This is a genomic window from Leisingera sp. S232, assembly GCF_049800895.1.
GTDB lineage: Bacteria > Pseudomonadota > Alphaproteobacteria > Rhodobacterales > Rhodobacteraceae > Leisingera.
Window position 1 is genome coordinate 171,308 of record NZ_JBNAFX010000003.1, and the last position, 93,656, is coordinate 264,963.

Sequence of the window (93,656 nt, forward strand, 5' to 3'; positions counted from 1 at the left end):
GGTCCATGCTTTTGACTTCATCCGACCGCCAGTCACGCATGAAGTGGTTGATTTCTTTGACGGCGTCTTTGATGTAATCGCCGTCTATCCAATACACCATGTCAATGCGTTCGCCGGTCCGGCCGGAATACATGCGGATACGCCGAATATCGCCACCACCGCGAAGCAAACCTGCTGCATTGGAGAAGGTCGGGGCTGCTACTACTGCGGTTGCAGCAAATACACCCAGAAGTGAACGCCGGGAGATCCCCGTGCCCGTGGTTTTTGCCATTTTCACTGCGCCGTCCCGTACGCTTTTAGTCCTGCCTAGTCGCCCGATGTTACAGGCTCGCTAACTTGTGAAGTTAACGTGCGGTATGTATGGCACACAGAGAATCCTGTTCCAACATTTCTTTGCCGCAGTGACCCCGGTACCCGAATTTTCGGCGAATTTCTGCGCATAAGGGGAGTTGGCGGCACCTTTTCCCCGCGACTGTTGCGGTTGGGTTTCATAGGGGCGGTATTGGTGCATCAATGTTCATATTTCTAGATTGTGAATGGACAATAGCTGCTGGCATTTTCCAGTATTTCAGATAGGCACTGGCAACATTGACAAAATCAGCGCAAGGACCGGAAATTATGACGCTTGCTTCTGCAAAACACCTTTTCCCTGGGATCAAAGCAGGGCTGTTTGCTTTGGCATTGGGCGGCTTGGTTACAGGGACTGTTTCCAGTTCTGCGCAGGCAGAGGTTTCGGCGGCTTTCCGCCAGGCCGTTGCGGAGGCGGCATACGGCAGCGACCCGGTGGCGGAATTTTACCGGGAGAATGGCTACCAGGCGATTTGGACGGGGCAGGATGCCGCCTCGGGGCAGCGCCGCAATGCGTTGCTGGCTGCGCTGAAGGAAGCACAGGCTCATGGCTTGCCGGACCGCTCTGCGGAGGTAAATGCGCTGATGCAGCAAATGCGCGATGTGCGGACCACCCGTGACATCGGCAATGTCGAAGCCGCGCTGAGCAGGGCCTTGGTGGACTATGCAACAGATCTTCGCACCGGGCTGCTGGTGCCGTCGCGGATCGATGATGGCATGGTGCGCAAAAAACATACCGTGGACGGCGCCAGTTTCCTGGCAGGAGTCCGTGACACCCAGCCTTATGCCTATATGCGCAGCCTGGTCCCGGCCTCGCCGCAGTACCGCGGCCTGATGCGAGAGAAGCTGCGGCTGGAGCAGATTTTGGCAGCAGGCGGCTGGGGGCCGACCGTGAAGGCCAAGAAGCTGGAAAAAGGCGATCAGGGCCCGGCTGTGATTGCGTTGCGCAACCGGCTGATGCTGATGGGATATCTGCCGCGCAGTGCTGCGCGCAGCTATGATGCTGCTATGGAAAAAGCCGTTCAAAGTTTCCAGTCGGACCACGGGCTGGAGGTCGATGGCGTTGCCGGATCTGGTACGATTGACGAGATCAACAAGCCAGTGAGCGCCCGACTGAAATCTATCATCGTTGCGATGGAGCGGGAGCGTTGGCTGACGCCGGAACGTGGTGAACGGCATGTTCTGGTTAATCAAACTGATTTCTCGGCCAAGATTGTCGACAACGGCGATGTCACGTTTGAGACGCGATCGGTGATCGGCAAGAATACGCATGACCGCCGGAGCCCGGAATTCTCTGACGAGATGGAGCATATGGTGATCAACCCCAGTTGGTATGTGCCGCGCTCTATCATCACCAAGGAATACCTTCCAAAGCTGCGGAACAACCCAAATGCTGTTGGCCACATCCAGATTACCGACCGCCGCGGTCGTGTGGTCAACCGCGGCTCGGCTGATTTTTCTCAGTACACGGCCCGGAATTTCCCGTTTTCGATGCGTCAGCCGCCCAGCAGTCGCAACGCATTGGGGCTGGTCAAATTCATGTTCCCGAACAAATACAATATCTATCTGCACGACACCCCGCAGAAAAGCCTGTTTTCCCGCGAAGTGCGTGCCTTCTCGCATGGTTGCATCCGTCTCGCACAGCCGTTTGAATTTGCCTATGCGCTGTTGGCCAAACAAACAGAGAATCCCAAGGATTTCTTCCAGCGCATTCTGAAGTCGGGCAAGGAAACCAAGGTTGAGCTGGAGACCAAAGTCCCGGTTCATATCATTTACCGGACAGCTGTTGTGTCCGGTAAAGGGCGCGCTGAGTTCCGCCGCGATGTCTATGGGCGTGACGCCAAAGTCTGGGCGGCTCTGGAGCGGGCAGGGGTGGTGCTGCCCAGCGTTCAGGGGTAAATATCAGGCCCATACAGGATAATTCTGAAAGGGCCTGCAATGTTCACAATCCGCCAGATCGCTGAGTCCCTGGGGGCCGAAGCGCAGGGCGACCTGGACCTGCAAATCGCAGGTGCTGCTGAGCCGCAGGACGCAGGGTCGGATCAGATTGCTATGGCCATGGCCCCGAAATACGCGGAAGGCCTGCAAAAGGGGCAAGCCCAGACGGCTATCTTGTGGGAGGGGGCCGATTGGCAGTCCTTTGGCCTGAAGGCTGCCATTTTCGCGCCACGTCCGCGGATGACCATGTCTGGGCTGACGGCAATGCTGGATCGCGGCCAAGGGTTCGCTGCGGGCATTCACCCTTCGGCGGTCATTGATCCTTCTGCCGAACTGGGCGAGGGCGTCTCAGTCGGCCCGTTGTCGATTATTGCTGCGGGGGCAAAGGTCGGAGCGGGCTCGGTCATTGGCCCGCATTGCTATGTCGGTGCTGATTCTGTGATTGGTAAAGGCGCTCATCTGCGCGAAATGGTGTCGATTGGTGCCCGCGCCAGGATTGGCAATCGGTTTCGGGCGCAGCCTGGCGCGCGGGTTGGCGGTGACGGATTTTCTTTTGTCACACCGGAAGTGTCGGGGGCAGAGAATGTAAGGAAAACCCTGGGCGACCAGGGCGAGGCCAAGGCACAGTCCTGGGTCCGCATCCATTCTTTGGGCGCTGTGACGATCGGCGATGATGTTGAGATCGGTGCCAACTGCACCCTCGACAATGGAACCATACGCGACACGGTGATTGGTGACGGAACGAAGATCGACAATCAGGTGCACATTGGTCATAACACCCGTGTTGGCAATGACTGCCTTCTGTGCGGGCAAACCGGGATCTCTGGTTCAGTGGACATCGGCAATAATGTGGTTCTTGGCGGTCAATGCGGCGTGGCAGACAATATCTTTGTCGGTAACGGTGTGATTGCCGCCGGCGGCACCAAGATTCTGTCCAATGTGCCTGACGGTCGCGTTATCATGGGGTACCCCAGCGTAAAGATGGAAACCCACACAGAGATATACAAAGCGCAGCGTCGCCTGCCGCGTTTGATGCGTGACATCGAATTGTTAAAGAAGGCTGTTTTCAAGTAACCGCCGAGTTACTACATCTGCCTCAGCCTAAACGATCGGGGGTCCTAAATGAGCACGCAGGAGAAGGTCATCGCAATCATTGCGGAGCAGGCGGTTTTGGAGCCGTCCGATGTGACCCTCGACAACACATTGGAGGATCTGGGCATCGACAGCCTGGGTTTGGTCGAAAGCATTTTTGCAATTGAAGAAGAGTTCGACATTTCGATCTCCTTCAACGCAAACGAACCGGAAAAGAGCGATTTCGACATTTCCAACGTCGCCGCTATCGTTGCCGGGATCGACAAGCTTGTTCTGGAGAAAGCGTAAAGCTCCATGAAACGAGTCGTTATCACCGGGGCAGGAACGATCAATGCTCTGGGGCATTCGGTGCCTGACACACTGGAAGCTATGCGTGAAGGCCGTTGCGGTATCGGCGAGCTGGAGTTCCGCGATGTGGACCGTCTGGCAATCAAGATTGGTGGCCAGGTCCGCGGGTTTGAGGCCGAAGGCCGTTTTAACCGTCAACAGATGAGCCTATATGACCGGTTCACCCAGTTCACTCTGACTGCTGCCAAAGAGGCGATTGAGCAATCCGGACTGGAATTTCATGGCGAATTGTCAGCCAAGGCCGGTGTTGTTCTGGGCAATTCCGGCGGTGGCATGCAGACGCTGGATGAAAACTACCGCAGTGTCTATGAGGACGGCAAAAACAGAGTACATCCTTTTGTGGTGCCAAAGCTGATGAACAACGCAGCGGCTGGCCATGTGTCAATGCAGTTCAATCTCAAGGGCCCCAGCTTTACGGTCTCTACCGCTTGTGCATCGTCGAACCACGCCATGTCGCAGGCATTTCAAATGGTGCGTTCCGGCATGAGCCCGGTCATGATCACAGGCGGTTCGGAATCGATGCTGTGTTTTGGCGGGGTCAAGGCCTGGGAAGGGCTGCGGGTGATGTCAAAGGATGCCTGCCGTCCTTTCAGCGCCAATCGCAACGGCATGGTTCAGGGCGAAGGCGCCGGGATTTTTGTATTCGAGGAATACGAACATGCAAAGGCGCGGGGCGCTGAGATCCTTTGCGAAGTTATCGGTTTTGCCATGTCTTCAGACGCCGCCGATATCGTGATGCCCAGCAAACAGGGGGCGGCGCGGGCGATCTCGGGCGCCTTGCAGGACGCCAGGGTGGATGCCTCCGAAGTCGGATATATCAACGCGCATGGCACCGGCACGGCTGCCAATGACAAGACAGAATGCGCTGCGGTGGCAGATGTATTTGGCCCTCAGGCTGATAACCTGATGATTTCTTCCACCAAATCAATGCATGGCCATTTGATTGGCGGCACTGGTGCGGTGGAGCTTCTGGCCTGTATCATGGCGCTGCGGGACGGTGTGATTGCCCCGACCATAGGTTATCAGGAGCCGGATCCTGAATGTGCGCTGGATGTGGTTCCCAACCAGGCCCGTGAGGCCAGCGTTGACGTTGCCCTAACCAATGCGTTTGCCTTTGGCGGGCTGAACGCAGTGCTTGCGCTGCGTAAGGTCTGATCGAAAAAAGCGCCGCGAACTGTCTTGGTTCGCGGCACTTTTTAGGTGCAAGAACGTTATTGCTTGACCACATCCACGACGTCATAGCCGGCGGTAAAGCCGCTAAGCGAGAGTTTCATCTCTACAACTTGGTTGGGAGCCGGTGCCGGACGCAGCGTAAGAACGGCTTCATTGCCCTTTTTAAAGGCGTCAATGTCGCCCTGGGTCAGACCGATCTGTGCCACACAGCCCAGCTGATTGCAGAAGGAGTAATTGTACCGCTTGGCCGGGGCACCATCGATAGAGATGGTCAATGCAGCTGGCAGCAGGGTCTCCAAGGGAACAATCACGGTGGCGCCCGCAACCGCTTGACCGCCTTGCTGATCAATGCGGAACATGGACACTTCTGCCATCGGGTTGCCTTGCGGCCCGTTCAGGATTTGCAGCAGTGAGCAGGGGTCGTTTTCGGCTTCGGTCCTGATACAGGCCAGATCCCAGTCGCCGTGCTTTTCTTTGGAGTACCGCTCACCTAGGTTGGGGCCGGCATCAACCGGTTCACCCAGATCCAGCAGCTGATCCGCGGTTGATCCTGTCTGCCCGGCGGTTTCCGCCCCGGTGGCCTGTTCGGTGGCACCGGATTCCTCGGCGGCGGTTTCCTGCGCTGCCAGCGGCGCGGTCATCGCAAGCACCGTGGCCAGCGTGATCGGGGTCAGGGACTTCAACATAAATGCCTCATTTTTCTAAAGACGCTGTTACTGCGTTTAGCACGCCGCCCGAGCAGTGTCAGGCCAATAACAAAGCAAAAGAGGGGAATTCCGCCCAAAGCGGCTCAACCTTGGAAGGTGCTGAAAGAATACAAAAAAGGGAACCATAAGGCCCCCTTTTTCGTATTTGCATCTCCCCGTCGGACTGGCCGACTTAGTTATTGCGTAGGAAGTTACGAAAGGGCTGGCCATCGGTCAACATTGAAGTTCAAAAAAATTCCTGCAGGACTGGATTTAGTGAAAATTGCGTGCTTCTGTCCGGCTTCCTGGTCGGCAATGCCCGTTTTGTAGGCAGGTTGCCAAAAAAAGGAGGCCGTGCACAAGGCACGGCCAGTCTGACAGGGAGGAAATGTCCGCCACGGCAACCGCATGTGCTGGGGCGGGCAAGAATTACTATCGCATCAAAAAGTTAACGTTGTATTGTTATCCACAGGAAAAAAATGGGCAGGGTAGTTATGGCAGACAGCTTATTCATCGGCGGCGGCGGGGAAGAATATGGAGACAGGCAAGGACTGTCCCTGAAATATGCCAACCGTCATGGGCTGATCGCTGGTGCAACCGGCACAGGCAAGACAGTGACCTTGCAAATCCTGGCAGAAGGATTTTCGAACGCAGGCGTGCCGGTGATCCTGGCCGATGTAAAAGGAGACCTGTCGGGGCTGGCGAAGGCGGGCACAGAAAGCCACAAGCTGCACGGGGCATTTACTTCGCGAGCGGCCAAAATTGGTTTTGCAGATTATGTATATCATGCCTGCCCGGTGACCTTCTGGGATCTGTTTGGTGAACAGGGCCACCCGGTTCGCACCACCCTGGCCGAAATGGGACCCTTGCTGCTGGCCCGACTGCTGGAGCTGAGCGAAGCGCAGGAAGGTATCTTGAATATCGCCTTCCGGCTTGCCGACGAGGAAGGCTTGCCGCTGCTGGATCTAAAGGACTTGCAGGCGCTGTTGGTCTGGATCGGCGAAAACCGGAGCCAGCTATCGTTGCGTTACGGCAATGTCTCGACGGCCTCGATTGGCGCTATTCAACGGCGCCTGTTGGTGCTGGAAAATCAGGGTGGTGCGGGTCTGTTCGGCGAACCGGCTCTGGCACTGAGCGATCTGATACGCTGCGACGCGGCCGGCAAGGGTATGGTCAATATTCTGGCGGCGGACAAACTGATGGCGGCGCCGGGGCTTTATTCCACTTTCCTGCTGTGGCTTTTAAGCGAGTTGTTTGAGGAGCTGCCGGAAGTTGGCGATCCTGACAAGCCAAGGCTGGTGTTTTTCTTCGACGAGGCGCACCTGCTGTTTGAGGACGCACCAAAGGCGCTGATTGACAAGGTGGAGCAGGTCGCCAGGCTGATCCGTTCCAAAGGTGTTGGTATCTATTTCATCACCCAGAACCCTGCAGATGTGCCGGAAGACATTCTGGGGCAGCTTGGCAACCGCATCCAGCACGCGCTGCGTGCCTTTACTGCCAAAGACCGCAAAAAGCTGCGGCTTGCAGCGGAAACCTACCGGGAAAACCCGCGGTTTTCGACGGAAGACGCCATTCGTGAAGTCGGCGTTGGCGAAGCGGTGACTTCGGTGCTGCAAAAGAAAGGGGTGCCTGGCGTGGTGGAACGCACGCTGATCAGGCCGCCAAGTTCACAGCTTGGTCCGATAACGGCGGATGAGCGTAGACGGATGCTGAAAGCATCTGACATGGCCGGAAAATATGACAATCCCGTGGACCGGCGTTCGGCGTATGAAATACTGGCCCAGCGGACCCAGGCCGCAGCCCAGGAGGCACAGGCGGCAGAAGCAGTAGCAGAGGAAGCCCCGGAACCCGCAGCACGTGAGTTTAACGCTGCCAGGCGTTATTCCGGTTCAAGGGTTAGCCGGTCCACCTCTCGGTCCTACCGGAAAAAGGATACCTTTGCCTCTGCCATGTCCGAGGCGGTGATAAAGGAGCTGAAAGGAACCACCGGACGCCGCATTGTCCGGGGTATTCTGGGCAGTTTGTTCAAGGGGCGCTAGGGCTCGCGCCGCAGAAACAGCTCCAACAGCAAGAGCCAGCGCAGAAAGCGTCCCGGACAGCCCAAAAGCCAGCTGAAGCGGTACCAGAACGGGAAGCGCTGCGCCGAACAGCATCTGCAAGGACACCGTTGCATTGGCCCAGGACGTGCCAGAGGTAACAAGATATGTCTGCTCAGGCAGATGGTTGCCCAATCCCCGGACGGCGAAGTCCGCCGCGTAAAAAGCCGACAGGAAGCGCGAGCAGTGCCAGAAAACAAGGGCCGCGGTTTTCACCGCGACCCTCTTGTCAGATTTACTCTGAAGACTGTGTGGCGCAGGAGCCATCCCGATGATGCGGACTATTTCTCCGGGATCAGGCCGCGCGGGCTGAACCTGAGCACCAGAAGCAGGATCAGCCCCATGGTGAACAGCCGCATGTGCGACGCGCTTTCCAGCAGATGCGCTTTCAGGGCGCTGCCTTCGGCCATGCCAGAGGTCACCAGCTCCATCAGCAGGATGCCCATTGGCTCCACTTTGATCCAGAAGAACCAGATCAGCATGCCGCCCAGCACTGCGCCAAAGTTGTTGCCGGAGCCGCCGACAATCACCATCACCCAGATCAGGAAGGTAAAGCGCAGCGGGTTGTAGGTGCCCGGAGTCATCTGGCTGTCCAGCGTGGTCATCATTGCACCGGCGATGCCGCAGATGGCAGATCCCAGCACAAAGATCTGCAGATGGCGGCGGGTCACGTTTTTACCCATCGCTTCGGCAGCCGTTTCATTGTCGCGGATTGCACGCATCATCCGGCCCCAGGGGCTCTTGAGCGCCATCTGCGCCATCCAGAGAAGCACCAGCAGAACCGCAGTGAACATCAGCGCATAACCTGCCTTCACATAGATCGTTGAAGCCAGAACCGGGTCCAGACCAAACCCCACAGCGCGCTCGACAAAGCCCGGATCGTTCTGCAGATCCACCTCATAAGGCAGCGGCCGGGGTAGGCCGACCACGTTTTTCACACCGCGCGACAGCCAGTCCTCGTTCTTGAGCACAGCAATGATGATCTCGGCAATCCCCAGCGTGGCAATCGCCAGATAATCAGAGCGCAGCCCCAAAGCCGTCTTGCCAATCAGCCAGGCAGCCCCGGCGGCCAGCAAACCGCCTGCGGGCCAGGCCAGCAGTACCGGCAGGCCCAGGCCGCCGATATTGCCCTGCAGGGCCGGGTTGATCGCCTCGACTGAGCCGACAGCCGGATCAAAGATCGCGCGGTAGACAAAGAAGCCCACGATTAGCACTGCAAGCAAAACAGCGGTGCGCAGCTTGCCTGCGGGCAGGAACTTGGTGATCATGACGGCCGACACGACGGTCAGCGCACCCATCACCAGTGCCATGACGATGCTGATACCACCGGACGACCAGGCCGCCGGGATCACCGGGGTCGACACCAGCACAACTGCCAGCCCACCAAGCGCGGTAAAGCCCATGATGCCGACGTTGAACAACCCGGCAAAGCCCCATTGGATGTTCACGCCAATGGCCATGATGGCCGAAATCAGCCCCATGTTCAGGATCACCAGCGCCGAGTTCCAGGACCCGGAGAAGAACAGAAAGTCGGTCATGCCCTCGAGCACGATCATCACGCCGACAAAGACGAAAAGAAGGGTATGTTTCATGGTCTCGGTCATACCGCTTTCCCTTTGAAAAGGCCGGTGGGCTTGAACAGGAGGACAACAATCAGGATCGCAAAGGAAACAGCGAATTTGTAGTCGGTGCTGAGAAGCTGAACCAACCCGTCCGGCGCCAGGCTGTCCGGCAGGCCGTAGTTCAGAACCTTTTTCCAGGCATAGGTGATCGTCACCTCAGAAAACGCGATGATGAAGCCGCCGGCAATGGCCCCCAGCGGGTTGCCGAGGCCACCCACAATGGCGGAGGCAAAGATCGGCAGCAGCAGCTGGAAATAGGTGAAGGGCTTGAAAGACTTGTCGAGGCCGTAAAGCACACCTGCAATGGTCGCCAGCGCCGCGACGATCATCCAGGTGTACATCACCACGCGCTCCGGGTTGATGCCCGACAAGAGCGCCAGATCTTCGTTATCCGAATAGGCCCGCATGGATTTTCCGGTGCGGGTCTTGTTCAGGAACCAGAACAGCACCGCCACCACGATGATTGCGGTGATCACGGTGATGCCTTGGGTTGTCTTGATCGCCAGTCCTTCATTGAGGCCGGTCATCTGCTTGAAGGTGCGCGCCTTGATGATGAAACGCTCGCCGTCGGCAAACCGCTGGTCGCCGGGGCCGATGATGAAACGCACGATGCCGTTCATCATGAACATCACACCCAGCGAGACCATGACAAAGATCACTGGTTTCGCCTTTTGTGCGCGGTAAAACCGGTAAACGGTCTTGTCAGTCAGCAGCGCCAGGCCGATGGTGCCCAGAATGCCAAAGGGCAGGGCCAACAGTGCCGTCGGCAACGGGCCTGCACTGATCCCCATAGACTGAAACAGCCAGGTGATCAGGATCGTGACCATCGCGCCAAACGCCATGGTGTCGCCATGGGCAAAGTTCGAGAACCGCAGGATCCCGTAGATCAGCGTCACCCCCAGCGCACCGAGCGCCAGTTGGCTGCCATAGGCCAGCCCGGGGACAACAACAAAATTGGTAAGCGCCACGAGGGCGTTGAGAAGATCCATCAGGAAGCCACCTCTACTGCGCCGCAGGTTCCGACATAAACCATGTAATCCTCATTTCTGAAACGGATGTCCCAGAGGGCTTCGCCTTGCGGGCTTATCGTGATTGTTTCTTTCGAGACGCCTGTCTTGAAGAAGTACTCGACTGCGCCGTTATCGAAAGACTTGGCACGGGCTTTGTAGTCACCGCTGCCATCCACGATTACGCGTCCACTGCGTTTTCGGTGAGCAACAGTTACCTGTAAGGCCACATCAGCCCTCTGCATGCCTTCGTTTGTTACTTTTGCAACGTGATCGAAGAGGCAGCCGTGCTGCAGCGGAGCAGCTTGGAGTGTGCTGGAAACCGCTACTATTACACCTGTGCTCAAAACAGTAAGCAAACCGTCGCGGTGAGTTAACCGGGGTAGGAACATCCTTCACCCTCCCAGGAACGACTTGCGCACTTCGGGATCGCCCAGCAGCTCTTTGCCAGTGCCGGTATAGGCATTGCGCCCCTGCACCAGAACATAGCCTTTGTCCGCGATCTCAAGCGCTTGCTTGGCGTTCTGCTCCACCATCAGGATCGGCAGCCCGGTGCGGGCGACCTCGATGATGCGGTCGAACAGCTCATCCATCACGATGGGGGACACACCCGCCGTGGGTTCATCCAGCATCAGCACTTTGGGCTTGGTCATCAGCGCGCGCCCCACTGCCACCTGCTGGCGCTGGCCGCCGGACAATTCGCCCGCGGGCTGGTTGCGCTTGTCGCGCAGGATCGGGAACAGGTGATACACTTGCTCCATCGTGTCCCGGAAATCATCAGTTCGGATAAAGGCGCCCATCTCCAGATTTTCCTCCACCGTCATCGACGTGAAGATATTGCTGGTCTGCGGCACAAATCCCATACCCTTGACGACCCGGTCCTGCGGCGACAGTGCAGTGATATCCTCGCCGCCCAGCCGCACCGTGCCTGAGTGCACGTTCAGCATCCCGAAAACCGCCTTCATGGCAGTGGATTTTCCGGCCCCGTTCGGGCCCACGATCACAGCGATTTCGCCGGGGTTCACGGCAATGGTGCAGTCATGCAGGATATCCGGCCCCTTACCGTATCCGCCTGTCATGCAGTCGCCAATCAGGAATGGTTCAGACATTCGCTGCCCCTTTCATCTTTCTGAAAAAACTCCGGGGGAGCCGCGCAGCGGCGGGGGCAGAGCCCCCAAAGGCAGCAGGCCAATCCATCACGCGTTTTCCAGCTTGTCTTTGTTCTTCAGGCCAGTGCCCAGATAGGCTTCGATCACGTGCTCATTTGCCTTGATCTCGTCCAGGGTACCTTCGGCCAGCTTCTTGCCCTCGGCCATGCAGATCACCGGATCGCAGAGACGACCGATGAATTCCATGTCGTGCTCAATGACGACAAAGGTATATCCGCGTTCTTCGTTCAGGCGCTTGATGGCGTCGGCGATGGTATAGAGCAGGGTGCGGTTCACCCCGGCGCCGACCTCATCCAGGAAAACGATTTTGGCGTCCACCATCATGGTGCGGCCCAGTTCCAGCAGCTTCTTCTGGCCGCCGGACACCTGGCCCGCTTTCAGATCCGCGATGTGGCTGATGGTGAGGAACTCCAGCACCTCATCCGCTTTGGCCCGCAATGCGCGTTCCTCGTCGGCAATCCGCTTGCGGCCGAACCAGGTGTTCCACAGGGTTTCCCCCGATTGCGCACCCGGCACCATCATCAGGTTCTCGCGGCAGGTCATCGAGGAAAACTCATGCGCAATCTGAAACGTGCGCAGCAGTCCCTTGTGGAACAGCTCATGCGGCGGCAGGCCGGTGATATCCTCGCCATCCATGGTAACCCGGCCTGAGGTCGGTTCCAGAACACCCGCGATAACGTTGAAAAGAGTGGTTTTTCCTGCCCCGTTCGGGCCGATCAAACCTGTTATGGACCCCTTAGCGATTTCCAGCGAGGCGCCGTCAACCGCGTGGAACCCGCCGAAGTGCTTGTGCAAGTCCTCGACGACGATCATGTCATTTCATCCCCTGCCGCAGTTTTGCGGCGTTTTTAGCTTTGACCAGCCCGGGCGGAACCCGGACTGATCTTTTTCTTTACTTTACAGGTGGTTATCAGCGGAATCGAAGGGTCTCGTTCTTGCCGCCCTTCACTTCGATCTCACGGTAGGAGCCTGCGCTCTCACCTGGGCCAATCAGTTCAACGCCGGTTGCACCCTGATAGTCGATCTCACCACCGGCGGCGAGGATTTCCAGCGCCTTGCCCAGCTCACCCGGGTTGATCGGCTCGCCCGGTGCGTTTGCCACATCCAGGATCTTGCCGACGTAATCCGCCGGGTTGGTGGAGTTGGCAGCCTGCATCGCCAGCATGAACAGCGCCGCTGCGTCATAGGATTCAGACGCATAAGCAGAGGTGCCGTCAAAGCCGCGCTCTTTTGCCATTTCAGCAAAGATTTCTGCACCCTTGCTGTCGGAGCCCGCGATCTGGCCAAAGGAGCCGTCGAGGTCTGCGCCAACGTTTGCAGGCAGGCTGTCGCCGATCATGCCGCCGGGCAGGCCAAAGGTGTCAAACGCACCGGAATCCAGCGAACCCTGGATGATGCCCAGGCCGCCCTGATCCAGATAGCCAGCCACAACCAGAATATCGCCGCCAGCGGATGCCAGCGCGCCGACTTCCGCGGAATAGTCGCCTTTGCCATCTTCATGGGCGGTCACAATGGTGACTTCGCCACCAACGCCCTCGAACGAAGACTGGATCGCATCCGCCAGGCCCTTGCCGTAGTCGTTGTTGGTGTAGGTCAGGGCGATCGAGTTGATGCCGCGCTCTTTCAGGATCTCGGCCATCACCTGGCCTTCACGGGCGTCCGACGGTGAGGTGCGGAAGAACAGGCCGTTGTCTTCCATGGACGACAGGCCGGGCGAGGTGGCGGACGGTGAGATCATCACCATGCCATTCGGGATCGCCACATTCTGCAGGATCGCGCCGGTCACGCCAGAGCAGTCGCCGCCGATGATGCCGTTGACGCCTTCGGCAACCAGTTTCTCGCCGTTTGCCACGGCCAGCCCGTTGTCGATGCATCCGGTGTCAGCGCGGACCGGGGTCACGGTGGCGCTGTCCAGCAGCTTGCCGGACTTGGTGACTTCTTCCATTGCCAGCTCAGCGCCGTCGCCCATAGCCGGGGCCAAGGATTCAATTGGGCCGGTGAAGCCGAAAAGCACGCCCAGTTTCACTTCCTTGGCGTGGCCGCCGGCATAAGCGGTGCCAGCAGTCAGTGCAGCAGCCGCGGTGGCCATCAGCAGTTTCTTCATTTGAGAACTCCCATTGTTGGAACAAAATGTTCACATCGGACCCTAGGCAAGCCGTCTGAAAAAGAAAAGTCCCGTTGAGGCGAGAGATTTCAAAGAGTCCGTCCCGTTTTTCTCCGCTATTATCAGTTTTTGAGTTGCGGAACTGGACATGTTTTAAGTCTAAAATAACAGAAAAGGAAGTAGAAATGTTGCGTCGGTTACTTATGTTGACGTCCTTGGCTGTTATGATGCCGTTTTCTGATATAGTTCAGGCAGATACACTGGACAGCAGCGCCGGTGAGCTGCGCGTTCAGAAGATGGTCGGCGGATTTGACGTTCCCTGGGCATTTGCTTTTCTGCCCGGCGGTGGCCTTCTGGTAACGGAACGTGAAGGTGTTCTTTTTTACGTCAAGGATGGCAAAAGGAATCAGATCTCTGGCCTTCCTCCAATACTGGCTGATGGGCAGGGTGGTCTGTTGGACGTGATGGTGCCGCAAGATTTTCTTGTCAGCCGGGAAGTCTTTCTGACCTTTTCCAAGCGTCAGGGGCAGGGAGCGGGAGCGGCACTGGCCTCTGGCCGCCTGAGCCAAGACAACACGGCTCTGACCGGCCTGCGCATTCTATTCGAGGCTGCGCCTGGTGCCCGGGGCGGGCGCCATTTCGGCTCTCGCGTGGTTGAAGCACGGGATGGCTCTCTGTTTATCTCTCTGGGCGAGCGCGGCGACCGCTCCAGTGCACAAGACCTGCGCCTGCATCAAGGCTCGGTGGTGCGGATCAGCAGGGACGGTTCGGTGCCGTCTGGCAATCCGTTTGCAGGGCTTGACGGGGCGCAGCCTGAAATCTGGTCCTACGGACACCGCAATCCTCAAGGCATGGCGCTGGACCAGCGCGGCGCGCTCTGGGTGGCAGAACATGGGGCAAAAGGCGGTGATGAAGTGAACCGGGTGCGCAAGGGTGCCAACTATGGTTGGCCGGTGATTTCTTACGGGCGTCATTACTCTGGCGCGAAAATCGGTGAGGGGAGGGCGAAAGATGGCATGGAGCAGCCGGAGTGGCACTGGGACCCATCCATGGCGCCCTCTGGCATGCTGGTCTATTCCGGCCGGATGTGGCCGGAATGGCGGGGTGATATCTTTGTCGGTTCGCTCAAGTTCGACTATATCTCCCGGCTGTCCGGCAGGCCACTAAGGGAGGCAGAGCAATTGCGCAGCAGCCTAACCGGGCGCATCCGCGATGTGCAGGAAGCGTCCGATGGCAGCATCTGGTTCGCGTCAGAAACAGAAGGAGCGCTTTTCAGGATTGCCCGGTAGGCAGAGCGGCCGTCCGGTCTGTTACGTCTTGTATGCCGCCGCCTTGCTGCCGCGCTCGCGGTAGGGGGTGGTGTCATAGTGGGCCCGGTAGCATTTGGAGAAATGCGACGGAGACGCAAAGCCACAGGCCAGCGCAACATTGATCACGCTCATGTCGGTCTGCATCAGAAGATTGCGCGCTTTCTGCAGCCGCAGCTCCATATAATAGCGCTTGGGGGAGCGGTTCAGATAACGGCGGAACAGCCGCTCCAGCTGACGAGTGGACATGCCCACATCCTGCGCCAGGATCGAAGGGCTGATCGGCTCTTCGATATTGGCTTCCATCATCTGAATGACCATTGACAGCTTGGGGTGGCGCACCCCGATGCGGGTCGGGATCGACAGACGCTGGGTGTCCTGGTCGGTACGAATAGAGGAATAGATCAGCTGGTCGGCAACCGAATTGGCAAGATTCTCGCCCTGGTCATTGGCAATCAGCTTGAGCATCAGGTCAATCGATGATGTGCCGCCAGCAGTCGACAGCCGGTTGCCGTCGATGACGAAAACCGACTTCGCCAGTTCCACCTCGTCGAATTCCTCGCTGAAACTGTCGGCGTTTTCCCAGTGAATGGTCGCACGCTTGCCGTCCAGCAGCCCGGCTTTGGCCAATGTATAGGACGCGGTGCACAAGCCGCCGACCATCAGGCCCTTGCGGGCCTCGCGCCGCAGCCAGGACAGGATTTTCTTGGTCGAAGAGTCCTGAACGTCAATGCCACCGCACAGCATGATGGTATCGTCACGCTGCAGCTCACAAAGATCCGAATCAAGCTTGAAGACAGTGCCGGCAGAGCAGGTTACGGTATCACCCCCTTCGCCAACCACGGTCCAGGTGTACAGTTCTTGCCCGGCCATTCTGTTCGCGATCCGCAGCGATTCCATGGCGGCCGAAAAGCAAAGCAGGGTGAATTTGTCGAGCAGAACAAATACAAATCTCTTTGGCTGGCTTACGGCGGTTCCAGATACAGCAGGCTTGCGCGGCGTCTGCATGGCGAGCGTCCTTCAAGAAACGAGTCAGGCCGCGAGAGCACTGTCCGCGGCGGGTCAGAAAACCGTGCTCACAGCTTGGCTCCGGGGTCAAGTCTCCGCAATTCTAAACTGGCCTCTCTGCAGCGGATTTTGTATAGAGCGCCAACAATATTCTAAAGACCTCTGATGCGGAGATAAAGTCATGAGTGAATGGCAAAAAACGGACTGGCGCAGCAAGCCGCGGGTTCAGATGCCGGACTATACGAATGCGGCTGCGCTGAACGCTGTCGAAGCTCAGCTTTCGAAGTATCCGCCGCTGGTCTTTGCCGGCGAAGCGCGGCGCTTGAAACAGAACCTGGGGGCAGCCGGGCGCGGCGAGGCGTTTTTGCTGCAAGGCGGCGACTGCGCCGAAAGCTTTGACCAGTTTTCCGCTGACGCGATCCGCGACACCTTTAAGGTGATGCTGCAGATGGCAATGGTGCTGACGTACGGCGCCAAGGTGCCAGTGGTGAAAGTCGGTCGCATGGCGGGTCAATTTGCCAAGCCACGCAGCGCGCCAACTGAAACAATTGATGGCGTGGAACTGCCCAGCTACCGCGGCGATATCATCAATGAACTGGATTTCACTGCCGCAGCCCGCATTCCTAACCCGAAGAAAATGCTGCAGGCCTATACCCAGGCCGCGGCAACCCTGAACCTGCTGCGCGCATTTTCTACCGGCGGTTTTGCCGATATGAGCCGGGTTCATTCCTGGACCCTGGGCTTTACGGATGAGCAGGAAGTCCAGAAATACAGCGAAATTGCCACCCGCATTCAGGACACGATCGACTTTATGGCAGCGGCTGGCATCACTGCCGACACGACCCATGAATTCTCGACTGTCGATTTCTACACCAGCCACGAAGGCCTGCTGCTGGAATATGAAGAGGCGCTGACCCGTTTGGATTCCACCTCTGGCAAATGGTTGGCGGGGTCTGGCCATATGATCTGGATCGGGGACCGCACCCGCCAGCCGGACGGCGCCCATGTGGAATTCTGCCGTGGCGTGTTGAACCCGATCGGCCTGAAATGCGGCCCGACCACCACGGCTGAAGATCTGAAGGTGCTGATGGCGCGCCTGAACCCGGAAAACGAAGAGGGCAAACTGACCCTGATCGCACGCTTTGGTGCCGGCAAGGCAGGGGAGCATTTGCCGCGTCTGGTCAAAGCTGTGAAAGAAGAAGGTGCCAAGGTCACCTGGGTCTGCGACCCGATGCATGGCAACACCATCAAGTCTTCCACAGGCTACAAGACCCGGCCTTTCGACAGCGTGTTGCGCGAAGTGCGCGACTTCTTCGGTGTTCACAAGGCAGAGGGTACCATTCCCGGTGGCGTGCATTTTGAAATGACCGGCCAGGACGTGACCGAATGCACCGGTGGCGTGCGAGCGGTGACGGATGAGGACCTGAGCGACCGCTACCACACTGCTTGCGACCCGCGCCTGAACGCCAGCCAGTCGCTGGAACTGGCCTTCCTGGTCGCTGAGGAACTGTCTGCCCTGCGTGCAAGCCAGACAACCCGCCAGGCCGGCTGACGTCAGGCGAGGTTTCCCTTGCCGTAAAAAAGGCGCCCCGGGGGTTCTCCCACGGGGCGCAGTCAGTTCAAGCAGCTATGACCTTGTACTTGAATTGGAATTTCACTGGGTGCAGGACCAGGATCAGTCGCGGCTGACCACCAGCCGCAAATGCGGTGCGCCTTTGCCCTTGGCAGGTTCCGGTTTGGGCGGTTCCGCTGCCTTGCCTGCCCGGCTGCGGTCCAGCAATGCCTTGGCTTCATCCAGCAGCGTCTGCTCCGGTTTGAAGCGGGCCTGGGTTTCCGCAAAGCCCGGGTTGGGCTGGATGGCTTCGGCGCGGGCCTCTTCCTTGCTGTCTTCCCGCGGCTTGGCCTTAAACGCAGGGGCGCCTTCGGGTTTGCCAACGGCGCGCATTTCGATAGACGTGATGGAGAACCGTTGCGATGTCACCGATGTGGCGTCATCCGCCACAAGCACCCCCAGCACACGGCTGATGTCACCCAGATCGCTGCGCAGGGGCAGCAGAAGCATGCGGGCTTCACGTGGTGTTTTCAGGCGCGGGCCTTCGACCTGCAGTTCAAGCTCCACCGTGGCGGGTGTGTCAAACATATGCTCCATCGCGCTGCTCAGCTGTTTGCGCGCATCTGCGGTGAAGAAGGCGGTCACTGGCATGCCACGGACTTCCATGCCGGCCATCTCATTGACCAGCGAGCCGGCCAGGCGGAAGCGGGCAATGCCCGGTGCGATGCGTTCCAGAATAAACGTGTTGCTCAGGATGTTTTCCAGCCCGCGCGGATCAATTTGCGAGCGGCTGGGCACATCATCGCCGCGGCGCAGTGCTGTCCAGTAAGCCTCTGCCTGGCGCAGGGGCGACAGAGTTCCGCCTTTGCGAAAGCGGTCCATCGACACAACGTTGCCCTGTCCGCCAGATTTACCGTCTTTACTGCGGCTGCCAAAAATCATTTCATCTTCCCCTGCAACGCCGGTCATCCCTTGCGTCTAGTGCAGCTTCTTGCTGCATTAAGACTTAGGGCCGGTTTGGTTACCCTGAAGTTAAGATGCCACAATATAATTCAAATTTGGACTACTTCTTTAAGCAATGGTTAACAGACTGGCCCGACCTGTTTTGCTATTGCGCTTGCACCCTGTCGTTCGCAGACGGTACAGCAGGTAGACGGCAGTGATCAGGGGGCCTTTTTATGACTATCCGCAGCATGACCGCCTTTGCTTCGGCGCAGGGCAGTTCCGGGCAGCACAGCTGGAGCTGGGACATTCGCTCTGTCAACGCCAAGGGGCTGGATGTTCGGCTGCGAATCCCGGATTGGCTGGAAGGTCTTGAAAACACAACACGGTCTGCGCTGACCAAGGCGCTTGCAAGGGGGAATGTCTCCCTGGCGCTGCGTATCACGCGCACCGAAGACAGTGCCGGGCAGGTGCAGGTCAACGCGTCCGTTTTGCAATCTGTGGTCAAGGCACTGGGAGAGGCGCAGTCCGTTGCCAGCCAGAACCGGGTTGAGATCAGCCCGGCCACAGCGGCTGAGCTTTTGTCCTTTAAAGGTGTGCTGGAGCAGTCAGCAGGCGATGATGATCCGGGGCCTTTGGTGGCCTTGCTTGGCAAGGAACTGGAAACACTCGTGGCGGAGTTTGTCCAGATGCGCGAGGCAGAAGGCGCTGCGCTTGCCACAATCCTTAACGGCCAGCTGGAGCAGGTCGCTGCCCTGACAGTCCAGGCAGAGGAGCGTGCAGAAGAGCGCAAGGTCAAGATGGCTGAAACGCTGAAGGCCAATCTGTCCCGAGTAATGGAAAATGCCGAAGGCGCCGACCCGGACCGGGTGGCGCAGGAATTGGCGCTGATCGCAGTGAAGGCTGACGTCACAGAGGAGCTGGACCGTCTTGGCGCCCATGTGGCCGCAGCACGGGATCTGCTGGGGAAGGGCGGCGCAGTGGGCCGAAAACTGGACTTTCTGATGCAGGAGTTCAACCGCGAGGCCAACACATTGTGCTCCAAAGCCCAGCACAGCGGCTTGACGGCGGTGGGGCTTGAGTTGAAAACCGTGATCGACCAGATGCGCGAGCAGGTGCAGAACATAGAATGAGAAAAGGAGTGCCACGATGGCAGACCGCCGCGGCCTTTTGATTATCCTCTCGTCGCCTTCGGGCGCAGGCAAATCTACCCTGGCCCGCCGCCTGATGGCCTGGGATCCGGGCCTTGCCTTCTCAGTTTCCGCAACCACCCGCGCGCCGCGTCCCGGCGAGGAGCATGGTCGTGAATATTATTTCATGTCAGAGGACGAATTCCGCCAGAAGGTTGCAGAAGGCGGCATGCTGGAACATGCCCATGTCTTCGGCAACTTCTACGGCTCACCCGCGGGGCCGGTGAAAGACACGATCGAGGCTGGCCAGGACGTGCTGTTCGATGTCGATTGGCAAGGCGAAATCCAGATCCGCAATTCGGACCTTGGCAAACACGCGCTGTCTATCTTTATCCTGCCGCCGTCGATCGCTGAACTGCGCCGCCGCCTGGAAACCCGCGCCCAAGACAGCGATGAGGTGATCGGCAAGCGGATGCAGAAAAGCTGGGATGAGATCAGCCACTGGGGCTATTACGACTATGTTCTGGTCAACGATGACCTGGACGAGACCGAGGCCAGGCTGAAAACCATCGTCGAGGCCGAACGAATGCGCCGCATACAGCAGCCCACGCTGCAGGATCATGTCCGCACCCTGCAAACCCAGTTCGAGGAGCAGTCATGACACTTTATGCTCTTGGAACGCATCAGCCTCAGCTCCATGAGGACACGTGGGTTGCTGCTGATGCCAACCTGATTGGCAAAGTGGTAATGGAAGCGGGGTCCTCGGTCTGGTTCGGCGTTACAATCCGCGCCGACCACGAGGAAATCCGCATCTGCGAAGGCGCCAATGTGCAGGAAAACGTGGTGATGCATATCGATGCGGGCTATCCGCTGACCATCGGCAGAAACTGCACCATCGGCCACAAGGCGATGCTGCATGGCTGCACCATTGGCGAGAACTCCCTGGTGGGTATGGGCGCAACTGTCCTGAATGGTGCGAAAATCGGCAGGAACTGCCTGATCGGTGCTGGCGCTTTGATCACCGAAAACAAGGAGATCCCGGACAACTCGCTGGTGATGGGCAGTCCCGGCAAGGTGGTTCGGGAGGTGGACGCGGCGCTGGCTGAAAAGCTCACTCAAAGCGCACTTCTTTACCAGGACAACATGCGCCGGTTCCGGGCAGAGCTGAAACCGCTGTAACCGGCGGGTTATGAAACATCCGCTTTACATTGAGGCGCTAGACAGGCGGGGATCTTAACTGCGGGGACCAGATGACAACGGATCTGATAGACGGGTTTCTGGCGGCGATTCCGCTGCCTGCTGTGATGGTCGACCAGACCGAACGCTTCATTGCCATCAACAGCGGTGCTGAGATACTGCTGGGGCAGGGGATCAGGGGGCGCCACTTTGCCACTATCCTGCGCCAGCCCAGCGTGGCCTCCGCGATCGAGGCCTGCCTGCAAGACAAGCAATCCCGTACTGCGCGGCATCTGTCCAACGACGGCGCGCAAGAGGCCACGTACACAGTCACTCTGCGCTATGTGTCTGGCATTGGTGCGGTGGGCGGCGGCGCGGTTCTGGCCTGTTTCGACGATACCACCGAACGCGAGCAGGCCGGCCAGATGCGCCGGGACTTTGTCGCAAATGTCAGCCATGAACTGCGCACGCCCCTGACTGCCCTGATCGGATTCATTGAAACCCTGCGCGGGCCTGCCAGGGATGACGCTGCCGCCCGCGACCGGTTTCTTATGATCATGGAAGGTGAGGCCAGCCGCATGAACCGCCTTGTGGGCGACCTCTTGTCGCTGAACCGGGTCGAAAGCGAAGAACGCGTGCGTCCCAAAGAACAGGTGGACCTGACCGGACTTCTGGACTCCACCCTCAAAACGCTGGCGCCGGTGGCTGAGGCGCGCAGCACTGTGTTGACCCTGGATGCACCGGAAGCCTCGGTCTTTGTCACCGGAGATCCGGATCAACTACAGCAGGTGTTCATTAACCTGGTGGAGAACGCAGTGAAATACGGCGGCGATCAGGTGCGGGTCGTGTTGACCCATACGGACCGCGATCCGTCGGTGCGCGCGGCCGCCGCGCTGGTTCAGGTGATCGACAACGGCCCGGGAATCGCTCCCATTCACCTGCCGCGGCTGACCGAACGTTTTTACCGCGCCGACAGCCACCGGTCCCGAGAGATGGGCGGCACTGGCCTTGGCCTGGCGATCGTCAAACATATCGTCAATCGCCACCGCGGACGGTTTCGGGTCGAAAGTGAACTTGGGCAAGGTTCTGTTTTCACAGTGGTTTTGCCGGATTAATCTATTCCCGCATGCCGATCTGTAGCCGCCGCCGCCGCTTTTCCACGGCGGCGGCTTTGCCGTTTGTATCAGATTTTTTCTGCCGAGCCCGGCTTTGTCATACAGCCGTTACATGGCTGTCACAAAAGCCTCATCAGCGGCTTCTAGGAGAGGCGGCAAGATCATCACGGGGTGATCGACCTTTGAAACTCTTGGAGACACAAATGTCCTTTGTGAAACTGACCGCTTCCGCTCTGGCGATTTCCGCCGTTTCCGCCACCGCAGCCGCCGCGCGCGATCAGGTGCAGGTTGCAGGTTCGTCCACCGTTCTGCCTTACGCCTCCATCGTGGCAGAAGCCTTTGGCGAGAACTTTGATTTCCCGACTCCGGTTGTCGAATCCGGCGGCTCCTCTGCCGGGCTCAAGCGTTTCTGCGAAGGTGTGGGCGAAAACACCATCGATGTCGCGAACGCGTCGCGCCGCATCAAAGACAAGGAAATCGCGGCTTGTGCCGAAAACGGCGTGACCGATATCATCGAAGTCCGCATCGGCTATGACGGCATCGTTTTTGCCTCCGACATCGGCGCCAATTCCTTTGAATTCACTCCAACCGACTGGTTCCTGGCCCTGTCCGACAAGGTGCTGGTTGACGGCGAACTGGCCGACAATCCGAACACCACCTGGGCTGACGTAAACCCGAACTTTCCGGCTGTGGACATCCAGGCCTTCGTGCCGGGTACCAAGCACGGCACCCGCGAAGTGTTCGAAGACAAAGTGATCCTGGCGGGCTGCGAGGCCACCGGCGCGTTTGATCAGCTGCTGGCCCAGGCTTCAGGCGACACCGACAAGGCCAGGCACAAAGCGGCTGAGAAAGCCTGTATCGCCCTGCGCACTGATGGCAAATCGGTAGACATCGACGGCGACTACACCGAAACCCTGGCCCGGATTGAGTCCAACAAGGACGGCATCGGCGTCTTTGGCCTGGCGTTTTACGAGAACAACACCGACAAGCTGCAGGTTGCCACCATGTCTGGTGTGGAGCCCTCGACCGAAAGCATTGCAACCGGCGAATACCCGGTCTCCCGCCCGCTGTTCTTCTACGTCAAGCAAGCCCACATCGGCGTGATCCCCGGCCTGAAAGAATATACCGAGTTCTTCGTCGCTGACGAAGTTGCAGGCGAAGACGGCCCGCTGGCCGAATACGGTCTGGTTGCCGACCCGCAGCTGACCGAAACCCAGGAAGCGGTTTCCAATGAGACCGTGATGGACGGTAACTCCTGAACAGGCCTGCCTGTGATCTGATCCTTGCCGGGGCGGAGCCATCCTCCGCCCCGGCGCAATCTTACTGCGGCAGGGCTGCCGCTGCTTAAACGCCACTGCCAAAACCGGAGCCTTTCATGCCCACTTTCTGGCTTGTTGCCCTCCTGCTTGCGCTCTCTGCCGCGGGGTACTATGGCGGCCGCCGCCGTGCGATTGCCACTGCCGCGGGCAATGTCAAAGATCTTCATTCGCTGCCATCCTATTACGGCTACCACGTGGCGCTTGCGGCTTTTGTGCCGTCTATCGCGGCGCTGGCCGTCTGGCTGCTGGCCCAGCCGGTGTTCATTGAAACCCGGGTCTCGGGTATGATCCCGGCAGAGGCAATCCCAGAAAGCTCTTCCATCGGTCTGGTGATGAGCGACGTGCGCCGGGTTGCCGAAGGGCTGGATTTGGCAGTGGAGCAGGGGCTTTTGACCCCCCGTGAGGCGCGCAATGCCAGCGCAGGCGCGCAGGACCTGCGTGCCCTGATGGGCGAGGTGGGCGTGGCCCTTGGCTCCAAGGTGCGTCCAGAGGCGCTGAGCGCTGCCCAGGCGTATCGCAACCTGTCCCAAAACGGTCGCGACGCCATGACGGCGGTTGTGGCGCTGCTGGCGATTGGTGGTTTTGTCTTCGCCTACATGCGCATCCACAAGGATTTTCGCGCCCGCAATGTCGTAGAGCGCGCGGTGCTGGCGCTCTTGATCCTGGCCGCCTCGCTGGCGATCCTGACGACGGTCGGCATTGTTCTGTCGATGCTGTTTGAAACCAAAAACTTCTTTGGCCTGCATTCCTGGACCGATTTCTTCTTCGGCACCACCTGGGCTCCCAACTTCCGCGGTGGCAGTGAACTGTCGATCCTGCCGCTTTTGTGGGGCACGCTTTACATCTCCTTGATCGCGCTGCTGGTGGCGGTGCCGGTCGGCCTGTTTGCCGCCATATACCTGTCGGAATACGCCAGTGGCGCCGTGCGCGCCTTTGCCAAGCCGCTGTTAGAGATCCTGGCGGGCATTCCCACCATCGTCTACGGCCTGTTTGCGCTGCTGACCGTAGGCCCGGCGCTGGCCGATCTCTTTGGCAAGGGCGGGCTTTTGGGGGTCGAGTGGATGGCTGGTGCCACCTCTGTTTTGACTGCCGGTCTGGTGATGGGCATCATGCTGATCCCCTTTGTGTCCTCGCTGTCCGATGACATCATCAACGCGGTGCCGCAGGCGATGCGCGACGGCTCTCTGGGCCTTGGCGCGACCAAGTCCGAAACCGTGCGCCAGGTGGTTTTGCCGGCAGCTCTGCCAGGCATCGTCGGCGCGGTGCTGCTGGCCGCCTCACGCGCGATCGGCGAGACCATGATTGTGGTGATGGGGGCCGGGGCGATTGCCAAGTTCTCTGCCAATCCGCTGGACTCGATGACCACCATCACCACCCGGATTGTCAGCCAATTGACCGGCGACACCGATTTTGCCAGCCCGGAAACGCTGGTTGCCTTTGCCTTGGGTCTGACCCTGTTTGTTCTGACCCTCGGCCTGAACGTCCTGGCGCTGTATATCGTGCGCACATACCGGGAGCAGTACGAATAATGACTGACCTCAGCCAAAACACCTCTGGCACCGCGCCCCGTAAACACGGCGGTTCGCTACTGGAACAAAGCCCGCATACCAAAAAGCGAAATGCCGCGGAAACCCGGTTCAAGGCCTATGGTATCGCCGCCATCGCAGCAGGTCTGCTGATGTTGGCTGTCCTGGTGACCACCATTGTTGGAAAGGGCACCGGGGCGTTCCAGCAGACCTTTGTCACTCTGCAGGTCGACCTTCTGGAACAGAAGCTCGACAAGAAGGGCAACCGCGATCTGGCTGACATCAAGAAGGTCACAACCTTTGGCTATGCGCCGATCATCAAGGGAGCCATGACCAGCGTGGTCGAGGAGCTGGGCATCGAGACCGGTCTCAAGGCCAAGCAGCTGGCGGCAATTCTGTCCAAGGACGCTGCCGCCCAGCTGCGCGAATATGTGATCGCCAATCCGGATCAGATCGGCCAGACAGTGGAGTTCCGCTTCCTCGCCTCCAGCCGTGTCGACGGCTACATGAAGGGTCGGGTTACCCGGGCTAGCATTGAGCGGGACAAGAACATTTCGCCGGAACAGCTTGATATTGTTGATGCCTTGGCCGTCGCTGGTGCGCTGGAGAAGACCTTTAACCTCGACTTCATTCTGGGCGCGGATGCCTCTGATGCCCGCCCCGAAGCGGCCGGTATCGGTGTCGCCATGCTGGGGTCACTGTCCATGATGCTGGTGGTGCTGGCGCTGGCCCTGCCGATTGGTGTGGCCGCCTCGATCTATCTTGAGGAGTTTGCGCCGCAGAACTGGCTCACCGACATGATTGAGGTGAACATCTCCAACCTTGCTGCGGTGCCGTCGATTGTGTTTGGTATCCTCGGCCTGGCCGTGTTCATCAACTATATGCACCTGCCGACCTCGGCACCGCTGGTGGGCGGTCTGGTGCTGACACTGATGACACTTCCGACCATCATCATCTCGACCCGCGCCGCGCTGAAAGCTGTTCCCCCGTCGATCCGCGATGCCGCGCTGGGTGTCGGCGCGTCAAAGATGCAGGCCGTGTTTCACCATGTGCTGCCGCTGGCCGCTCCCGGCATTCTGACCGGCACCATCATCGGCCTGGCGCAGGCACTGGGAGAAACCGCGCCGCTGCTGCTCATTGGCATGGTCGGCTTCATTGCCTCCAATGCGCCGGAAACCCTGGCGGACGGGCTGCTGGCCCCGAACTCTGCCATGCCTGCCCAGATCTACGAATGGGCCAAACGCGCTGACCCGGCGTTCTATGAACGCGCCTGGGGTGGCATCATCATTCTTCTCATCTTCCTGGTGACCATGAACACGCTTGCCGTGATCCTGCGCCGCCGCTTTGAACGCCGCTGGTAAGGGGGCATAGTGCAATGAACGACATGACCTTGATGGACAAGACCGTGGACACCCAGAACATCAAAATCGCCGCCCGAGACGTCAATGTCCATTACGGCGACTCCCACGCAATCAAAGACGTGAATGTCGAGATTGAGGATAAGACCGTCACCGCCTTCATCGGGCCCTCAGGCTGCGGCAAGTCGACCTTTTTGCGCTGCCTGAACCGGATGAATGATACCATTGGCATCTGCCGTGTGAAAGGCGACATCCTGTTGGATGGCGAAGACATCTATGACCGCCGCGTTGACCCGGTGCAGCTGCGCGCCAAGGTCGGCATGGTGTTCCAGAAACCGAACCCGTTCCCCAAGTCGATCTATGACAACGTGGCCTATGGTCCGCGTATTCACGGTCTGGCGAGAAACAAAGCGGAACTGGATGAAATAGTTGAGAAATCCTTGCGCCGTGCGGCGATCTGGGACGAAGTCAAAGACCGTCTGGACGCGCCGGGCACCGGCCTCTCCGGTGGTCAGCAGCAGCGCCTGTGCATTGCCCGCGCTGTGGCCACAGAACCGGAAGTCTTGTTGATGGACGAGCCCTGCTCGGCGCTGGATCCGATTGCGACTGCTCAGGTTGAAGAACTGATCGACGAACTGCGCAGCCGCTATTCGGTGGTGATCGTCACCCATTCAATGCAGCAGGCCGCCCGTGTCAGCCAGAAGACCGCCTTCTTCCACCTTGGAAACCTGGTGGAATTCGGCCCCACTGGCCAGATCTTCACCAACCCCGAAGATTCGCGCACGGAAAGCTACATCACCGGCCGGATCGGCTGATTTCTAGGAAAAACAAATGACTGCACAACATATTGCATCTGCTTTCGACCGTGATCTAGAGGCAATTCAAGCCCAGATCATGAAGATGGGTGGTCTGGTCGAGGCCGCGATCCGTGAGGCCGCCAAGGCGCTTGAAACCCGTGACGAGGAACTGGCGCTGACCGTGCGTCAGGGGGACAAGGCCATCGACGGTCTGGAAGAGCTTATCAACGAGGAAGCCGCCCGGCTGATCGCCCTGCGCGCGCCCGCGGCCTCCGATCTGCGGCTGGTTCTTTCGGTGATGAAGATCGCCGGCAACTTGGAACGCATTGGCGACTATGCAAAAAACATGGCCAAACGTACCGGGGTTTTGGCCCAGGGGCCGAACAACAGGGAGGGCACCTCAGCGTTGCGCCGCATGGCGCGCGAGGTGGAGCGAATGCTGAAGGACGCGCTTGACTCCTACATTCAGCGCGATGTGGAACTGGCCCGAGACGTGATTGAGCGCGACCGCGACGTGGACCAGATGTACAACGCCCTGTTCCGCGAGCTGCTGACCCACATGATGGAGGACCCGCGCAATATTTCAGCCTGTATGCATCTGCATTTCATTGCAAAAAATACGGAACGAATGGGCGACCACGTGACCGCGATCGCCGAACAGGTGATCTATTTGGTCACCGGCGAGAAGCCGGAAGAAGACCGTAAAAAAGCCGACACCACTTCGACCACACCGCAGGAGATCTGATCTATGGCTGCCGACCAGCCCACCGTTTTGGTTGTAGAGGACGAAATGGCGCAGCGGGAAGTGCTGGCTTACAACCTCGAAGCTGACGGCTTCCGCGTGCTCAGGGCCAAGGATGGCGAAGAAGCACTGCTGGTGGTCGAAGAAGACATGCCTGACATCATCATTCTCGACTGGATGATGCCCAATCTCAGCGGTATCGAGGTGTGTCGTCGTCTCAAAACCCGTGCAGAAACCCGCAATATTCCGGTGATCATGCTGTCAGCCCGATCCGAGGAAGTGGACAAGGTCCGAGGCTTGGAAACCGGTGCCGATGACTATGTGGTGAAACCATATTCGGTGGTCGAATTGATGGCTCGCGTGCGCAGCCAGCTGCGCCGTGTGCGGCCCTCAACTGTTGGGGTGCGGCTGGAGTACGGCGACATCGTGCTGGACGCCGAGACCCACAAAGTCAGCCGGGCCGGCAACGCGCTGAAGCTGGGGCCGACCGAATTCCGCCTGCTCTCCACCTTCATCGAAAAACCGGGCAGGGTGTGGAGCCGGGAACAGCTATTGGACCGGGTCTGGGGCCGTGACATCTATGTCGACACCCGCACCGTCGATGTTCACATCGGACGGTTGCGCAAGGCGCTGACCCAACATGGCGGCGATGATCCAGTGCGTACCGTGCGCGGTGCGGGTTATGCACTGGGCTGAAACCTGGGCTGAAACCTAGGTGGAAACAGCATATGGAGGTGCGCAGGCGGTGTACATCAAGTGCACGCCTGTCACCCCCACGATCCTCACAGGCTGGATTCACCGTGGCAGCGGATCCTCGGGCTGGGCTTTGCCGGCCAGCCAGCTGCGGAATTTCATCAGGGCCGGCGTGTTGGATTTGCGATCCGGCCAGACCAGATAATAGGCGCCATCAGTCTCCACTGGCTCTGCGTATAGTGCCACCAGGCGGCCCGTGGCCAGATCCTGCTCCACCAGGTAATCTGGCATTAGGGCGACCCCCAGCCCATGCAATGCTGCCTGAGTGATGGTTGCGAATTGGTCATAGATCGTGCCGCTCAAATCTGCCTCAGCCGCGATTTCTTGCCGCGCGAACCAATCCTGCCAGGCGGTTGTCCGGGTCTGGATGTGCAGCAGCGGCAGTCTTAAAATGTCCTTCGGCTCATCAACCCTGCGTCCTTCCAGAAGTTGTGGAGCGCAGACTGGAAGAAGCTGTTCGTGCTTCAGCAGCAGAGATTGCGTTCCAGGCCAGGACGCATCTCCAAAATGTATCGCTGCATCAAAAGGTTCAGCATCAAAGTTAAACGGTTCAAGCCGGGTTGCCATGTTGATAGTCACATCCGGATGCAGCCGGGCAAACTCCGGCAGCCGCGGCATCAGCCAGCGCATGCCAAAGGTCGGCAGAATGGCCAGATTAAGAGTTCCCGCCAGCGGTGCAGATTGCAGGCGCAGAGTGGATTGCACGATCAGGTTTAAGGCCTGACGGATCTCAGCAGCATAATCCTGGGCCTCTGTCGTCAGGGTCAGCCGTTTCTGGTCTCTCTGCACCAGTTCCATCCCCAATTGTCTTTCCAACGTTTGCAGCTGGCGGCTGACCGCGCCTTGTGTCAGCGCCAGTTCATCGGCGGCGGCTGAGGCGCTGCCAAGCCGGTCCAGCGCCTCCAGGGCGCGCAGGGAGGATATTGAAGGGAAGAACTTTCGTGACACAGACATGTATGAGTTTTTGTCATGCTTTGTTGCCAAAGTCTCGCTGTTTTTTCCGTTCACCTCCCGTTAGGGTTTGGCCAAATCGTAAATCACTGAGGTGACAATATGACCGGCAAACCTGAATTGCGCGCCAAAGATGCCCCGGATCTGGGCCGTTTCAACTGGGAAGACCCCCTGCGGCTGGAAGACCAGTTGAGTGAAGACGAGCGGATGATCTCTGCCTCTGCCCGTGCTTATGCGCAGGAGAAACTTCAACCGCGCGTGCTAAGCGCCTATGAAAATGAAGAAACTGACCCGGAGATTTTCCGTGAGATGGGGGAGATGGGCCTCCTTGGCACCACGATTCCTGAGCAGTACGGCGGCCTCGGCGGTGGTTATGTGTCTTATGGTCTAGTGGCGCGCGAAGTGGAGCGTGTCGACAGCGGCTACCGCTCTATGATGTCAGTGCAAAGCTCGCTGGTCATGTATCCTATTTACGCATACGGCAGCGAAGAACAGCGTCAGAAATACCTGCCCAAACTGGCGACCGGCGAATGGATCGGCTGCTTCGGCTTGACGGAACCAGATGCGGGTTCTGATCCTGCTGGCATGAAGACCCGAGCCGAGAAAACTGATGGTGGATATCGGCTTACGGGATCAAAGATGTGGATCTCGAATGCTCCGATAGCGGATGTTTTTGTGGTCTGGGCAAAGTCCGAAGCACATGGCGGCAAGATCCGGGGCTTTGTCCTGGACAAGGGGCTGAAGGGCCTGAGTGCGCCGAAAATCGAGAATAAGGCTTCCTTGCGCGCCTCTGTCACCGGCGAGATCGTACTGGATGGCGTCGAAGTTGGAGAAGAGGCGCTGCTGCCGCATGTCGAAGGGTTGAAGGGGCCGTTTGGCTGTTTGAACCGCGCGCGCTACGGTATCAGCTGGGGGGCGATGGGGGCCGCAGAGGCCTGCTGGCACGCCGCGCGCCAATACGGGCTGGACCGTAGCCAGTTTGGCCGTCCGCTGGCAAACACCCAGCTGTTCCAGCTGAAGTTGGCAAACATGCAAACAGAAATCACCCTGGGTTTGCAGGCCTCGTTGCGGGTTGGACGCCTGATGGACGAAGCCAATGCAGCACCGGAGATGGTGTCTATCATCAAGCGCAACAACTGCGGCAAGGCATTGGAAATCGCGCGGATGTCACGTGATATGCACGGCGGCAACGGCATCAGCCTCGAGTTCGATGTGATCCGGCACATGGTGAACCTGGAGACTGTGAACACCTATGAGGGCACACATGACGTTCATGCACTGATCCTGGGCCGGGCCCAGACCGGATTGCAGGCGTTCTTCTGAAACACATTCAGCAGCGCGGAGTAATGCGCCACGCTGCATTTTTGCAAAATTGTTTTGCGAAACTGATGCGGATATTCATTCAGGTGATTTCGCAAAGGATCAACCCGCTGTTCTGTAACTGAAATCAATGTAACAAGCCGTTGGAGATGTTCACATGCGAAGGAAGCGGGAGCCGTGAAACCTCTGCTCCGCTTGCTTTGTGTGCTTGAAACCCGGTTAACGCAGGTCTGCAAGCCAGCGGTAGTTCAGGTCTAGTCGCCGATTTTCGCCATCATGCTTTGTGAAAACGCAAGGCGTTACTTCCTGGCACCTTGGCGCTTCTACCCTGGCATTATTGCAAATTGAATGCAGCGTGATTTCGGTGTTCCGTGGTCGGCTTGCGGTTTTGCAAAGTCTAATTTGCATGGATGCACGTCTTGAAATGCAAGGCCGCCCTGTGATTTGGCGCTGGAAATTTGCATAAATGCGTTCGTTTACAATGCCTTAACCTGTTGTGAAGTGCAATAGGTAAACAGGAAGAGCGCTTAAGTCTGTCGCTGAAAATATGTCTCAGAACAGGACAAGAAAACGGGCCGGAAAATCCGGCCCGTTAGGAACAGCTGCCAGTCTGAGTTAGGCGGGCAGGTGAATGTTGAATTTATTGCGGATCGCCATGTCTGTTTCAGCATCAAACCGTGCAACAGCGCGCTGGGACAGGATTTCCTCCTTTTTTGCTGTGGCTTTGGCAATCAAGTCGGGTTTTTCCAGCTCCGCCCATTCTTTGGGCGAGGTGCGGTCGCCAAGAGCGGGATAAACGTAGTCCACTTGCATCCGGCTGAGGGTCTGATCTGTCCCCAGATAGTGGCCGGGGCCCTCCAGGCAGGTGGCCCGCATCTGGTCGAGCGCCAGAGTTTCGTCATTGACTTCGATGCCGCGGACGCAACGCTGAGCCTGGCCGAGCAGATCATTGTCCAAGATCAACGATTCCAGGCAGAACCCCAGCAGCGACGCATGCATTCCGGCCGCTTCATAGACCATGTTCAGACCGGAAAGGCCGGCCATCACCGCAGAGCACATTTGCTCCCAGCCAGCTTGCATATCCGGCAATTTGGAATCCGAGGCACCAGCAGCTGCGCCACCAGGAAGATTGTAGAACTTGTGCATCTGTGCGCATCCTGCGGACAGAAGCGCCTGTTCGCCTGAGCCAACCGACATTGCGCCTGTGCGCAGGTCCAGCCCGAAGGGCCAAGTGCCGAAAATCGCGGGAGCGCCAGGCTTTACGGCGTTTACGTAAACCAGCCCTGCAAGACATTCTGCAACAGCCTGAGCGATCGCCCCGGCAATGGTGGAAGGCGCTGTTGCGCCGGCCATGCCAGCCGACAGCAGCAGCACAGGCATGCCGCCCTTGATGCATTCTTCCATCACTTCGCAAGATTCGGTTGCGAATTTCAGCGGCGGAACGACGAAGCAGTTGGAGTTCGACACAAAGGGACGTTCGCGCCACTTGTCTTCACCGCCAGCAATCATGTGCAACAGTTCAAGGCCGTGTTTCACAAAGTCCGGCTCAGTGAAAGAGACGCCAACGTGTTTGCTGGTACCGGCGGTGGTGGCGTAAATGGAGTTCAAATCCATTTCAAGGTTGTCAGGAATGTCGCGGCAGACCATCGGGCGCTGGACAAAGTGGATGTTGTCCAGCTGGTCGCAGATGCGGGCGGCGTCATGCAGATCCTGCACGGTGGAATCGCGGTACTCGCGGCCGTTCACATCTACCACGCTGACAGCTGCACCCGCAGTGCCGTAGTGCACGCGTCCGCCGGACAGTTGCAGGTCGTTCTTGCCGTCACGGCTGAACAGCGTCACAGAGCGGTTTGCCTTGGCAATGGTGTCCTCGACCAGCGCGCGGGGGAACCGGATGCGGCCATCATCGCCAAGCGTACAGCCGGCAGCTGTGAGATAGTCGATGCCGCTTGGAGGGGCGTCAGCAAGACCGATTTCTTCCAGAGCTGTGAGCGCGGCCTGGTGGATCTTTTCCATGTCTGTCTGGCTGAGAAGTTTCAGCGCGGTTGATTCCATGCCGGGACGGACCGGACGCAGATGCTCCGGCAGAGCAGCGGCGCGGGCTGCCCGGCGTGCATTACGGCCGCCGCTGCGAGCTGCGCGGGTGGTGGTGGCTTGGTCGTTCATTCAAAGGGGCCTTTCAGGAGAGATTTGCAAAGAAATGAGGTATTTCAATTCTTTGCGGCCGACCCCTGGCTGCACGGCCCCGCGCCGCACCGATCGTGCGGCAGATGAGGCTGAGAAGGCTGCGTTCTTCTTGCATGCGGTCTCCTGTGACTTTCCGGCAGTGTGGCATGCGTTTGCGAAGTTTCTATCACGATAGCGACCTGAGTGAAAAATGCGACAATTTTTTCACCGAGGGCAATTTCTCTGTCAAAGCAAAGAGGGTTTACTAAATTATAGCGTTTTTACTGGGGCGGTCGGCATTTTTTACGGTTTCGGCCTCGCTTGGGAATTGGCAGTCTGGCTGTGGGAACGAAATATTAAGCATTATTGCGGATCCTGAGGGTGTTGGGGGATGGCGCGCTGAGAGGTGCATTGAAAGAAGGCACAGCCACATGCCGATGGTTAGGATGACCAAACTCTGCCAAACACTCTCTGTGGTGCTTTTCATGACTTTTTTCCAGGGGCAGCCCGGACTGACTGAAGAGGGCGGGCAAACGCTTTTGGGCCTTTATCCGCGGGATGTGCAAAAGGCCTCAGGTGGTGCAGCTCAGTCGTTTGAGATCCGGTATAGTCATGAGGCAGATGGATTGGTGGTGGGCGGCAGCCTAGCAACCGGTCAGAACGGTCCTCTGACGCGCGCAGTTCAGGCTGAACAGACACATGAACTGCGGCTTCATGCAGGTTACGACTTTGGTCCTGCCACTGGCTTTGTCACGGTGGGACGGATGCAGGCGGAAGCATCGCAAGGGCGGCGTCATGGGGCGCTGTTCGGTTTCGGAATGCAGGTGTCCCTGAACCGCGCATTGCAGCTGACCGGGGAGCTGTTGCACTATGAGGTCGGCCCCAAGGACGGGAGCGCAAGCCCACGCGGTGAAACCTTGGCTGTGAGCGCTGCATTCCGTTTCTAGCTGCTGCGCTGCGCTTGGTTTTCGGCTCCAGTAGGGAAAGCAGGATCGATTTCAATCACTTGGCAATAATTCGCCTGTGGTGCCCGGCGGAAAGGCGCGGGCTGGACCGGGATTTCGGCCAGTCACTGCCAATTCAGGGGCTGTGAGCCGTGCGGCACTGGTAACTGACCTGCCTAGCCCTTTTGTAAGCATCAACGGCGCATCGACTGCGCCGGGACTGCAAAAGGAGAAGTCAGAATGACTCGTTTCGTAGCTATGACAGCCATCGCAACCATTATGGGCAGTGCGGCTTTCGCCGGCAATCTGGTTGAGCCGGCCGTCGAACCAGCGCCGACCCCGGCGCCAGTGGTGGTAAATGAAGGCGGCGATTGGACCGGATTTTATCTGGGTGGCCAGATCGGCCAGTTGGACGCAGATGCCAGCAATGGTGCGTCTGGGGATGATGCCGCTTATGGTATCCACGGCGGATATAATTATGATTTTGGCCGCTTTGTACTTGGTGGCGAGCTAGACTATGACGCAACCGATCTGGACCTGGGTGGCGGTGCCACTGTCGACTCGGTTGCACGTGCCAAGGTAAAGGCAGGCTATGACTTTGGCAGGGTGCTGGCCTATGTGACCGGCGGTGTCGCCGAAGCTGACAGCTCGCTGGGCAGTGAAACCGGCGACTTTTACGGCGTCGGCGTAGCTTACCAGGTGACAGATCAATGGCAGGTCGGCGGTGAAGTGCTGGAACATGACTTTGACCAGTTCGGTTCGTCCGGCGTCGGCGCTGATGCCACCTCTGTTTCCCTGCGCGCATCCTTCAAGTTCTAAACACACACTGGCAACGGCGCGGCACTCCTGTTCCGCCGCGCCGTCGGCCGCCCGGTCAGTGCCCAAGGCTGGCGGGGCGGTCTCTGCTGCCTAATGGCTGCCAAAAGGCTTGGCGCTGCGGCGGGCCCATGTTAAGCAGCCTTTATGAACCAGAATGGCACCACCATTACTTGCTGCATTACCTGCTGACATTTCAGCGGGCTGGTTTCTGTCGTTTTCATTTCTCTGACAAGTTGCTAAGCCCGCGCTGTGCGCATTGGGTAGTGCCTGCCGTTTTGGCTGGGCGTGCGAAAGGAACCGGGCATGGGAACCAAAGACAGAGTGATCAAGCTGCAGAACACGAAGACCCGTAAGAAAGAGGTCTTTGCGCCGATCAATGCCGAGAATGTTCGGATGTATGTCTGCGGACCCACGGTTTACGACCGGGCGCATCTGGGCAATGCGCGTCCGGTGGTGGTGTTCGATGTTCTTTACCGACTTCTGCGTGAGGTTTATGGACCTAATGCAGTGACTTACGCCCGCAACTTCACAGACGTGGATGACAAGATAAACACCCGTGCTGCAGAAAGCGGACGGCCAATCGGTGACATCACTGCCGAGACGGTGCAATGGTTCCTTGATGACATGGGCGCGCTTGGCGCGCTGGAGCCGAACCATATGCCGCGGGCGACCCAGTATATTCCGCAAATGGTGGCAATGATCGAAGATCTGATCGCCAAGGGCCACGCCTATGCCGCGGAAGGCCATGTGCTCTTTGCCGTCGACAGCTGGAAAACGCTGTACGGAAAATTGTCGGGCCGCTCGGTTGACGACATGATTGCCGGCGCCCGGGTTGAAGTCGCCCCTTACAAGAAAAATCCAATGGATTTTGTTCTGTGGAAGCCCTCAAGTGATGATTTGCCGGGCTGGGACAGCCCCTGGGGCCGCGGCCGGCCGGGTTGGCATATTGAATGTTCGGCCATGTCTTATGAATTGCTGGGCGAAACCTTTGACATTCACGGTGGCGGAAATGACCTGATGTTCCCCCATCATGAGAATGAAATTGCGCAAAGCTGCTGTGCAAATGGTGATGACAGCTTTGCAAGATACTGGCTGCACAACGAGATGCTGCAGGTAGAAGGCAAGAAGATGTCCAAGAGCCTGGGCAATTTCTTCACCGTGCGTGACCTGCTGGATCAGGGTTATCCGGGAGAGGTGATCCGGCTGGTGTTCCTGCAGACGCATTACCGCAAGCCGATGGACTGGACTGACAAGAAGGCCAAGGAGGCTGAGGCGACGCTGCGCAAGTGGCGTGCGCTGACCGCGGGCATCGAACCCGCGTCCAGCGCTGCTGCCGCGGTTCTGGATGCGCTGGCGGATGATCTCAATTCAGCTGGTGCCATTGCAGAACTGCACAAGCTGTACGCGGCTGGAAATGCTGCCGACCTACTTGCATCTGCGCAAATGCTGGGTCTGCTGACCGGAGAAATGGGCGCCTGGGCTGCGGCAACTTCTGTTGATTTGTCTAGATACGAGGCGCAGCTGTTCGAGGCGCGTCAGAAAGCCATGGAAAGCAAAGACTTCTCGGCAGTTGATCAACTGAAAGCAGCCTTTGTTGCAGCTGGCCTGGAAGTACGAATGAGCAAGGCCGGTGTGGAGCTGGTGCCGGGTACGGGTTTTGACCCGGCTAAGCTGGAGGAGCTTTGATGGCCAAAGAACGCCTTTATCTTTACGACACCACCCTGCGGGACGGGCAGCAGACCCAGGGGGTGCAGTTCTCTACTGCCGAGAAGAAGCAGATTTCCCTGGCGCTGGATGCACTGGGAATTGACTACATCGAAGGTGGCTGGCCTGGGGCCAATCCGACCGACAGTGCGTTTTTCGGAGAAGCTCCGGAAACGCGTGCGACGATGACCGCTTTTGGTATGACCAAACGGGCCGGGCGGTCGGCTGAAAACGATGATGTTCTGGCGGCAGTGATGAACGCCGGCACCCCGGCTGTTTGCCTGGTCGGCAAGAGCCACGATTACCATGTGACCCATGCGCTTGGGATCACGCTGGAAGAAAACCTGGGCAATATCCGGGCCTCGGTCGCCCATATTGCGGCGCAGGGTCGTGAGGCGCTGTTTGACGCCGAGCATTTCTTTGACGGCTACAAGGACAACCCGGAATATGCACTGGCGGCTTGCCGCGAGGCACTTGAAGCCGGGGCGCGCTGGGTGGTGCTGTGCGATACCAATGGCGGCGCGTTACCGGCAGAGGTTCATCGGATTGTCCGCGAAGTAGTAGCGGCAGGCATTCCAGGTGAGAAACTCGGCATACACACCCATAATGACACAGAAAACGCCGTAGCTTGCTCCTTGGCGGCGGTGGATGCCGGAGCGCGGCAAATCCAGGGCACGCTGAATGGACTTGGGGAACGTTGCGGCAATGCAAACCTGACCGCGCTGATCCCGACACTGCTGCTGAAGGAGCCTTATGCCAGCCAGTTCGACACCGGGGTGAGTCTGGACGCGCTGGCGGGGCTGACACGGATCAGCCGCATGCTGGACGATATTCTGAACCGGGTTCCGGTTCGGCAAGCGGCCTATGTCGGCGCCTCGGCCTTTGCGCATAAGTCGGGGCTGCACGCCAGCGCGATCTTGAAAGATCCTTCGACTTATGAACACATCGTGCCGGGCACGGTCGGCAATGCGCGGGTAATCCCGATGTCGAACCAGGCCGGCCAGTCGAACCTGCGCAAGCGGCTGATGGACGCAGGCCTGAGCGTCGACAACGGCAACCCGGCCTTGGCGCGGATTCTGGAGCGGATCAAGGAGCGTGAGGCGGAAGGCTATTCCTATGACACGGCGCAGGCCTCGTTTGAGCTGCTGGCGCGCAAGGAATTGGCACAGCTGCCGGAATTCTTCGAGGTAAAACGCTACAAGGTCACCGTTGAGCGGCGCAAAAACAAGTACAACCGCATGGTCAGCCTGTCCGAGGCGGTGGTCGTGGTGAAGGTTGATGGCGAAAAACGCCTGTCGGTCAGTGAATCACTGGATGAAACCGGCAGCGACCGCGGCCCGGTGAATGCTCTGGCACGGGCGCTGAGCAAAGACCTGGGGCGGTATTCTGTGCAATTGGAAGACATGCGGCTTGTCGACTTCAAGGTGCGGATCACCCAAGGCGGCACTGAGGCTGTTACCCGAGTCATTATCGACAGTGAAGACAGCCAGGGCCATCGCTGGTCAACCGTTGGGGTCAGTGCGAACATAATCGACGCCTCGTTTGAGGCGCTGCTGGACGCAATCCGCTGGAAACTGATCCATGACGGGCAGGTGGATGCTGTTTGATGCGGACCTGACCGCCTGCGCGGAACTGGTGCAAAAGGGCGATCCTGACCGGTTTTTGGCTGTGATGGCTGCCCCCGTTCAGGCAAGGCCGCAGCTATTTGCACTTTATGCTTTCAACATCGAGCTGGCTCGGGCGCCCTGGGCCAGCCAAGAGAGCATGATTGCGGAAATGCGGGTGCAATGGTGGCGTGATGTCGGGGCGGAGATTGCAGAGGGCAAGCCGGTCCGCCGCCATTATGTTGCGACGCCCCTGGCGCGGCTTCTGACACCAGAGCTGGCCATCTGTTTTGACGGTATGGCAGAGGCGCGGCGCTGGGACATCTACAAGGACCCCTTTGAGGATGACGCGGCGTTTGACCGCTATATCAACCGGACCAGTGGGTCGCTGATGTGGATGGCCGCGGCGTCTTTGGGGGCGGCAGAGGAAGCCGTAGTCAGGGACTTTGGGTATGGTGCCGGGGTTGCCAACTGGCTGCGGGCGATTCCAGAGTTAGAAGCGCAGAAACGCATTCCACTGCTGGACGGTACGCTGGAAGGTGTTCAAGCTTTGGCGTGCAAGGGTCTGAAAAGTATAAAAGAAGCGCGCCGGCGGCGGGCCGAGGTTTCGAAATCTGCGGGGGCAGCGTTGCTGTCCGGCTGGCAGGCGGAAGCGGTTTTGCTGCAGGCAATCCGAGAGCCCGAGCGCGTCGCGCAGGGCGCCCTGGGTCAAAGCGAGTTCCGGCGCCGGGCGGGGTTGATGCGCCGGGCAGTCACCCGGCGCTGGTAGCGCGGCTTAGCGGGGACAGGGCATCCTTCTGGGGCCTTCGTTATAGCAGCTCAGGACGTCTCAAGTCTCCTTGGGGCGCAGCACCAGCCACAAAAGCGCGCCGCCAGCCAGCATCAGGAACGGGGCCATGGCCATGTTGACGGCATTCCAGCCGTGCACCGGATTGCCTCCGGAACAGTTCATAAGACCGCCAGAGGCCAGTGACGCCATAGTGACACCTCCGAATACCAGAAGATCATTGAGACCTTGCATCCGGCCTTTCTCGTGGCTGTCATGGGCGCCAGCCAGCATGGTGGTTGCGCCAATGAAACCAAAATTCCAGCCAAGGCCAAGAAGAACCAGTGCGGCAAAGAAATTTTCCAGTTCAACGCCGTGCAGCGCAACCGCGCCAGCGCCAGCTAGGATGATCAGACCAGCGGCGACGATCTTTTCTACGCCGAAACGGGCAATCAGGTGACCTGTGAAGAAGGACGGCACATACATCGCCAGAACGTGGAACATCACCACATCAGCTGCGTTGTTCTTGGAAAATCCGCAGCCCACAACAGCCAGCGGAGTGGATGTCATCACAAGATTCATCAGCGCATAGGACACCATCGCGCAGATAACTGAGACAGCAATGACCGGGGTTTGCAGCAGCTCAAGACGGCTGCGGCCCTTGGGGCTGTCTTGGCTGGGTGCGGGCGGCTTGGGTATGTCCAGAAACAGGAACAGCGTTGCCCCGAAAACATTGACAGCAATCACCGCCATGTAGGTGCCAAGAAAAGGAATAACAAAGGCTTGGCTGGTGAGCTTGACAAGCTGAGGGCCGATTAATGCGGCCGCGAGACCACCCGCCATCACATAGGAGATCGCCTTGGGGCGGAACGCTTCTGATGCGGTATCGGCTGCTGCGAACCGGTAGAAACCATGCGCGCTCATATAGACGCCGGTCAGCAAGCTGCCGAGCAAGAAGACCGGGAAAGAGCCAAGATACAAGCCATAGGCACCAACCAACCCGCCAGCCGCGCCAAAGGCGGCGCCGGTGAAGAATCCTGCGCGGCGGCCCCACCGCTGCATGATGGCAGAGACCGGCGTGGCCGCCAGCATCGACCCGCCGACGATCAACGAGATCGGCAACGTTGCGAAACAGGGGTTCGACGCAAGCGATTGCCCCGCAAGACCGCCAACGATGAAGATCATTGGCATCTGAGCGCCAAGAATCGCCTGTGCCAGCACCAGGATGGCAACGTTTTTCTTGGCGAGCGCGTCGCCGGGGGTGGTCATGCTCATGCTCATGTGGGATGCGTAGCGGTGAACGGCTGGCGGGGCAAGGCGCTTACTGCGCCGGAAGGCTGAGACGCTGCCGGTGCTATAGGTGGTGACGTGGCGTCAGAACAACACAAGTTTGTGCCCGGCGTGGGCCGGATTATCCAGTGCGACGATTGCGTCCAGGAAGGTGCCGATTGGCTGGCGGCACAGGACAGTCGTTTCGGCTTGGCGCTGGAGCTGACCGGCCCGCTGCCTCTGCGGCGCAAGCCGGAAGGTTTTTCTGAGTTGCTTAGCGCCATCGTCAGCCAACAGGTCAGCGTGGCCTCTGCCAATGCAATCTGGAAACGGATGAAGGACGCCAAGCTGACCGGCCCCCGCAAAATTCAGTGGGCAAGTGATGAGGATCTGAGGGCCGCAGGTCTAAGCCGTCAGAAAATCCGTTACGCGAGGGCACTGGCAGAGGCACGCATAGATTTCAAAGCGTTACGAACTGCATCTGATGCAGAGGTGATTGCAACATTGATCGAAGTGCCTGGCATTGGTGTCTGGACCGCAGAGATTTACGCGATGTTTTCGCTGGGGCGTGCAGATGTGTTCGCTCATGGTGATCTGGCTTTGCAAGAGGCCGCACGGGTGCTGTTTGATCTGTCGGCCCGACCGAAAGAGCGTGAGATGCGGAAAATTGCAGAAGCCTGGTCTCCTTGGCGTTCGGTTGCGGCGCGCATTCTGTGGGCCTATTACCGGGTAGCGAAGGACAGGGAAGGAATCCGATGACTCGTGTACTGAATGCCGGCCGCAAGGAGCCGCTCTCCGGTGAAACCCGCTCTGTTGTGGTGTTCCTGCATGGCTATGGGGCCAATGGTGCGGACCTGCTGGGGCTGGCTGATCCGCTGAGTGAACACTTGCCGGATACATTGTTTGTGGCGCCAGACGCTCCGGAGGCCTGCGCCGGTGCGCCGATGGGGTTCCAGTGGTTCCCAATCCCGTGGATCGACGGCTCTTCGGAAGAAGAAAGCATGCGCGGCATGCAGGCCGCGGTCGAGGATCTGAACGCGTTTCTTGACGCTCTGATGGTGGACGAGGACGTTCTGCCGGAACAGGTGGCTTTGTTTGGCTTCAGCCAGGGCACCATGATGAGCCTTCACGTTGCACCGCGGCGCGAGGATGCGATAGCCGGGATCGTGGCCTTTTCTGGCCGCTTGCTGGAACCGGAGTTGCTGAAAGATGAGGCGGTCTCGAAGATGCCGGTGCTGCTGGTGCACGGGGATCAGGATGATGTGGTTCCGGTGCAATCTCTGCCGGAAGCTGCAGAAGCCCTCCAGGAAGCGGGTTTCCAGGATGTGTTTGCCCATATCCAGAAAGGCACCGCCCATGGCATCGCGCCGGATGGATTGAGCGTGGCGCTGGCCTATATGCGAGATAAGTTGAGCCTGTAATAAGTTGAAAGATATGGGGTATAAGCCAGTCGCGGGTCAGGCTGACCACAGATGTGGCTCGGCTATCTCCACTGAATTTCCAGCTGGGTCCCGGAAGTAAACAGACCGGGGCCCGTGCGGCCAATCAAACTCTGCCTCGATTTCAACTCCCGCTGCGCGCAGCCGGTCGCGCATTTCCAGCAAGGCATCGCGCGGCTGGGCAAAACAGATATGCCCGGCGCCTTGTGCGCCATGGGGAGGGACCGGCAAGCGTGGGTTGCCGGGTGGATTAACTGTTTCTGTTGCATTGAACAGGAGCACGACGGCAGGGCCGCATCGAAAGAATACATGGCGGTTTGCCACTTTTTGAATGCACTCTAGCCCCAGAACGCCGCCATAAAAATCTTCTGCAGCGTCTAGGTCGTCCACATAGAGCGCGGCTTCAAGAATGGCTTGCGGTGCAGGGGCTTTGGGCAGCATGACAGCAGGGTATCAGCGACGGCGCGGCCTGTCACCTTTTGCCGGGCGTCCGGCTGCCTTCTTGGGCCTGCGCGGTGGCTTCTGCGAGGGTTTGGGTGGGCCGGGCACCCGGGGCGGCTCCAGATCCTCCCAACTGCCCTGTCCCAGCCCGTCCAGGGACCAAGTGCCAATGCTGTAGCGGATCAGCCGCAGAGTAGGATGGCCGACGGCAGCTGTCATCCGCCGAACTTGCCGGTTGCGGCCTTCGCGGATGGTCAGCGAGATCCAGCTGTCAGGAACTGTCTTGCGCACCCTGACTGGCGGGGTGCGGGCCCAAAGACCGGGCGGTTCCGGAATAGGCTGTACTTGGGCAGGGAGGGTCTTTCCGTCTTTCAGATCAATGCCTTCGGCCAGCAGGCGGAGTGCGTCTTCGCTTGGAACACCTTCTACCTGCACCCAATAGGTCTTGTCCATTTTGTGCTTGGGGTCGGTGATCCAGGATTGCAGGCGGCCATTGTCTGTCAGCAGCATCAACCCTTCGCTGTCGCGGTCCAGGCGCCCGGCAGCATAGACGTCGGGACAATCGATGTACTGGCTGAGCGTGGCCCGCGGGCTGTCCTGACTGCCGCGATCCGTGAATTGCGGCAGCACATCATAGGGTTTGTTAAATCGGATCAGGCGAGTCATGGCAGGGCAATATGCGGGCAAGACTGTCAGTGCAAGAGCCACGCAGGCAGCGGACTTGTGGATAACTGTCACAGCCCTGTCATGGAACGAGCGTAACCAACTCTCGACATATTGTGGGTCATAGGGGCTTGTCAGGCATCAACCACGATATATAGTCAAAGACAAGCTGGGGCGGGTTCCCCGCTCTGGTTCCGGGAAACGGAAGATCAGGGCGAGGAAGACGTTCAAAAATGGATGGCGATTTCAGAGCAGAGTTTGTCAGATCTCCTGGGGCGCTCAAGCAGCACCCCGCGCTGGTGCTGAATGCGGATTACCGGCCGCTGTCGTATTACCCGTTGTCGCTTTGGTCCTGGCAGGATGCGGTGAAGGCCGCCTGGCTGGACCGGGTGGCCATCGTTGCTGAATACGATGAGGTGGTGCACAGTCCGAGCACTGTGATACGAATACCTTCTGTGGTGGTTTTGAAAGATTATGTGAAACCTCAAAAGCGCGTAGCCTTCACGCGCTTTAATTTGTTTCTACGGGACGAATTCTGCTGTCAGTACTGCGGCAGCAAAGGGGAATTGACCTTTGATCACGTGGTGCCGCGCGCCGCCGGCGGGGTGACCAGCTGGGAAAACGTGGTTGCAGCCTGCAGTCCCTGCAATCTCAAGAAGGGGTCCAAATCGCTGCACCGGGCAGGAATGTCGCTGCGCAAGCCGCCACGGCGACCGGGGGCAGAAGAATTGCGCAATACAGGCCGGAAATTTCCGCCGAACCATCTGCACGAAAGCTGGATGGACTTCTTGTACTGGGATACCGAACTGGACGCTTGATCAAGGTCAAGCAGCCATTGGCATTTTACGAAAACCGGCCATCCCGCGTCTGCATCGGGGCGCGTTGTTGAGGCAGACCAGCGGTGCTGGTCCTCAAGAACACTGCAGTCAGGCCGGGTTCCTAAAGCCGTCCGAAAACGGGCGGAGATGCTGGCGGCCCCTTTTTCACGGACCGCCTTGCATATCCACACTCAGCTCTTGGCGCGTTGCAGCATTCCGAACAGATCCCGGGGATCATCAGGGTCCGCAAGCATATCCAGATCAAAGCAGTAGCCGGTGTTCTTAATGCAATCTCGGATATAGCGCAAGGCTGAGAAGTCCTCGATCGCAAAGCCGACACTGTCGAATAGCGTAATCTGACGGTCGCCGGTCCTGCCTTGCGTCTTGCCGGTAATCACTTCCCACAGTTCCGTTACAGCAAAGTCTTCCGGCATCTGCTGGATCTCGCCTTCGATACGGGTTTGTGGAGGGTATTCGACGAAAACGTCTGAACGCGTAAGAATGCCTGCAGCAAGCTCGGTCTTGCCGGGGCAGTCTCCGCCGATTGCGTTGATATGGACACCGCTGCCAACCATGTTGTCGGTCAGAATTGTTGCGCATTGTTTGTCGGCTGTGCAGGTTGTGAGAATGTGCGCGCCTTCAATGGCTTCTTCCGGCGTCCTGCATGACACGACTTCAATTCCCAATCCCTGGAGGTTGCGGGCGCATTTCTCGGTTGCTGCAGCATCCTTGTCATACAGACGTACGGATTTGAGGCCGATGATTGCTTTCATAGCCAGTGTCTGGAACTCTGACTGGGCGCCATTTCCAATCATGGCCATTGTATCTGCACCCTTTGGCGCCAGATATTTAGCAGCCATAGCTGAAGTCGCTGCAGTGCGCAACGCTGTCAGAATGGTCATTTCTGTCAACAGCACGGGATAGCCGGTATAGACGTCCGCCAGCAGGCCGAAAGCCGTGACAGTTTGCAGACCTTCTGAGGTGTTCTTGGGATGGCCATTCACATATTTGAAGCCATAAGATTCCCCGTCGGAAGTTGGCATAAGCTCAATGACACCAACGTCAGAATGACTGGCAACACGCGGGGTCTTGTCAAACAGTTCCCAGCGCTTGAAATCGGCTTCGACATAATCTGCCAGATCGCGCAGAATCTGTTCTATGCCAACGTGATGAATAAGGCGCATCATGTTGTCAACGCTTACAAAAGGCACCAGGGCCTTGTCCGAAGGCTGGGTCATGCGATTTTCCTTTCATGGGCCTGTGGCGCGATGGCAAACGGCGCCTGGAAATTTGCGACGGCAGAGAGAGGTTGCAGGCTGTTCACTGATAGCTCCGGGTCGGACGGTCAAACACACGGCGGCCAAGTGCCGAGGCGCAAAGGTCGACCATCAGATGGGCGGTGCGGCCGCGTTCGTCGAGAAAGGGGTTCAGCTCGACCAGATCCAGTGAAGTCATCAAGCCGGAGTCGTGCAGGATCTCGCAAACAAGATGTCCTTCGCGGACAGTTGCACCGCCGGGAACGGTTGTTCCAACTGCCGGGGCCACAGATGGGTCGAGGAAATCCACATCCAGCGAAACGTGCAGCATGCCGTTTGCCTGTGCCACCCGTTCCAGGAATCGGTTCAGCGGCCCGGCAATTCCGTTTTCGTCAATGTGCCGCATGTCGTGAGTCAGAATGGCGCTGTCTTCCAAGGCCAACCGTTCCTGTGAATCCACGGAGCGCAGCCCGATCATGCAAATATTTTCTTGAGGAACCGGATTTTTCACATCAGGAAAGCCTTCGAACCCCTTGCGCCCAGTAAAGTATCCTACTGGCGTGCCGTGCAGATTGCCGCTGTCGGTGGTATGCGGGGTGTGGAAGTCAGTATGCGCGTCAAGCCAAAGAACAAACAGCGGTCTGCCGACCTTCGCTGCATGGTTTGCGGCTCCGGCAACGGATCCAAGCGACAAAGAGTGGTCGCCGCCAAGAAAAACCGGCGTGCCGCGGGTCAGCGCATCCTCTGCTGCCTGAGCCAGACGGGAGGTCCAGCCGATTGTTTCGTTGCGGCCATAGACCAATTCGTCATTTGCATCCTCCGCATGGCTGTCCGGTGTTAAATTACCCAAATCTTCGACGCTATGGCCCAGGCTTTCCAGGGCTTCGGTGATGCCTGCCGTGCGATAGGCATCCGGCCCCATCAGGCAGCCCGCTCTGCGCTTGCCGCTGTCGACAGGTGCTCCGATCAGAATGCAATGTTGCGATGACACGGTTTTGTTCTCCCCAAAACTCAGCTTTCTCTCAAAAAACCTCCGAAATGGGATGGAAACCAGTAGGCATTTTGCTCATGATGGGCGATGATTGTTCAAAATGGAGAGTATGGTGGACAAAACGGATGAGAGGCTAGTTTCAGCCTTGCGGCACAATGCGCGGGCGTCCCTGTCGGATCTGGCGCTGGAGCTGAACCTGTCGCGGACCACTGTGCGGGCACGTATTGAGCGGCTTCAGGCCCGGGGGGACATTCTTGGGTTTACAGTTGTGTTGAAGGAAGACGTGCTGCGCGATCCAGTGCGCGGCCTGATGCTGATCGGGATTGAGGGCCGCGGCACCAGCCGGATTACCCGCCAGCTGCAGGGCTTGCCAGAAGTCCGGGCTATTCACACGACCAACGGCCGCTGGGATCTTATCGTGGAACTTGGCACCGAGACGCTTGAAACCCTGGATACAGCCTTGGCCAAAATCCGAACCTTCGAAGGGATCGTGAGCAGCGAGACAAACCTTTTGCTGGCAACCAAGAAGGATAGTTGAAAGACGTATATCTGAATGCAGCCAGCATGATGGCGGCCGCATTTGATCTTGCTGGAATGTTAACCCTGCTTGCGGCTGTGATTGGCCGCTGAAATCCAGAGCAGCGTAAGCGCAAGGGAAGCAAGGGCGTTCCAGCTGGCCATGGACAGCGTAAGAAACTCCCATGGAATGTCATCACAGCGCACCAGTGGAGCGGCCATGATCTGTTCCAGCAGCTGCTCTGGAGACAGCCCGCCGACAGGACCGGATGTGCAGGTGGAGGGGCCTTCCCACCAGCCGCGCTCAACACCGGTGTGATAGGCGCCAACGCCCGCAGTCGCCAGCGAAGCCAGCGCGCCAAGGTAGGGCAGCAGGGCGCCGGGGATAATCATCGCCAAGACGCCGATCCCTGCTGCGGCGGCATGAGGATAGCGCTGCCAGTAGCACAGCTTGCACGGAGGCATTTCGCCTATGTATTGGAACCCAAGTGCGGCGATCAGCAGTGTAGCAGAGCCGCCAGTGGCGAGGAGGATCAAAAGCCTGTGCATGATCAAATGTAACTCACCATCAGAAAGCCGCCGAACAAGACCACCACAAAGGCAGTGAAAACCAGACCCAGGCGGCGTTCAATGAAGTCTCGAACCGGTGTGCCAAACTGCCACAACAGGCCCGCTACGATGAAGAAACGCAATGCGCGTGCCAAGATAGAGGTCGCAATGAAAGTGCCAAGCGGCATGCCGGTCCAGCCCGACATAATGGTAATCACTTTGTAGGGGAACGGCGTGATGCCAGCGCCCAGCACCGCCCAGAACCCGAAATCGTTGAAGCGGGTGTTGAACTCCGCCATGGCGCCACCTTTGCCCATAGCTTCCAGAACCGGCTGGCCGATACTGTCATAAAACAAGGCGCCAATGGCGTATCCAAGCACACCGCCCGCAACCGATGCGATCAGCGCCACAACAGCAACCAGCCAGGCACGTGAAGGGCGGGCGAGGATCATCGGGATCATCAGCACATCGGGCGGGATCGGGAAAACAGAGCTTTCGACAAATGCAACAACTGCCAGGCACCACAGCGCCTTCGGGTGGTCGGCCAGCGCCATCGTCCGTTCATATAGCGGTCTCAGCATTCCGCGCCCTGCATCCTTAACGGCTTTTACAGTGGAGGTGGCATGCGGACCGCAATCCGTCAACCTTTGTTGGCACAGAATTTGCCAAGGGGTGAAATTTCAGGTCCAAAGAGCTGTTTTCCCTCTGGACCTTGGTCAAATGCTTGGCTAGGAAAAGACCGTGGCCCAAGTGGCGGAATGGTAGACGCAGGGGATTCAAAATCCCCCGCTGGTGACAGCGTGCCGGTTCGAGTCCGGCCTTGGGTACCAACAAAAACAAAGGCCTGCAGCGTGTTCTTGCTGTGGGCCTTTGTTTTGAAATTCATCAGCTTTCACAAGCGACTCCCACAGTCACGTTCTGTTCTTGTTCTTTTCAGAACCCTGGCTGCTCCGCTTCGTTGCGTCGGGAAATCAGCGGCTGTCTTTCAGGCCATATTCCGAAAAGGCAGCCAGTGCGTCGCTGATTTCCTCTTCGCTGAGAAGATGCGGCTTTCCCATTGTTAAGCTTGCCGTGTAAGCTTTTGCGAGTGCCTCCAATTCTCCCATCCGCCAAAGCGCACGGGAAAGGCTGTTGCCGGTGCTGACTGCGCCATGATTGGCCATCAGGCAGGCGCTGCGGTCCTGCAAGGTGCTGACGATGTTTTCGGACAGCTGCCTGCTGCCGAACAGCGCGTAATCAGCCACAGGCACATCGCTGCCTCCAAATGCCGCCACCATATAGTGACAGGCGGGTATTTTCTGCCGGTTCATTGCCAGCGCGCAGCAGTACGCGGGATGTGCATGGACAACGGCATGGACTGCCGGTTTGGCTTGCAGAATTGCCAAGTGAAAGGGCCATTCGCTCGAGGGTTTCCTCTGATCTGCCGCGGGAGCACTACCGTCCAGCCCAAGCAACACCAAATCCGCGGGTTTCATTGCTTTGTAAGGCATACCAGATGGGGTGATCAGCATCTGATCGCCAGCGCGGACAGAGATGTTGCCGGATGTGCCCTGATTGATGCCAGTTGCATTCATTTCGATGCAGGCGTCAATTATCGCCTGCCGTGTTTCGGTGCTGTCCTGGTAGGGCGTTTTCACACGGCTCACTCCATATTTACGCAGGTCTAGCAGCCGCCATGTCCGGGAACAGCCCGGCCAGGCCTGCTTCGGAGGCGGCACAGATGCCGCGTTCTGTGATCAGACCGGTGACAAGCCGGTTTGGAGTGACATCAAAAGCAGGATTGCCGCCGGGAGTTCCGTCAGGCGTAACCTGCACGACCCCGATCGTGCCTTCTTCTGTTTTCCCTTGAACATGGGTGATCTCCCGCTCATCGCGCTCTTCAATCGGGATCTCGGCGACACCGTCCGACACTGTCCAGTCAATGGTGGGCGAGGGCAGGGCGACATAGAAGGGGACATCGTTGTCTTTGGCAGCCAGCGCCTTCAGATAGGTTCCTATCTTGTTGCATACATCGCCGCGCCGTGTGGTGCGGTCTGTGCCGGTGATGACCAAATCAACCTGACCATGCTGCATCAGATGGCCGCCGGCGTTGTCGGTGATATAGCTGTGACTGATGCCGTGGCTGTTCAGTTCCCAGGATGTAAGCGCCCCCTGATTGCGGGGGCGGGTTTCGTCGACCCAGACGTGAATGGGGATGTCTGCCTCATGGGCGTGATACATCGGGCTGGTTGCGGTGCCCCAGTCTACGGTTGCCAGCCAGCCCGCATTGCAATGGGTCAGCAGCCGGACCGGTTCCCCGGCAGGTTTGCTTTTGGCGATCTGGCGGATCAGCTCCAGACCATGCACGCCTATCTGGCGGTTGATTTCGACATCTTCGTCGGCGATCTCATGGGCAAGAGACAGCGCCGCTGCTGCGCGTGCCTCGGCGTCCAGAGGCCGCAGATGGGTGCGGCAGCGATCCAGTGCCCAGCGCAGGTTGATTGCCGTCGGCCGAGTTGCATTCAGAAAGCTCCAGGCCTGATCCATGGCCGCATCCGACGGGTCCAAACGCATGGCCACTGCCATTCCATAAGCGGCAGTTGCCCCGATTAAAGGGGCGCCGCGCACCCGCATTTCGAATATTGCATCGGCAAAGTCCTGCAGCGAATTGACCTGCTGTATGCGGAAGTCATGCGGGAGCCAGCGCTGATCGATGATCTGCAGCGCATCCTGTTCGAAATCCCACCAAAGAGAGCGGAAATGGGTGCCATTCACTTTCATCAAAGGATCTCCTTGTGTTTCCGCTGCGGCTCACAGGTCTGCACAAACTGGCAGGATGAATTCCGGTTTCACCGAATTGTTCCCAGTGCGCAAGGTTTCGTTGCGGAAAGTATTTGGAAATCTTCGGTTTCTTGCGTCCTGAAGTGCGATACTGCCTATGTGCAGCTTGCAGATGCGTGCCGGGAAGGTGTTCAATAACGGGACGACTTGGTTACAGGGCAGCAGGCCGGGTGGACGGCTGCGCGGATACTTCGGAAAATTGAAAGGTTCAAGAATGACACGTTTCTGGAACAGGGGCATTGTCGGCCCAGCCTGCCTGGCAATGGCCGCGGCTCTTAATTTGACCGCTACGGGCACAGCACTTGCGCAGCAGCAAACTGCTGCCCCCAAGGTAACGGTCTCCGAGGCGTTAATGAAACCGATCAAGAACACTTCAACCTTCATTGGCCGGGGGGAGGCAATTGACAAGGCCGACATTATGGCCAGGGTCAACGGCTACCTTGAGGAAGTTCTGGTAAGGGACGGCGCCGAGGTTGAAAAAGGCGATGTTCTGTTCCGGATCGAGCGCAGCGCTTATGAGGCGGTGCTGGAGAGCCGCCGGGCTGAACTGGCGCAGGCTGAGGCCAGTTTGGAGCTGGCTTCATTGGACCTTGCGCGCAAACAGGAGCTTTTTGAGCGCGGTTCGGTTCCAGAAGCGGACCGGGATACCGCCCGGGCAAACGAACTGGTGGCCGAGGCGCAGGTGCGAGCCGCCGCCGCTGCGATCCTGCAAGCGGAACTGGATCTGAGCTATACGGAAATCCATGCGCCTTTTTCCGGCCGCGTCGGTCGTGTCGAAGTCAGTATCGGCGATGTCGTCACCCCCAGCGGTTCACCGTTGGTCAACATCGTTCGCGAAGCGCCGGTTTATGTGTCTTTTTCGTTGAACGAAAAGCAGTTCGTTGGAATCCTGCAGCAGCTTGACGCCGACGGTATCGACCGCTCCAACACCGAAACGGCACCGGAAGTGTTTGTTGTTCTACCAAATGGTGCAGAGCTGGAAGAAACGGGGCGGATCGCCTTTGCTGGCAACCGGGTGGATCCGACAACCGGCGCAGTTACCGTGCGGGCAGAGTTTAAGAACGATCACGGCCTGATCCTTGATGGGGCATTTCTAACCGTTGGGCTGCAATCGCAAGAGGCCGTCGACAGGATTGTCATCAGCCAGGCTGCGATCCAGCGGGATCAGCAGGGGCCTTTTGTGCTTGTCGTGGATGACCAGAACCAGGTTCAGCAACGCTATATCGTCACCGGCGATGTGCGGGGCGCTGGGATCATCGTTCTGGATGGTCTTATCAAGGGTGAAACGGTGGTGGTGGAGGGTCTTCAGAAAATCCGCCCTGGCGTCAAGGTCGACCCGGTCATGTCTGCACAGGCAGGAGAATAACGGATGTTCTCCTCAATCTTCATTTCAAGGCCGAAGTTCGCAATCGTCATCTCATTGGTGCTGACGGTCATGGGGGTGATCGGCTACTTTGCGCTGCCGGTTGCGCAGTTTCCTGAAATTACACCGCCAGTTGTGAATGTCACGGCGAGCTATCCCGGAGCCAATGCCGAAACAGTTGAGCAAAGCGTTGCCGCGCCGATTGAAGCACAAGTCAACGGTGTGGACGGGATGCTATACATGTCCTCTACTTCCGCGGACAACGGCAGCTATTCTCTGGCGGTGACCTTTGAAGTGGGCGTTGATCCGGATATCGCTTCGGTCAATGTGCAAAACCGGGTTGCGCAGGCGATGGCAGCGCTGCCTTCGGAAGTCACTGCAAATGGTGTCGTGACCCAGAAAAGCTCATCCAACATGCTGATGGTGGCTGCGATCACTTCACCAAACGGATCCTATGACAGTGTGTTTCTGTCAAACTATGCGGCCATCAATATCAAGGATGCGCTGGCGCGGGTGAATGGTGTTGGCAAGTCTGACATCCTGACCAATTTCGAATACGCTATGCGGGTCTGGCTTGATCCGAACAAGATGGCGGGCCTTGGCATATCACCTGGCGATGTCATCAACGCAGTGCGCGAACAAAACATCGAAGTGTCGGCCGGTCAGGTGGGGGCGCCGCCGGTGCCGGGCGACCAGGTGTTCCAATATACGATCAAATCCAAGGGGCGTCTGACTGAAGTCAGCGAGTTCGAGGATATCGTGATCCGCACGGGTGATGGCGGCAGCACGGTCCGCCTGAAGGACATCGCCAAAGTGGAACTGGGGGCCTCGAACTACAGCTCTTCGGGGTATTTCGACGGGGTGCCGGCAACCATTCTGGCGGTTTATCAGGCGCCGGGGGCCAATGCGCTTGATGTCTCCCAAAAGGTGCTGGCTGAGATGGACCGGCTTTCCGCAGCTTTCCCGGATGATGTTTCTTATGCCATTCCCTTCAATACCACGGATTTCGTGGAACAGTCGCTGAATGATGTGATCTCCACCCTGATGATGACCTTCGTGCTGGTGATCTCGGTGGTCTTCATCTTCCTCGGTTCAATCCGGGCCACCATCATTCCAGCAGTGGCTATCCCGGTTTCGTTGATTGGCACCTTTGCCTTTCTTCTGCTGCTTGGCATGTCGCTGAACACCATTTCCCTGTTTGCGTTGGTGCTGGCGATTGGCATCGTGGTGGATGACGCCATCGTGGTGGTAGAGAATGTTGAACGGATCATCGCCGAGGAGGGGCTGTCTCCGCCGGATGCGACCCGTAAGGCAATGGGTCAGATTACCGGTCCAGTGATCGCCACCACGCTGGTCCTGCTGGCGGTGTTTGTGCCGGTCACCTTTATGCCGGGGATCACCGGAAGGCTGTATTCGCAATTTGCGGTGACGATTTCGGTTGCGGTCGTGATCTCCTCCGTCAATGCGCTGACGTTGTCTCCGGCGCTGTGCGCAATTGTTCTCAAACGCCGTTCAGGCCCGGCCAGGGGTCTGCTTGCGATGTTTGAGAACATGATCGGCGGGGTGCGTAGCGGCTATCTGAGCGTGGTGACCAGGCTACTGCGGCTGCCGGTGATCGGGTTGGCAATCATTGCGGCGGTGGCCTTTGGTACCAGCGCGGTATTTAACTCTACTTCCAAAGGGTTTTTGCCAGCCGAAGACAATGGCTACCTGTTTGTCGACGTTCAGCTTCCGGATGCGGCAGCTCTTGGGCGGACTGAGACCGTGACGCGCCGGATTGATGAGCAGATCCGCCAGATCCCAGGCGTACAGGGCACCGTTCTGGTCAATGGGTTCAGCTTGCTGAATGGTGCCAGCGCAAATGGTGCGATGATCATCGCCAATCTGGCGCCTTGGGATGATCGGCAGGATGCAGCGCTGCAGCCTAAAGCGATCCTCGGCCAGATTTACGGCATCGCCAATGGTGAGGCCGCGGCCAGCATTGTTGCTTTCAACCCGCCGCCTATTTCCGGTCTGGGCATGTCGGCCGGTGTCGAGATGGCAATACAACAGACCGCAGGCGGAACTCCGCAGGATCTGGCTCAATCAGTTGGTTCGTTGGTCTATTCCGCCAATCAGCGCCCTGAGATTGCTCAGTCCTACACCACTTTCCGGGCCAATGTGCCCCAGGTGTTTGTCGATTTGGACCGGGAAAAGGCCAAGACGCTGAATGTGTCCATTGCCGAAGTGTTCCAGACCATGCAGGCGCACCTTGGGTCATATTACGTCAACGACTTCAATCTGTTTGGCCGGGTTTACAAGGTGATGCTGCAGGCAGAGGGGTCTTACCGCGACAAGATCGAAGACATCGGCGGTCTTTACGTGCGCGCGCAATCGGGCGAGATGGTGCCGCTGTCGACACTGATCGATGTCGAAAATGTGCTGGGGCCAGTGCTTCTGAAGCGGCACAATATCTTCCGCTCTGCAACGGTCACTGCGGTTCCGGCGCCTGGCCTGTCTACTGGCGATGCCATCCGGGTGATGCAAGAGGAGGCCGCAACGGCACTGCCACCGGGTTACGCCTTTGAATGGACGGGCACTGCGCAGCAGCAGCTTGATTCAGCAGGGATGGTCACCGTGATCCTGGCGATGGCGGTGCTGTTCGCCTACTTGTTCCTGGTTGGGCAGTACGAAAGCTGGACCATGCCCGTGGCGATTTTGCTGTCAGTGATCGTGGCGCTGTTCGGTGCTGTGGCGGCAGTGGCCTTGGCGGGCAATGATATCAATCTCTACACCCAGATCGGGATGATTATGCTGATTGGTTTGGCTTCCAAGAATGCGATTCTGATCGTAGAATTTGCAATGGAGCAGCGGGCAGCAGGCCTGTCTATCATCAAGGCCGCACAGGAAGCCGCCAAACAGCGTTTCCGGGCGGTGATGATGACGGCGTTGTCCTTCCTGCTGGGGGTGGTACCGTTGCTGATCGCATCGGGGGCAGGGGCTGCCAGCCAAAAGGCGATTGGCATAGCGGTCTTCGGCGGCATGCTTGCAGCCACCGTGGTTGGTGTCATTGTCGTTCCGGTGCTCTACGCAATGATGCAGGGCTTGCGTGAACGGATCAAAGGGCAGCCTGAACCCAGCCCGGCCGAATAGTTTGGCCTCTGCCGGCAACTTTTGAGTTGCCGGCATATCTCATCAAGCCGAAGAGAATTGCGAAAAAGCGTCAGCCAGCCTGCCGGGCCCGAAGGCCGCGTTGGTGTGCCTCAGACAGGATCAAGTCCCATTTTCGTGGTGTGCACCTGAATTCGGGCTCCACGTCGCAGGTCAGCGGAGCGCTGACTTCTCGTGGCAGCCGACGGGCCTGTGCAGAAACGCAACGCTCCAACGACCAAAAGTCCGTCAAGGACGGATTGTTGAAAATGACTTGGCTCAGCAGCATTGCTGCAAGCTCCCCGTTAATTGTTGGTTATGGCCACAGTGTTTATTGAATCGTGGCTCAACTTTTTTTATGACCAGTTTGTTACCCGGATTTCATCAGTTTGTCACTGGTTCTTTTTAAAGATGCAATTGCTGTAAGAATTGCTTGAAATGCCCCCAGGCACCGGAGGGCAAGCAACGATCTGCGAATCGTGCTCAGAGAGGCATCACGCGCAAGTAATTTCTTCGCGCAACGGTGTAACAGCGGGCTAAAGGTTGCGGGGAAAAATCCCCAAGTCGCATCATTAATAGGAAATAATCCCAAATTAGGGTGCGACAATAAATAGCACTCTTGACTTGCGAAGAGGGCAGTGAAACGCTTCTGCGCGTGCGAAATAATCCGCACGCAGTTCGACTGAAGTGCCGGAATGATGGGCTGCAGCCACGCCGCAGATCATACGTTCCGATCCTTTCGGCTGGGCTGCAAATCATAAGACAAGTGGGAGAGACTTGAACATGAAACACACCAAACTGGCTATCGGTGCATTGGTGGCTGCGTCCTTTTCGGCGCCAGCAGCATTTGCTCAGGAATACATCACCATCGGCACCGGCGGTGTGACCGGCGTTTACTATCCGACCGGCGGCGCCATTTGCCGTCTGGTGAACAAGGGCCGCAAAGAGCACGGGTTTAAGTGCGCCGTCGAATCTACCGGCGGTTCGGTCTACAACATCAACACCATCCGCGAAGGCGAGCTGCAGTTCGGCGTCGCCCAGTCGGACTGGCAGTACCACGCGTATAACGGCACTTCCAAGTTCGAAGATGCCGGTGCGTTTGAAGGCCTGCGCGCAGTGTTTTCGGTTCACCCTGAACCCTTTACTGTTGTCGCGCGTGCCGATGCGAACATCTCTTCCTTTGATGATATCAAAGGCAAACGTGTGAACATCGGCAACCCTGGTTCCGGCGCTCGCGGCACCATGGAAGTGCTGATGGAAGCCAAGGGCTGGGGCATGGAAGATTTTGCGCTGGCAACAGAGCTGAAGCCTGCCGAGCAAGCAGCAGCACTGTGTGACAATCAGATCGACGCAATGGTGTTTACCGTGGGCCACCCTTCCGGAACAATTCAGGAAGCCACAACAGCCTGCGATTCCGTTCTGGTGGCAGTGGACGGCGAAGCGGTTGACAAACTGGTTGCCGACAACTCGTTCTATCGCACCGCGACCGTTCCTGGCGGGATGTACCGTGGTTCGGATTCTGACACGCAAACCTTTGGCGTGGGTGCGACATTCGTAACCTCCGCTGATGTGTCCGAAGATGCCGTTTACGCAGTCGTCAGCTCAGTCTTCGAGAACTTCGACGCTTTCAAGAAGCTGCACCCGGCATTCTCTCACCTGCAGCCCGAACAGATGATCGCAGACGGTCTGTCTGCTCCTCTGCACGCAGGTGCAGCCAAATACTACAAAGAAAAAGGCTGGATTGAATAATCCGCCGATTTTCAAAAACGGGGCGCAGTAGCGCCCCGTTTCATTCCCTGTGATCAGGGATCAAGACATTGAGGCCGCATCATGTTTGACGGCCCGAGGGGAGATTATCCATGACATCCGATGCTCAGGGAAATCGACCACTTAGCGAAGAAGAACTTCAGGAGCTCGTAGCGTCCTCTGACGCCGGTGCCCGCAACCCGGTTGGGAGTGTGGGTCTGTTCCTTGCGATCGTCGCAGTTATCTGGTCTGTTTTCCAAGTCATCCTGGCCTCACCGCTGGCCAATCAGCTGCTGCCTGGCAGTGTGATAAACAACTCGCGCCAAATCCATTTGGCCTTTGCCATTTTTCTGGCCTATGCTGCATATCCCGCCTTTAAGTCCAGCCCGCGCGGCTACATCCCGGTTCAGGATTGGATTTTTGCCATCGCAGGCACAGGGATCGCCCTGTACGGCTATGTTTTTTATCAGAAAGTTGTCGATTCCGGCGGCCTCGCAGATGACGTGGACAAATGGTTTGCGCTGGGGGGGCTGATCCTCCTGTTCGAAGCAGCCCGCCGCGCGCTTGGCCCGGCTATGGCGATCATTGCGACCATCTTCCTTGCCTATGTCTTCTTTGGATCTTCTGAATGGGTTCCCGAAGTCATCCGCTGGAAGGGCGCCAGCCTGAAAAAGGCGATGAGCCATATGTGGATCACGTCAGAGGGCGTTTTTGGTATTGCTCTGGGTGTCTCCACGAAATTTGTCTTCCTGTTTGTGTTGTTTGGCGCGCTGCTGGATAAGGCAGGGGCTGGCAACTATTTCATCAAGATGGCGTTTGGCGCGCTCGGCCACCTGCGCGGCGGCCCGGCGAAAGCTGCTGTTGTGGGGTCGGCTGCAACCGGTCTGATTTCCGGTTCCTCAATCGCCAACGTTGTCACCACAGGTACCTTCACCATTCCACTGATGAAGCGGGTTGGCTTCACCTCCGAGCAGGCCGGCTCGGTCGAAGTGGCATCCTCTGTGAACGGCCAGATCATGCCGCCGGTGATGGGGGCTGCGGCCTTCTTGATGGTGGAATATGTGGGCATTCCCTATGTCGAGGTGATCACCCATGCCTTCCTGCCGGCCGCGATTTCCTACATCGCGCTGGTCTATATCGTGCATCTGGAAGCGGTGAAGCGGAACATGCCGACCCTGGGCAACCGTGTTGTGTCCATGGGCCGCACGATTGGTGGAATGGCGCTGTTCTTTGCTGGCTTTGCCGCGCTTTGCTATGGTGTGCAGTACCCTGTGAAGTGGATTGTTGCCGCAATACCAGGCGCCTCCGGGCTGGCTCTGGCTGCCTTGCTGACAGCGGTTTACGTCGCCCTGCTGTGGCTGGCCTCAAGCGTAGACGATCTGGTTCCGGATGACCCGAATGCCAAGGAGGTCGAGCTGCCTGTCGTGGCAGAGATTTACAAGGCCGGTCTGCATTACCTGCTGCCGATCATCGTACTGGTCTACTTTCTGATGATTGAGCAGAAATCTCCGGGCCTTTCGGCTTTCTGGGCGACCGCGCTGCTGTTTGTGATCCTTCTGACCCAGAAACCGCTCAAGGCGATCTTTCGCGGCCAAAGCAATATGGCCAATTCCTTTATGGAAGGCGTCCATGACCTGTGGAACGGGCTGATTGACGGTGCGCGCAACATGATCGGTATTGCGCTGGCCACGGCCACTGCCGGGGTGATCGTTGGAACCGTGACACTGACCGGTGTCGGGCAGGTGATGTCTGAACTGGTTGAGTTCATCTCGGGCGGCAACCTGATCCTGATGCTGGTGATGGTCGGTATCCTGTCGCTGGTTCTGGGCATGGGGTTGCCGACCACCGCCAACTACATCGTTGTCAGCTCGCTGATGGCCGGTGTGGTGGTGGAACTGGGCGCGCAGTCGGGCCTCATCGTGCCGCTGATCGCTGTGCATCTGTTTGTGTTCTATTTCGGGATTATGGCCGATGTGACACCGCCTGTTGGATTGGCCAGCTTTGCCGCGGCGGCTGTATCGGGCGGTGATGCGATCCGTACGGGCTTTATTGCCTTCTTCTACTCCTTGCGGACCGTGGCACTGCCGTTTGTGTTTATCTTCAACACAGATCTTCTGCTGATTGATGTGACATGGACACAAGGCATCCTTGTGGCCATATCGGCCACCATCGCCATCCTGGTCTTTACTGCTGGCACTATGGGCTATTTCATCAGCCGCAGCCGTATCTATGAAAGCATCCTGCTGATCTTTGCAGCCTTTGCGCTGTTCCGTCCGGACTTCTTCATGGACCGGGTGATGCCGCCTTATGAACAGGTGACACCGGCCCAGCTGGTTCAGGCTCTGGATGAGGCCGAGGCAGGGGCGGAGTTCAGGATCACGGTCCAAGGCCCTGATTTTGATACCTCCGAGATCAAGGGCACGACCATGATCCTGACCGCTGATGGCACTGGTGGCCAGCAGATGGTCGATGCCTATGGCCTGCTGCTGTTGGAGGAAGACGGCCTAGTAAAGCTGGATGAGCCGATGTTCGGCACCCCGGCGGCGCCCAATCTGGAGAGCTTTGATTTCTACGCCGATGAACCGGTGCAGATTGCAACGATCCAGGCTCCGGCCAGCCAGTTGCCCAAGGAGCTGATCTTCATCCCGGCACTGCTGCTGGTGGCGCTGGTTGCATTGATGCAGCGCGGGCGTGCGCGTGAACAGGAAGGAGTACCGGCATGAGCAAACCCGTTCTTTGCGCTTTGGAACTGAATGACCCTGAACTGGATGAACAGGTCCTGTCTCAGGCTGCGCGCCTGGCAGATCTGGATGGTTCTCAGCTGGATGTGGTGAATGTTCTTCCGGACTTTGGAGAAAGCTGGGTGTCCGGCTTTTTCGAAGAGCACCATCATGAAAAAGCGGTCAAGGACACCTCCCGGCGGCTCAGCGATCTATGCGCCGGGGTCTTGGGAGAAGAGCGTAATGCCAAAGTGCGTCATCTGGTTGCAACCGGGACGGCCTATCAGGAAATCCTGAAAGTCGCTGAAACAGCGGGCAGCAGGCTGATCGTGATCGGCGCGCACAAGCCGGACCTGAAGGATTACCTGCTTGGGCCGAATGCGGCCCGGGTGATCCGGCATTCGGAATGCTCGGTTTTTGTGGTTCGCTGAAGACGAACAGGGGCGCCTTCGGGCGCCCTTATTCATAACCTGTCATCTCCAGATAGCCTTTGCCGGAATGGCTGCCGCTGACCGACACTGGCCCTTCCCAGTATGAAAAGGAGGTGCCCATCCAGCTTTGCGGGTTAAGCGCTTGAATTTCAACGGAAACGTCCTTTTCTGGCAGGCTTGCATGCCAACGCGTAGGGATGTTCCGGCCCTGCACATCGCTGACAGCCAATGCCTCGGCCTGAAAGGCTCCGGGCGTCAACGGCTCTGCCTTGCCCTCTGCAGTTATCCAGGTGCCCGACGTGAAATCACCGGTTTTGCTGCGCAAAAGGAACCCCATCAGCTTTTCGCCGCTGTCAAAGCGGAGCGAAAACCAATCCCAGCCGCTTTGATCCTCTGCAAGCGGCTGACTGGACCATTCCCGGTCGAGCCATCCATGACCCGTGACTTCTACTGGTCCACCCGGCAGCGATAAGGTTCCAGAAACCTGATAGTGCGGCTGGGAATAGTAATGACTGGCCTGGCCGCTTGCGGATTTGACTGAATACCCATGACGGCCGTGCAGCACCAAGGGGCCGTCTGCCGTCAGGTTCAGGGCATAGGAAAATGTCAGGTCATTGACGGAAAGCGAAATCTGTTCAAGGGTTTCATCGACGGAACGCATCTGCCAATCATCCACCCATGCGTTAAAAGGTGCAGTTTCGACGCCGGCCTGACCGACGCCCCCGCGTGCGAGACGTTCGGCGAAAAAATGCTGATCCTGACTGGTCACCGCAGCATGTGCCATCCAGACCTGAGGGCTTTGCCAGCCTCCTGCCTCACCAGGGGCGAGGGCCGATCGAAACAGCGTCCATTGAATGCCGTAGCTGGCGCCGTCTGACCCTTCAAGGTTGGCGGTTAAGTACCACCATTCAATGCGAAAATCCGGATGCGGGCCATGGTCTGAAGGGAAATTTAATCTGGTGCTTTGCTGCGGAATGGCAAAACCCTCTGCGCTCGATCCCAAACCGGCATAGCTTTGCGGCAGGGCTGCCCCGGCCCAAAAGACAGCCATCGTAACAAGGGCAAACTTAACGCTCATTTGCAAACACCTTCAGCAATTCTGCGGGAGCAATGCGGATCAGCCGCCGGGCTGGCAAGACGGCGGCTATGATTGCAGCCAGCAACGCCAGCAGAAACAGCCGAAGCCAATCAAACGGAAACAGATACATAGGTATCTGCCAGCCAAACGCTTCTACATTTATCACAGACAGAAGCGTCCAGGCCAGTACCAGCCCCAACGGAAGAGCCAGGATCGCAGTTGCGGCAGCCAGCAGCAGGCTGCGCAACACCTCACCGGCGGCCAGTTGCCGGCGGCTGGCTCCCATAGCCCAGACCGGCGCGATTTGCGGCAGGCGCTGGTTCCATAGGGTCAGCAAACTCGTCAGCAACGCAAATCCGGCGACGCCCAGTGTCAGCAGGTTCAGCGTTGCCGTTATGACAAAGGTTCTGTCGAAAACTGCCAGGGATCGAGCTTTGATCGTTGCCTGATCAAGGATGCTTTCCGGTGGAATATCAAATTCTTCCCGGATATTTCTAATTATCTCATGGACCTCGGACTGGGCGGCGCGCAGTCCGAAATTGCGGTTGGGAATATTTGGCTCACGCGTCAACAAAGCTGGCAGCGACATCATAGCCTGGCCGTTGGGATTGCCGTAATCAGAATATATCCCGGCGATAGGCAAGTGCCAGTCAGCGCCAAGCTCCAGCGTGTTTCCCGGCACCAGACCGTTGCGACGCGCCAGCTGTTCGTTGATCAGCACGGCCTGACCGCGCGCAGCCTGATCCCAGACATCTGGCAGCGCAGCGATAAGCGGCCAATTTTTGCGGTAAGCGGGATCATCTTCAAAACCGTAGACTCGCAATGGCGCGCCTTTGTATCGGGTGTCATGGTGTCGACGAGGCAGAACGTGAATGCCCTGGGCATGCAGCCACTCCGACAACTCCGCGCCCTGAACATCGTTGGCAGTCGTGACATAGACTTCAGCAAACAGCCGCTGATCCAGCCAGCCAGTAAAGGTCAGGCGGAAACTTGATACCATCGTGCCGACACCAATGTTCGCGGCCAGTGCCAGCATCAAAGCCATCAAGGCCAGGGATATGCCGGGAAGCTGCGCGCGCGCATCAGCCCACAGCCATTCGCCGTATGGTCCTTTTGCAGTTCTGGCCCCTAAAGAGAGGCTGGCGGAAACAAGCAGCGGCAACAGAAGCGCTGCGCCGAGCATTAGGCTTCCCAGAAATGCGAAACCCGCTATAAGTCCATGAAAAAGGTGCAATATAATGCATCCCGCAATGATGATGACTGCACCTAAACCTGCACCAGTCAAATACGAGCGTCTGGCCTGCTGGCCTCGGGCGTGGGTTGCCGGAGCAGCCAGCAGTGGCATGCGCCACAGCATGAAAAGCGCGTGGCCGCCAGCCAGCGCAGTGCCGCCTAGCGTCATGGCAAGACCAGAAAAAATCCAGCTTGGTCGCAGGGAAAGACTCCCGTCCACGGGGACGCCATACAGTCCGCTGAGCGTAGCTTTGACGCCGGGCAACAGTGCTGCTGCCACCAGATAGCCACCTGCAAGCCCAGCTATCCCAGAAACAAGCGCGATTGCAGCCAGCTCCGCAGCAAACAGGCTTGCGAGCAGCCGCATCGGCACGCCGAGACCGCGCAGCGTCCGGGTCATTCCCCGCCGCTGTTCAAGGCTGAGCGCGATGGTTCCTTGGACGATGAACAGGCCGACTGCAAATGAGAGCAGGCCGAAAGCGGTGAGATTCAAGTGAAAACTATCCGTCAGCCGCGCTGCATCCGAAGCGGCCCTGGCCGGGATGAGTGTCAGCTCCGGAGCCAATTCTTCAAGCGGCCGCAGGCCGGGGCGCTGGTCCGGCAGGATCAACAGATAACTCAGGCTGGTCGGCTGCCCGAGCAATCGGCTGGCCAGGCTGAGATCGGCCATTGCGACGCCGCGCGGCAAGCCCGTCATTGAGGTCACGGGATGATCCGTCTGGGATGCATCTAGAAGCGCCGCTGTTTCAGGGTGGGCAAAGATACGGCCTGGTGGCAGCAGAGCATCCAACGCGGGTGCGGAGTCAGCCTCTGCAGCCAGGGCCAACCCCTGAGCTTGCGGGTGCTGCAGCATATCAACGCCCATGATATCAAAGCTTTGCCCTTCGAACCTGATGATACCTTCCAGCACAGGAGCCAACTGCCAGCCGGACCGTCGCAACTCTGCGTAGCGGGCGACAGGGATGGCTCCTGTTTCCGGAACCAGCCGGGCGGCTCCGGCGGTGCCAAGCTGTTCAGCGGCCTGGGAATAGCTTGCGCGTGCCTCGGCGTTGATAGCTTGGACCGCAGACCACAATCCGGCCGCAAGAGCCAGCCCCGTTATCAGCGTTGCTAACTGCAGCGGGTGGCGCCGCCAGTGAGACAGAATGGCCAGAAATGCGGTGGCAGTCATGCAGCGGTGCCGTGACGAAGGTGCAAACGCCGATCCAGCATTTGCGCAATTGCGGCGGAGTGAGTGACGAGAAACAGCGCGGTACCACTTTCACGGACCAGTTCCAGCATCAGCTCCATCACTGCGGCACTGGCGGTTTCATCCAGATTGCCGGTCGGTTCATCTGCGAGCAGAAGTTTGGGCTGCACTGCGAGCGCACGGGCGATCGCCACGCGTTGCTGCTGCCCTCCTGAGAGCTGTTCCGGGTAGTGGTCCTGCAGATCGGATAGGCCTAATCGCGCCTTCAGCCGCGTTCCCCAGCTTGGCTCCCACTTTCCGCCCAGTCGGGCGTGCAGCGCGATATTTTTGTCGACGCTGAGTGAAGGGATCAAGTTAAACTGCTGAAAAACCAAAGAGACATCGCGCCGTCTTAGTGCAGCCCTTTGGCTGTCTGAAAGACTGGACAAACCGGTTCCGTCAATCTCGACCTCACCGCTGTCGAAGTGATCCAGCGCCCCGGCCAGATGAAGCAGGGTGCTTTTGCCGGACCCGCTTTCTCCCGTCAGTGCCAGGCTGCTGCCCGCGCTGAGGTCCAGGGAGATGCCGCGCAGCACAGCCGTTTCCGCCGTCTGACCTGGATAGCGCTTCGTCACATCACGGATTTTCAGAACCATTCTCGGCAACCTTTCCGCCCGGTGCCCCAGATGCTGTCAAGATACTCAATACCCATGCTTCAGGGATGTCCAGCCCGCGCTTCGCACCTCGCAACCAGTGTCTCAGCCTGTAAGGCGGGGTTTGCCTATTGCGGTCGGGATTTCTAAGGTGGCGTCACGGGGTACCAAAAAGCTTAGAACGGAGGCGCAGGATGACGCTGTGGAACCAGCTGCTGTGGGGGTCAATCTACCTCAGCGCTTGCCTGATCCTCGAGATTTCTATCCTTGTTTGGTGTGCGACAGTGCTGAGCAGGCTCTCTCAGCGGTTTGTCAAACCTCATCGTCCCTGGCAGCTGGGGCTGATGCTTTTAGTTGCCATTTTTATTATTCTTGGCAGCCATACGACACAGGTCTGGATCTGGTCTGCGGCTTTTGTCCTGGTGGGTGCGATTTCAGATTGGAATACTTCAGTCTATTTCTCGCTGGTGACCTATACGACGCTTGGCTATGGCGATGTCGTTCTGGGCCCGGCTTTGAGAATCTTCGCGGCCTTTGCTGCGGTTACGGGGCTGTTTGGATTCGGGATCAGCACGGCTTTCCTTGTCGGCGCAATGGGGCGGCTGTTTTCCATTAATGGACAGCATTCTGGCGAGGAAACCTAAAGCAGATGCGCCTGCTCACGACTACGGTTTTCCGGTGGTTTTCAAAGTTGATCCGAAAGCAGCCGTCCAGGCGTCGACTAAGGCGACCGTGCCAGTCATTATCCAGAACATCTCGCGGCTCCAAATCTGATTGTTTCTGAGTTTAATTCGGCAAGCGGGGGCTGCCATGTCCGGCGCGGTCTTACAGTCATAAGCTGTCCGGGGCCTTTGATTTCGGCTGGCATTTTTTCATCAGTTGTGGAACCGTTCGGCCATGCCAATCCTTCCTCCATTCCACATGTGGCCAGCCTGTTTGATTGCGGCCGCGCGCCGTTTCAACAGAAAAAATGGCTGGGTGATGAGCAGCCATATCGCCATGTCGATGATGCTGGCGCTGTTTCCGTTTGTTTTGTTCACGGTGGCGCTGGCCGGCACCGTTGCCGGTGTCTTTTCTCAGAACTTGGAAATGGACAGAATGACCGATCTCGTTTTCGGAGCTTGGCCCGAGTCGGTTGCCCGGCCGATCCTCGCAGAGGTGGAAGCGGTCCTGCGCACGTCAAGCACGCAGCTGGCGACGCTGGGGGGGATCTTTGCGCTGTATTTTGCCTCCAATGGCGTTGAAGCTGTGCGCGTTGCTCTGGTGCAGGCGTATCATGATACCGACACCCGGCCGTTCTGGAAGACGCGCGCAATATGTATCGGGCTTGTTATCCTCGGAGGAACCGGGATTTTGGCTGCGGCGGTGTTTGAGGTTCTGCTGCCGCTCTATGTGCGTCATCTGGCTGATTTACTTCCGTTTGGGCAGCCTTCAGGACAATGGGAGAAGGGGCTGAGCGGCCTGTTCGCCGTCTTTTTACCGGTGGGCGCAGTCTTGTGTTTTCACGTGATCCTGCCGGGGCGGGTTCACCGTTTGCGGAGAATACTGCCCGGTGCGATCCTGACGTTGTTTCTGTGGTTGGTCTGTGGCAGCGGCTTTGCCTTCTATGTCACATCTTTTGCACAGTACTCAGCTACTTATGCAGGGCTTGCAGGCGCAATGGCTGCAATGATTTTTCTCTATCTCAATTCCGCAATCCTGATTCTGGGGGCCGAGTTCAATGGCGCATTGATCGACATGGCCAACACGATGGGGCGGAAATAGAGGCTGCGGTTTTGCTGCAACTGTTTCCAATTTTTCAACAATAAGGCGGTCACGCCACAATTGCGCCCATTTGCCAACTCAATCGCTCTTTAGATCTGCAAGAAAGCTGCGGATCCAGAAGGGGCCATCATGACAAAACTGCAAAACAAACTGCGTCGCATGCGTTTGTTGGATCTGATCCGGCAGCGGAGTACGGCAAGCCAAGCGACCTGCAATCTAAGGGTTTCGAGGCTTGCTGAGGAGGACGGCGAGGAAGCCGTTCTGCTGCGCACTCAGGCCTCCCTGTCGCTGACCGCGCCTTACGGCCGCCGTATCTAATCCGCTGAGCCGCGGAAACCGGTGGCCACCACAAATTTTTCTGAGCTGTCCGACCGGGAGGAGGGCGGCTTGATGTTCATCACCTTGGTGAACTTCTGCTTTAGCAGTTTCTGAAGTTCACCTTCGGCGCCGCCGGCCAGAACCTTGGCCACAAAGGTGCCGCCGTCTTCCAGAACGTCAAAGGCAAAATAGGCGGCTGTTTCACACAGTGAAATGATCCGCATATGGTCGGTTTGCTTGTGCCCGGAACTTGCTGCGGCCATGTCCGACATCACCACATCCGCTTTGCCGCCCAGCCATTCCTTGACCTTCTCATCCGCCCCGTCGTCCATGAAGTCGAGCTGATGGAATTCTGCTCCTGCCAGTGGTTCGACCTCCTGCAGGTCGACGCCGATAATACGGCCAACAGCCTTGCCAGGCTTTTCTCCCAGCGCGTTGATCCGCTTGACCGCCACTTGCGCCCAGCCGCCCGGAGCGCAGCCCAGGTCGACCACCCGGGCGCCATTCAGCAGAAACCGGTACCTGTCGTCCAGCTCCATGATCTTGTAGGCCGCCCGGCCGCGATAGCCTTCGGCCTGGGCACGTTTCACATATGGATCGTTCAGCTGCCGCTGCAGCCAGCGGGTCGAGCTAAGCTTACGGCCACGCGCCGTCTTCACGTTCACCTTCAGATCGCGCAGCCCGCGGCCGGATGTGTTTTTACCAGTGGGGGTCTTTGCCATGTGCGTTTTCTCCGACGGTGAAGGCTGCAGATAACCTCTTGGCGGTCCTTGATCAAGGAGCACCTTTTTCAGCACTCAAGCCAAGCTCCGGCCACGGCGCGGAAATGCCGAACAGCAGATACCCTAGAGCATTCGCCATCTTTTGCCAGAACCCGTTTTTCGCAGGGGCTGGCTCTGCGGGTGCTGTGTTTACCAATGGTTCAGAAAGCCCTGCTTGGATCGCGCGCAGATATTCTGAGGCCTCCCGGGCTTCCCCGGTTGGCACTTTGATCGGGACGCCGCCCAGGGCCAGGCTTTGATGCGGCAACAGTGTAACTGTGTTGACCCCAGGACAAAAAACCCGAAACCCGGCGACTTCTAAGGCCGAAACTGTGACGGAAACAGTGCTGAACCGGTAAGCTACGGCGACGGTCGAAAACATGTGAGACCTCAGAAAAAGTCATTGAAACAATGAACTATCCAGCTAATAGGGGCCATCTTCCAAAACGCCATCCGCGCTCATCTGTGCATAAAGCAGGCCTTCGCGCAGGCCGCGGTCGGCAACAGACAGCCGGTCCGTCGGCCAGCAGCGCAACAGCGCCTGCAGGATGGCTGAACCTGACATGATAAGGGCTTGCCTGTCCTCGCCAATGCGGGGATCGCGGCGACGGCCCAGGGGGCCGAGTTCCAGATAGCCGCGGATCACTTTATCGATCTGATCGCTGGTCATCCGCAGGCCGTCGACCTTGGTCCGGTCATAGCGCTTGAGCCCAAGATGGGTTGCAGCCACCGTGGTCACGGTTCCGGATGTGCCAACGATCTGAAAACCGGCGCGCGTCTGCTCGTCCTTGTAGGGGGCAAAATCTGCCAGATTTTCCTCGAAGAACCAGCTCATCAGGGCAAATCGCGCGGCATCGTCTTCGACATCATTGAACTGATCGCGCAGCGTGGCAACGCCCAGCGGTACAGAGATCCAATCAACAACCTTGGCTGCGGGGAAGGGGCTTTCGGTCGGATGAAACCCGTTGTGCAACCGCATGATGGCTGAAGGGCGGTCGCGCCGTGGCACAGAAGAAATGTCAATCCACACCAATTCGGTCGAACCGCCGCCGATATCAACCACCAGCAGCTGCTCTGTTTTGGTAGACACCAGGGGGGCACAGGAGATAACCGCCAGCCTGGCTTCTTCCTCCGGCTGGATAATTTCCAACGTAAGCCCGGTTTCCCGTTTCACCTGACGGATGAAATCGCGCGCGTTCTTGGCACGACGGCAGGCTTCGGTCGCCACCAGACGCATCCGACTGACTTTGTTGCGCTTAAGTTTTTGCTGACAGATCCGAAGCGCTTGAATGGTGCGCGCCATCGAAGACCGCGACAACCGCCCGGTCCGCTCCAGCCCGGCACCCAATTGTACCGATTTGGAGAAACTGTCGACCACATGAATACCGCTGCCCTTGGGCTGGGCGATCAGCATGCGGCAGCTATTTGTACCCAAATCCAACGCCGCATAAAGCGCATCAGGATCGGGTCGGGCCGGTGCAGGAGTCTCAACCGCCTTGGGAAACGCGCCCGCACCTTTCGAGCGCCTGGGCGCCATGATTCACGCCCTCCGATTATCGTGTTAATAATGACCATAGGTGTGCAGTTGCAGCGGCGCAAGCGCTTGGAGACAGGAAGAAGAGCAATTTCCGCCGTCTGCAAGATTTCTCATAATTCACATGAATATTTTTGCCAAAGCCCGCTGTGGCTATCACAATGCGACAAAGCTAGGGTCGCGGTAGAAAAACGTCGCTCAATCCCATCGTGTTGTCGAAAATCGACCAACCTGCCGAGCGCCGCCGCTCTAGAACGTGGTCTATCCAGGCTAGAAGGAAATCAGGGCATGCCCGACGTTACGATCGTATACTGGCGCGACATTCCCGCGCAGGTCATCGTTGGCAAAGGCCGCCGCGGTGCTAAGCGTCAGCTCGAAGAACGGTTCGAGCAGGCTATTGACCGCGCGGCAATGAAGGTGAACGCCAAGGACGCCGACGCCTATCTGGCGGAGTGGCGCAAGGCTGCTCCCTTTGCCGCCGAAGGCGAGCCAGCTGATATTGCCGAATCTGAGGCAACCCGCCTGGAAACGGAATATGATCAGGACCGCCTGAAGGCGCTGATCGCAAACGACGGATGGGCGTGAGCCTGACACCACTATGGGAGGCCGTGATGGCTTTGCTGAACTTTAAGAAACGCGATTCTGGTGCGGGCCAAACCGCCACTCCCGAAATGGAGGCCTTCCTGAAGGGCTATTCCATCGAGGTGATGCCGCGCACCGCCGCCAAGGTCGAAGATTTCCGCGACTTGCTGCCTGCCGGCACCCGCGTTTACATTGCGCATATCGAAGGCACCCCCATCGAAGACATGGTGGACACTGCCAAGCGCATTGCGGGCGAAGGCTATGACGTGATGCCGCATTTCCCGGCCCGCATCATCAAGGACAAGGCGACCCTGGGCGACTGGATCAACCGTTATCAGGGTGAAGCCGGCGTCAAGCAGGGCCTGATTCTGGCGGGCGGCGTTGCCAAGCCGCATGGTGACTTTGACTCCTCGATGCAGCTGCTGGAAACCGGCCTGTTCGATCAGGCGGGCTTTACCAACCTGCATGTTGCAGGACACCCCGAGCCGAACCTGGACATCGACCCCAAAGGCGGGCGCGCAAACACCTATGCGGCGCTGGACTGGAAACAGGAATTCTCCAAGCGCACCGACGCTGAGATGGCGCTGGCCACCCAGTTCTGCTTTGAAGCCCAGCCGGTCATCGAATGGGTGAACGAGCTGAACGAGCGCGGCATGAATCTGCCGGTTCACATTGGTATCGCCGGTCCGGCCAAGCTGCAGACCATGATCAAGTTCGCAATCGCCTGCGGTGTCGGCCCGTCGTTGAAAGTTCTGCAGAAACGTGCCAAGGACGTCTCCAAGCTGCTGCTGCCGCATGAGCCGGGCGAAATTCTGGCCGATCTGGCAGCCCACAAGGCCGCCAACCCGGAGTTCCAGATCGAGAAGGTCCACTTCTTCCCGCTGGGCGGCATCAAGACCAATGCCACCTGGGCAATCAACAACGGCGGCGACTCTGCCAAGCCGGTTAACTCCTGAGACGCTAAGGATCTAAAATGACCCGTACAGTCGTAGAATCAAAAACAAAAACCGCGATCCTGGGCTTTGACGAGCCCTTCTGCGTGATCGGTGAGCGCATCAACCCGACCGGCCGTAAGAAGCTGGCAGCAGAGCTGGAAGCCGGTGACTTTTCGACCGTTGAAAAAGACGCCGTTGCGCAGGTTCTGGCCGGTGCAACCGTGCTCGATATCAACGCCGGCGTGGTTTACAACTCGAACCCGAACCCGAACGAAACCGAGCCGCCGCTGATGAAGAAGATCGTCGAGCTGGTGCAGGGGCTGGTCGATGTGCCGCTGTGCATCGACTCTTCGGTTCCGGGCGCGCTGGAAGCTGGCCTGGAAATCTGCGAAGGCCGTCCGCTGCTGAACTCTGTCACCGGCGAGGAAGAGCGCCTGGAGCAGATCCTGCCGCTGGTCAAGAAATACAATGTTCCAGTCGTGGCGATCTCCAATGACGACACCGGCATTTCGGAAGACCCCGATGTGCGCTTTGCCGTCGCCAAGAAGATCGTTGAGCGCGCTGCTGATTTCGGCATTCCTGCCCACGACATCGTTGTTGACCCGCTGGTGATGCCGGTTGGTGCGATGGCGACCGCCGGCCTGCAGGTGTTTGCTCTGGTCCGCCGTCTGCGCGAAGAGCTGGGCGTGAACACCACCTGTGGTGCGTCCAACATCTCCTTTGGCCTGCCGAACCGTCACGGTATCAACAACGCCTTCCTGCCGATGGCAATGGGCGCTGGCATGACCTCAGCGATCATGAACCCGGTGGCTCTGCCCATCACTCAGAAAAAGATCGCTGAGAAGAAGGCCGAAGTTGAAGCCGCCGGCATCATCCTGCCTGAGGGCATGGAGGACGAAGCCTTTGTGCAGATGTTTGGCCTTGGCTCCACCAAGCCGCGCGCGGGCAAGGAAATGGAAGCCATTCGCGCTGCCAACTTCCTGACCAACAACGATCCGCATGGCGGTGAGTGGATCAAGTTCAACAAGGCCCCGGCAGCCGAAGGTGAAGAAGGCCGCGGTCGTGGCGGTCGTTCTGGCGGACGCCGTCGCCGCGCCTGATCCGCGCAGCAATTCAGTATAGAAAAGCCGGGCCAAACGCCCGGCTTTTCAGTTTTCTTGGCCCCTTTTGGTCAAGCTCGGCTGGTCAGGCCTTGGGGAAAGATGGAACTGCGAATTGCAGTTGAAAGCCGTCTCAGTAGATATTGTCTACTGGCTGGCCAAGCGCCATTGCGCCAGTGTATTCGGTTTGCGCCTCTTTTTGCAGCGGATGATAGCGGGCGGCCTGGATGTCCCGGAACCTGCGTTCCAGTTCCTGTTTGCGATAAAACCCGGCTCCTCCGGCCAATTCCAGCGCCAGTTCTGCGACGCGAATTGCATTGTCTTCCACCAGCCGGCGCCCGATCATGATGTCATTGACTGTTGCCGCTGACGGAGTGTTGCGTTCGCTAGCCAGGATCATTGTTTCATGGGCCATGCGTGCGGCGGCAAGGGCCGTGTCCATCCGCCCTGCAAGCGATTGCAGCCGCGGGGAGGCGGGCTTTTTTTGAGCCATGGCAATGGCAATGTCCCGCGCGCTTTGTGCCAGGCCAAGATAAACAGAATAGATCAGCGGTGTTGCAATGGATGAAACCAACTGGAGCGCCGGATGCCACTCGCCTGTTTTGCGCTTGAAGGCGATGTCTTGGTCGGGGACAAACAGCCCCTCGATCAGGATGTCCTGTGATCCGGTCGACCGCATGCCCAGGGTGCGCCAGGTATCCAAAACTGTCACTTCGGCTGCTGTCATGGGGACCGCGAAATGCAGGAACATCGCCGCGCCGTCTTCGTCGCAGATTGCGCCGGTCATCAGCAGGTCAGCCGCTGGCGAGCCGGACGAAAAAACTTTGCGGGCAGTTATCCGGTAGCCGCCATCAACACGTTCAGCTTTGCCAGAGCCGCTGATCCAGTCAGAACCGCCGGAGCTGGAAAGCAGGATGTTTTCATCGGCCACCCGGCGCAGCAGAGGTTCCACCTGAGATCGCGCTTTCGGATCGTGCTGCCAGCGCCAGGCTGGGATCGCAACCTGATGTGTATGCATCGACAGGACCAGGCCAGTAGAGCCGCAGGACTGGGCGATGACCTGCAAAACCCTGCTCAGGACGCGCACGCCGGCACCTCCGCCCCCAAGAGCTACAGGGGCAGCAGCTGAGAGCAGGCCAGTTTCCTTCAAATTGCTTATGTTGCGTTCTACGAAGCTGTCATTCTCGTCATGGCTGGCCGCTCTTTCTGCAAACAGCTGGCTCAGGGATTTTGCGGCTGCGACGAGGTTCTCGTCCTTCTGTTTACGGTCAACGATATTGTCCATTTGCTCAGCCTTGCCAGAATATGTCACGCGACCATCCTGCCCGGCTCTTTGCGGTGTGGGTATCTTTAAAGTTGTGAAGTCCGTGGGCGTCACCGCTGAACACGTCTTTTTTAACCGTGCTTTTGCGGCGTTCGATGGTTTGGCGAGAAAGCGCATCGACTGAAAGTTCCAACTTCAGGCCATCATGCACGCGCCTGCAGGCGTTTGGCCTGTCCGCAAAAACCATGCCGAAACACGACGGGTTTACCGCCGCAAACCGCGGCGTTTCCGACTGAGGCAGTTAAGGTGGAGAAACAGTTAGGACATTAACTCGCTGGCCTTTTCGCCGATCATGATTGCGGGGGCATTTGTATTGCCCGAAACGATTTCTGGCATGATCGAGCAGTCGGCTACGCGCAGGCCGCGAATACCATGCACGCGCAGCTCTGCGTTAACCACCGCATCTTTGCCCTGGCCCATTTTGCATGTTCCAGTGGGATGGTAGATAGAAGCAGTGTTGCTGCGCGCCCAGTCCAGCGTTGCCTCGTAGTCGTCCATGGGCAGATCCGCACCGGGGCGATATTCCTCGGAAATCTTCGAAGTCAGCGGCGCATGGCGGGCGATCTTGCGGGCAATATTCACCCCGGCCACGATGGTGCGGCAGTCGGTTTCGGCCGACAGGTAGTTTGGAATGATCTTGGGGTAAGTGTGCGGATCAGGCGATACGATCCTGATTTCACCTTTGCTTTCGGGGCGTAGCTGGCAAACCGACATGGTAAAGGCAGAGAAGGGATCAGCACCTTTGCCAGGGTTTTCAGCAGAGAGCGGCTGCACGTGGAATTGGATGTCCGGAGTCTCCAGATCAGGACGGGTCTTCATGAACCCGGTGGCAAGGCTTGCTGCCATGGTCATCGGCCCGGCGCGGAACAGCGCATATTTCAGACCGATCTTTGCCTGGCCGAACAGGGTCCGTACCTCGTCGTTCAGTGTCGGCTCATGACATTTGTAAACCAGCCGCGCCTGAAGGTGGTCCTGCATGTTTTTGCCAACGCCATAGAGATCCTTTTTTACCTCGATGCCTTGGGCGGCAAGCTGGGCGGCTTCGCCAACACCTGACATCATAAGGATTTGCGGGGAGTTGATGGCGCCGCCCGACAGGACGATCTCGCGCCGTGCCGAAATCCTTTGGAGTTGTCCGGCACGATCCCGATAGACTACTGCGACCGCGCGGCCCTCCTGTATGTCGACCTTTTGCACCATTGCGCGGGTGATGATCTGCAGATTCTGGCGGTTCTTCACCGGATTTAGAAACGCCACGGCTGAACTGCAGCGGCGGCCATTCCTGGCCGTCAGCTGAAAGAAGCCGACGCCCTCCTGGTTGGCGCCGTTGTAGTCCGGGTTGAATGGATAGCCTGCGGCCTGCGCTGCGGCGACCCAGGCGTCAGTTATGGGGCGCTGAATGCGCATATTGGAGACAGCCAAAGGCCCGCCGCGGCCATGGAACGCATCTGCGCCGCGCTCATTGTCTTCTGAGCGTTTGAACAGCGGCAGAACATCCTCCCAGCCCCAGCCGGCGTTGCCCATCTGGCGCCAGCGGTCATAGTCCTGCGGCTGGCCGCGCACGTACAATAGGCCATTCAGAGAGGACGATCCCCCCAGCACTTTGCCACGCGGCCATTCGATTGAACGGCCATTCAGGCCCGGATCCGGCTCGGTCTTGTAGCACCAATCGACAGCCGGGTTATGGATCGTTTTGAAGTAGCCGACCGGGATGTGAATCCAGGGGTTGATGTCCCGCCCGCCTGCCTCCAGCAGCACCACTTTGTTGTTAGGGTTTGCGCTCAGCCGGTTGGCGATGACGCACCCCGATGACCCCGCTCCGATAACAATGAAATCTGCTTCCACGACCTTCTCTCCGGCTTGTAATGAAAAAACGTCTATACAGGTTGCATGAAATAATCTAGATGTTTTTGATACGAAACGTCTCAAAAATCGACAATAGGGAGGAGAATTATGGGACTTACTGACAAATTGGGCCGTATCTCGCGGCGAGATCTGTTCCGCGTTGCAGGCACTTACGGGATGAGTTCGACCCTGCTGGCAGCGGGCAGCTTTGGTGGGGCGATGAGCTTGGCGAATCTCGCCTCGGCGGCTGAATCGACCTATGAACGACGTTTTTCCAAACCCGCCAAGCACACGCTGAAATTCGGGGCGTCGGGTTTCAACGCACGCAATTTGCTGATCGAGCGGGCAGGGGCCCTGGAATTTGCACGCGATCTGGAAGCGCGTACAGATGGCGAGATCCGCATCGAGTTCATCGGTGACAACCAGATCTGCGGTCAGCTGAGCTGCGTGGAGAAAACCCAGCAAGGCATCGTCGACATCTACGCTGCCTCCACCCAGAACTCGGCGGGCGGCGCGCCCTACCTGAACGTGCTGGACTATGCCTTCATGTTCCCTGGTCGTGCCTCGCAGTATCATTTTCTCTATCACCCCAAGAGCCAGGAAATCCTGCGCGACCCGCTGGAAAAACGCCACGGGTTGAAATTCCTGTTCAGCCATTGCGAGCTGCGCGGCATTCAGCTGGGCCTGAAGTACAAGGACGCCCCCACGATCACCAAGCTGGAGGAGCTGTTCGGCACCAAGAACCGCGTGACCGGCACTCAGCTGGGCCGTATCGCCATGAAGGCGCTGAATCTGAATCCGGTCCCCGTCGCCTGGGAAGAAACCCTGGACGGGTTGAAACAGGGCCTGATCGACGGCGCCGAAACCTGGGCTTCGGCTGTGGCCTATGCCAATATGTCGCCAGTGGTCTCGCAGTCCGTAGATCTCAAATTCTTCTGCGGCACAGAGCATACCTCAATGTCGGCCAAGGTCTTTGACGGGCTTGAGGGGTATCTGCAGGATGCGGTGATGGAATCTTCCTATTGGGCGCAGGCCCATGTGCAGGCCGCGAATGAGGCTGCTTTGGTCAAAACCGTCGGTTTCTCGGACCCGCAGCTGCCAGGCACCATGTTTGTGGAAAACAACGTGCGCCCCGCCTTCCTGCCGGACAGCGAAATCCGCATGGCTGAGGAAATGTGCTCGCCTGAGTTCCAGCCACAGCTGTGGGAACAGTGGCGCGAGCGCCTGAACGGCTGGGCCGGCGGCATCGATACCTATCAGGAAATCTACAACATCGCGCGCGAAGTCGACAAAGACATGAAGCCCGAAAACGTGGAACCGCGCCGCTGGTGGAAAGGCTGACCGCAGCCTAGGCTGAAAGTAAGGACGCACCCCGGCGCAGCAACAGGCGCCGGGGTGCATTCCTCCGGATAGGAGACCGGAGGCTTCAAGGGAGGAACGAATGACGCTCTGGTCTGAAATCAGTGCAATTCTCAGCGCGTTTGCGTCGCAGGACAGCTGGGAAATCCGCAATGCATTGGAAAGCAATGCAGCCTGGGTGCTGGGCACCGTTGCCGCCGCCGTCGGCGGTCTGGTGGTGATGCTGATCTACAAGCTGGTGCCGCTTCTGGACCGACATCTGGAGCGCACCATAATGGTGTGGAGCTACCTGGCCATTGCCTTCATCATCTTTTGGGGCGTGATCGACCGCTTTGTCTTCAAGAACCAGCAGCCGTGGTCCACCACTATCCCGCCGCTGCTGTTCATGGTGATGGCCTGGTTTGGTGCTGCCTTCAACGTGCGGCTGCGCACCCATCTTAGTTTTTCCGAGTTCCGTACCCTGATGCCCCGCTGGGCCCAGATGGGCTGCCTTACATTGGATGCGGTGCTGTGGTTCGGCTTTGCTGTCATCGTTTTTGTGACCACCACCCGGATGACGGCGCTGTCGGCCTCAAACTTTCAGATCGTGCTGGGCACCGACAGCGTGCTGCAATGGTGGTTCCTGATCACCGCGCCCTTGTCCTTTGTCCTGATGATCGGCCGGGTGTTTGAAAACCTGACTGATGACATTCGCAATTATCGCAGCGGTGAACCGCTGATCAAACAGGCCGTGATCGGAGGAGACGTGTGATGGATACTGGAACCTGGGTCACGCTGATCTCGCTTGGGGTCACCTTCCTGTTCATGCTGGGAGTGCCGGTGCTGCTGGTCATCGGCTATTGGGTGATCGGCTGCTCCTTTGTACTTGGGTTGACGCTCGACAATATGGGCGCCGAGCTGCTGAATGTCTTCAACAAGGGCTTTGCCCTGCTGGCGATGCCGCTGTTCATCCTCACCGGTGACCTGATCAATCAATCGGGCATCGCCCGGCGCCTGTCTGATTTTGCCTATGCCTGCCTTGGCTGGATGCGCGGCGGACTGGCGATGGCCTCGCTGGGTGCCTGCGGGCTGTTTGCTGCCATTTCCGGTTCGAACTCGGCGACAACGGCCACTATCGGCTCCATGTTGCACCCTGAAATGGTCAAAGGTGGCTATGATGAACGCTTCTCGGCCGCAACCGCCGCCGCCGGTGGCACCGTCGGCATCATCATCCCGCCGTCGATCATCTTCATCGTCTATGGTTTTCTGATGAACCTGCCGATTTCAGACCTGTTTGTAGCGGGCATCCTGCCCGGCGCGATGATGGTCATCGGCATGCAACTGGCTTGCTGGATCATCTGCTACCGCAATGGCTGGGGTTTCCTGATCCCGCTGCAGCTTACCCGCGTCCTGAAAACCGCCTTTGGCGCCTGGCTCGGCTTTTTTGCCATCGGGCTGGTGCTGTGGGGTATCTATACCGGCAAGTTTTCCCCGACCGAGGCCGCAGGCGTCACCGTCGGTTTCTGCGTCATCGCAGGTGTGTTGTCCTGGGTGGTGACGAAAGTTACAGGTGCCAGCAAGGACAAAACTTGGGAAGAGAAATCCTATGCCGAGATGCTGGTGGTCGAGGGCTTTACCATCCCGCAGATCCCCTCAATCGTCGTGCGCTCGGCGCAGATCACCGGCATTCTGGCGCCGCTGATTGCAATCTCCGTGGTGATGCAGCAGATCCTGTCCCTGCTGGGGGCGCAGCAGACGATTGGCGATTTCGTGACGTCGATGGGCGGCTACTATGCGGTGCTGTTCACCTCGATGGTGATCGTCTTTTTCTCCGGTATGGTGCTGGAAAGCCTGCCAGTCACCATAATCCTCGCCCCGATTCTGGCGCCGATCGCGGCCTCTGTCGGCGTTGATCCGATCCATTTTTCGGTGATCTTCCTGGTTGGCGCATCTATCGGTTTCATCACACCGCCATATGGTCTGAACCTCTATGTCGCATCTGGCGTCACCGGTGTTCCGTATTTCCGCCTGCTCCGCTATACAGTCCCTTACCTTGCAGCTCTGATCGGGGTCTGGGTGCTGGTTTCTCTGGTGCCAGATTTCGCGCTGGCGCTGCTGCCCAACAAGTAGGGAACACGCGGTTATGGCAAAGGACGCGCTGGATAAAAAAGAGGGGCAAATCCCGACCAATCTGCGCCTACTGGTGCTGCTGGAGGAAGTGGCGAGGCGCGGAGCGGCTGTAAAGCCGGCTGAGATGATCGAGGCCATGGGGCTGCCCAAGCCGACCGTCCACCGCTTGATGCAGACCGCAGAAGCCGAAGGTTTTTTGCAACGCGACCTTGATGGGCGGGCCTACGGGCCCGGTCCCAGGCTTCGCAGGGTGGCGCTTGACATAATGTCCTCTGAACATCTGCGCACAGCGCGCCTCTCCATTCTAAAGAGCATCGCCGAGGAGTTGGGCGAGACCTGCAACCTTGCCACTCCTGATCGGGAAGGAATGATCTATCTGGACCGGGTGGAAACAAAATGGCCGCTGCGCATCCAGATGCCGATTGGCACCCAGGTGCCGTTTCATTGTACAGCCAGCGGTAAGATGTATCTCTCAACACTGAAACCCAGCACCCTGGCTGCTGTGATGCGCGCAAGGCCGCTGGAGGCCGTCACAGACAAAACCTGTACAAGCCCGGAAGAACTCACTGCCGAATTGGATGGCATCGCCAAAAGCGGTTTTTCTACAGATGATGAAGAGTTCATAACAGGCATGGTCGCTGTCGCCGTCCCCGTGCGGGATGCGCGCAATCGGCTGCTTGCAACGCTTTCGGTGCACGCCCCCGTCCAGCGCCACAATCTGCATAGCCTGAAGGCGTTCCTCCCGTCACTGCAGAAGGGAGCAGAAGAGCTGGCAAGCCTTGCTTGACGCACTCTGGCAGCCAGGACGCCCGAGCCAGGATTTTAACGGTCCTCTCCCGGGATATTGTTGCGTTCCTGGGGTGATGGAGTGAACTGCCGTCACTGTTTCAGCGGACAGCCGTCCTGCGTGAAAAGGTGTGAACTCTCTGCAAAATGCAAGTCTCTTTTGCAGATATGAAAGACGGCGACGCGATACAGGGGCTGGAAACTGCAAAGGCTGTCACAACATGACAAACTGAGCCCCAAGCTCCTAAGATAGAGACATGCTTTGCCCCATTTGAAAGGGGTTTTAGCGATCTCAATAGTAGAAAATGGCGGAGAGACAGGGATTCGAACCCTGGGTGGGCTTGCACCCACAACGGTTTTCGAGACCGCCCCGTTCGACCACTCCGGCACCTCTCCGCGGGGGGTGAAGCGCGGTTTAATGTTGATTCAGGACTGGCGCAAGGGGCGATTTGCCGCTTTGGCAAAAAAATCCGGAACTCTGTTGCAGGGCAAGGGTTTTCGCTTAGATTTGCACTATGCAGATGATCTTTTCAGTTCCCGCTTCAGCTATTCGGTTTCTGGTGGTGGTGTGGCTAGCCTGCTGGGCAGTCTCCCTGCCTGCGGGGGCAGCAGACCGTGCCAGAGTGGAGGCGTTTCTCGAAGTCACCGGGTTCGATGTGGCGCTCGACAGCATCGCCCTGTCGGCGTCGAGTGCGCCGGAAATGCTCGGCGTCGATGCTGGTGCTTTCGGAAACCAGTGGACCGAGATGTCTCAGGAGGTTTTTGATCCGTCCCTGATGCGCAGCCTGGCGCTGGATATCCTGGAGCAAACTCTGGATGAAGAGGCGCTGGACCATGCCGCCGCTTTCTATGCCAGCGATCTGGGAGCGCGGCTGGTGCGGGCAGAGAATTCTTCGCATTTGATCGAAGAGGATGAGGTGAAGCAGGTCGCAGGCAGCCGCATCATTTCAGACCTGGTCAAGGCCGGCAGTAAACGGGTGGCGATGTACCAGCGGATGGGACAGGCCATTGATGCAGCAGGCTCTGGCGTAAAGGCATTGCAGCAAATCCAATTCCGCTTTCTTATGGCCGCGGCGGCCGCGGGTGTGATTGAGATACAGCTGGACGCAGACGAGCTGCGTGCGTTGATGAAAGAGCAGGAGGGTGAGCTGCGCCTCAGCCTGCAGGCTTCCAGCCTTGCCGCCTCAGCTTACACCTATCAGGAGTTTTCCGACGCCGAAGTGCAGGCCTATGTCGAAGCACTGGAAGAGGCGCCGATGCAGAGGGTCTATGAGCTGCTGAATTCAGTGCAGTACGAGATTACCGCAAACCGTTTTGAGGAACTTGCCCATCGGATGGCAGAACTGACGCCAGGCCAGGATATCTGACCCTTTCCGGCTGAACGGGTTTGCCTGTGGGAAGATTAGCCTGTGGAAAGACTCGCCTGTGGAAAACGGTTGACACAGTGTCCGTTCCGAACCATAAGCCCGCATCCCGGCCCGGAATCTCTGCGCCGGGGTTTATTTGTAATACGCCCCCGCAAGGGGCGCGCTGTTCGAGGCGGCATCAGCCGAAACACCCGCAAGGGGGCCGTAGGACGCGGGTAGAAAAGGAAAAACGCACATGTTTGCGGTCCTCAAGACTGGCGGCAAGCAGTACAAGGTTCAGGCGGGCGACGTGCTCCGCGTTGAAAAATTGGCTGCTGATGCTGGCGAAACCATCCAATTCGACGAAGTTCTGATGCTGGGCGGCGACGCACCGGTTGTTGGCGCTCCGCTGGTAGACGGCGCTGCTGTGAAGGCAGAAGTCATTGACCAGATCAAAGGCGACAAGGTCATCAACTTCGTCAAACGCCGCCGGAAGCACTCCTCCAAGCGCACCGTCGGCCACCGTCAGAAGCTGACCCTGGTCCGGATCACCGAGATCCTGGCTTCGGGCGCAACCAAAGCCGCTCCGAAAGCTGCTGCAAAGGCCAAAGCTGCTCCGGCTGCTGAAGCTGCCGCAGGTTCGGACGACCTGACTGCCCTGACCGGCGTCGGCCCCGCAGCTGCCAAGAAATTGGAAGAAGCAGGTCTGACCACTTTCGCCCAGATCGCAGCCTTGTCCGAAGACGACATTGCTGGTATCGAAGCGATCAAAGTGAAGCCCGAGTGGGTTGAGCAAGCCAAAGAGCTGGCTAAAGGCTAAGGAGAGAGAGAATGGCACATAAAAAAGCTGGCGGTTCCTCCCGTAACGGCCGCGACTCAGCTGGTCGCCGCCTTGGCGTGAAACTCTTCGGTGGCCAGGCGGCCATCGCAGGCAACATCATCGTGCGTCAGCGCGGCACCAAGTTCTGGGCCGGCGAAGGCGTAGGCATGGGCAAGGATCACACCCTGTTCGCCACTGCCGACGGTGCTGTGAACTTCCGCAAGGGCCTGAAAGGCCGCACCTTTGTATCGGTTCTCCCAGCGGCGGAGGCCGCCGAGTAAGCCGACCCAAAGGGTAAAGAAATCTTTAGGGGGACCGGCTATAAGGCCGGTCCCTTTTTCTGTTTCCGAATGCGAGTTGATTATGAAGTTCCGAGCAATGATGAAGACACAGGCTGCTGCAGCGCACTGGCGTCGTTTTCACGTCGCGATAAATGGAAGTTTTGTGGAAGTTGAAGGTATTGCGCCTTGCAGCAGGGGCTGGGCGTGCACATCTGAATTGATAAGTCGAAACAACAAGGGCTGCCGCCAACGGAAGATTTTTGGCAAGGGAGGACCACGGCCATGAACCTCGAGCAGATCGTGAACCAGCAGGTCATTGAAACGGACCGCTTTATCCTGCGCCCGCTGCGCAAGTCCGATGCCGGGCTGATTGAGCACTATGTCAGTGACAAACGTGTCGCCCGTATGACCCGTTCCGTGCCGCACCCTTTGCCGCCCGGCGCAGCGGAAGCCTTTGTTGCCCGTGCCATGGCTGAAGAGCGGGATGAGGATGTCTGGGTTATCGACGGCACCGTTGAAGGGGATTCCGAGCTGAAAGGTGTGATCGGGCTGAAGCGGATGGACCGCAACCAGTCTGAGGTTTCCTACTGGACTGCGCCACCCTTCTGGAACACCGGGCTGGCCTCAGCAGCGCTGAAAGCATTGGTTGATGCAAACCCTCAGCAGAATGATGCGATGTTTGCCTGTGTCTTTCAGGACAATCCGGCATCAGCCCGGGTGCTGATCCATTGCGGCTTTGATTATCTCGGCGATGCCGAAAGTTACTCGGTGGCCCGTGACACGACCGTCCCAACCTGGACCTATAGCCGAAAACTGTGATTGGCGCCGCCTGCGCTTTGCGGTAAGGCAAGCGAAACATCCCGCAGGAGACCCAGTCTCTTGCGGGACACTTGTACTGCGCGGACAGGCAGGGGCCTGCCGCATAAAGGAGCTGTCATGAAATTTCTCGATCTGGCCAAGGTCTATATCCGTTCCGGCGCAGGCGGGAACGGCTGCGTCAGCTTTCGCCGCGAGAAATACATCGAATATGGTGGGCCGGACGGGGGCGACGGCGGCAAGGGCGGTTCAGTCTGGGCCGAGGTCACCGATGGGCTGAACACTCTGATCGATTTTCGCTATCAGCAGCATTTCTTTGCCAAGAACGGCCAGTCTGGCATGGGGCGCCAGCGCACCGGCAAAGATGGCGACGATATCATTCTGCGTGTGCCTGTCGGGACCGAGATCCTGGACGAGGACCAGGAAACCGTCCTGGCTGACCTCACCGTACCCGGCGAGCGTGTGCTGCTGGCCAAGGGCGGCAATGGCGGCTTTGGCAACCTGCATTTCAAATCCGCCACCAACCAGGCGCCGCGCCGCGCCAATCCGGGGCAGGAGGGGGTTGACCGCACCATTTGGCTGCGGCTCAAGCTGATTGCGGATGCGGGCCTTCTGGGGCTACCGAATGCGGGCAAGTCGACCTTCTTGTCGGCAACCTCCAATGCCCGGCCCAAGATCGCGGATTATCCGTTCACCACGCTGCATCCGAATCTGGGCGTGGTCGGCATCGACAACACTGAATTTGTGGTCGCCGACATCCCCGGCCTGATCGAAGGCGCACATGAGGGCAAGGGGATCGGCGACCGCTTCCTGGGCCATGTGGAACGCTGCGCAGTGCTGCTGCACCTGATCGATGGCACTTCAGAGACCGTGGTTGAAGACTATGAAACCATCATTGGTGAGCTGGAGGCTTATGGCGGCGTTCTGGCCACCAAGACCCGGATTACCGTGCTCAACAAGGTGGATGCTATCGACCCGGAAGAGCTGGACGAAAAACGTGCGGCCTTGGAGGCTTCGGTAGGTGGTCCGGTGCATTTGATGTCTGGCGTCAGCCGTCAGGGCCTGAATGAAATCCTGCGCGCCCTGCGCAATGAAATCGACGACGACCGTCTGCGGATGAAGCCTGCCGAGGAGGAAGAAACTTGGCGGCCCTGACCTCGGCAAAACGCATTGTCGTCAAGATCGGCTCGGCTCTTCTGGTCGACCGGGAAAGCGGTGAACTGCGGGCAGGCTGGCTGCATTCGCTTGCCAATGATGTTGCCTGGCTGAAGTCGCGCGGCACGGATGTGGTACTGGTATCCTCCGGCTCCATTGCCTTGGGCCGGGGTGTTTTGGGCCTGCCGCGCGCAGAGCTGCCGCTGGAGCAATCCCAGGCCGCCGCCGCTGTTGGACAGATCCGCTTGGCCCGCGCCTATGAAGAAGCACTGGCGCCGCACCGGATCACCACGGCCCAGGTGCTGGTGACGCTGGAAGACAGTGAAAACCGCCGCCGCTATCTGAACTCGCGTGCAACTCTGGAAACGCTCCTGAACATGGGAGCTGTTCCCATCGTCAATGAGAATGACACCATTGCCACGGATGAAATCCGGTATGGTGACAATGACCGGCTGGCTGCCCAGGTGGCCGTGACCGTTGGCGCTGACGCCTTGATCCTGCTGTCCGATGTCGACGGCTTTTACAGCGCCAACCCGGCGCTGGATCCCAAAGCGGAACGCTATGACCGGATTGACGAGATCACGCCTGAAATCGAAGCGATGGCGGGCGACGGTGTATCCGGCCTGTCCAAGGGCGGCATGATCACCAAACTGCTGGCGGCCAAAATGGCCACTGCTGCAGGCTGCGCCATGGCAATCACTGAAGGGTCGCCTTTGAACCCTTTGAAAACGCTAGAGGAAGGCGCGCCTTGCACCTGGTTTACAGGGCAGGGTGATCCGCAGGCCGCACGTAAGCGCTGGATTGCGGCAATGAAGACCCGGGGCGTTTTGACTATCGACGAAGGGGCTGCCAGGGCGCTGATGTCCGGCAAAAGCCTGCTGCCCGCAGGCGTCCGTCATGTGGAGGGTGACTTTGGCCGCGGCGATCCGCTGGCCATCCTTGGCCCAGCCGGGCGTAAACTTGGGCAGGGGCTGTCGCGCTATACCGCCGATGAAGCCCGCGCCATTCAGGGGCGCCAGTCGCAGGAGATCGAGGCCACGCTGGGCTATCCCGGCCGTGCTGCATTGATTCACCGCGATGACATGGCGCTTTGACCGCACCACCTGATAGTTTATTCAAGCCGGACCGGCACCAAGTGCCACACAGAGACCGGCAAGGGCACAAGACATATGCAAAACAATGAAAACATCCCCGCCGTGATGGCAGAGCTTGGCAAACGTGCAAAGCAAGCAGCGCAGATGCTGGCCACAGCCAGTGCCGAGCGCAAACACGCCGCCCTGATCGGCGCGGCCGAAGCGGTCTGGAACCGCCGCGCGGACATCATCGCTGCAAACGCCAAGGATCTGGAGTTCGGCCAGAGCAAAGGTCTCTCTGGCGCGATGATGGACCGGCTGATGCTGGACGACTCCCGCATCCAAGGCATCGTTGACGGCCTGCGTGCCGTGGCAGAACAGCGTGATCCCGTGGGCGAAGTGATGGAAGAGTGGCAACAGCCCACCGGCCTTAAGATCCAGCGCGTCCGCACGCCTTTGGGTGTGATCGGTGTGATCTACGAAAGCCGCCCCAATGTTACGGCTGATGCTGGTGCGCTCTGTCTTAAGTCAGGCAACGCTGTGATCCTGCGCGGCGGCTCCGAAAGCTTCCACTCTTCGCAAGCGATCCATGCCTGTCTTGCTGAGGGGCTGAAGTCTGCCGGTCTGCCGGAAGATGCGGTGCAGCTGGTTCCGACCCGCGACCGCGCCGCAGTGCAGGAACTGCTGACAATGACGGAGTATGTCGACGTTATCGTCCCGCGCGGCGGCAAGGGGCTGGTTGGCCTGGTCCAACGTGAGGCGCGGGTGCCGGTCTTTGCCCATCTTGAAGGCATTGTGCACATCTACCTCGACAAGGCGGCTGATCCGCAGAAGGCGCTGGATGTGGTCCTGAACGCGAAGACCCGCCGCACCGGTATCTGCGGTGCTGCTGAATGCTTGCTGATCCACCAGGACATTGCACCGACGCTGGGCAAGATGGTTCTGGAAACGCTGGCCTCTGCTGGCGTTGAAGTCCGCGCGGCAGAAGGGCTGCCCGGGCCGGATGGAATGGTCGTTGCAACAGCTGAGGACTGGGGCAAGGAATATCTGGATTCCATCATTGCTGCCAAACAGGTAGCGGGCATAGATGAAGCGATCCAGCACATCCGTACGCATCACTCCCAGCACACTGATTGCATCATCACCGAGGATGAAGGCGCGGTGCAGACGTTCTTTGCCGAACTCGACAGTGCTATTCTGATGCACAATGCCTCAACCCAGTTTGCCGATGGTGGCGAATTCGGGATGGGCGCGGAAATCGGCATTGCCACCGGCAAGATGCATGCCCGTGGACCGGTCGGCGCAACCCAGCTGACCAGCTTTAAATATCTGGTGCGCGGTGATGGAACCACCCGCGCCTGATCGGCCAAAAACGCAAAACGCCGGGCAAAACACCCGGCGTTTCTTTGCACAGAAGACAGGGATCAGAACTGCATCGTGATGTTTTCCAGGTTGAGTTCCAGCCGCACGATGCGGTCAGCTTCTTTGGCCGCTTCTGGCAGCAAGGCAAACTGTACCAGGGCCGGGGTGATTTCCGCGTTCGAGCTGCCGCCACTGACCCGCGCCCACAGTTCATCATCGACCGCGACTTTGCGTCCTTCGCCCACCACGGTCCATTTGCCGTCAGCGCAGAAGATCTTGACCGTGCCGCCATAGGGCAGGGCGCTTTCCAGGCACAGCGCCGACAGCAGCGCCAGACGCGCCTCGCTTCGGGTGCAGCCCTCCAGCGGTGACCATTGGTATTGGATACGTCCGCCTTTACTGACGTCCTCAAGCAACGATACAATCTCGGCGCGTGGAGTTTGCTGGTCGCCGGCGGCGCCAAAGGCGATACGGAAGAAACGAATGCGGGCATTGGCGTTGGCGACGCTGTCAGATATCAGCTCCAATTCCGGCCCCGACATGCTGCCTGCCATGCCCAAAAGCTCTAGACCGTTGTTGATGGCGCCGACCGGGCTGATCAGATCATGACAGATCCGCGACCCTACCAATGCGGCCAGATTGGCGTTATCTACACCCATAACAATTACTTCCTCCGAACTGGGCCATCCCCCTATGAATGACCTCAACGCTATTTTAGCCCCCGGAATGTTCGTCCGGCACCCGGATCACCCTGATTGGGGTATTGGCCAGGTGCAGTCTAATGCCGGCGGCAAGATCACTGTTAACTTTCCCGACCAGGGCAAGCTTGTGATTGACGGAGCGCGTGTCTCCCTTATTCCTGTCTTTGATCCATAACGGTTTATGAAGGGTTAACGAAGCCCCTCAATTTTTCTTCAAATGCTGCGCGTTCTTTGCCTCATCAGGGTTACGTGCTCAAGCCTGAACTGCGCAAGGTGGCCGCATGCCAGACACAATCCCGGAGTTTTCCGTAAAAATCGCCGAAACAGAGGAGGAGCTGCGAGCTGCTCAAGCGCTCCGTTACGAAGTATTTGTCCGTGAACTCGGCGGTCAAGGACCACTGGTCGACCACAGTGCCGGGCTTGAACAGGACAGGTTTGATCCGTTTTTCGACCATATGCTGGTAACAGATGAGGCCAAGGGAATTGTGGTGGGGGTTTACCGCCTGTTGCGAGACGATCAGGCGGCAAGGGCAGGGCAGTTCTATTCCGAGGACGAATACGATCTGTCTAGGCTGAAGGCTTCCGGTCGTCGACTTCTGGAGTTGGGCCGCTCGTGCCTGCATCGTGACTACCGTGGCGGGATGGCCATGTTTCACCTCTGGTCCGGGCTGGCAGACTATGTCGACCAGCATAGGATCGAGATCCTGTTCGGCGTCGCCAGCTTTCATGGCACGGACCCGCGGGCGCTGGCAAATTCCCTGTCCATGCTGCACCACAATCATTTGGCGCCGCCTGAATTGCGCGTGCGCTCAAAACTCTTTCAATCCATGAACTTGATGCAAGAAGTTGATTTGAACAGAAAGCAGGCGATGGTGGAAACACCGGCATTGATCAAGGCCTACTTGCGGCTGGGGGGATTTGTCGGTGAGGGCGCATTTATCGACCAGATGTTCAATACCACTGACGTTTGCCTGATCCTTGACACTGCCCGTATGAATGACCGGCAGCGTAGGATTTATACCGGTGGGAATAGCCGACGATGAGCATCAGCTGGCAAAGCAAGGAAACCCCTGATCCGATCCGTATCGGGCTGCTGGGATGGGTTCTGGTGCTGTTGCGCGGAGTGCCGCTGGCGCTGCTGGTGTTTGGCGGGCTTCTTCTTTTGCTTGCCATCCGGCAGATTGAGCGGCCGCTGTATGGTCTGCGACGCCCGGTTACACCTTTCATAACCCAATTTGTTTGTCGCAACGCTTTCCGGCTCCTTGGCATGGGGTACGAAACACGGGGCAAACTGATGCGCCGAAACGGGGCTGTGGTTGCCAATCATTCCTCCTGGCTGGATATCTTCGCCCTGAATGCACGAAAGCGGATTTACTTTGTCTCCAAGGCCGAAGTGGCAAAGTGGCCCGGTATTGGCTGGCTGGCGCGGGCCACCGGCACCGTATTTATCGAACGCAACCCCAAGAAGGCGAAAATGCAGGCAGAGCTGTTCGAGCAGCGTCTTCTGGCGGGACACAAACTACTGCTTTTTCCTGAGGGCACGTCAACTGATGGGTTGAGAGTTTTGCCCTTTAAAACAACTCTCTTTGCTGCCTTTTTTACCGAGGAGCTGCGGGAACGGCTTCATGTACAGCCAGTATCGGTGCGATTTCTGCCTGCAGCAGGGCAGCCGGACCGCTTCTATGGCTGGTGGGGGGATATGGATTTCGGGTCTCATCTGCTCAAGACGCTGGCGGCGCCGCGACAGGGTGCAGTTGAACTGATATACCATCCGCCTTTAAGAGTATCGGACTTTTCCGACCGCAAATCCCTGGCGGCCAAAGCAGAAGAAATGGTTCGTTTTGGCCATGATTTTGGCCTGCCAGCCAGTAATTGAAGAGGCCTGGCGTTTTTTACCCGGCGCAAGGCTTGCCAGCGGGTGATATCTGATCTATAGGCGCGCCTACGAACCCGCAGGCGGGGTTTGGCCTGATCAGGGGAGACATCCCTGACGGACCCCCGGTTGGAGCATCTGCTCTGAACCCCCGCCGAGGATAGAAACCGGAAAGGAAAGAATAGCATGGCTCTTCCTGAGTTCACCATGCGTCAGCTGCTTGAAGCTGGCGTTCACTTCGGCCACCAGACACAGCGCTGGAACCCGCGCATGGCGCCGTTCATCTACGGCTCGCGCAATGGCATCCACATTATGGACCTGACCCAGACTGTTCCGATGCTGGACCAGGCGCTGCAGGTTGTCCGTGACACCGTTGCAAAAGGCGGCCGCGTTCTGTTCGTCGGCACCAAACGCCAGGCAGCTGGTCCGGTTGCAGAAGCCGCTGAGAAATCCGCTCAGTACTTCATGAACCACCGTTGGCTCGGCGGCACTCTGACCAACTGGAAAACCGTTTCCCAGTCGATCAACCGCCTGAAGGAAATCGACGAGAAAATGGTCGGCGGTTCCGAAGGCCTGACCAAGAAAGAGCGTCTGGGCATGGAACGCGATCAGGAGAAGCTGCAGGCTTCCCTGGGCGGTATCCGTGAAATGGGCGGCGTGCCGGATCTGCTGTTCGTCATCGACGTGAAAAAAGAAGCACTGGCCATCGCCGAAGCCAAGAAACTGGGTATCCCGGTTGTGGCTGTTGTCGACACCAACTGCTCTCCCGATGGCATTGACTATATCATCCCGGGCAACGACGACGCATCGCGCGCCATCTCGCTGTATTGCGATCTGGTTGCCCGCGCGGCTCTGGACGGCATGTCCGCACAGCTGGGCGCCGCTGGCGTTGACCTGGGCGCGCTGGAAGAAGCACCGGCAGAAGAAGCCGTTGCTGAAGAAGCAGCCGCCGAGGCCTGATCCGTTCTGTCACGGAACTGACATGCGGGGCAGGGTATCACCTGCCCCAAATCTGTTTATGAATTGAGGAGAGCCAAGAGATGGCAATCACTGCAGCAATGGTGAAAGAACTGCGCGAAACCAGCGGCGCAGGCATGATGGACGCGAAAAAAGCACTGGTCGAAAACGACGGCAACATGGAAGCCGCCATCGACTGGCTGCGCACCAAAGGTCTGGCCAAAGCCGCCAAGAAATCTGGCCGCACCGCCGCAGAAGGCCTGGTTGCCGTTGTCGTCGAAGGCGGCAAGGGTGTTGCTGTTGAGGTGAACTCCGAAACCGACTTTGTTGCCAAGAATGGTGATTTCCAGGACATGGTCGGCAAAATCGCCACAGCGGCTCTGGGCGTTGCTGACATCGAGGCACTGGCTGCGGCAGACTTGGGCGGTAAATCCGTTTCCGAAACACTGACCGACAAGATCGCCACCATTGGCGAGAACATGTCCCTGCGCCGCATGGCGTCGCTGGAAGGCGAGACCGTCGTTTCCTACGTCCACAACGCGGCAACTGCCGGCATGGGCAAGATCGGCGTTCTGGTTGCCATGACCGGCGGCGACGAAGCCATCGGCAAGCAGGTTGCAATGCACATCGCAGCTGTGAACCCGGCGGCTCTGTCCGAAGCTGATCTGGACGCATCCATCGTTGAGAAGGAAAAGCAGGTTCAGATCGACATCGCACGTGAGTCCGGCAAGCCGGAACAGGTGATCGAGAAGATGATCGTCGGCCGCATGAAGAAATTCGTGGCTGAGGCAACCCTGCTGAACCAGCAGTTCGTTGTGAACCCGGATCTGACCGTCGAAGCAGCTGCCAAGGAAGCTGGCGCCACCATCACCGGCTTTGTCCGTGTTGAAGTCGGCGAAGGCATCGAAGTTGAAAAAGAAGACTTCGCAGCAGAAGTGGCAAAAGCCGCACAGGGCTGATCCGACGCAAAGTCTGAAAAGTTTAAGCCGGCAGGACACCCTGCCGGCTTTTTCGTGCCTGGGTGATTCGTGCCTGGGTGATAGGCAAGATCAGCGTCTGTATCAGGAAGAACGTTGAAAATGCGGTGGACCGCTTCACAGACGTACGGAACGGGTTCTGGGCTGGCTTGGAGTGCGAGGAGCCCCGCTGATGGGGATGGCAGGGCTCCTCATATATCGGGGCAGGACACGGATCTATACGTGCCTGCCCCCGATCAGGTAGGAGAGCCTTGAAATCGCAAGGTTCGATACCCAAAGTTCCTAGGCTAAAGCCACCACTCACGGAACTTGCGAAAATTGCAATGAATTACACTTTAGCGGTAGTACTGAAAACCTTACTTTTGACGCTAATTGGCGTCTTTTTGATTCCAGCCACCTAAAAAATGCAGTTTCAAGGACTTACGAGGACTGGTTAAGCTCTCAAGTACTCAGGCGTCCAACACATACATCTGATTGTGCAAAGCTGCCTTGAGGACAGCCTGGGCGGTGGTCTCTACGGACAGGGATTCCCGTGCAAGGCGCAGATGCTTTTCGATCGTTGCAGATGTCAGCCCCATCAGAAGCGCAATGTCCTGCGTGGTCTTGCCATCCCCAACCCACTGCAACACTTCCCTCTGCCGCTTGGTCAGGACCCGGTTCGGGGCTGTATAGGGCAGGGTAAGGATCTTCAGATGAGCAACATTGTTCATCAAGACAATGTCATCGCCTTGCTCCTGCCACAGAGCATCAACTGCGTCCTGGGTAAGATCGGAGTTGGCAGCCAATGAAATCGCCCCCTTGTAGCGCGGCGAAGTGGAGTAAAAGCTGATCGTGTATCCGGCCGTCATGCCCAGGGTCTGGTTGAACTCATGCACTTTGCGGGCTTCAGGCCCCAGAGTGCCATTCAGCGCCATCTCCTGCGCAATCCGCCAGCTGCCGGCTCCTTCATTTTCCAGCGCCCAGCGAAGCATGGGAGCATGAAAATAAAGCCCCTTGCGGAGGAACCCATCCAAATAGGAATTGTCGTGGTTCGACAGGATAACAAAGTCGTCGGGATCGCCCAAAGACGTTTCCGTCTTGTAACGGGTGTAGCCGTAAATCAGGCGGTCAAAACCAAATTCCGCCATCTGCTGGACGTGGCCGTGCCACAGCTCTTCCAGGCTCTGCGCGCCGCAGACGAAGTTCAGATATTTCCGGACGATCATGCCGCGCCGGTCGCTTTCAAATGTGCCGCCAGCGCATCCAGTGCAAGCAGATACCCCTGGGTGCCAAATCCGCAGATTTGCCCAAGAGAAGCCTTTGCTATGTAGGATGTGTGCCGGAATGTTTCGCGGGCATGGATGTTGGAAAGATGCACTTCAACCGCAGGAATTTCCACGGAAATCAACGCATCCATCAGTGCAATTGATGTATGGGTATAGGCCCCGGCGTTCAGGACAATCCCTTGGTGGCGCCCCTTGGCATCATGAATCGCGTCGATCAGCGCACCTTCATGGTTTGACTGCAGACAGGCAATTTCGAACCCGATCTTGGCGGCATGGGCTCTGCAGGCATCCTCAACCATCGCCAGTGTCGCCGACCCGTAAACCTCCGGCTGGCGGGTACCAAGCAGGTTCAAGTTTGGTCCGTTCAGTACCAGAACACTCGTCATTCTTGTATGTCCTTGCCTCTTTCTCTTTGAACTTTTATGACAATTTTTTCTGAAAGCGAACAAACAAACGCAACAGGCAGAAAAAAACATGATTTAACCAGCCTTGGGTTGAAGGCTGACTGCGGGGAAAATCCAGGCGTGATGAACGTAAACCTCTCGGCGTCACGGGCACGTCAGCGCGCTATCCAGGACATTTCAGTTGGCAGTATTGGGTAAACAAGGGGGCAGCAGTGGATCAAGGCAGCTTGGAAACGATCAAGTCTTGGCAGCAACGCTATGTAAATGAAAGGAAATACCCAGGCAGCTCATTGCTGATCCAGCGTGGTGGCGCAGAGGTGTTTTTTCACGCGGCAGGTTTGCGCAATGTTGAAGAGGCGCTTCCATTCACGCGCAGCACCCTGGTGCGCCTTTATTCGATGACCAAACCCGTCACATCAGTTGCGGCGATGATCCTGCTGGAGCGCGGATGCTTTCACCTTGATGCTCCGGTCAGCGATTTTATTCCGGAGTTCAATGACATGCAGGCTCTTGTTCCAGGGGCCAAGACCATTGATCAAACAGTTGCCTGCTCGCCGCCAACATTGCATCAGCTGCTGACGCATACCAGTGGTCTGAGCTATCCCTTCAATCCGGGTGTTCTGCCGGAAGCGATGGCTGAACAAGATATTATGTTCGGTCCGGACCAAGGCCCGCTGACAGAGTCTGTCGCGAATCTGGCGCGGCTGCCACTGGCATTTCAGCCTGGCACTCGCTGGGAATACTCAGTGGCCACAGATGTTCTGGGGCGGGTGATTGAAGTGGTCTCCGGCATGCCATTACAGGATTTCCTGAGGACGGAAATCTTTGATCCGCTGAACATGACGGAAACCGGTTTCCGGGTTCCTGATGGGGCAGGGAACCGGTTCGCCTCTCTCTATACGCCTCTGGCCGGCGACGCTTTCGAATTGAATTCGGCAACTGCTGGCGGGGACAGTTTGCGTCTTACCGACAGCTACGGCGGGTCTCCCTTTGAACAGGCCGTGATGGCGTCCGGTGGCGGCGGTCTGGTTGGAACCATCGATGACTATATGAAATTCGCAGAAATGCTGCGGCGCCAGGGTCGCTACAAAGGCGGCTTTATTATCAGTCCGCAAACTGCTGATTTTATGATGCAAAACCATCTTGCAGGCGATATCGCCTCAATGGGGCCGCGCAGTTTTGCAGAGCAGCCGATGGAGGGCATGGGCTTTGGTCTGGGCGGCGCTGTTGTCCTGAATCCGGCGCAGGCGCGCTGTCCCGGATCGGTGGGCGACTTCAGCTGGGGCGGAATCGCGTCGACCTTTTTCTGGGTTGACCGGCGGCTTGATCTGTCAGTTGTGTTCCTGACCCAATTGGCGCCCTCAAGCTCTTATCCCTCGCGGCCGGAACTCAAAGCTTTGGTGCATGGCGCGTTGACCTGTTAGTCACCGGTTGAAAAGGTCCGGCTTGGCTGCTGTTTGGCCGAAGGAAAGACATGATGAAGACAGAGGCCGCCAAAATCCTGCTGGACTTGCTGGATCTCGAAACATTGGACAGCAACCTGTTTCGCGGCTCCGGATCTGGCGGAGAAACTCCTACACGAATTTATGGTGGCCAGGTGATCGCACAGGCATTGGTTGCGGCATATGCGACTGTTACCAGTAGATTATGCCATTCTCTTCATGCGTATTTCATCCGACCGGGTGATCCATCGCGACCAGTGATCTATGAGGTTGATCCAGCCCGAGATGGTCGCAGTTTTACCACGCGCCGTGTCGTCGCAATGCAGAACGGCAAGCAGATACTGAATCTCGCGGCATCGTTTCACGCGCCGGAAGACGGCTGGGATCATCAGCATTCCATGCCGCATGCGCCACCTGCAAGCGGTTTGGAACCCCGTCAGGACGTTCTGAAGCGGAACGCCGACCGTTTTGCGCCGGAAAAGCAGACTGAACTTCTGCGTCCACGTCCATTTGAAATCCGCGAGATTGAACCCCGCGATCCTCTGAATCCGGAAAAGACAAGTGACGTCAATAAGATATGGCTGAGGATGGAAGCCGCTCAAGGAGCCGGGCCGGAGTTGCAGCAAATTCTATTGGCTTATGCGTCGGATTTTGGTTTGCTTGAATCTTCGCTGCGTCCGCATGGGCTGACATTTCACGATCCCGAGGCTATGACCGCGAGCCTGGATCATGCCATGTGGTTCCATGCGCCTGTGCGCCTGCAGGAATGGCATCTGTATTCGATGGATGCGCCTTTCACCGGCAGTGGACGCGGGTTTAATCGCGGATCGATCTATTCTGAAGATGGGAAGCTTGTTGCCAGTGTGGCGCAAGAAGGTTTGCTGAGACTTTTAAGTACTTGAAATCACGTTGTTTGGAGATCGTCTAGTGAACTGGCTACTTGTATAATTTACATAATTCTGATTATAAGTTGTTCTTGTGTAGCCGGGTGCGCGCTATTTTGAAGTGCGACTCCTATTAGAAAACAATGAGTTATCTAATAGGAGGAATATTGCATGGGAACGGTATATACGCAACTGAGCTTACAAGAACGGCGCAGGATCGAAGACTGGTGGCTTGCAAAGGTCCCTGTCGCTGAGATGGCGCGCGTTTTGAAGCGTCACAAGTCGACGATATTCCGAGAGATCAAACGCAACTTCTGGGCCGATGATGCCTTTCCCAAGAAGTACGCGGGATACTTCGGCATGGCAGCACACCAGCGCACGCAGCAACGCCGTTCCACGCAACGCAAGCTGATCAGACATCCCGATCTGTGCAAGCGCGTCATCGAACGGATCAAGCAAGGATGGACGCCCGAGCAGATCGGCAACCGGATGATCTATGAAGGTGCTACGCTACGCGTCTGCCAGGAGACGATCTACCGCTACATCTATTCTAAGGAAGGCATGGACCAAGAGCTCTGGTGGTACTTGCCCGAACATCGGAAATCCCGCAGGCCACGCCGTGCCAGGAAGCGCCAGAAGCCCAAGTTCGACCGTGATGTCAGCATTCTATTCCGGCCAGATGATGTCGCTCACCGTCGCCAGTTTGGGCACTGGGAGGGAGATTTGATGCTGTTCAAACAGAAACTTGGGCAAACCAATGTCACCTCGCTGGTCGAACGTGTCAGCCGCTTCACCGTGCTGCTGAAGAACCCGAACAAGCGCACCAAGCCGGTGATGGGGAAAATTATGAAAGCCGTACGCGACCTGCCTCATCTGGCCCGCAAATCAATCACCTTTGATCGCGGTACCGAGTTCGTCAGCTGGCCACATTTGCAGGCCGAAATCGGGACGCAGACATGGTTCTGCGATCCTTCCAGCCCGTGGCAAAAAGGCACGGTCGAGAACACCAATCGAAGGG

92 protein-coding genes and 2 tRNA genes (1 of these 94 cut by a window edge) are annotated in these 93,656 nt (G+C 58.1%); 58 read left to right on the forward strand and 36 right to left on the reverse strand.

Annotated elements, in window-relative coordinates; translation table 11 throughout:
• Positions 1-271, reverse strand: partial view of a YcbK family protein gene (locus tag ACP151_RS03695; RefSeq protein WP_424977505.1) — the 5' portion only. The gene continues 299 nt to the left of window position 1, outside the view; 271 of the gene's 570 nt are visible here — the first part of the coding sequence; it begins with the start codon at positions 269-271; its stop codon lies off the left edge, out of view.
• A 347-nt stretch (positions 272-618) separates the two neighbouring features.
• On the opposite strand from ACP151_RS03695, the gene ACP151_RS03700 reads away from it, so the two are divergent.
• Genes ACP151_RS03700 through ACP151_RS03715 form a run of 4 tightly spaced genes read left to right on the forward strand, consistent with a single transcriptional unit; the run spans position 619 to position 4,881 of the window.
• Complete coding sequence (locus ACP151_RS03700) at positions 619-2,247, forward strand: L,D-transpeptidase family protein (protein ID WP_424977507.1); 1,629 nt, start codon at positions 619-621, stop codon at positions 2,245-2,247.
• Positions 2,248-2,286: 39 nt separating this feature from the next.
• A complete protein-coding gene (gene lpxD / locus ACP151_RS03705; protein WP_424977508.1) occupies positions 2,287-3,360 on the forward strand; it encodes a UDP-3-O-(3-hydroxymyristoyl)glucosamine N-acyltransferase in 1,074 nt (357 codons plus the stop codon).
• 48 nt (positions 3,361-3,408) lie between these two features.
• On the forward strand, positions 3,409-3,666 hold the full coding sequence (locus tag ACP151_RS03710; RefSeq protein ID WP_424977509.1) for an acyl carrier protein: 258 nt from the start codon (positions 3,409-3,411) through the stop codon (positions 3,664-3,666).
• Positions 3,667-3,672: 6 nt separating this feature from the next.
• Positions 3,673-4,881, forward strand: a complete 1,209-nt coding sequence (locus tag ACP151_RS03715; protein ID WP_424977510.1) for a beta-ketoacyl-[acyl-carrier-protein] synthase family protein — start codon at positions 3,673-3,675, stop codon at positions 4,879-4,881.
• Between the two features lie 56 nt (positions 4,882-4,937).
• Here ACP151_RS03715 and ACP151_RS03720 read toward each other — a convergent pair whose 3' ends face one another.
• Positions 4,938-5,585: an invasion associated locus B family protein gene (locus ACP151_RS03720; RefSeq protein WP_424977511.1), complete on the reverse strand. Its 648-nt coding sequence runs from the start codon at positions 5,583-5,585 to the stop codon at positions 4,938-4,940.
• 494 nt (positions 5,586-6,079) lie between these two features.
• Between ACP151_RS03720 and ACP151_RS03725 the strand changes: the two genes are divergently transcribed.
• Positions 6,080-7,624, forward strand: coding sequence for a helicase HerA-like domain-containing protein (locus ACP151_RS03725; protein WP_424977512.1), 1,545 nt, complete (start codon positions 6,080-6,082; stop codon positions 7,622-7,624).
• A gap of 338 nt (positions 7,625-7,962) precedes the next feature.
• Here ACP151_RS03725 and ACP151_RS03730 read toward each other — a convergent pair whose 3' ends face one another.
• The 6 genes from ACP151_RS03730 to ACP151_RS03755 form a co-directional block, all read right to left on the reverse strand.
• Positions 7,963-9,285, reverse strand: a complete 1,323-nt coding sequence (locus tag ACP151_RS03730; RefSeq protein ID WP_424977513.1) for a branched-chain amino acid ABC transporter permease — start codon at positions 9,283-9,285, stop codon at positions 7,963-7,965.
• Entirely contained in the window at positions 9,282-10,292 is a 1,011-nt protein-coding gene (locus ACP151_RS03735) for a branched-chain amino acid ABC transporter permease (protein WP_424977514.1), read from the reverse strand. The genes ACP151_RS03730 and ACP151_RS03735 overlap by 4 nt, the downstream gene beginning before the upstream one ends.
• A complete protein-coding gene (locus ACP151_RS03740) occupies positions 10,292-10,702 on the reverse strand; it encodes a hypothetical protein (protein WP_424977515.1) in 411 nt (136 codons plus the stop codon). Before ACP151_RS03740 ends, ACP151_RS03735 begins: the two co-directional genes overlap by 1 nt.
• 3 nt (positions 10,703-10,705) lie before the next feature.
• A complete protein-coding gene (locus ACP151_RS03745) occupies positions 10,706-11,419 on the reverse strand; it encodes an ABC transporter ATP-binding protein (protein ID WP_424977516.1) in 714 nt (237 codons plus the stop codon).
• 87 nt (positions 11,420-11,506) lie between these two features.
• Positions 11,507-12,292 (reverse strand): ABC transporter ATP-binding protein, encoded by a 786-nt coding sequence (locus ACP151_RS03750; RefSeq protein ID WP_424977517.1) that lies wholly within the window; start codon positions 12,290-12,292, stop codon positions 11,507-11,509.
• 97 nt (positions 12,293-12,389) lie between these two features.
• Positions 12,390-13,583, reverse strand: coding sequence for an ABC transporter substrate-binding protein (locus tag ACP151_RS03755; RefSeq protein ID WP_424977518.1), 1,194 nt, complete (start codon positions 13,581-13,583; stop codon positions 12,390-12,392).
• Positions 13,584-13,810: 227 nt separating this feature from the next.
• Here ACP151_RS03755 and ACP151_RS03760 point away from each other — a divergent pair, with 227 nt between their 5' ends.
• Positions 13,811-14,872: a PQQ-dependent sugar dehydrogenase gene (locus tag ACP151_RS03760; RefSeq protein WP_424977519.1), complete on the forward strand. Its 1,062-nt coding sequence runs from the start codon at positions 13,811-13,813 to the stop codon at positions 14,870-14,872.
• Between the two features lie 21 nt (positions 14,873-14,893).
• Here ACP151_RS03760 and ACP151_RS03765 read toward each other — a convergent pair whose 3' ends face one another.
• On the reverse strand, positions 14,894-15,898 hold the full coding sequence (locus ACP151_RS03765) for a GlxA family transcriptional regulator (protein ID WP_424977520.1): 1,005 nt from the start codon (positions 15,896-15,898) through the stop codon (positions 14,894-14,896).
• Positions 15,899-16,079: 181 nt separating this feature from the next.
• Between ACP151_RS03765 and ACP151_RS03770 the strand changes: the two genes are divergently transcribed.
• Complete coding sequence (locus ACP151_RS03770; RefSeq protein WP_424977521.1) at positions 16,080-17,450, forward strand: class II 3-deoxy-7-phosphoheptulonate synthase; 1,371 nt, start codon at positions 16,080-16,082, stop codon at positions 17,448-17,450.
• Positions 17,451-17,573: 123 nt separating this feature from the next.
• Here the strand turns inward: ACP151_RS03770 and ACP151_RS03775 are convergent, their stop codons facing one another.
• Positions 17,574-18,392 (reverse strand): PAS domain-containing protein, encoded by an 819-nt coding sequence (locus ACP151_RS03775; RefSeq protein ID WP_424977522.1) that lies wholly within the window; start codon positions 18,390-18,392, stop codon positions 17,574-17,576.
• A gap of 236 nt (positions 18,393-18,628) precedes the next feature.
• On the opposite strand from ACP151_RS03775, the gene ACP151_RS03780 reads away from it, so the two are divergent.
• The 10 genes from ACP151_RS03780 (at position 18,629) to phoB (ending at position 28,251) form a co-directional block, all read left to right on the forward strand.
• Entirely contained in the window at positions 18,629-19,525 is an 897-nt protein-coding gene (locus tag ACP151_RS03780; protein ID WP_424977523.1) for a YicC/YloC family endoribonuclease, read from the forward strand.
• A 16-nt stretch (positions 19,526-19,541) separates the two neighbouring features.
• On the forward strand, positions 19,542-20,183 hold the full coding sequence (gmk, locus tag ACP151_RS03785) for a guanylate kinase (RefSeq protein WP_424977524.1): 642 nt from the start codon (positions 19,542-19,544) through the stop codon (positions 20,181-20,183).
• Complete coding sequence (locus ACP151_RS03790; RefSeq protein WP_424977525.1) at positions 20,180-20,701, forward strand: gamma carbonic anhydrase family protein; 522 nt, start codon at positions 20,180-20,182, stop codon at positions 20,699-20,701. Before gmk ends, ACP151_RS03790 begins: the two co-directional genes overlap by 4 nt.
• Before the next feature lie 71 nt (positions 20,702-20,772).
• Entirely contained in the window at positions 20,773-21,813 is a 1,041-nt protein-coding gene (locus ACP151_RS03795) for a sensor histidine kinase (protein WP_424977526.1), read from the forward strand.
• Positions 21,814-22,016: 203 nt separating this feature from the next.
• On the forward strand, positions 22,017-23,072 hold the full coding sequence (locus ACP151_RS03800; RefSeq protein WP_424977527.1) for a substrate-binding domain-containing protein: 1,056 nt from the start codon (positions 22,017-22,019) through the stop codon (positions 23,070-23,072).
• 116 nt (positions 23,073-23,188) lie between these two features.
• Complete coding sequence (pstC, locus tag ACP151_RS03805) at positions 23,189-24,661, forward strand: phosphate ABC transporter permease subunit PstC (RefSeq protein ID WP_424977528.1); 1,473 nt, start codon at positions 23,189-23,191, stop codon at positions 24,659-24,661.
• Positions 24,661-26,019, forward strand: a complete 1,359-nt coding sequence (gene pstA / locus ACP151_RS03810) for a phosphate ABC transporter permease PstA (protein ID WP_424977529.1) — start codon at positions 24,661-24,663, stop codon at positions 26,017-26,019. Before pstC ends, pstA begins: the two co-directional genes overlap by 1 nt.
• A 14-nt stretch (positions 26,020-26,033) precedes the next feature.
• Positions 26,034-26,831: a phosphate ABC transporter ATP-binding protein PstB gene (gene pstB / locus ACP151_RS03815; protein ID WP_424977530.1), complete on the forward strand. Its 798-nt coding sequence runs from the start codon at positions 26,034-26,036 to the stop codon at positions 26,829-26,831.
• A gap of 16 nt (positions 26,832-26,847) precedes the next feature.
• Positions 26,848-27,558, forward strand: coding sequence for a phosphate signaling complex protein PhoU (gene phoU / locus ACP151_RS03820; protein ID WP_424977531.1), 711 nt, complete (start codon positions 26,848-26,850; stop codon positions 27,556-27,558).
• Positions 27,559-27,561: 3 nt separating this feature from the next.
• Positions 27,562-28,251 (forward strand): phosphate regulon transcriptional regulator PhoB, encoded by a 690-nt coding sequence (phoB, locus tag ACP151_RS03825; protein ID WP_424977532.1) that lies wholly within the window; start codon positions 27,562-27,564, stop codon positions 28,249-28,251.
• Positions 28,252-28,350: 99 nt separating this feature from the next.
• Here the strand turns inward: phoB and ACP151_RS03830 are convergent, their stop codons facing one another.
• Entirely contained in the window at positions 28,351-29,262 is a 912-nt protein-coding gene (locus ACP151_RS03830) for a LysR substrate-binding domain-containing protein (RefSeq protein WP_424977533.1), read from the reverse strand.
• 99 nt (positions 29,263-29,361) lie between these two features.
• Between ACP151_RS03830 and ACP151_RS03835 the strand changes: the two genes are divergently transcribed.
• Positions 29,362-30,582, forward strand: a complete 1,221-nt coding sequence (locus ACP151_RS03835; RefSeq protein WP_424977534.1) for an acyl-CoA dehydrogenase — start codon at positions 29,362-29,364, stop codon at positions 30,580-30,582.
• A gap of 612 nt (positions 30,583-31,194) precedes the next feature.
• On the opposite strand, the gene ACP151_RS03840 is transcribed toward ACP151_RS03835, so the two are convergent.
• A complete protein-coding gene (locus ACP151_RS03840) occupies positions 31,195-32,745 on the reverse strand; it encodes a trimethylamine methyltransferase family protein (RefSeq protein WP_424977535.1) in 1,551 nt (516 codons plus the stop codon).
• A gap of 485 nt (positions 32,746-33,230) precedes the next feature.
• Here ACP151_RS03840 and ACP151_RS03845 point away from each other — a divergent pair, with 485 nt between their 5' ends.
• The 5 genes from ACP151_RS03845 to ACP151_RS03865 all read left to right on the forward strand — a co-directional run bounded on the left by ACP151_RS03845 (position 33,231) and on the right by ACP151_RS03865 (position 38,585).
• Positions 33,231-33,692: a hypothetical protein gene (locus ACP151_RS03845; RefSeq protein WP_424977536.1), complete on the forward strand. Its 462-nt coding sequence runs from the start codon at positions 33,231-33,233 to the stop codon at positions 33,690-33,692.
• 237 nt (positions 33,693-33,929) lie between these two features.
• On the forward strand, positions 33,930-34,508 hold the full coding sequence (locus ACP151_RS03850; RefSeq protein WP_424977537.1) for an outer membrane protein: 579 nt from the start codon (positions 33,930-33,932) through the stop codon (positions 34,506-34,508).
• Positions 34,509-34,811: 303 nt separating this feature from the next.
• Positions 34,812-36,194: a cysteine--tRNA ligase gene (cysS, locus tag ACP151_RS03855; RefSeq protein ID WP_424977538.1), complete on the forward strand. Its 1,383-nt coding sequence runs from the start codon at positions 34,812-34,814 to the stop codon at positions 36,192-36,194.
• Complete coding sequence (cimA, locus tag ACP151_RS03860) at positions 36,194-37,819, forward strand: citramalate synthase (protein WP_424977539.1); 1,626 nt, start codon at positions 36,194-36,196, stop codon at positions 37,817-37,819. The genes cysS and cimA overlap by 1 nt, the downstream gene beginning before the upstream one ends.
• On the forward strand, positions 37,809-38,585 hold the full coding sequence (locus ACP151_RS03865; protein ID WP_424977601.1) for a squalene/phytoene synthase family protein: 777 nt from the start codon (positions 37,809-37,811) through the stop codon (positions 38,583-38,585). Before cimA ends, ACP151_RS03865 begins: the two co-directional genes overlap by 11 nt.
• 60 nt (positions 38,586-38,645) lie before the next feature.
• On the opposite strand, the gene ACP151_RS03870 is transcribed toward ACP151_RS03865, so the two are convergent.
• The gene (locus ACP151_RS03870) at positions 38,646-39,863 is read right to left on the reverse strand and encodes an MFS transporter (RefSeq protein WP_424977540.1); all 1,218 of its coding nucleotides are present in this window, start codon (positions 39,861-39,863) and stop codon (positions 38,646-38,648) included.
• Between the two features lie 87 nt (positions 39,864-39,950).
• On the opposite strand from ACP151_RS03870, the gene ACP151_RS03875 reads away from it, so the two are divergent.
• Together ACP151_RS03875 and ACP151_RS03880 are read left to right on the forward strand one after the other, a co-directional pair.
• On the forward strand, positions 39,951-40,610 hold the full coding sequence (locus ACP151_RS03875) for a DNA-3-methyladenine glycosylase family protein (protein ID WP_424977541.1): 660 nt from the start codon (positions 39,951-39,953) through the stop codon (positions 40,608-40,610).
• Positions 40,607-41,272 carry an alpha/beta hydrolase gene (locus tag ACP151_RS03880; RefSeq protein ID WP_424977542.1) on the forward strand — a complete coding sequence of 222 codons (666 nt, stop codon included), beginning with the start codon at positions 40,607-40,609 and terminating at the stop codon, positions 41,270-41,272. The genes ACP151_RS03875 and ACP151_RS03880 overlap by 4 nt, the downstream gene beginning before the upstream one ends.
• 36 nt (positions 41,273-41,308) lie before the next feature.
• On the opposite strand, the gene ACP151_RS03885 is transcribed toward ACP151_RS03880, so the two are convergent.
• Positions 41,309-41,731 carry a VOC family protein gene (locus ACP151_RS03885; RefSeq protein WP_424977543.1) on the reverse strand — a complete coding sequence of 141 codons (423 nt, stop codon included), beginning with the start codon at positions 41,729-41,731 and terminating at the stop codon, positions 41,309-41,311.
• A gap of 12 nt (positions 41,732-41,743) precedes the next feature.
• A complete protein-coding gene (locus ACP151_RS03890) occupies positions 41,744-42,397 on the reverse strand; it encodes a pseudouridine synthase (RefSeq protein WP_424977544.1) in 654 nt (217 codons plus the stop codon).
• Positions 42,398-42,627: 230 nt separating this feature from the next.
• On the opposite strand from ACP151_RS03890, the gene ACP151_RS03895 reads away from it, so the two are divergent.
• Entirely contained in the window at positions 42,628-43,212 is a 585-nt protein-coding gene (locus tag ACP151_RS03895; RefSeq protein ID WP_424977545.1) for an HNH endonuclease, read from the forward strand.
• A 191-nt stretch (positions 43,213-43,403) separates the two neighbouring features.
• Here ACP151_RS03895 and ACP151_RS03900 read toward each other — a convergent pair whose 3' ends face one another.
• Both ACP151_RS03900 and rocF read right to left on the reverse strand, forming a co-directional pair.
• Positions 43,404-44,450 (reverse strand): ornithine cyclodeaminase, encoded by a 1,047-nt coding sequence (locus ACP151_RS03900; RefSeq protein ID WP_424977546.1) that lies wholly within the window; start codon positions 44,448-44,450, stop codon positions 43,404-43,406.
• Between the two features lie 82 nt (positions 44,451-44,532).
• Entirely contained in the window at positions 44,533-45,459 is a 927-nt protein-coding gene (rocF, locus tag ACP151_RS03905) for an arginase (RefSeq protein WP_424977547.1), read from the reverse strand.
• A 112-nt stretch (positions 45,460-45,571) separates the two neighbouring features.
• Between rocF and ACP151_RS03910 the strand changes: the two genes are divergently transcribed.
• Positions 45,572-45,997: an Lrp/AsnC family transcriptional regulator gene (locus tag ACP151_RS03910; RefSeq protein ID WP_027258961.1), complete on the forward strand. Its 426-nt coding sequence runs from the start codon at positions 45,572-45,574 to the stop codon at positions 45,995-45,997.
• Between the two features lie 59 nt (positions 45,998-46,056).
• Here ACP151_RS03910 and ACP151_RS03915 read toward each other — a convergent pair whose 3' ends face one another.
• Positions 46,057-46,524, reverse strand: coding sequence for a disulfide bond formation protein B (locus tag ACP151_RS03915; protein WP_424977548.1), 468 nt, complete (start codon positions 46,522-46,524; stop codon positions 46,057-46,059).
• A gap of 2 nt (positions 46,525-46,526) precedes the next feature.
• Entirely contained in the window at positions 46,527-47,105 is a 579-nt protein-coding gene (locus ACP151_RS03920; RefSeq protein ID WP_424977549.1) for a YqaA family protein, read from the reverse strand.
• A gap of 163 nt (positions 47,106-47,268) precedes the next feature.
• Here ACP151_RS03920 and ACP151_RS03925 point away from each other — a divergent pair.
• Positions 47,269-47,354 (forward strand) — tRNA-Leu (locus tag ACP151_RS03925).
• Between the two features lie 141 nt (positions 47,355-47,495).
• Here the strand turns inward: ACP151_RS03925 and ACP151_RS03930 are convergent.
• Genes ACP151_RS03930 through ACP151_RS03940 form a run of 3 tightly spaced genes read right to left on the reverse strand, consistent with a single transcriptional unit; the run spans position 47,496 to position 49,728 of the window.
• Complete coding sequence (locus ACP151_RS03930) at positions 47,496-48,161, reverse strand: class II aldolase/adducin family protein (protein ID WP_424977602.1); 666 nt, start codon at positions 48,159-48,161, stop codon at positions 47,496-47,498.
• Positions 48,162-48,177: 16 nt separating this feature from the next.
• Positions 48,178-49,284: an S-methyl-5-thioribose-1-phosphate isomerase gene (mtnA, locus tag ACP151_RS03935; RefSeq protein WP_424977551.1), complete on the reverse strand. Its 1,107-nt coding sequence runs from the start codon at positions 49,282-49,284 to the stop codon at positions 48,178-48,180.
• A gap of 30 nt (positions 49,285-49,314) precedes the next feature.
• Complete coding sequence (locus ACP151_RS03940) at positions 49,315-49,728, reverse strand: hypothetical protein (RefSeq protein WP_424977552.1); 414 nt, start codon at positions 49,726-49,728, stop codon at positions 49,315-49,317.
• Between ACP151_RS03940 and ACP151_RS03945 the strand changes: the two genes are divergently transcribed.
• The 5 genes from ACP151_RS03945 to ACP151_RS03965 all read left to right on the forward strand — a co-directional run bounded on the left by ACP151_RS03945 (position 49,697) and on the right by ACP151_RS03965 (position 58,733).
• Positions 49,697-50,710 carry an efflux RND transporter periplasmic adaptor subunit gene (locus ACP151_RS03945; protein ID WP_424977553.1) on the forward strand — a complete coding sequence of 338 codons (1,014 nt, stop codon included), beginning with the start codon at positions 49,697-49,699 and terminating at the stop codon, positions 50,708-50,710. The two genes, ACP151_RS03940 and ACP151_RS03945, sit on opposite strands and share 32 nt — an antisense overlap.
• A 3-nt stretch (positions 50,711-50,713) precedes the next feature.
• A complete protein-coding gene (locus ACP151_RS03950) occupies positions 50,714-53,839 on the forward strand; it encodes an efflux RND transporter permease subunit (RefSeq protein ID WP_424977554.1) in 3,126 nt (1,041 codons plus the stop codon).
• Between the two features lie 780 nt (positions 53,840-54,619).
• Complete coding sequence (locus ACP151_RS03955; protein WP_424977555.1) at positions 54,620-55,585, forward strand: TAXI family TRAP transporter solute-binding subunit; 966 nt, start codon at positions 54,620-54,622, stop codon at positions 55,583-55,585.
• A gap of 110 nt (positions 55,586-55,695) precedes the next feature.
• Positions 55,696-58,305 (forward strand): TRAP transporter permease, encoded by a 2,610-nt coding sequence (locus ACP151_RS03960; protein ID WP_424977556.1) that lies wholly within the window; start codon positions 55,696-55,698, stop codon positions 58,303-58,305.
• Entirely contained in the window at positions 58,302-58,733 is a 432-nt protein-coding gene (locus tag ACP151_RS03965) for a universal stress protein (RefSeq protein ID WP_424977557.1), read from the forward strand. The genes ACP151_RS03960 and ACP151_RS03965 overlap by 4 nt, the downstream gene beginning before the upstream one ends.
• A 28-nt stretch (positions 58,734-58,761) precedes the next feature.
• Here ACP151_RS03965 and ACP151_RS03970 read toward each other — a convergent pair whose 3' ends face one another.
• From ACP151_RS03970 to ACP151_RS03980, 3 genes are read right to left on the reverse strand one after another with little or no spacing between them, the layout of a single operon-like run.
• Positions 58,762-59,811 carry a lipocalin-like domain-containing protein gene (locus ACP151_RS03970; RefSeq protein ID WP_424977558.1) on the reverse strand — a complete coding sequence of 350 codons (1,050 nt, stop codon included), beginning with the start codon at positions 59,809-59,811 and terminating at the stop codon, positions 58,762-58,764.
• Positions 59,801-62,215, reverse strand: coding sequence for an ABC transporter permease (locus tag ACP151_RS03975; protein ID WP_424977559.1), 2,415 nt, complete (start codon positions 62,213-62,215; stop codon positions 59,801-59,803). The genes ACP151_RS03970 and ACP151_RS03975 overlap by 11 nt, the downstream gene beginning before the upstream one ends.
• On the reverse strand, positions 62,212-62,868 hold the full coding sequence (locus ACP151_RS03980; RefSeq protein WP_424977560.1) for an ABC transporter ATP-binding protein: 657 nt from the start codon (positions 62,866-62,868) through the stop codon (positions 62,212-62,214). The genes ACP151_RS03975 and ACP151_RS03980 overlap by 4 nt, the downstream gene beginning before the upstream one ends.
• Positions 62,869-63,059: 191 nt before the next feature.
• Between ACP151_RS03980 and ACP151_RS03985 the strand changes: the two genes are divergently transcribed.
• A complete protein-coding gene (locus ACP151_RS03985) occupies positions 63,060-63,509 on the forward strand; it encodes an ion channel (RefSeq protein ID WP_424977561.1) in 450 nt (149 codons plus the stop codon).
• Positions 63,510-63,740: 231 nt separating this feature from the next.
• On the opposite strand, the gene ACP151_RS03990 is transcribed toward ACP151_RS03985, so the two are convergent.
• On the reverse strand, positions 63,741-63,923 hold the full coding sequence (locus tag ACP151_RS03990) for a hypothetical protein (protein ID WP_424977603.1): 183 nt from the start codon (positions 63,921-63,923) through the stop codon (positions 63,741-63,743).
• On the opposite strand from ACP151_RS03990, the gene ACP151_RS03995 reads away from it, so the two are divergent.
• Positions 63,847-64,629, forward strand: a complete 783-nt coding sequence (locus ACP151_RS03995; RefSeq protein ID WP_424977562.1) for a YihY/virulence factor BrkB family protein — start codon at positions 63,847-63,849, stop codon at positions 64,627-64,629. The two genes, ACP151_RS03990 and ACP151_RS03995, sit on opposite strands and share 77 nt — an antisense overlap.
• Before the next feature lie 129 nt (positions 64,630-64,758).
• Positions 64,759-64,947: a hypothetical protein gene (locus ACP151_RS04000; RefSeq protein WP_424977563.1), complete on the forward strand. Its 189-nt coding sequence runs from the start codon at positions 64,759-64,761 to the stop codon at positions 64,945-64,947.
• Here the strand turns inward: ACP151_RS04000 and ACP151_RS04005 are convergent.
• From ACP151_RS04005 to ACP151_RS04015, 3 genes are read right to left on the reverse strand one after another with little or no spacing between them, the layout of a single operon-like run.
• Positions 64,944-65,669: an RlmE family RNA methyltransferase gene (locus tag ACP151_RS04005; protein ID WP_424977564.1), complete on the reverse strand. Its 726-nt coding sequence runs from the start codon at positions 65,667-65,669 to the stop codon at positions 64,944-64,946. The two genes, ACP151_RS04000 and ACP151_RS04005, sit on opposite strands and share 4 nt — an antisense overlap.
• A gap of 52 nt (positions 65,670-65,721) precedes the next feature.
• Positions 65,722-66,090, reverse strand: coding sequence for a hypothetical protein (locus ACP151_RS04010; RefSeq protein ID WP_424977565.1), 369 nt, complete (start codon positions 66,088-66,090; stop codon positions 65,722-65,724).
• A gap of 42 nt (positions 66,091-66,132) precedes the next feature.
• Positions 66,133-67,245: a Ppx/GppA phosphatase family protein gene (locus tag ACP151_RS04015; protein WP_424977566.1), complete on the reverse strand. Its 1,113-nt coding sequence runs from the start codon at positions 67,243-67,245 to the stop codon at positions 66,133-66,135.
• A gap of 285 nt (positions 67,246-67,530) precedes the next feature.
• Between ACP151_RS04015 and ACP151_RS04020 the strand changes: the two genes are divergently transcribed.
• From ACP151_RS04020 to ACP151_RS04030, 3 genes are read left to right on the forward strand one after another with little or no spacing between them, the layout of a single operon-like run.
• The gene (locus ACP151_RS04020; protein ID WP_424977567.1) at positions 67,531-67,827 is read left to right on the forward strand and encodes a virulence factor; all 297 of its coding nucleotides are present in this window, start codon (positions 67,531-67,533) and stop codon (positions 67,825-67,827) included.
• Between the two features lie 26 nt (positions 67,828-67,853).
• Entirely contained in the window at positions 67,854-68,780 is a 927-nt protein-coding gene (locus ACP151_RS04025; RefSeq protein WP_424977568.1) for a methylenetetrahydrofolate reductase, read from the forward strand.
• A 17-nt stretch (positions 68,781-68,797) separates the two neighbouring features.
• Positions 68,798-69,859, forward strand: a complete 1,062-nt coding sequence (locus ACP151_RS04030) for a methyltetrahydrofolate cobalamin methyltransferase (protein WP_424977569.1) — start codon at positions 68,798-68,800, stop codon at positions 69,857-69,859.
• A 133-nt stretch (positions 69,860-69,992) separates the two neighbouring features.
• Here ACP151_RS04030 and ACP151_RS04035 read toward each other — a convergent pair whose 3' ends face one another.
• From ACP151_RS04035 to ACP151_RS04045, 3 genes are all read right to left on the reverse strand, one after another.
• Positions 69,993-71,144 (reverse strand): acyl-CoA dehydrogenase family protein, encoded by a 1,152-nt coding sequence (locus ACP151_RS04035; RefSeq protein ID WP_424977570.1) that lies wholly within the window; start codon positions 71,142-71,144, stop codon positions 69,993-69,995.
• A gap of 4 nt (positions 71,145-71,148) precedes the next feature.
• Complete coding sequence (locus tag ACP151_RS04040) at positions 71,149-71,370, reverse strand: hypothetical protein (protein ID WP_424977571.1); 222 nt, start codon at positions 71,368-71,370, stop codon at positions 71,149-71,151.
• Between the two features lie 71 nt (positions 71,371-71,441).
• Entirely contained in the window at positions 71,442-73,028 is a 1,587-nt protein-coding gene (locus ACP151_RS04045; protein WP_424977573.1) for a GMC family oxidoreductase, read from the reverse strand.
• 108 nt (positions 73,029-73,136) lie between these two features.
• On the opposite strand from ACP151_RS04045, the gene ACP151_RS04050 reads away from it, so the two are divergent.
• From ACP151_RS04050 to ACP151_RS04065, 4 genes are all read left to right on the forward strand, one after another.
• A complete protein-coding gene (locus tag ACP151_RS04050) occupies positions 73,137-74,369 on the forward strand; it encodes a TRAP transporter substrate-binding protein (protein WP_424977574.1) in 1,233 nt (410 codons plus the stop codon).
• A gap of 100 nt (positions 74,370-74,469) precedes the next feature.
• Positions 74,470-75,138, forward strand: a complete 669-nt coding sequence (locus ACP151_RS04055) for a TRAP transporter small permease (protein ID WP_424977575.1) — start codon at positions 74,470-74,472, stop codon at positions 75,136-75,138.
• Positions 75,138-76,496 (forward strand): TRAP transporter large permease, encoded by a 1,359-nt coding sequence (locus ACP151_RS04060; protein ID WP_424977576.1) that lies wholly within the window; start codon positions 75,138-75,140, stop codon positions 76,494-76,496. The genes ACP151_RS04055 and ACP151_RS04060 overlap by 1 nt, the downstream gene beginning before the upstream one ends.
• Positions 76,497-76,509: 13 nt before the next feature.
• The gene (locus ACP151_RS04065) at positions 76,510-77,283 is read left to right on the forward strand and encodes an IclR family transcriptional regulator (protein ID WP_424977577.1); all 774 of its coding nucleotides are present in this window, start codon (positions 76,510-76,512) and stop codon (positions 77,281-77,283) included.
• 305 nt (positions 77,284-77,588) lie between these two features.
• On the opposite strand, the gene ACP151_RS04070 is transcribed toward ACP151_RS04065, so the two are convergent.
• Positions 77,589-77,678, reverse strand: a tRNA-Ser gene (locus tag ACP151_RS04070).
• 119 nt (positions 77,679-77,797) lie between these two features.
• Between ACP151_RS04070 and ACP151_RS04075 the strand changes: the two genes are divergently transcribed.
• The 7 genes from ACP151_RS04075 to ACP151_RS04105 all read left to right on the forward strand — a co-directional run bounded on the left by ACP151_RS04075 (position 77,798) and on the right by ACP151_RS04105 (position 84,135).
• Positions 77,798-78,649 carry a DUF2059 domain-containing protein gene (locus ACP151_RS04075; RefSeq protein ID WP_424977578.1) on the forward strand — a complete coding sequence of 284 codons (852 nt, stop codon included), beginning with the start codon at positions 77,798-77,800 and terminating at the stop codon, positions 78,647-78,649.
• 235 nt (positions 78,650-78,884) lie between these two features.
• Positions 78,885-79,448 carry a 50S ribosomal protein L21 gene (gene rplU, locus ACP151_RS04080; RefSeq protein WP_424977579.1) on the forward strand — a complete coding sequence of 188 codons (564 nt, stop codon included), beginning with the start codon at positions 78,885-78,887 and terminating at the stop codon, positions 79,446-79,448.
• Between the two features lie 11 nt (positions 79,449-79,459).
• Positions 79,460-79,729, forward strand: coding sequence for a 50S ribosomal protein L27 (rpmA, locus tag ACP151_RS04085; protein ID WP_424977580.1), 270 nt, complete (start codon positions 79,460-79,462; stop codon positions 79,727-79,729).
• Between the two features lie 282 nt (positions 79,730-80,011).
• Complete coding sequence (locus ACP151_RS04090) at positions 80,012-80,548, forward strand: GNAT family N-acetyltransferase (protein WP_424977581.1); 537 nt, start codon at positions 80,012-80,014, stop codon at positions 80,546-80,548.
• 117 nt (positions 80,549-80,665) lie between these two features.
• Complete coding sequence (obgE, locus tag ACP151_RS04095; RefSeq protein ID WP_424977582.1) at positions 80,666-81,700, forward strand: GTPase ObgE; 1,035 nt, start codon at positions 80,666-80,668, stop codon at positions 81,698-81,700.
• Positions 81,688-82,794, forward strand: a complete 1,107-nt coding sequence (gene proB, locus ACP151_RS04100; protein ID WP_424977583.1) for a glutamate 5-kinase — start codon at positions 81,688-81,690, stop codon at positions 82,792-82,794. Before obgE ends, proB begins: the two co-directional genes overlap by 13 nt.
• A gap of 75 nt (positions 82,795-82,869) precedes the next feature.
• Complete coding sequence (locus tag ACP151_RS04105; protein WP_424977584.1) at positions 82,870-84,135, forward strand: glutamate-5-semialdehyde dehydrogenase; 1,266 nt, start codon at positions 82,870-82,872, stop codon at positions 84,133-84,135.
• A gap of 62 nt (positions 84,136-84,197) precedes the next feature.
• On the opposite strand, the gene ACP151_RS04110 is transcribed toward ACP151_RS04105, so the two are convergent.
• Entirely contained in the window at positions 84,198-84,794 is a 597-nt protein-coding gene (locus ACP151_RS04110) for a histidine phosphotransferase family protein (RefSeq protein ID WP_424977585.1), read from the reverse strand.
• Between the two features lie 34 nt (positions 84,795-84,828).
• Between ACP151_RS04110 and ACP151_RS04115 the strand changes: the two genes are divergently transcribed.
• From ACP151_RS04115 to tsf, 5 genes are all read left to right on the forward strand, one after another.
• Positions 84,829-85,011 (forward strand): DUF3553 domain-containing protein, encoded by a 183-nt coding sequence (locus ACP151_RS04115; RefSeq protein WP_424977586.1) that lies wholly within the window; start codon positions 84,829-84,831, stop codon positions 85,009-85,011.
• Positions 85,012-85,117: 106 nt separating this feature from the next.
• Complete coding sequence (locus ACP151_RS04120; protein ID WP_424977587.1) at positions 85,118-85,879, forward strand: GNAT family N-acetyltransferase; 762 nt, start codon at positions 85,118-85,120, stop codon at positions 85,877-85,879.
• Positions 85,876-86,712 (forward strand): lysophospholipid acyltransferase family protein, encoded by an 837-nt coding sequence (locus tag ACP151_RS04125; RefSeq protein WP_424977588.1) that lies wholly within the window; start codon positions 85,876-85,878, stop codon positions 86,710-86,712. The genes ACP151_RS04120 and ACP151_RS04125 overlap by 4 nt, the downstream gene beginning before the upstream one ends.
• Before the next feature lie 183 nt (positions 86,713-86,895).
• Positions 86,896-87,669, forward strand: a complete 774-nt coding sequence (gene rpsB / locus ACP151_RS04130) for a 30S ribosomal protein S2 (protein ID WP_424977589.1) — start codon at positions 86,896-86,898, stop codon at positions 87,667-87,669.
• Positions 87,670-87,749: 80 nt separating this feature from the next.
• Complete coding sequence (gene tsf / locus ACP151_RS04135; RefSeq protein WP_424977590.1) at positions 87,750-88,625, forward strand: translation elongation factor Ts; 876 nt, start codon at positions 87,750-87,752, stop codon at positions 88,623-88,625.
• Positions 88,626-89,092: 467 nt separating this feature from the next.
• Here tsf and ACP151_RS04140 read toward each other — a convergent pair whose 3' ends face one another.
• Together ACP151_RS04140 and aroQ are read right to left on the reverse strand one after the other, a co-directional pair.
• Positions 89,093-89,848 (reverse strand): autoinducer binding domain-containing protein, encoded by a 756-nt coding sequence (locus ACP151_RS04140; protein ID WP_424977591.1) that lies wholly within the window; start codon positions 89,846-89,848, stop codon positions 89,093-89,095.
• The gene (gene aroQ, locus ACP151_RS04145) at positions 89,845-90,294 is read right to left on the reverse strand and encodes a type II 3-dehydroquinate dehydratase (RefSeq protein WP_424977592.1); all 450 of its coding nucleotides are present in this window, start codon (positions 90,292-90,294) and stop codon (positions 89,845-89,847) included. The genes ACP151_RS04140 and aroQ overlap by 4 nt, the downstream gene beginning before the upstream one ends.
• A gap of 230 nt (positions 90,295-90,524) precedes the next feature.
• Between aroQ and ACP151_RS04150 the strand changes: the two genes are divergently transcribed.
• From ACP151_RS04150 to ACP151_RS04160, 3 genes are all read left to right on the forward strand, one after another.
• Complete coding sequence (locus ACP151_RS04150) at positions 90,525-91,736, forward strand: serine hydrolase domain-containing protein (protein ID WP_424977593.1); 1,212 nt, start codon at positions 90,525-90,527, stop codon at positions 91,734-91,736.
• 50 nt (positions 91,737-91,786) lie between these two features.
• Complete coding sequence (locus ACP151_RS04155; protein WP_424977594.1) at positions 91,787-92,656, forward strand: acyl-CoA thioesterase; 870 nt, start codon at positions 91,787-91,789, stop codon at positions 92,654-92,656.
• A gap of 153 nt (positions 92,657-92,809) precedes the next feature.
• Positions 92,810-93,656, forward strand: an 847-nt coding sequence (locus ACP151_RS04160; RefSeq protein ID WP_424977595.1) for an IS30 family transposase, incomplete at its 3' end; no start/stop codon positions are given.

Coding starts and splice junctions, on each gene's coding strand:
- ACP151_RS03700 (WP_424977507.1), top strand. CDS start 619: ATGACGCTTGCTTCTGCAAAACACCTTTTCCCTGGGATCAAAGCAGGG.
- lpxD (WP_424977508.1), top strand. CDS start 2,287: ATGTTCACAATCCGCCAGATCGCTGAGTCCCTGGGGGCCGAAGCGCAG.
- ACP151_RS03710 (WP_424977509.1), top strand. CDS start 3,409: ATGAGCACGCAGGAGAAGGTCATCGCAATCATTGCGGAGCAGGCGGTT.
- ACP151_RS03715 (WP_424977510.1), top strand. CDS start 3,673: ATGAAACGAGTCGTTATCACCGGGGCAGGAACGATCAATGCTCTGGGG.
- ACP151_RS03720 (WP_424977511.1), bottom strand. CDS start 5,585: ATGTTGAAGTCCCTGACCCCGATCACGCTGGCCACGGTGCTTGCGATG.
- ACP151_RS03725 (WP_424977512.1), top strand. CDS start 6,080: ATGGCAGACAGCTTATTCATCGGCGGCGGCGGGGAAGAATATGGAGAC.
- ACP151_RS03730 (WP_424977513.1), bottom strand. CDS start 9,285: ATGACCGAGACCATGAAACATACCCTTCTTTTCGTCTTTGTCGGCGTG.
- ACP151_RS03735 (WP_424977514.1), bottom strand. CDS start 10,292: ATGGATCTTCTCAACGCCCTCGTGGCGCTTACCAATTTTGTTGTTGTC.
- ACP151_RS03740 (WP_424977515.1), bottom strand. CDS start 10,702: ATGTTCCTACCCCGGTTAACTCACCGCGACGGTTTGCTTACTGTTTTG.
- ACP151_RS03745 (WP_424977516.1), bottom strand. CDS start 11,419: ATGTCTGAACCATTCCTGATTGGCGACTGCATGACAGGCGGATACGGT.
- ACP151_RS03750 (WP_424977517.1), bottom strand. CDS start 12,292: ATGATCGTCGTCGAGGACTTGCACAAGCACTTCGGCGGGTTCCACGCG.
- ACP151_RS03755 (WP_424977518.1), bottom strand. CDS start 13,583: ATGAAGAAACTGCTGATGGCCACCGCGGCTGCTGCACTGACTGCTGGC.
- ACP151_RS03760 (WP_424977519.1), top strand. CDS start 13,811: ATGCCGTTTTCTGATATAGTTCAGGCAGATACACTGGACAGCAGCGCC.
- ACP151_RS03765 (WP_424977520.1), bottom strand. CDS start 15,898: ATGCAGACGCCGCGCAAGCCTGCTGTATCTGGAACCGCCGTAAGCCAG.
- ACP151_RS03770 (WP_424977521.1), top strand. CDS start 16,080: ATGAGTGAATGGCAAAAAACGGACTGGCGCAGCAAGCCGCGGGTTCAG.
- ACP151_RS03775 (WP_424977522.1), bottom strand. CDS start 18,392: ATGATTTTTGGCAGCCGCAGTAAAGACGGTAAATCTGGCGGACAGGGC.
- ACP151_RS03780 (WP_424977523.1), top strand. CDS start 18,629: ATGACTATCCGCAGCATGACCGCCTTTGCTTCGGCGCAGGGCAGTTCC.
- gmk (WP_424977524.1), top strand. CDS start 19,542: ATGGCAGACCGCCGCGGCCTTTTGATTATCCTCTCGTCGCCTTCGGGC.
- ACP151_RS03790 (WP_424977525.1), top strand. CDS start 20,180: ATGACACTTTATGCTCTTGGAACGCATCAGCCTCAGCTCCATGAGGAC.
- ACP151_RS03795 (WP_424977526.1), top strand. CDS start 20,773: ATGACAACGGATCTGATAGACGGGTTTCTGGCGGCGATTCCGCTGCCT.
- ACP151_RS03800 (WP_424977527.1), top strand. CDS start 22,017: ATGTCCTTTGTGAAACTGACCGCTTCCGCTCTGGCGATTTCCGCCGTT.
- pstC (WP_424977528.1), top strand. CDS start 23,189: ATGCCCACTTTCTGGCTTGTTGCCCTCCTGCTTGCGCTCTCTGCCGCG.
- pstA (WP_424977529.1), top strand. CDS start 24,661: ATGACTGACCTCAGCCAAAACACCTCTGGCACCGCGCCCCGTAAACAC.
- pstB (WP_424977530.1), top strand. CDS start 26,034: ATGAACGACATGACCTTGATGGACAAGACCGTGGACACCCAGAACATC.
- phoU (WP_424977531.1), top strand. CDS start 26,848: ATGACTGCACAACATATTGCATCTGCTTTCGACCGTGATCTAGAGGCA.
- phoB (WP_424977532.1), top strand. CDS start 27,562: ATGGCTGCCGACCAGCCCACCGTTTTGGTTGTAGAGGACGAAATGGCG.
- ACP151_RS03830 (WP_424977533.1), bottom strand. CDS start 29,262: ATGTCTGTGTCACGAAAGTTCTTCCCTTCAATATCCTCCCTGCGCGCC.
- ACP151_RS03835 (WP_424977534.1), top strand. CDS start 29,362: ATGACCGGCAAACCTGAATTGCGCGCCAAAGATGCCCCGGATCTGGGC.
- ACP151_RS03840 (WP_424977535.1), bottom strand. CDS start 32,745: ATGAACGACCAAGCCACCACCACCCGCGCAGCTCGCAGCGGCGGCCGT.
- ACP151_RS03845 (WP_424977536.1), top strand. CDS start 33,231: ATGACTTTTTTCCAGGGGCAGCCCGGACTGACTGAAGAGGGCGGGCAA.
- ACP151_RS03850 (WP_424977537.1), top strand. CDS start 33,930: ATGACTCGTTTCGTAGCTATGACAGCCATCGCAACCATTATGGGCAGT.
- cysS (WP_424977538.1), top strand. CDS start 34,812: ATGGGAACCAAAGACAGAGTGATCAAGCTGCAGAACACGAAGACCCGT.
- cimA (WP_424977539.1), top strand. CDS start 36,194: ATGGCCAAAGAACGCCTTTATCTTTACGACACCACCCTGCGGGACGGG.
- ACP151_RS03865 (WP_424977601.1), top strand. CDS start 37,809: ATGCTGTTTGATGCGGACCTGACCGCCTGCGCGGAACTGGTGCAAAAG.
- ACP151_RS03870 (WP_424977540.1), bottom strand. CDS start 39,863: ATGAGCATGAGCATGACCACCCCCGGCGACGCGCTCGCCAAGAAAAAC.
- ACP151_RS03880 (WP_424977542.1), top strand. CDS start 40,607: ATGACTCGTGTACTGAATGCCGGCCGCAAGGAGCCGCTCTCCGGTGAA.
- ACP151_RS03885 (WP_424977543.1), bottom strand. CDS start 41,731: ATGCTGCCCAAAGCCCCTGCACCGCAAGCCATTCTTGAAGCCGCGCTC.
- ACP151_RS03890 (WP_424977544.1), bottom strand. CDS start 42,397: ATGACTCGCCTGATCCGATTTAACAAACCCTATGATGTGCTGCCGCAA.
- ACP151_RS03895 (WP_424977545.1), top strand. CDS start 42,628: ATGGATGGCGATTTCAGAGCAGAGTTTGTCAGATCTCCTGGGGCGCTC.
- ACP151_RS03900 (WP_424977546.1), bottom strand. CDS start 44,450: ATGACCCAGCCTTCGGACAAGGCCCTGGTGCCTTTTGTAAGCGTTGAC.
- ACP151_RS03915 (WP_424977548.1), bottom strand. CDS start 46,524: ATGCACAGGCTTTTGATCCTCCTCGCCACTGGCGGCTCTGCTACACTG.
- ACP151_RS03920 (WP_424977549.1), bottom strand. CDS start 47,105: ATGCTGAGACCGCTATATGAACGGACGATGGCGCTGGCCGACCACCCG.
- mtnA (WP_424977551.1), bottom strand. CDS start 49,284: ATGAAAGTGAATGGCACCCATTTCCGCTCTCTTTGGTGGGATTTCGAA.
- ACP151_RS03945 (WP_424977553.1), top strand. CDS start 49,697: ATGAAACCGATCAAGAACACTTCAACCTTCATTGGCCGGGGGGAGGCA.
- ACP151_RS03940 (WP_424977552.1), bottom strand. CDS start 49,728: ATGAAGGTTGAAGTGTTCTTGATCGGTTTCATTAACGCCTCGGAGACC.
- ACP151_RS03950 (WP_424977554.1), top strand. CDS start 50,714: ATGTTCTCCTCAATCTTCATTTCAAGGCCGAAGTTCGCAATCGTCATC.
- ACP151_RS03955 (WP_424977555.1), top strand. CDS start 54,620: ATGAAACACACCAAACTGGCTATCGGTGCATTGGTGGCTGCGTCCTTT.
- ACP151_RS03960 (WP_424977556.1), top strand. CDS start 55,696: ATGACATCCGATGCTCAGGGAAATCGACCACTTAGCGAAGAAGAACTT.
- ACP151_RS03965 (WP_424977557.1), top strand. CDS start 58,302: ATGAGCAAACCCGTTCTTTGCGCTTTGGAACTGAATGACCCTGAACTG.
- ACP151_RS03970 (WP_424977558.1), bottom strand. CDS start 59,811: ATGAGCGTTAAGTTTGCCCTTGTTACGATGGCTGTCTTTTGGGCCGGG.
- ACP151_RS03975 (WP_424977559.1), bottom strand. CDS start 62,215: ATGACTGCCACCGCATTTCTGGCCATTCTGTCTCACTGGCGGCGCCAC.
- ACP151_RS03980 (WP_424977560.1), bottom strand. CDS start 62,868: ATGGTTCTGAAAATCCGTGATGTGACGAAGCGCTATCCAGGTCAGACG.
- ACP151_RS03985 (WP_424977561.1), top strand. CDS start 63,060: ATGACGCTGTGGAACCAGCTGCTGTGGGGGTCAATCTACCTCAGCGCT.
- ACP151_RS03995 (WP_424977562.1), top strand. CDS start 63,847: ATGAGCAGCCATATCGCCATGTCGATGATGCTGGCGCTGTTTCCGTTT.
- ACP151_RS04000 (WP_424977563.1), top strand. CDS start 64,759: ATGACAAAACTGCAAAACAAACTGCGTCGCATGCGTTTGTTGGATCTG.
- ACP151_RS04005 (WP_424977564.1), bottom strand. CDS start 65,669: ATGGCAAAGACCCCCACTGGTAAAAACACATCCGGCCGCGGGCTGCGC.
- ACP151_RS04010 (WP_424977565.1), bottom strand. CDS start 66,090: ATGTTTTCGACCGTCGCCGTAGCTTACCGGTTCAGCACTGTTTCCGTC.
- ACP151_RS04015 (WP_424977566.1), bottom strand. CDS start 67,245: ATGGCGCCCAGGCGCTCGAAAGGTGCGGGCGCGTTTCCCAAGGCGGTT.
- ACP151_RS04020 (WP_424977567.1), top strand. CDS start 67,531: ATGCCCGACGTTACGATCGTATACTGGCGCGACATTCCCGCGCAGGTC.
- ACP151_RS04025 (WP_424977568.1), top strand. CDS start 67,854: ATGGCTTTGCTGAACTTTAAGAAACGCGATTCTGGTGCGGGCCAAACC.
- ACP151_RS04030 (WP_424977569.1), top strand. CDS start 68,798: ATGACCCGTACAGTCGTAGAATCAAAAACAAAAACCGCGATCCTGGGC.
- ACP151_RS04035 (WP_424977570.1), bottom strand. CDS start 71,144: ATGGACAATATCGTTGACCGTAAACAGAAGGACGAGAACCTCGTCGCA.
- ACP151_RS04040 (WP_424977571.1), bottom strand. CDS start 71,370: ATGGTTTTTGCGGACAGGCCAAACGCCTGCAGGCGCGTGCATGATGGC.
- ACP151_RS04050 (WP_424977574.1), top strand. CDS start 73,137: ATGGGACTTACTGACAAATTGGGCCGTATCTCGCGGCGAGATCTGTTC.
- ACP151_RS04055 (WP_424977575.1), top strand. CDS start 74,470: ATGACGCTCTGGTCTGAAATCAGTGCAATTCTCAGCGCGTTTGCGTCG.
- ACP151_RS04060 (WP_424977576.1), top strand. CDS start 75,138: ATGGATACTGGAACCTGGGTCACGCTGATCTCGCTTGGGGTCACCTTC.
- ACP151_RS04065 (WP_424977577.1), top strand. CDS start 76,510: ATGGCAAAGGACGCGCTGGATAAAAAAGAGGGGCAAATCCCGACCAAT.
- ACP151_RS04075 (WP_424977578.1), top strand. CDS start 77,798: ATGCAGATGATCTTTTCAGTTCCCGCTTCAGCTATTCGGTTTCTGGTG.
- rplU (WP_424977579.1), top strand. CDS start 78,885: ATGTTTGCGGTCCTCAAGACTGGCGGCAAGCAGTACAAGGTTCAGGCG.
- rpmA (WP_424977580.1), top strand. CDS start 79,460: ATGGCACATAAAAAAGCTGGCGGTTCCTCCCGTAACGGCCGCGACTCA.
- ACP151_RS04090 (WP_424977581.1), top strand. CDS start 80,012: ATGAACCTCGAGCAGATCGTGAACCAGCAGGTCATTGAAACGGACCGC.
- obgE (WP_424977582.1), top strand. CDS start 80,666: ATGAAATTTCTCGATCTGGCCAAGGTCTATATCCGTTCCGGCGCAGGC.
- ACP151_RS04105 (WP_424977584.1), top strand. CDS start 82,870: ATGCAAAACAATGAAAACATCCCCGCCGTGATGGCAGAGCTTGGCAAA.
- ACP151_RS04110 (WP_424977585.1), bottom strand. CDS start 84,794: ATGGGTGTAGATAACGCCAATCTGGCCGCATTGGTAGGGTCGCGGATC.
- ACP151_RS04115 (WP_424977586.1), top strand. CDS start 84,829: ATGAATGACCTCAACGCTATTTTAGCCCCCGGAATGTTCGTCCGGCAC.
- ACP151_RS04120 (WP_424977587.1), top strand. CDS start 85,118: ATGCCAGACACAATCCCGGAGTTTTCCGTAAAAATCGCCGAAACAGAG.
- ACP151_RS04125 (WP_424977588.1), top strand. CDS start 85,876: ATGAGCATCAGCTGGCAAAGCAAGGAAACCCCTGATCCGATCCGTATC.
- rpsB (WP_424977589.1), top strand. CDS start 86,896: ATGGCTCTTCCTGAGTTCACCATGCGTCAGCTGCTTGAAGCTGGCGTT.
- tsf (WP_424977590.1), top strand. CDS start 87,750: ATGGCAATCACTGCAGCAATGGTGAAAGAACTGCGCGAAACCAGCGGC.
- ACP151_RS04140 (WP_424977591.1), bottom strand. CDS start 89,848: ATGATCGTCCGGAAATATCTGAACTTCGTCTGCGGCGCGCAGAGCCTG.
- aroQ (WP_424977592.1), bottom strand. CDS start 90,294: ATGACGAGTGTTCTGGTACTGAACGGACCAAACTTGAACCTGCTTGGT.
- ACP151_RS04155 (WP_424977594.1), top strand. CDS start 91,787: ATGATGAAGACAGAGGCCGCCAAAATCCTGCTGGACTTGCTGGATCTC.